Origin of the sequence: Mesorhizobium vachelliae (assembly GCF_033977325.1) — a bacterium.
GTDB lineage: Bacteria > Pseudomonadota > Alphaproteobacteria > Rhizobiales > Rhizobiaceae > Mesorhizobium > Mesorhizobium vachelliae.
Genome location: NZ_JAVIIR010000007.1, coordinates 282,851 through 364,428 on the forward strand (window position 1 = coordinate 282,851; position 81,578 = coordinate 364,428).

Below are 81,578 nucleotides of genomic sequence, written 5' to 3' on the forward strand. Positions count from 1 at the left end.
TTTGCTCCGAAGAGAGCGAGAAACTGTTGCGTCGCCCGGCGGGCATCGCCGCCGATCGTCGCCTCAGTCAATTCCACCCGGTCGCCGAGCAGCAGACGGATCTGCACGTCGCGGCCGACCAGGCCGAAAAAGGTCCGGAACGCCGTCTCGGCGTCCTCGAAATCGAGCAGTCCTGCCTGCCGGCCGGCTTCAAGCACCGGCTTCAACCGCCTGGCGAGCGCGAAGCGGCCATTCTGCAGCACGATGGCGCCGAGATCGTCCTTGCCGGAACCGGCATGGCTGACCGCCACACGGTTTAGCGCGATTGACGTATCGCTGGAGATAACTTTCAGCCAATCTGAAGCGAAACGCTCCAGGCTCGCTGTGAGCGAACCGATGTCCAGTCTCTCACGGTCGACGGCCGCGACACGCACCTTGGACGCCTGCCATTGCACCGTAGCGTTGAGCAGTCCGTCGCGGTCTCCGAACCATTTGTAGAGCGTTTCCTTGGAACAGCTTGCCCGCCGCGCCACCGCGGTCATGGTCAGGTTGTCGCCCTCCTCCACCAGCAGGCGAAGCGCTGCATCCAGAACCGCCTGCTGGCGCTCGGTGAGCGTTTCGCTTGTGTCGATATCCTGCACGCTGTGCAACACGTTTGCCCTCGGAGTACGTCCACGCGACGATGCGTACCGTACGTTACGGTTCGGCCTCTATGCCGTATTGCCCGAAGTCATGCAAGCCCTATTTTCCATTTCCTTGCCGGAGGGATAACATGCTGGTCGGTCTGCTCGCCCTGGCTGTAGCCGCCGCCTTCACCGGTGCCGCTGTCTATGTCAGCGTCGCCGAGCAGCCGGCGCGGCTTGGCCTCGATGACCAGGCGTTGCTGCGCGAATGGCAGCCCTCCTATAAGCGCGGCGCCGCCATGCAGGCCTCGATTGCCCTAATCGCCTGCGTTCTCGGCCTTATCGCCTGGTGGCTGACCGGCGCGGCAGCGTATCTTGCCGGTGCGCTGCTCATCATTCTGCCTTGGCCATGGACGCTGCTGGTGATGATGCCGACGAACCGGACGCTGGAGGCGATGGATGTCGAGACCGCCAGTCCGCAGGCGAGATCGTTGATCGTCAAATGGGGCCGGATGCATCTGGTCCGTGTCGCGCTCGGTGCGCTGGCGACGATCGCATTTCTATGGGCCTTGCACCTGCCCTGAAGCTTGCCTGCCCATGGATTTCAGTCCGTGACTGGCGGATCGCGCAGCCGCCCGAGCAACCCGGCAAGCACCCCCAGCTCCTTGGCGGAAAGCCTGTCGCCCATCAGTTCGGTGATGGAAGCGCCATAGATCGCCCAGATGCGGCGGCGCATCTCCCGGCCGCTTGCCGTGATGCGAACGGTCTGCCCGCGGCCGTCGTCGGAGACAGGCAGCTTCTCGACCAGGCCATCCGCCTCCAGACGGGCCAGCAGCCTTGAGACGCCGTACTGCGCCAACAGGACGCGATCGATCAACTCGAAAGGCCGCAACCCGCCCTCGCCTGCTTCGGCAAGCTCATGCAGCACATCGTACCAGGCGAGCGGCGGCAGGCCGTTTGCCTTCAGCGCATCCTCGGTCCTTTCGACCAGTTGGCGCGAGACGCGCATGAGGCGCGCCCAGGCGACAATGGCCTCGGGTGATGGGGATTTCTTCGTCATCGGCGCAGCCTAGTCGATAGATGCAATTGCATCAAGCTTGACGATCAATGCATTTGCATCCATATAGATGCAATTGCATTGATAAGGAGAAATCCCCGTGAAACACGAAATCTGCAAGATCGCCGATATCCCGCAGACCGGCAGCCTGGTTGCGCCTTTCTTCGGCCGCGAGGTCCATGTCTGGCGCAGCGGCGATCGCATCCGCGCCGCGGCCAATGCCTGCCTGCATTTCGGCGGACCGCTCGACTGCAAGGACGGTGCTTTCGTCTGCCAATGGCATGGCGCGAAGTTCGACATGGCAAGCGGCGAGCGTCTCGAAGGGCCGGCGCCGAAGGGCTCGCGCCTGATGTTCCTGTCGACCCGCGTCGAGGATGGCGCGCTCAACTATGTCTGGGGAGAGTGAGATGACCGCCAGCCTCACCCTCGTCAGCCATCACCTGTGCCCATACGTCCAGCGCGCGGCGATCTCGCTCGCCGAGAAAGGCGTGGCGTTCGAGCGGGTCTATGTCGACCTCTCCAACAAGCCGGAATGGTTCAAAGCCGTCTCGCCGCTCGGCAAGGTGCCATTGCTGCGCGTCCGGCACGGCCATGCGGAGGCAGTGATTTTCGAATCCGCCGTCATCCTCGAATTCATCGAGGAGACCGAAGCCAATCCCTTGCATCCGGCCGATCCGCTGGCGCGGGCAAGGCATCGCGCCTGGATCGAATTCGGCTCGGCCATCCTCAATGCCGTCGGCCGCTTCTATTCCGCTGCCGACGAAGGCGCTTTCCTCCGTGAGAGCAGAGGCTTGTCCGAGATGTTCGCGCGTGCGGAGGCGGAACTGTCGGCGAGGCAAAGCGGTCCGTGGTTCGCCGGCGAGCGCTTCTCGCTGGTCGATGCCGTCTACGGGCCGGTCTTCCGCTATGTCGACACGTTCGACCGCATCGGCGATTTCGGCATCCTCGACGGCAAGCCGCTTGTCCAGGCATGGCGCGCGGCCTTGAGCGACAGGCGATCGGTGAAGGAAGCCGTCGGCCCGGACTATCCGCAGCGGCTGCATGCGTTCCTTCGGGCAAAGGGTTCCTATCTGTCCGGGATCATCCGGCGACAGGCCATTGCAACTCCGCGAGCCCGATCCGCCTGAACGGGTCGATCACCGTTCCGGCGACCATGGCCGCGAGGAATTGCGGCCCCGGCGGAATTCTCGCCAGCCCCGCCACCATCCGGTCGCGGACAAAGGGCAAGGCTGAGGAGTCCGATTGATAGAACGGCGTCAGCGACAACGACAGCGCCTGGAAGACGCGCACATGCCAACGGCGCGCGCTTGCGTAAGTCGCAAGCGCGTCATCGATGCCGTTCGCCTGCGCTAGCGCTTGGCTGAGCGCGGCGGCGTCGAGCAGCGCCATGTTCGCGCCTTGCCCGAGTTGCGGGCTGGTCGAATGCGCGGCGTCGCCAATGACGGCAAGCCGCCGGCCGGCCGGCAGCCTCATCGTGTGGTGGCCGTAGCGGGCGAGCGAGAGCTGCTCGAAACTGTCGATCTGGCCGGTGAAAGCCTCGCACTCCGGCCAGACCGAAACCACCCTCGCCTTCCATGCTTCGAGTCCCTCGGCCTTTATCCGTTCGGCATCGGCCGGCTTGAGGCTCCAGAAGAAAGCCGCCATGTCTTGCGCGCCAGGCTCGGGCCGGCCGATTGGCAGCACGCCGACCATGATGCTTGCCTTGTCGTAGCGCTGCAGCAGCGCGCCTCTGTCGAAGCCGTCGCGCCAGCCGAGCGATGCCCAGAATGCGCCATAGGCGAGCGGTCGCGGCATGGCGGCATCGCCGAGATATTGCCGCAGCTTCGAGCGGGCGCCGCTGGCATCGACGACGAGGTCGAACGGCCCGAGCCGCCTGCCATTGCCGCAGACGAGCGTCGCGCGCTCAGCCGTCTCCAGCGTCTCGACCTCGACATCGGTTTCGATGGCGATCGCTTCGCGCAAGGCGGCGCGGTAGAGCACCCCGAACAGCGCCGCACGATGCACGGCAAGACCAAAGCGGCGGCCGCGGCGCGCGTCGTAGCGGACTTCGAGCACCGTGCGTCCGCTCCCGGCATCGGTGCCGTGCAGCCGCTCGATACGGCTGCCAAGCGAAAGAATCTCGTCGAGCAGCCCGAGATCGGCAAGCACGGTCAGCCCGGTCGGCTGCAGGATCAGGCCCGAACCGACCGGCTTCGGCTCGTCGAAGCGCTCGAAAATGGTGACCTTGTGCCCGGCCCGCTTGAGATAAAGCGCCGCTGCCAACCCGGCCGGGCCGGCGCCGGCAATCGCGATGTCGAGATTCTTGCTCATTGCCCGCCCAGACCGATCGGCGGGCACAATCCTTGATTGATCGCGCCAAATCAACCAGGCGCTTTGACGCTTAGAGCGCGTCGCGCTGAACGGCTTCAGGCGACGCGCTTTAAGTCTTTATTTTGATGCATGTCGTTGTCCCGGAACCGCTGCACACTTCTGGGCGACATGCATTAGTTGCAGCAAGAAACCAGGCTCAAATCCGGGCGTCGAAGGCGGCGCGGGCGTCGCGCACAGCATCATGATTGAGCTCGGCCCATTGAATGAGCTGTTGCAACGGCAGGAACATCGAGCGCCCGAGATCGGTGAGGCTGTATTCGACGCTTGGCGGCTTGGTCGGGAAAACCTCGCGATGCACATAGCCGTCGCGCTGCAGCTCGTGAAGCGTCTGCGTCAGCATGCGCTGCGAGATGTCGGGAACCAGCCGGCGCAGCTCGCCGAAGCGATAGGGCTTCTCGGCCAGCGCCATGACCAGCAGCGAGCTCCATTTGCCGCTGATGCCCTGGATCACGTCGCGGACCGGGCAGTCGGCGAAATTGGCGCCGTTCGTCATGGCCTTATAGATTTCGAGCTTAGCTTTCAGATTGAAGATCTTGCTGTCCATCACGACATCCGCTGATCGAAACCAAAGCATGTCTCCCGAAAGTGGGAACCGGTTTCGGGACAAAGACATGCGTAAAATCAAAACCTGCGCATGGAGCGAATCTGAAAGATCGCGACGCGCTTTAGGTCGTCCAGGGTGGTTCCCTGGCTGTGCCTACCTCCCGAAAAACTGCCTTCTTTACGGCCCGAGGTCAATTCCTATTTTAGTGCTGGTCTCTTTTTGAGACCGCCAATTGATCCGCCTTCGACGCAATTTTCAGGGACCTCCCATGACCGAAACCCTTCTCGTCACCGGCGCCTCCGGCCAGCTTGGCCGCGCCGTCATCAACCACTTGCTGGACGCGCAGAAAATTGCGCCCTCCAGCATCATCGCCACCACCCGCGATCCCGAAAACCTCGCCGATCTGGCGGCGCTCGGCATCGCCGTCCGGGCCGCCGACTTCAACGACAGGACCTCGCTGGAGAAGGCATTTGAAGGCGCCGACCGCGTGCTGATCATCTCGACCGGCGACCTAGACTTGAAGACTGGCCGGCGCCTGAAGCAACATCAGACGGCGGTGGCCGCGGCCAAGGCGGCTGGTGTTTCGCACCTGCTTTACACGTCGATGCCAAATCCCGAGCCGGGCTCGCCCGTGCTGTTTGCCGGCGACCACCACGGCACCGAGCAGGCGATCAAGGCAAGCGGCATCCCCTACACCATCTTCCGCAACGGCTGGTATCAGGAGAACCTGTTCATGTCGCTGCCGCATGCCATCTCGGCAGGCAAGTGGTACACCTCGGCCGCCGACGGACGCATCGCGCACGGCGCGCGCGACGATATGGCGGCCGCCATCGCCGCCGGCCTCGCGTCCGGCTCCAAGGAAAGCCGCATCTACACGCTGACCGGCCCGCAGGCCTACACCACGAACGAGATTGCAGCGCTGGTAAGCGAGGTGACCGGCAAGCCGCTGGAGGTTATCCAACTGCCGGACGAGGCGCTGACCGAAGGCGTCAAGGCTGCCGGCGTTCCCGAGGATTTCGCCCGCATCATCGTCTCCTTCGATGCCAACACCCGAGCCGGTCGCATTGCTGAGGTGACCGATGCCGTCGAAAAGCTCTCGGGCCGCAAGCCGCGGACACTGAAACAGTTCCTCGAAGCGAACAAGGCCGCATTGCTCGGCTGAAAACTGGCGCGCCTGGGGAAGCCCTCCGGCGCGCATCACTTCGACTTCTTGAGCAATCCGAGCTGGATCAGGCTCTCGCCGGTCGCGACAAGCGCGTCCTCGCGTGATCGCGGCGTCCAGCCGAGCAGGCGCATGGCCTTGGCGCTCGTGGCGTTCCTCTGCTTGCCCAGCTCCGTCACGATCTGGGCCGCCTGCCCGTCGAACAGGCCGACGAGCCGGACCAGCCAGTCCGGCAGCACTCTGGTCGTGATGCGCGATCCTGCGTTGCCCAGCCGCGCCTTCAGTATCCGCGCAATCTCCAGCATCGTCATGAAGTCGCCGCTGATGGCCAGGAACCGCTCGCCCTTGGCGGCGGGATCGGTCATGGCGCGCAGATGCAGGTCCGCGACGTCGCGCGCGTCGACCACGCCGAACACCATGCGCGGCAGGCCGGGCATCTCGCCATCCATCAGTCGCTTTATGAACTCGGTCGACGTCGAATGATCCGGCCCCAGGACCGGCCCGAAGATGCCGACCGGATTGACCACCGCCAGTTCCAGTGACCCGCCTTCGCGACCGATGAAATCCCACGCCGCCCGCTCGGCCATCGTCTTAGACTTCACATAGGCGCTCACCGTCTGCGACAGATCGGTCCAGTTCTCCTCCGTGAACGGCTGCCCGGCGACCGGTGTCTGGCCATAGCCGATGGCGGCAAAGGACGAGGTGAGCACGACGCGTTCGACGCCGGCATCGCGCGCGGCCCGCAGCACGCGCAGCGCTCCTTCCCTGGCCGGGACGATCAGGTCGTCCTCATGCTTCGGCACGCCGGGTGGGAACGGCGAAGCGACATGAAGGACGTACCGGCATCCCGCAACCGCTTCGGGCCAGCCTGTGTCGCTCATGAGATCGGCATGCGCGAAGGAAAGCGCGTCGCCTGGTTCGGCGCCGCCCACCTTCAGCATGGCAAGAACATCTGCTTCGCGCCTGGCCGAGCGCACCGTCGTGCGCACGCGGTAGCCCGCCTTCAAAAGCGCAAGGATGCAGTGAGCGCCAAGGAAGCCGGACCCGCCGGTCACAAGCACCAAGTCGCCGCTCATGCCCGCCTCCCTTCGACACTGCTCCTGCCGATGCGGCGCAGTCTGTCAGATCGCGACCTGCGTGCCAATCTCCACCACACGTCCGGTGGGGATCTGGAAATACTCCGTTGCGTCCGCTGCCGTCTTCGCCAGGCCGATGAACAACCTGTCCTGCCAGATCGGCATGCCGGAATTGGGCGAGGCCTTCAACGAGCGCCGCGACAAGAAGAAGGACGTCGTCATGATGTCGAACTTCCAGCCCTGCTTGCGGCAGATCGCCAAGGCGCGCGGAATGTTGGGCTGTTCCATGTAGCCGAAGGTCAGCGTCACGCGCATGAACAACTCGTTGACCGTCTCCAACTTGACGCGCTCGCTGTCGGGCACCACCGGCTGCGGCGCCGTCACCACCGAGAGGATGACGTTCTTCTCATGCAACACCTTGTAATGCTTCAGGCTGTGCATCAGCGCGGTCGGGGCGCTCAGCGGATCGCTGGTCAGGAACACGGCGGTGCCAGACACCAGCTGCGGCTTCTTCTTCAACAGGTTCGCGGCCAGGAAATCGAGCGGGATCTCGTTGCGGCGGGTCTTGTCGAACAGGTAGCGGCTGCCGCGCACCCAGGTCCACATGCCGAGGATGATGGCGAAAGCAACCGCAAGCGAGGCCCAGCCGCCCTCGAACACCTTGACGATGTTGGAGGCGAAGAAGCCGATGTCGATCAGCGCGAAGACTGCTGTCAGCGCGACCGCCGGCCAGATGTTCCACTTCCAGATGCGCGTCATGATTATGAAGAGCAACGTCGTCGTCACCAGCATGTTGCCGGTGACCGAGATGCCGTAGGCCGAGGCCAGCTTGCTCGAAGCGCCGAAGCCGACCACCAGCATCATCACCACGAGCGCGATCAGCATGTTGACACGCGGCATATAAACCTGGCCGGACTGTTTTTCGGACGTATGCAGGATCTCGAGCCGCGGCAGCATGTTGAGCTGCACGGCCTGCCTCGTCAGCGAATAGGCGCCGGAGATCACCGCCTGGCTGGCAATGACGGTCGCCGCGGTCGCCAGCACCACCATCGGGATCAAGGTCCAGCCCTCATTCATTTCAAAGAACGGCATGCCGACCTTGCCGCTCTGGGCAAGCACATAGGCGCCCTGCCCGGCATAGTTGAGAAGCAGACAGGGAAACACGATCGCCAGCCATGCCAGCACGATCGGCTTGCGGCCGAAATGGCCGAGATCGGCATAGAGCGCCTCGGCGCCAGTGACGGCCAGGAAGACAGCACCGACCGTCACGAAGGACACGTCGGGCGAATTGATGAAGAAGGCCACGATGTAGTGCGGGCTTATCGCCCACAGGATTTCAGGATCGGCGATGATGTGCTTCAGCCCGGAAAGGCCGATGGCGAGAAACCAGATGGCTGTGACAGGGCCGAACACCAGGCCCACGCCACCGGTGCCGAAGCGCTGGACTGCGAACAGCATCGCAAGAATCAGCAAGGTCAGCGGAACGACATAGGGCTGGAAAGCCGGTGTGACGACATTCATGCCTTCGACTGCCGACAGCACGGAAATGGCCGGCGTGATGACCGCGTCGCCGAAGAACAGCGATGCGCCCACGATGCCAATGCCGAGCACGATCGCCGAGCGCGTAGGGAAGGTACCGCGCGCCAGCGCCATCAAGGACAGCACGCCGCCCTCGCCGCGGTTGTCGGCGCGCAGCACGAACATGATGTACTTTATGGTGACCGTTATGGTCAGCGACCAGATGATCAGCGACAGCACGCCCAGAATGTCGGCGCGATTGGCGACGTCGCCGCCTGAGGAAGCATGCAGCGCTTCGCGAAACGCGTAGATCGGGCTGGTGCCGATATCGCCATAGACAACGCCCAGCGCGCCAAGCATCAGCACCTTGGTGCTGTGTTGCTTGATTTCCGCATGACTCGGTTGGTCGGCGGGTTCCGCGTCTGCACCACCATTGGCAAGGGCCATGGACGACACTCCGATAAAATGCGCGGTGCTCTACGCTTGCTGCAGTGCAATATCAAGTGCCCTGACGTGAGGGCTCCCATGCCGCCGGCGCACGGCTTTCAGTTTACGGAACGGCCGGACCTTTTCATCCGGCAAAATCGGTTTCATCAGATCGCGACCTGGGTGCCGATTTCGACGACGCGTCCGGTCGGGATCTGGAAATACTCCGTCGCGTCCGCCGCCGTTCGCGCCAGGCTGATGAACAGCCGGTCCTGCCAGACCGGCATGCCGGAATTGGGCGAGGCCTTCAAAGAGCGCCGCGACAGGAAGAAGGACGTCGTCATGATATCGAACTTCCAGCCCTGCTTGCGGCAGATCGCCAAGGCGCGCGGAATGTTGGGCTGCTCCATGTAGCCGAAGGTCAGCGTCACGCGCATGAACAGCTCGTTGACCGTCTCCAGCTTGACGCGCTCGCTGTCGGGCACCACCGGCTGCGGCGCCGTCACCACCGAGAGGATGACGTTCTTCTCGTGCAGCACCTTGTAATGCTTCAGGCTGTGCATCAGCGCGGTCGGCGCGCTCAGCGGATCGCTGGTCAGGAACACGGCGGTGCCCGACACCAGCTGCGGCTTCTTCTTCGACAGGTTCGCGGCCAGGAAATCGAGCGGGATCTCGTTGCGGCGCGTCTTGTCGAACAGATAGCGGGTGCCGCGGATCCAGGTCCACATGATCAGCCCCATGATGGAGGCGACCGTGATCGACACCCAGCCGCCCTCGACGAGCTTGACGACATTGGCCGAGAAGAAACCGAGATCGATGACGCCGAACAGCATCGCCAGCGCCAGTGCCAGCGCCAGCTGCCATTTCCAGAGCCAGCGCATGACGACGAACAGAAGCACCGTCGTCATCAGCATCTCGCCGGTCACCGAAATGCCGTAAGCGGAGGCAAGCGCGCTCGAGCTGCCGAAGCCCACGACCAGCAGCATCACGCCGAGCGCGACCAGAAGGTTGACCCTCGGCATATAGATCTGGCCGCTTTGCATCTCGGATGTGTGCTGCACCTCGATCCGGGGCAGAAGGTTGAGCTGCACCGCCTGCCTTGTCAGCGAGAAGGCGCCGGAGATGACGGCCTGGCTGGCGATGACCGTGGCCGCGGTCGCCAGGCCGACCATCGGCATAAGCGCCCATTCGGGCAGCATCTGGAAGAACGGATTGGTGGGCTTGCCGCCATGCGAGAGCACGAACGCGCCCTGCCCGAAATAATTCAAGAGCAGGCAAGGGAAGACGATCGCGAACCAGGCCAGCACGATCGGCTTGCGGCCGAAATGGCCAAGGTCGACATAGAGCGCCTCGGCGCCCGTCACCGCCAGGAACACGGCGCCGACGGTGACGAAGGCGCCCGTCGGCGTGGTGGCGAGGTAATAGAGCGCGTAATAGGGATTGATCGCCAGGAAAACCGACGGGTCGTCGACGATATGATAGAGGCCGGCCACGCCGATCGCCACGAACCATGTCGCGGTCACGGGTCCGAACACCGCCGCCACCTTGCCGGTGCCGAAGCGCTGCACAGCGAAAAGCACCGCCAGGATCACCAGCGTGATCGGCACCACATAGGGATCGAGCGCCGGCGTGACGACTTCCAGGCCTTCGACCGCCGACAGCACCGAGATCGCCGGCGTGATGATCGAATCGCCGAAGAACAGCGCCGCGCCGCAAAGGCCGATCACCAGGATGAGGCGTGAGCCAGGCGGATAGGCGCTGCGCGCCAGCGACATCAGCGACAGCGTGCCGCCCTCGCCTTTGTTGTCGGCCCTGAGCACGAAGGCGACATATTTGATCGTGACGATGATAGTGAGCGCCCAGACGATCAGCGAGAGCACGCCCAGCACGTCGTGGCGCGCGACCGAGTTCGACGAAGCATGCAGCGCCTCGCGGAAGGCGTAGATCGGGCTCGTGCCGATGTCGCCATAGACGACGCCCAGCGCGCCAAGCATGAGCACCTTGGTGCTGTGCTGCCGCTCGGTTTCGGCATGGCCCGAGCGTTCGAGGGATTCCGTTTCGCTGGCGTTGGCTAGCACCATGAACCCCATTTCACCGGATTCGTCACGCTCCGTGGTCGCCGCAACGCGCGGGACGCACCAAGACTGCCGAAATTACACAAAGTCCCCTACCATCCGCAGGCCTTCAAGAACCGCCCGACCGTGCCGGCCATGCCATACTCCAGCGCATCCGCTGTCAACCCATGTCCGATCGATACTTCGGCCAATGCCGGGATGCGTTTGGCCAATGCCGGCAGGTTCTCCACGGTCAGATCGTGGCCGGCATTGACGCCCAGCCCAGCCTTGAATGCGGCGTCGGCGGTTTTTCCCAGTCTTTCCAGTTCTTTCGCCGCCTTTGCTGAATCGGAGTGGAAGCCGCCATAGGGGCCGGTATAGAGTTCGATGCGGTCGGCGCCGGTGTCGCGAGCCGCGTTGACCCCGTCCGAATCCGCGTCGGAAAACAGCGACACGCGGAAGCCGCCCTTTTTCAACCGCTTGACGATCGGAGTGAGGAACGCCGCCTGGGCGACGAAGTTCCAGCCATGGTCCGAGGTCGCCTGCGCCGGGTCGTCCGGCACCAGCGTCACTTGCTCGGGCTGGTTCTTTTCGACGAGCGCCAGGAAATCCTCGGTCGGATAGCCCTCGATGTTGAATTCCGCGCCGGGAAACTCATCATCGATCAGCGCCCTGATCTCGGGCAGGTCGGAATGCCTGGTGTGCCGCTCGTCGGGCCTGGGATGCACCGTCAGCCCATGCGCGCCGGCGGCAAGCGCGATGCGGCCAAGCCCGGTGACGCTTGGCCATGGCAGGTCGCGACGGTTGCGCAGCATGGCGACGGCGTTGAGGTTGACCGAAAGCTTGGCAGGCATGAGCTGGGGTCCAGTGGATCGGCGGGCATCTATACCGCCTTTGACGGGAACAGATAGAGGGTTTCGCGTGTTCCAGGGATCGATGGAGGTTAAACCTCTCTGTTTTAACGCAATTCCGGACGGAAAACCGCTTCGTGCTTTTCCTGGAATTGCTTGAGCGCAAGGGTTTGGCAGTGAAGCACCTCGAAGCCGTGCCGGCGATCCGCCGCATCGAGACCAACCGCGACGCGCTTTTCGCCATCGATGTCGTTGGCGATGTCTCGCCGGCCGACGCGGAAAACCTGTTCGGCCTGCTAGAGGCCGCCTACGCGCTCCATCCGAGGATCGACGCGCTGATCAGGCTGACCGACGAGGAAAGCGTGGACTGGGCCAATATTTCACGAGACACGCTGCGGCAGGGCGTCGCCGACGCGTTGCAACATATCGTGCGCTGCGCGGCCATCGGCGAGCCGAGTTGGGCCTCCCTCGTCGCCGGCCTCTTTCCAAAGGTGCTGCCTTTCGAATTCAGGCACTTTGGCGTGGACGACGAGGAAGCCGCCTGGCGGTGGCTTGGCGCAAGGCCCACGTGACCTTCGCAGGCGTCAGCGTACCACTGTCAGCCGTTCGGCTGCCCGAGTGATTGCCGTATAGAGCCAGCGCTGCCTTGTCTCCTTGAAGGCCCAGCTCTCGTCGAACAGCACCACGTCGTTCCACTGCGAGCCCTGCGCCTTGTGCACAGTCAAGGCGTAGCCGTAGTCGAAATCGTCGAAGCGCTTCTTCTGTTGCCAGGGGATTTCGGCGTCCGGATCCTCAAACGCCGCCTTGAGCAGCTTGATCTTGGCGACGCCGCGGTCGGGATCGTCCTCCTCCGGTGAGACAAGCAAGTTGATGCCGGGCTTCACCGTCTCGCGCGAGGAGGTCATCACCTTCCAGAGCGAGCCGTTGAGCAGCCCCTTGGCCGGATCGTTGCGCAGGCAGACCAGCTTGTCGCCGGCTTGCGGGAAATCGGCATTGAACCCCTTCAGCTCGCGCAGCCTTTGATTGTAGCGCCGGCGCGTGCGGTTGGTGCCGACCAGCACCTGGTCGGCCTTGAGCACCAGCTCCTGGTTGACGGCTTCCCTGCCGATCACCTGCGCCGTGCCATAGTCGCCATGCATGAACTCGCGGCCCTCGCGCACGTCGAGCGCCAACCGGATGATCGGATTGTCGCGCGCCTGGCGGTGGATTTCCGTCAACAACACGTCGGGTTCATGCTCGGTGAAGAAGCCGCCGCCGGAGATCGGCGGCAGCTGGGCCGGATCGCCAAGCACCAGGATCGGCGTGCCGAAACTCTGCAGGTCGCGGCCAAGCTGCTCGTCGACCATGGAGCATTCGTCGATGACGACGAGCTTGGCCCGCGAAATCGGGCTTTGCCGGTTGAGCGAAAAGGTCGGCGACATCGAGGTCTTGCCGGTCACCTCGTCCTCGACCGATTCCTCGCCCTTCGGCCTGTAGATCAGCGAATGGATGGTGCGGGCGTTGGTCGCGCCCTTGGAGCGCAGCACCTGCGCCGCCTTGCCGGTGAAGGCTGCGAACTGCACCTGCCCGTCGACATGCTCGGCGAAATAACGCGCCAGCGTCGTCTTGCCCGTGCCGGCATAGCCGAACAGCCGAAAGACCTGCGGCCGGCCCTCCTTGAGCCAGCGCCCGACCGCTTTCAGGGCCTCGTCCTGTTGGGGAGAAAATTCCATCAGTGCGACAGACCGGATTCGCAGGCGAAAAACAAGATTGGCCGCCATATCGACCGTTGTCGGTGACAATCACCAGCGCCTCCGACAAGTCAGGCTATCAGCCACAAAACGGAACGTAAAGAGAACAAAGGCGATCTATCGGCTTGCGCCCGGATCATTCTCCAGCAGGACCGGCTTGCCATGTGGTGTCGCACGCGCGGCGCGTTCCCAGGCGGCGGCGAGCTCGTCCACCTCGCCCTTGCCGGCGACACTCTTGGCCGCCAGCAGCTTTTCCAGCGCCGCCAGCCAGTGTTCGTAATAATCGTGGCCGTCCGGTGCCGCGCCCGGCTGCTTAACCTCGGCGGACAAAGCCTCCGCCCATTCGCTCCACGAGAACAGCCCTTTGCCGTGCAGCGCGACGGTCAGGGCGAAGGCTTCGGCCTGCCAAGGCTCGGCGAAGACCGGCTCGTCGAAGCCCGCTGGCAACTTGGCCTCAGGCCGGCTCAAGATAGCTCTCCCAGGCATCGATCGAGACGCTGAGCGTTGGATCGGCGCCCTCGCCCCAGATTTCCGTTCCGTCGAACACCACCGTGTAGACCCATTGCGGGTTCTCACCCCTGCCATGCGCGTTGCTGTCGGGGAAGACGAAACCGTCGCGCACCGCCTCGATCGTCCCGGTCCTGGCACGCGCATAGCGTGGCAGACGCGTGTGGCCGGTCGGATTAAAATTCTTCGTCCGCACGCGATCGCCAGCGTGGAACCGCGCCGGCGTGGCGACGGGCCGGTCGCACGGGCCGCCCTTGGCGAGCACGGCCGGCACATCCGCCGCCTTCAGCACCCTTTTCGGCGTCGCGGCCGGATCGACCGCCTTGCCGGCGGCAAGGTCGCGCTCGGTGACGAAGCCGTGGCGCTTGAGCAGCACCTCCAGCGCCTTGATCCAGATCTGGTAGTAGCTCGATGAATAATAATCGGCGGGATGCAGCGATTCCCGCGCATGCCGGCTTTCGTCGAGGTTCCAGGCGCCCATGCCGCCGGCGGTGAGCGTGACGCCCAGCGCCCGCCTTTCCCATGCCGCATGGAAATAAGGTTCGTCCGTCTCGGGCGCGACCGGCCCGAAACCCATCTGCCCGCCGAGATCCTGCGGCCCGTTCATGCCGGCTCCTTCGCGACGGCCGTGCCGATCATCGCATCGCGGCTGACCAGCCCGGCGAGCTGCTCCTCGCTCCAGCCTTCGGTGCCCTTGGGCCGCATCGGCACCACCAGATAGCGAAGCTCGGCGGTTGAATCCCAGACGCGGATCTTCTTGGCGCTGGGCAGCGACAATCCGAACTCCTCCAGCACACCGCGCGGATCGATCACCGCCCGCGAGCGGTAAGGCGGCGCCTTGTACCAGACCGGCGGCAGGCCGAGCACCGACCACGGATAGCAGGAGCAGAGCGTGCAGACGACGAGATTGTGCGTCTCCTCTGTGTTGAACACGGCCTGCATGTGCTCGCCCTGGCGGCCGGTGTAGGAGAGCGATTCGATCGCCGCGGTCGCGTCGCGCTTCAGCCACTCGGCGTAGGCAGGATCGCTCCAGGCCTTCGCCACCACCCTGGCGCCGTTGCGGGGGCCGATCTTCGTCTCATAGGTGTCGACGATGACGTCGATGGCCGCTGGATCGATCAGGCCCTTCTGGGTCAGGATCGTCTCCAGCGCGCGCACGCGCGCCGCGAACGGATCGAGCTCGTTGTCGTGGTCGTGATCATGGGGCATGGTCACAGACTAGGATCGGCTGCGGCCGGCCGCAAGCGCCACGGCTTGGGCCAGTCGGAGCGATCTACTCGGCCGCCGTCTTCTGCGGCTCGGGTTCGCCATCGAACAGCGAGGCTTGCTCGCCGCTTTCCACCACATGCAGCGCCGGCCGGCTCTTCTTCGAGGAGAAGCCGAGCAGCCAGCCGGAGAAATTCTCGAAATAGACGTAGATCACCGGCGTCACGAACAGCGTCAGCGCCTGCGAGGCGAGCAGGCCGCCGACCACGGCGACACCGAGCGGCTGGCGCAATTCGGCGCTGGCACCGGTGCCGAGCGCGATCGGGAACGTGCCCATCAACGCGGCAAGCGTCGTCATCATGATCGGCCGGAAACGCATCAGGCAGGCCTTGTGGATGGAGTCCTTCGCCGACATGCCCTGTCGCCTGAGCTCCAGCGCGACGTCGACCATCATGATGCCGTTCTTCTTGACGATGCCGATCAGCATCAGGATGCCGATCACCGCGATCACCGAAAGGTCCATGCCGGCGAAGCGCAGCGCCACCACGGCGCCGAGCACCGCCGATGGCAGGCCGGTGAGGATGGTGAGCGGGTGGATGAAGCTCTCATAGAGCATGCCGAGCACGATATAGATCGTCAGGATCGCGCCGCCGATCAGCAGGCCCTGGTTGGCGAGCGAATCCTGGAAGGTCTTGGCGGTGCCGGCGAAGGTGGTCGAGATCGCCGTCGGCATGCCGATCTGCTCCTTGAGCTGGTCGATGCGGGTCACCGTGTCGCCGAGCGATACGCCCTGCGGCAGATTGTAGGAGATCGTCACCGCGGGCAGCTGCCCAAGCTGGTTGACCGTCAAGGCGCCGGCCGTGCGGTCGACGCGGGCGAAAGCGCCGAGCGGTACAAGGCTTCCGCTCGCCGTCCTCACCTGGATCGCCAGCATCCGCTCCGGCGACCAGCTGATCTTGGGGTCCAGCTCGGTGATGACCTCGTAGCTGTCGGCCGAACCGAAGATCGTTGAGACCTGGTCTGTGCCGAAGCCGCCATAGAGGGCCGAACGCAGCGTGTCGGTGTCGATGCCGAGCTGGGCGGCCTTGTCGCGGTCGATCACAAGCGACGCCTGCAAGGCATTGTTCTGGAGGTCGCTGGTGACGTCGGTGAAAATCGTGTGGTCGGCTGCCATCGCGTCATTCAGCTTCTGCGCCCAGATGGCGGTCTGACCGGTATCGAGGCCTTGGACCACGAGCTGGTAGGCGCTGGCGGACTGCCGCGAGCCCAGCCTGAGGTTCTGCACCGGCTGCATATAGGTCTCGATACCCGCCACGCCGGACAGTTGGCGTCTCAAATCCGCGAGCACCTTCTCGATGTTGGGACGCTGATCCTTCCCCTTGAGCTGGACGAAGAGCTGTCCCTGGTTGAGCGCGTTGTTGCCGTTGCCCGCCGACCAGGCCACATGGTCGACATAGGGCGACTTCGAGAACACGCTGGCCACCTGCCCTTGCAGCTTTGCCATGGCGTCGAACGAAATGTCCTGGCGCGCGATCGTCGTCACCGATATCTGGCCGATATCCTCCTGCGGGAAGAAGCCCTTCGGCGAGATCTGGATCACCCACACCGACGCCGCGGCAGTGGCGATGAAGACCAGGAAGATCAGGAAGGTGTGGCGCAGGCAGAAGCTCAAGAGCCAATCATAGGCACGGGTGACGATGTCATGCCTGTGGCCGGCGCCATGCGCCTCGCGATCCGCCTTGGTCACCGACAGCAGACGCGAGCAAAGCATCGGTGTCAGCGTCAGCGAGACGAACATGGAGGCAAGGATGGCGACGGTCACCACGACGGCGAATTCGTTGAAGATGCGCCCGATCACGCCGCCCATCAAAAGCACCGGGATGAACACCGCCACCAGCGAGATCGAGATCGAGATGATGGTGAAGCCGATCTCGCGCGCCCCTTTCAGCGACGCGTCGAAAGCCGATAGCCCGTCCTCCTCCATGTGGCGGAAGATGTTTTCGAGCATCACGATGGCGTCGTCGACGACGAGGCCAACTGCCAGCGTCAGTCCCATCAGCGAGATGTTGTCGATGGAAAAGCCGAACAGGAACATCGCGCCGAGCGTGGCGATCAGCGAGATCGGCACCGCCACCGCCGGGATGATCGTCGCCGTCACCCTGCGCAGGAACACGAAGATCACCATCACCACCAGCGCGATGGTCAACAGCAGCGTGAACTGAACGTCATCGACGGCCTGGCGGATCGAGGTCGATCGGTCGTTGAGCAGCTTGATGCTCGCCGCCGCCGGCATCTGGTCCTGGAACGACGGCAGCATCGCCTTGACCTTGTCGACGACGTCGACGGTGTTGGCGTCGGGCTGGCGCTGCACGGCCATGATGATCGCGCGTGTGCCGTCGTACCAGCTCGCCGTCGTCGTGGTCTGCACTGAATCGACGACGCGCGTCACCTCGCCCAGCCGCACCGGGTGGCCGTTCTTGGTGGCGATAATAAGGTTGGAGAAGCCGGCTGCGTTGCCAAGCTGCGTGTTGGCGGTGATCGTCAATTGCTGCTTGTCGTTCTGCAACACGCCGAGCGGGGTGTTGCTGTTGGCGGAAGCGACGACCGCCTGCAGCTGGTCTATCGAGATGCCGCGCGCCGCAAGCGCTGTCGGATCGATCTGGATTCGCACCGCGTATTTCTGCTGACCGAAGATCGAAACCTGCGCCACGCCGTCGATGGTCGAAAGCGACGGCGAGATCACGTTTTCGGCGAAGGCGTCCAGATCCGTCAGCGGAACCGTATCGCTGACCAGCGACATCAGAAGGATCGGCGCGTCGGCGGGATTGACCTTGCGATAGCTGGGCGGCGAGGTCATTTGCGGAGGCAGCGATTTCTGCGTGCGCGCGATGGCGGCCTGCACGTCCGCAGCCGCGGCATCGATGTTGCGGTTCAACACGAACTGGATGGCGATCGAGGTCTGGCCAAGCGAATTCGTGGTCGAGATCGAATCGATGCCGGCGATGGTGGCGAACTGCTTGATCAGCGGCGTCGCCACCGATGTCGCCATGGTCTCCGGCGAGGCTCCGGGCAACGACGCGGAGACGTTGACCACCGGGAACTCGGCGCTTGGCAGTGCCGCCACCGGCAGGAACTTGTAGGCAAAGATACCGCCCAGGATGAGGGCGAACGACATCAGCAGCGTGGCGACGGGTCTGCGAATGCAGAATTCGGAGATCATTGGCTCGCCCCGCCGGCCTTGTCTGCCTCCGCGACCTTGGGTGATACTTGGTCGTTGGATCCGGCTGCTTTGCCTTCATGCACGGCGGCGCCATTCTTCAGCCGTGTCTGGCCTTCGACGACGACCTTCTCGCCGCTCTTCAGCCCCTGGCTGACGGCGCTGTTGTCGCCCACCGTCAGCGCCACCTGCACGGGCCGCATTTCGACCGTGTTGTCCGGTTTGACGACATAGACGAACGGGCCCTTCTGGCTGGGCTGCACCGCGACCGTCGGAACCGAGGTCATCTGCGGCATCGTGCCGGCCTCGAGCACCACGTTCACATATTGCCCGGGCCACAGCGAAAGATCCGGATTCGGTATGCTCGCCCGCGTGGCGATGGTGCCGGACGCCGTATCGACGCTGGAATCGACAAAGTCGAGCGTGCCCTTGCCGATCGGCGTGGGATCGCCGTCCTTGGTCAGCGTCACGTCGCCTTGCTGCGGATCGGCGAGCGCCTTGTGCAACAAGGCAAGGTTGCTCTCCGGCAGCGTGAAGTTCACCTGCAGCGGGTCCATCTGGGTGATGGTGACCAGCGGCGTCGAGCTGCCTGAGTTGCCGTTGCTGGTGGTGACGAGATCGCCGACCGAGACGTTGACGGCGCCGAGCCGACCCGAGATCGGCGCCGAGATGGTCGCATAGCTCAACTGCACGGTGTCGGCATCGATGGTCGCCTTGTCGCCGTCAATCGTGGCGGCCGCGGCCTTCTGCGCCGCCAGCGCCTGATCGTAGGTCTGCTGCGTGCCGGCCTGCTTGGCGACGAGGTCCTTGGCGCGCTGCAGGTCGGCCTGGGCGCTCACCAGCATCGCCTGGTCCTTGATGAGCTGCGCCTGATCCTTGGCGAGCTGCGCCCTCAGCGCGCGGTCATCGAGCGAGATCAGCAGGTCGCCGGCCTTGACCATCTGCCCGTCCTTGACCGCGATCGACACGATCTGGCTGGAAACACGGGCATTGATGTTGACCACCTCCGGTGACGAGACGAAGCCGATGGCATAGCGGCGTATCGGGAAATCGGCGGTCGTCGCGGTGGCGGAGACGATCGAGGCCGAACGCGGACCGCCGCCTTTCGCATTGTCGCCTTTCGCATTGTCCGGGGCGCCGGCCGCTTTATCGCCGCTCGCCGTCTTGTCCGCGGCGGCCACGCCAGCCTGCTTGCCCGAAATCAGCTGCTGGACCTTGGTCAATGTCTCGGGCGAAAAATAGAGCCCGGCGCCCGCCAGGCAGGCGACAGCAGCAACTGCAAAGGCTATTTTTCCGCGCATCGACAAATAAGCCCTCTACCCGACACGCCGATCCCGGTGGTCCATATTAGCTCGATTCACGGCCCTTTGCCGCGATTTTCGCCGAATAGATAGGACAAGGCTCTGGCAGAAAAGAGCCAAAACGCGGCATTACGAAGATTTAATGTGCAGTGCACAAACGTTGGGCAGCCGGCTAATATGCCGTCGCGGACCCTCGCGTCAGTCCAAAAATGCCGTCAGCGGAGCATCGGCCACAGCGTCGCCGCGAGCAACACTCCCATGGCGATGTTGAACCATTTCAGCCGAACCGGATCCGACAGGAAGCCGCGCAGCGCCGTGCCGAAGCCGGCCCACACCGAAACGCTGGGCAGGTTGACGATGGTGAAGGCGATCGAGATGAGCGCTACCGAGACGAACGGGTGATTGGCATTGGTGTAGACGGCCATCGCGGTGATCGCCATCACCCATGCCTTGGGGTTGACCCACTGGAAGGCAACGGCGTCGATGAAGCGCATCGGCCGTCCATCCGCCCCTTTTCCGTCGCTCATCGAGCGCGACATGGCGATCCTCCAGGCGAGGTAGAGCAGGTAGGCGGCGCCCGCGATCTTCAGCGCCGTATGCAACGCCGGGAACGCCGTCAGCACCGCGCCGAGCCCGAAGCCGACGGCCAGCAGCAGGACGAGAAAGCCGATGCTGACGCCCAGCATATGCGGAACCGTCCTGGCGATACCGAAATTGACGCCGGAAGCGAGCAGCATGAGGTTGTTCGGCCCCGGCGTGATCGACGTCACGAAGGCATAGACCAACAGGGCAAGGAATGCGTCGAGCGACATGTTATCCTCCCGGATATGTCAGCCTTACTGTCCTTTTAGCAAGTGCGCAAAAGCCAGAAACGGGCAACCGCCGGGCCAAAGCTGGACAACAGGATGGTCGTCCTGATTACATTCCCTGCGGGCCGCGATTCATCGCCGCCACCCCGGTGCGGCAGATCTCGACCAGGCCGAGCGGCTTCATGATGGCGATGAACTGGTCGAGCTTGGATCCCTTGCCGGTGATCTCGAAGATGAAATGCTCGGTGTTGGCGTCGATGACCGAGGCGCGGAAAGCATCCGCGAGACGAAGCGCCTCGACACGGGCATCGCCGGTGCCTGCGACCTTGACCAGCGCGAGTTCCCGTTCCAGCGGCCGCTCCTGCCCAAGCTCATGCGAGCGCACGGTCAGGTCGACCACCCGGTGCACCGGCACGATCCGCTCGAGCTGGTTCTTGATCTGCTCCATCACATGCGGCGTGCCGCGCGTCACGATGGTGATGCGCGACAGATGCTTCTCATGCTCGGTCTCGGAGACGGTCAGGCTTTCGATGTTGTAGCCGCGGCCGGAAAACAGGCCGATGACGCGGGCAAGCACGCCCGGCTCGTTGTCGACCAGCACGGAAAGCGTGTGCGTTTCCGGCTTCTCGGTTTCCTTGGCGATGAAATAGGCGGAGCCGGTCGGTTGAAGGTGCTGTGCGTTCATGACGTCAATCTCGATTTCAGACTTTTGAGCTAATTCTCTGTTTGCGCACGGCTTTCTCGCGACAGCCCCGCCTTAGAGCATGATCCCGAAAAGTGGGAACCGGTTTTCGGAGAAGATCACGCTCCAAGAATCCTGATCAAGTAGCTGCCTACACCAGTTCCCTGCCCTTGGCGTCGATGGCGTTGGCCACCGCTTCGTCGGTCGCCTCGTCGGGCAGGAGCATCTCGTTATGCGCCTTGCCCGACGGGATCATCGGGAAGCAGTTGGCCAAGGTCGCCACGCGGCAGTCGAACAGAACCGGCTTCTTCACCGAGATCATCTCGCGGATCGCGTCGTCGAGCTCGTCCGGCTTGTCGCAGCGTATGCCGTGGCCGCCATAGGCTTCCGCCAGCTTGACGAAGTCCGGCATCGCCTCGGTGTAGGAATGCGACAGCCGGTTGCCGTGCAGCAGCTGCTGCCACTGGCGCACCATGCCCATATACTGGTTGTTGAGGATGAAGATCTTGATCGGCGCCTCATACTGCACCGCCGAGCTCATCTCCTGCATCGTCATCTGCACCGAAGCGTCGCCGGCGATGTCGATGACCAGCGCATCGGGGTGCGCGATCTGCACGCCGAGCGCAGCCGGCAGGCCGTAGCCCATCGTGCCCAGCCCGCCCGACGTCATCCACCGGTTCGGCTTATCGAAATGATAGTGCTGCGCCGCCCACATCTGGTGCTGGCCGACCTCGGTGGTGATGTAGGTGTCCATGTCCTTGGTCAGCGCATAGAGCCGCTGGATCGCGTATTGCGGCATGATGACATCGTTGTTCATCTTGTAGGCGAGCGAGTCCCGCGCCCGCCATTTCGCGATCTGCTCCCACCACGGATAGAGCGCCTTCTTGTCGGTCTTTGCGGTCGCCCGCCACAGCCGCACCAGATCTTCCAGCACGCGGCCGACATCGCCGAGAATCCCGACATCGGCATGGACGTTCTTGTTGATCGAGGACGGGTCGATATCGATGTGGATCTTCTTCGAGTTCGGCGAGAATGCGTTGAGCCGGCCGGTGATGCGGTCGTCGAAGCGCGCGCCAATGCAGACCATCACGTCACAGTCGTGCATGGCCATATTGGCTTCGTAGGTGCCGTGCATGCCGAGCATGCCGACCCAGTTCTTGCCGGATGCCGGATAGGCGCCGAGCCCCATCAGCGTCGAGGTGATCGGGAAGCCGGTGAGGTCGACCAGCTCGCGCAGCAGGTGGCTCGCTTCCGGTCCCGAATTGATGACGCCGCCGCCCGAATAGATGATCGGCTTTTTCGCGCCGGCCATCAGCTCGACCGCGGCTTTGACCTTTTCCAGGTCGCCCTGGACCTTCGGCTGGTAGCTGGTGCGGGGTGCGGTCTGAGGCGGCACGTAGATGCCCTTGGCGAACTGCACGTCCTTCGGAATGTCGACCACCACCGGGCCGGGCCGGCCGGTCGTCGCGACATGGAACGCCTCATGGATGGTGGCGGCGAGATCGTTGACGTCTTTCACCAGCCAATTGTGCTTGGTGCAGGGCCGCGTGATGCCGACCGTGTCGCATTCCTGGAAGGCGTCGGAGCCGATCAGCGAGGTCGGAACCTGGCCAGTGAGGCAGACCAGCGGAATGGAATCCATCAGCGCGTCCTGCAGCGGCGTCACCGCATTGGTAGCGCCGGGACCGGACGTCACCAAAAGCACGCCGGCCTTGCCGGTCGAGCGGGCATAGCCTTCGGCCGCGTGGCCGGCGCCCTGCTCGTGCCGGACCAGTATGTGCTCGACATCGTCCTGCTGGAAAATCTCGTCATAGATCGGAAGGACCGCGCCGCCCGGATAGCCGAAGACGTGCTTGACGCCGTTATCCTTCAGCGCCTGCACCACCATCTCCGCGCCAGTCATCTCGCGCCGCTCGTTCTGTCCGTTGCTCATCGGTCTGGTCCCGTACTGTCGCCGTCTGGCGATTTGCTGCTCGTTTAGTTGGATTGAAGGCAATAAAAAAGGCTCCCGAGGGAGCCTGTGTGATGCGCATGGGAGGTTTTCGCCCGGCGGTTACACCGCCTTGCCCACGCGCCAGCCTACGAGAATGAGTGCCGTTTTCATGGGCGCGGACAATAAGGGCGAAAACGCGGGCTCGTCAATGGGGTCCCTTGCAAATTCACCCACCTGTGAAAACGGCGTCGGCGTGCTCCCATGGTACAGCTACCATAGTATAGTTGAGCGTGCCTCTCTGAGGCACCACTATGCGCTGGCAAAGGACGTGCGAGGAGGACGCATGGCTGGAGAGCGGGAGCATATCCGCGAGATCGAACAGGTATTGTCCGGCGCGCGATCGGCCCGCGACGATATCGTGGTCCAATCCTGGCTGCGCTGCATCGACACGCATCGGCTCGACCCGGCAAGGCCGACGGAAGCCTATATCGTTCCAGATACCCAGCTGCGCGAGCACCGCGAGCAGTCGGAGCGGCTGATCGCCATTGCCCGCAGCGGGTTGGAGACATTGTTCAAGCAGGTAGCGGGCCAGAACTATGTCTTGCTGCTGGCCGACGCAAAGGGCGTCACCGTCGACTTCCTCGGCGATCCGCTGTTCATGGACCAGTTGCGCACGGCCGGTCTCTATCTCGGCTCCGAATGGTCGGAGAGCCGCACCGGGACCTGTGGCGTCGGTTCCTGCATCGTCACAGGCGAGGCGATGACCATTCACCAAACCGACCATTTCGACACCACCCACACGCCACTCTCCTGCACCGCCGCGCCGATCTTCGATACCAAGGGCGAATTGACCGCCGTGCTCGACATATCGCTGCTGCGCTCGCCGCAGGCGAAGGTCAGCCAGAACCTTGCCCTTCACCTGGTGACGGCGTCGGCCCGGCGCATCGAGCTCGCCAATTTGATGGCGCAGATGCATTCGGAATGGGTGCTGCGCTTCTCCCGCTCGCCCGAATTCCTCGACGTCGATCCGGAAGCGGCCATCGCGCTCGATGGGTCAGGCCGCATCCTCGGCACGACGCGCGGCGCAGCCCTGCTTCTGGCGCAGGCCTGTGGCATCGACTGGCGGCGCTCCTCGCCGATCGGCCAGCCGATCTCGCGTTACCTCGACATGGATATCGACGACTTGCCGAATTTGACGCGCGGCCGCCCGACCGAGGAGCGTCTGGTGTTCGGCCGCAACGGCAGCGCGCTCTTCGCGCACGCCATCGAGCCGCAGCCGCCGAGCGGACGCCGCACCCCCGTCGAAGTGCTGCCTGGACCGATCGCCGAGCTTTCGGGGGGCGACCCGGCCATGGCGGCAATGCAGATCAGAGCCGCCAAGCTGGCGCGCACCACGATCCCGATCCTGATCCATGGCGAAACCGGCTCCGGCAAGGAACATCTCGCCCGTGCGCTGCATGACAGCTCCGGGCGCACCGGCCCGTTCGTGGCCATCAATTGCGCGGCCATCCCGGAACATCTGATCGAGAGCGAGCTGTTCGGACATGCCGCGGGCGCCTTTACCGGCGCCACAGCCAAGGGACGCAAGGGCCTAGTCGAGAGCGCCGACGGCGGCACGCTGTTCCTCGACGAGATCGGAGATATGCCTTACGCGCTGCAATCGCGGCTTTTGCGGGTGATCGCCGAGCGCGAACTGGTCCCCGTCGGCGGCATTGCGCCTCGGCCCGTCGACATCAAGGTCATCTCCGCCTCGCATCATGACCTGCGCCAACTTGTTGCCGAAAGCCGTTTCCGCGAGGACCTGTTCTATCGGCTCAACGCCGCCGCGCTGAGCTTGCCGGCGCTGCGCGAGCGCACCGATTTCGAATGGCTGCTGGAACGGCTGGTCGGCGAGCGCGCGCGCCTTGCCGGCCGGTCGGCAAAACTGTCGCCGGCGGCACGGCTGGCGCTGATCCGCCATGACTGGCCCGGCAACATCCGCGAACTCGTCAACGCCGTGGATCTGGCGGTGGCGCTTTGCGATAATGAGACGATCCAGCCTTCAGACTTGCCCGATTTCGCCACGTCTCGCGCGGCGCCCGCGGCCTCATCCGCAAGCCTGGTTGCGCTGCGCGCGCCCTCGCCCGAGGAAGAGCGCGGCGCCCTGCTGACCGTGCTGGCGGCAACCGGCTGGAACATTTCCGAAGCTGCACGGCGTCTCGGCGTCGACCGCACCACGGTGCATCGCCGGATGAAGCGCCTACGGCTGGAAGCGCCGAACTAACGTTGTAAGGGCTGTGGCGCGCCGTAGCGCCTGCAACAGAAACGCAACAGGCAAGACGACGGAAGAGCGTCCTAACAGATTGATTCCATTGTAATCCCTAATGAGCGTCACGATTGGCACGCCGCTTGCTACTCATGGCGCACTCTAGCAAGTGGAGGAGAACAAATGCTCGAGAGAACACCCACCACCAAGGCGCAGGCGCTGCTCGACAAGTTTGGCAACGCGCTGGAGGCCGGCGACGTCGACAGCGCCGTCAACTGCTTCCAGGCCGACTGCTACTGGCGCGACCTCGTCACCTTCACCTGGAACCTGAAGACGATGGAAGGTCAGGACCAGGTTCGCGACATGCTGCGGGCAACGCTGGCCAGCACCAAGCCGACCGGCTGGTCGGTGGCCAAGGGCGAGGAAGCGAGCGAGGACGGCGGCGTCATCACCGCTTGGATCACCTTCGAGACGAGTACGGCGCGCGGCTTTGGCCTTGTGCGGTTCAATGGCGACCTGATCTGGACCCTGCTCACCACGATGGCTGAGTTGAAAGGCCATGAGGAGAAAGCGGGCTTCACCCGCCCGCTCGGCGCCAAGCACGGACACGGCAAGGGCCGCAAGACCTGGCGTGAGGAGCGCGACGACGAGATCGCCGAGCTTGGCCACACCAAGCAGCCCTATGTCGTCATCATCGGCGGCGGCCAGGGCGGTATAGCGCTCGGCGCCCGGCTGAAGCAGCTCGGCGTGCCGGCCATCATCATCGAGAAGAACGAGCGTCCGGGCGACTCATGGCGCAGGCGCTACAAGTCGCTCTGCCTGCACGACCCGGTCTGGTACGATCACCTGCCCTATATCGATTTTCCCAAGAACTGGCCGGTCTTCGCGCCGAAAGACAAGATCGGCGACTGGCTGGAAATGTACACCAAGGTGATGGAGCTGAACTATTGGAGCTCCACCACGGCGAAATCAGCCAAATATGACGAGAAGGCCAAGGAATGGACGATCGTCGTCGAGCGCGACGGCAAGGAGATCGTGCTCAAGCCTAAGCAGCTGGTGCTGGCGACCGGCATGTCCGGCAAGGCGAACTGGCCGAAATACAAGGGCCAGGACATCTTCAAGGGCGAGCAGCAGCACTCCTCGACCCATCCCGGCCCGGACAAATACCGCGGCAAGAAGGTGGTGGTCATCGGCTCCAACAATTCGGCGCATGACATCTGCGCGGCGCTCTGGGAAGGCGGCGCCGACGTGACCATGGTGCAGCGCTCCTCCACCCATATCGTCAAATCCGACACGCTGATGGATATCGGCCTCGGGGCGCTTTATTCGGAGCAGGCAGTCGAAAACGGCATGACGACGCGCAAGGCCGACATGATCTTCGCTTCGCTCCCCTACCGCATCCTGCACGAGTTCCAGATTCCGCTTTACCAGCAGATGAAGGAGCGCGACGCGAAATTCTACGAGGACCTGGAAAAGGCAGGCTTCATGCTCGACTGGGGCGACGACGGCTCTGGTCTTTTCATGAAATACCTGCGCCGCGGCTCCGGCTATTACATCGATGTCGGCGCCTGCGACCTCGTCATCGACGGTTCGATCAAGCTGAAAAGCGGACCAGGTGCCGCGGTTGAGGAACTTACCGAAACCGGCGTCAGATTCGTCGACGGCACCGAATTGCCGGCCGACCTGGTGATCTATGCCACTGGCTACGGCTCGATGAATGGATGGGCCGCGGACCTCATCTCACAGGAGGTGGCGGACAAGGTCGGCAAGGTCTGGGGCCTCGGCTCCGCCACCACCAAGGATCCGGGTCCCTGGGAAGGCGAGCAGCGCAACATGTGGAAGCCGACGCAGCAGGAAGCGCTGTGGTTCCACGGCGGCAACCTGCACCAGTCGCGCCACTACTCGCAGTATCTGTCGCTGCAGCTCAAAGCCAGGCAGGTTGGGTTGCCGACCCCGGTCTATGGGCTGCAGGAGGTCTACCACAAGGGATAGTTGCTGCTTAGCAAAAAACCCGCGCGGCGCCTCCGTCGCGCGGGTCTTCGCTTTAGGCCCTGAGCGTCACACCTCTCGCCTTGGCCCAGCGCTCGACGATCTTGCGCTCCTCCGGCAGGGCCAGACGGTTGCCGAAACCGCGCACCTGGATCGCGCGGTTCTGCGGATCGAGCTCGATCGTCAAGAGCCGCTCGATCTTGCCCAGCGCCGCACGCCGCAGCACCCAGATCGAGGCGTTTCCGGCGATGCATTTGGCAGCGTATGTCGACACGCAGTGATGCATCGCGCGGCTCTCGGCGACCAGATCCTCAGCCGTCTTCAACTGCCGAACGAAAAAGCGCTCGCCGCGCACCTTCGCCTCCTTGGCCGAGGGCTGCCATTCCCAGTCTTCAAGGCGCGACCCGTCCCAGGCACCGCGCTCGGCCTGCGGTCCCGCGCCTCGTTGGGTGCGTCCAGCGGCGCGCCGGCGCATGGCCTCGATACGCTCGATCGCGGCGATGTCGCGATGCCAGTCCAACATCTGCCAGCGCAGCGAGGGAAGCGTACGCCCCTTCAGGCTGTAGGCCGCATCACGCTGATGCATGGCGCCGATGTAATCGCACAGATCGTCGATCTCCTCCTTCGAAGCGGGATGTCCGCAGAAGAAGCGCGCCACCTCGCGCCAGAAGCCCAGTTCGTGGCGTGGCGTGCGCGCGATCTTGGTACGGGCAAGCCGGGCCGCCAATCCCAGGTCATCCGTGTAGGACCGGGCGATCGCCAGCCAGAACGCCTCGGCGAAACCAATGTCGCCGGACACGTTGAGGAAGCAATGCACCTCCTTGCGCGACAGCCATGCGTTGGCGCCCGCCTTATAGAGCGAGTCGCCGCGCGCGACCGTCACATACCAGCCCTTGCGGAACGCAGCCTCGTTCGCGTCCAGGCCCGTGCTGTCCAGCCAGACACTCTCCAGGGCGGCGGAAACCGGATAACGAGCATAGAGATAACGAGCCGCGGCCAGCCGCAGGCGCGCGCGGTCGCGCGTCTTCAGCTTCGGACGCCACAGCGCGCCGTCGCGGATCGCCATGCCGGCAAAGCCCGAGCGTGCGTCGTCAAGCGCCCGCTCGAAATCCGGAACGGGACGCGTGGCGGCGAAAACCTGCCGCAGCCTTGCATCATAAGCTTCAATACGTTCGCGCTCGGCGTCCTGCCTGCGCTGGATCATGGACCTGGCCATGGCCGTTCTTCCCTATTGGAACCCTGTCAGCCGCACGCATTCCCAGCGTCGGCACGGATCGTGACGATCTGGATTGCGGGATCATTGACAGGTCTCCTTTCGGGGATGACGGTTGTGTGTGGCGGGCTCTCTAGGCGCGTCGCGAATTTGACGCAAGCGCCATTCTCTCAATATTTACAATGGCCTGGCGGAGTGTTGCAAAGCCGCATCTGAGGCTTTCGAGCAACCGGCATCGTTCGCGGAAAGCGCTCGGCTCGCCGTCGTTTCATTCCACGCGGTGTCGGACGCGTGGAATGAGGATAATTGCCAACCGCAGATCGCGGACGGCGCTCGCATCATCAGGAAGTGGGAGACCCGCAGCGCGGGTCAACCGGTCCGTACGCCGCGAAGGCGCAAAACGCGTGAACAAGATCTCATCGTCGCCTCCACCAAAAGCGTTGTCGGTACCGGTGCGCCCGTTGAAAGGAACTGGCCGCATGCCGGGCGCGGCTAATACATCCGTTCGAGCCCGACAGCAAGGCGCGGGATGCCCCTGGCATCGCCGAGCTTGAACGAGCCGTCTGCATCTCGCTCGTCAGGCTCGGCAAAGAAGGCAATCAGGCCCGGCGCGCAAGCATTTGCAGTGGGCAGGCGGTCGCGGCAATCGGCCGGTCGATATGCACGCAGCGCATTTTCGCCATCGAAGCAAAAACACATGGCCGTCCCCTCGCCGATTATGCTTGGCTAAGCCGCCTTTTCCGCCGCGAACTTTTTCACGACGCGCTCCAGCAACGGCACGTAATCGCGAAAAGCCCGCGTCTTCATGTCGGCAACCTTGCCGCCCTCGTCCCAGATGCGCACACGCACCGCTTCGTCGTGGAAGGGATTGCTGCGGAACTCGGCCACTTCCTCGGCATTCATCGGCCCGCCCTGCAGCGACAGCGTATGCACCGAGGCCGGCGACAGCTTGCCGAAATAGGTCGGATCGGTGGCGCAGAGATAGCGCTTGGCCGAGACGTGCAGCCTGACGCATTCGACGATCACCGGCGGAAAGAAAGGCGCCAGCACCTCGCCGCCCGCCTCGTCGTGGTGCTTGTCCTCGACGTCGTCGGGCGAATAGGTGCCGAACTCGCTGGTGTAGTGGCCGATGTCGTGCAGCAGCGCCGCCGCCACCAGTTCCTCCGGCGCTCCGTCCTGCTCGGCCAGCCACGCGCCCTGCAGCATATGCTCGGACATCGTCACGGGCTCGCCGAGATAGGATTCCGCCCCGCGGCGCTCGAAGATATCGGCGATGAATTCGACGATGTTGCCGGCGTTCAGTTCATTCGGTTTCATTCCGCCGCCTCCTTGAAACCATGCTCGATCGCGGCAAGCGTCGACAGCAGGCCGTCCTTGTCGGCGTAGCAGCCCTGCAGCCATCGCTTGCCGCTGCCCGAAAACGCCTTGCGCGCATGCATGACGCGGGTGTTGTCGACGATGAAGGATTCTCCCGCTTCGAGCTTGAAGGTCACTTCGAAGGCGGGATCCTCGATCAATTCAGCGAACCGGCGATAGGCCGCGTAATATTTGTCCATCTCGGCGAACGGCACGTCGACGGCCGGCGCCAGCGAGCGATTGTTGAAGCGGATGCAGATGAGCTCGCCATCGGGCCCAAGCTCGATCATCGGACGCTTGGACTGGAGCCGCACGTCTGACGAGCCGGCATATTCGAAGCGCGCCGGATAAGAAGAGAGCAGCCGGAAGCCGTCCGGGTTTTCCGCCTGAAGTGCCGACGCCACCGCGAACCCGTCGACGACGCTGGATTCGCCGCCTTCGACAGCGTTCTCGATGCAGGCCAGGATCTGCAGCGTCGGCACCGGGTCGCGGTAGGGATTGTCGGTATGCGCCTGCAGGCCAAGATTGGTGTAGGCGAGATTGTTCGGATTGACCTCGGCGCGCACCTCGAACCAGCGCCCGTAATTGGTCTCCCTGATATAACCGAACAGGTCGGCCACCCTGCACAGCGCGCCGGATTCGGCAGGCAGGCCGTCCATGACGGCAAAGCCGTAGCTGCGGACCGCGGCCAGCCATTGCCGCAGCACATCGCTGTCGCGGCTGGCGTCGGGATAGGCCGCGCGCGGCACGGAATTCTGCATGGTGGCGTTCGTCCAGCGCTCTATGTCGCCTCCCGTCCAGCCGGGCTCGCGAGCCTGCTGGCGATCATAGGCATGGCTGCGCAGCCAGCCGGCGGGAAAGCCGACGGTCTTGCCTTCGGGAACGAACGTGACTTCGAGCAGGTCGCCCTTGACCGAGGCCGCGCCGATCCGCGTCTCGGCCGGAATATCCAGGATGGTGATCAGCCGCTGGCCGTTTCCGGCGCTGCGCGTCTTGTCGTCCAGAGCATTGTCGCGCAGCCACATGGCGTGGAAGCGGCTCGCCGCTCCGTCCTTCCAGCCAAGCTCGATCGTTCGTCCGTCGTCGCCCAGCCTTACCGTCGTCAACATATCCCGAAAGCTCCCATCCTCTACCGTTACCGCGAGCACGGATTGCATGGTGGCTTTGCCGAAGGCATAATTCAAATTATCGTTTTGTGGGTAATGACGCAAAATTGCTGATGACTGGAAAAGCTTTCGATAGGATGCCCCCGCTCGACTGGCTGCGCAGCTTCGAGGCCGCCGCTCGCCTGTCGAACTTCACCGCCGCGGCCACCGAGCTCGGGCTCACCCAGGCCGCGGTGAGCCAGCACATCCGCTTCCTGGAAGAGCGGCTCAAGACGCGATTGTTCGCGCGCCTGCCGCGCGGCGTGGCTCTGTCGCCGGAAGGAGCCGCCTATCTCCCGCACATCCAGTCGGCATTCGCGACCATCGGCAACAGCACGAATGAGCTGTTCGAGCCGCGCGCTTTGCAAACCGTCTCGATCCGGGTTCCGATCTCGTTTGCCCTTCTGGTGTTGGTCCCGGCCCTGCCCGACCTGGCAAAAGCCCTGCCGCAAATCCGGCTCGACCTAGTGACCATCCATCGGCCGACCGATTACGACCAGCCTGGCTCTGCGCTCGACATCCGCTTCGGCAACGGATCCTTTCCCGGGCGCGAAGCCGACCGGCTGACCGTCGAGCGGCTTGTCCCGGTCGCGGCTCCAACACTCGCCCCCGGTGGCGATTGGACGTCCTTGCCGCTGCTCCTGGTGGCCGGCGCGCGCGAGATGTGGGCGGAATGGTTTGCCGCCGCGGGGCTTGCCGGCCATTCCCGCCGCTCGCATCGCTTCGACAGTTTCGCCGCCGCCTTGGAAGCGGCAAAGACCGGCGTCGGAGCGCTGCTGGGCTCCCGGCCGCTGATCGATGCCGCACTCAAGGACAATACGCTGGTCAGGCTTTCGGATTTCGAGCTTTCGAGCCCATCGGGCCATTTCCTGACCAGGCCGTCCTCGTCGCGACTGTCCGGCGCCGAGCAGGATTTCCGCCGCTGGCTTCTGTCGCGCATTGCCAAGATTTCAGGATAGCGTGGGGGCCGCCGCTCCGATCCGTTTCCAGTAAATGAGCGTGCCGGTCAGCCCACCGTGCGGCTTGAGCGCGAAATCGGGGATCTCACCGGTGAGCGTGAAACCAAGCTTCTCATAAAGCCCGGCCGCTCCCTCATCGCTCGCCGTGTCCAGCACGAGCAGCGTGCGGCCTTTCCCGACCGCCAGTTCCTCCGCGGCGCGCATCAGGCGGGTCGCGACGCCTTTGCCGCGATGGTCCCGGCCGGTCATCAGCTTGGCGATCTCGGCGCGGTGCGGCTGATTGGGCGGAAAGTCGAGGAGCAGCGTGATCGTGCCGGCAAGCGCATCGCCCCGCCATGCGCCCAACACCGCCCTTTCCCCGCGCGCGGCCGCGGCAAGCGACTTGCGCCAGAAATCCCGCGCGTCTTCCGGCGACAATGGGTGCATGAAGCTCACCGATCCGCCGGCGGCGACCGTCTCGATCAACAGATCGGTGAGCATTGCGATGGTCGCCGCATCGTCGCTCAACGCCCGGATCTCAATGGAGTTCATGCCAGTGCTCTCCATGGGTATTGGGAATGAGATCATTCGAAGTGGCTGGTTCGCTTGCGCCGGCGTGCCCGCCGGATTTCGGTGATACGGTCGGCGTCGTCCTCGCCGAGATGGCGGCCGCGCTCCAGGATCTCGATCGTGTATTCCTCATAGGTCTGTCCGAGCCGCTCGGCCCGTTCCAGCCGCATCAGCATGACGGCGTGGCTCGGCGCCTTCCAGGCCTTGTCGTGGGCGGCGCGCCAGGCAAGGAAGACATAGGCGTCGCCCTTGCCCCAGGGCGGGCCGTCATAGTCGTCGAGCGGCGGCCCGCCATTGTGCGAGCGTCTTGGCCTGCGGGACATCGGGGTCAGTCCCTGACCAGCGCCACGAGATACTCCGCCGCATCCGGTCCGGGAGCATGAAAGACGCAGTCCGAGGGCGCGCCCAGCACCAGGCAGTCGCCGGGCTCGAGCCTGTGCACCACATCGCCCTCGGTGAAATTCAGCCTTCCGTCGATCAGCCATATCTGCTGCTTGATGAAGGCGTAGGAAGCGGCCGGAAGGCTGACTTTGGCGCCTGCCGGCAGGCTGACCCTGATCAATTCCAGCGGCATCTGCGATGCCGGCGACAGATGCCGCCTGATGTAACCGGTTGCCGGATCCTGCCAGACCGGCTGCTCGTCCTTGCGTGAAACGCCGCCGCCTTGCATCTCGGCCCGCGCGATCAGCGTCGACAACGTCATGCCGAAGGCCGCCGCGATGCGCACCAGGAGCGCGGCGGTCGGACTGGTCGTGCCGCGTTCGATCGCGCTCAGCATCGCCTTCGAGACGCCCGATCGCTCGGCCAATTCGGCCAGCGACCAGCTCCTTATCGTTCTTTCCGAACGTATGCGTCTGCCGATCGTGGCTGTGATGTCATTCGATATATTGTCCATTTGTCCAATATAGCGGAATCTCGAAAACTGGGAAGAGGCTGTTCGATCGAATTGTCGCGGCTGGCTTAACGCTGCCTACACCATCCGACCTCACCTGCCTTTAACCCCGATTGGATAGGGTTCCCGCACCAGGGGAATGGGACAGGTCACCGATGTTTGTTGAACGCGAAGCCTCCGTCGGGGAACCGACCTCGCAGGAACGCCGCAACATCCAGCAGAACGACAAGCGCATTCTGGGCAATGTCGTGCAGTGCGACGGCGCGCGCGCCACCATCAGCGCCCATGCCGAAGACGCCGAAGGTGAGGTCACCGGCCTCTGGACCGTCGGCAGGATGATCTCCATCAATCTCGGCTCGACGAGAACGGTCGGCCTTGTCTATGCCATCGGCAAGTCGGACCTTCACTGGAACCACGAAGGGCAGAATCTGATCGAGGTCAACGTCGAGCTGGTCGGCGAAGTGCGCGACGGCGCCGAGCCCGGCGCCAAGCCGGTGTTCGACCGCGGCATCACCACCTATCCGCATATCGGCGCCATCGCCCACCGCATCCGCAGCCGCGACCTGCAGGCGGTCTACGACCTGGCCGGGCGCCATTCGGTGACCATCGGCACGCTGTCGCAGGATGAGTCGATCGATGCCAACATCGCCATCGACGACACGCTGGCGCGCCATTTCGCCATCGTCGGCACCACCGGCGTCGGCAAATCGACGGCGGTCTCGCTGCTCTTGCGCAAGACGATCGAGGCGCGTCCTGACCTGCGCGTGCTCATCCTCGACCCGCACAACGAGTTTGCCGCCTCGCTGCCGGAATATTGCGTCAAGGTCGATTCCAAGACGCTCGACCTGCCGTTCTGGATGTTCAGGCTGGAGGAGTTCGCCGAAGTGCTGTTTCGCGGCCGCGAGACGGTGCCCGAGGAAGTGGACGTCCTGCGCGACCTGATCCCGGCCGCTAAGAACCTCTATCGCAACCCGAATTCCGGCAGCTATATCAGGCGCGGCAGCGACGCGCTGACGGCGGACACGCCTGTGCCTTACCGCATCGCCGATCTCATCAAGCAGATCGACGAGCGCATGGGCATGCTTGAGGCCAAGAACGATCGCCCGACCCTGAAATCGCTGAAGACGCGCATCGAATCGGCCGCTGCCGACCCGCGCTACCGCTTCATGTTCAATTCGCGCCTGATCGAGGACACGATCCACGAAACGATCGGCAATATTTTCCGCGTTCCCAGCCACGGCCGGCCGGTCACGTGCTTCGAGATGGCCGGCATGCCTTCGGAAGTCGTCAACTCGGTCTGCTCGGTGCTGGCGCGCCTGGCCTTCGACCTGGCCCTGTGGAGCGAGGGGCGGCTGAGGTTGCTTTTGCTTTGCGAGGAAGCCCACCGCTATATGCCGGCCGATCCGCGTCTCGGCTTCGCGCCGACCAGGCACGCGCTGTCGCGCATCGCCAAGGAAGGCCGCAAATATGGCTGCTATCTGGGTGTCGTCACCCAGCGCCCCGGCGAGCTCGACCCGACCATCCTGTCGCAGTGCTCGACCTTTTTCGCCATGCGGCTTGCCAACGAGCAGGACCAGGCGATCATCCGCTCGGCGATCGCCGACTCCTCGGCCTCGACACTGGCCTTCCTATCCTCGATGGGGCAGCGCGAAGCCATCGCCTTCGGCGAAGGCGTGGCGACGACCATGCGGCTGAAGTTCGAGAAGCTGCCGCAACAATTCATCCCCGGCACCGCGAAGGGCGAGCAGATCGAGCCCTCCGTGGACGGCAGCGACGTCGATCTGGCCATGATCGTCGAGCGGCTTCGCAACGTGCCGAAGCCGCAGCAGTCCATGGCTTTCGCCGAGACCGTGGACTCGACTCGCCAGGCTGGCGACCCGGACTACAAGAAGCCGCCCGGTGCCGCCCCCCGTGTCCAGCCCGACGACGACTTCGACACACGCTACGGCCTGAAGCCCTCGACCTTCGGCATGCGCCAGTTCAACGATTGAGCAGCCAACCTCGGCAGGCAGGGTAAATCCCGCCAGGAAATTCGTCAGGCTGAGTCGAATGGAGTCGCTGTCGAGAACCGGAGCGGAGCGGACAAAAAGTCCGTGAGCACCGGCCTACGCCGGCCGTAGCCTTAATTTGATTGCTACGCCACTTATGAGTGCTTCGGCCGGCGAAGGCCGGAAGCGTAGAAAGCGGCTCCAGGCGGCCAGCCTCACGAATTTAGTGGTGGGATTTTAGGCGCAGACGCGGTTGCGGCCCTGCTTCTTCGCCTCATAAAGCTGGCGATCGGCGCGGCGATAGAAATCCTCCGCGCTCTCCCTGTGGTCCCAGACGGCAAGGCCGACGCTGGTGGTGACCTTGAGCCGCACATTGCCCGACATGATCGACAGGTTGGCGATCGCCTTGCGGATGCGCTCGGCGAACCGGGCGAGCAATTCGACATCCATGTTGGGGGTGACGACGGCAAACTCCTCGCCGCCCAGCCGCGCCACCACATCGTGATAGCGCGTCATGCCCCGCAGGCAGGTGGCGACGGCCCTCAGCACCTCGTCGCCGACATCGTGACCATGCGTGTCGTTGACCTGCTTGAAATGATCTAGATCGAGGATCATCAGCCCGACCGGCCTGTCGATGCGGCGAAACTCATGCAGATATTCACGCAGCGCATCGTCGAAATAGCGGCGGTTCTGCATGCCGGTGAGACCGTCGGTGAGCGCGGCCTGCTCGAGCGTCTGCGAACGGGCGCTGAGCGAGACCGTCATCGCCCTGAGCTTGCCCTCTTCCCGCACCTGGCCGCGGATCAGCGGGTAGATGAAGAAGGTGCCGAAGAACAGCGCGGTCGCCAGCAGCGCGCCGGTGACGAACAGCAATTTGTTGAGATAGATGATCTTGTCGACGCGCGATGCGGCGTCGAGGTCGGCCGCGATGTCCTGCAATTGGCCATACGCATGGAAGGTCACCAGGCCCGCGGCCAGGATCACAAAAATAAAGACGAAAAATGCGGATTCCGCCTTATGGAAACGCATCTACTCCCCGCGGCACTGCAGCCCCCTGAGGTTATGGCATGGCGGACCTTACGGACGGTTAACCGGAACAACCCTGGCGAGAATTAGAGCCGGGGATTTTAAGGTACTGATTGAAAAAGGCTTTTGGTCAGTCCAGGAGCGCCGGTTCGTCGCCCGGCCGCAGCCTGCGCCACTCCGCGCCCAACTGGTGCCTGAACCAGGTCGACTGGCGCTTGGCATATTGCCGGGTCGCGATCTTGGCGCGTTCGATCGCTTCGGGAAAACCCGACTGTCCGGCCATCGCCGCCTGCAGCTCGCGCACGCCGATCGCTTTCATCGCCGGCAGGTCGGGGTCGAGGCCGAGCGCGATGAGCTGACGCACTTCGTCGAGCGCGCCCTTGTCGAGCATCCGGTCGAAACGCGCCTCGATGCGCCGGACCAGTTGCTGCCGGTCCGGCTCGATCACCAGGAAGCGCGCGCTGTCGCGATCGATCAGCGGCCGGCCGCGCGCCGCCTGCCATTCGAGGATCGACCGCCCCGAAGCGTCCAACACTTCAAGCGCCCGCACGATACGCTGGCCATCCGTCGGCCTGAGCTGCATGGCCATAGCCGAGTCCTCGCGCATCAGCAGGCGATGCAGCCTTTCGGCCCCCTGTTCCTTGAGCTCGTACCGCCAGCGCTCGCGGACGGTCGCCGGAATGTCCGGCATGTCTGAGATGCCTTCGGCCAGCGCGCGGAAATAGAGCCCGGTGCCGCCGACGAAGACGACCGGACGGCCCGACAGCACGCCGTCTTCGATCAGCCTCGTCACGTCGCGCAGCCAGGCGCCGGTGGAATAGGCCGTGGAGGGATGCACATGGCCGTAGAGGAAATGCGGCACACGCGCCATTTCGGCAGCGCTCGGCCGTGCCGTCAGGACATCGAGCACCGAATAGCCTTGCATGGAATCGGTGTTGACGATGACGCCGCCATTGCGTTCGGCGAGATCGAGCGCCAGCGCCGACTTGCCGCTGGCGGTCGGCCCGGCTATCAGGATCGCGTTCTTGACGCGGCCTTCGCCCGCCCGCCTGCTGGAATTCTCGATGCCGCTGATCGCCACTTTAGTGTCCCGTCCGGAAGCCCGCGCCGTGCCGGCCTCGCTTGCGAATATGGCCTTGCGGGCCGTCGGCGCAAGCGCCCTTCACTGGCTGGCCGAGGACATCGCCTGCGATCTCGTTTTGCCGCAGACGCCCGATATCGGCGAAATGACCGCCAATCTGCGCGCCGCGCTGGCGTCGGAACCGGTCGACGTCATCGTCCAGCCCGCCGAAGGCAGGCGCAAGAAGATCCTGCTCGCCGACATGGATTCGACGATGATCGACCAGGAATGCATCGACGAGCTTGCCGATGAGATCGGCGTCAAGGACCACGTGGCGGCGATCACCGCGCGCTCGATGAATGGCGAGATCGCCTTCGAGCCCGCTTTGCGCGAGCGCGTCGCCCTGCTGAGGGGCCTCGATACCGCCGTGGTCGACCGCATCATCGCCAATCGGCTGACGCTCGCCGCCGGCGGCCGCGCCCTGGTGCAAACGATGCGCGCCCATGGCGCCTGGACGGCGCTGGTCTCGGGCGGCTTCGACGTCTTCACCAGCCGCATCGCCGCCATGCTGGGATTCCAGGAAAACCAGGCGAACCGGCTGATCGAGGACGGCGGTGCATTCACCGGCATGGTTGCCGAGCCGATCCTCGGCCGCGCCGCCAAGGCCGAAGCGTTGCTCGGCATCGCGAAGAGGCTCGGACTGACGACCGAGGATGCGATCGCGGTCGGCGACGGCGCCAACGATCTCGATATGATCCGGCTTGCCGGCACTGGCGTCGCGCTTCATGCCAAGCCGGCGGTGGCCGAGCAGGCCCGCATCCGCATCGATCATGGCGACCTGACCGCGCTGCTCTATCTCCAGGGCTATCGCCGGGACGATTTCGTCTTTTGAGGTCTCCGATGACGCCGATCCGCACCGAGCGCCTCATCCTGCGCAATTGGGAAGAGCGCGACCGCGAGCTTTTCCACCGCATCAACTCGGACGAGCGCGTGATGGAGTTCTTCCCGTTCCGCCGCGACCGCGCCGCGGCGGACGCCAAGATGGACGAGGTCCGCGCCTGGATCGATGAGGATGGCTACGGCTTCGCCGCGGCCGAGATTGCCGCAACCGGCGAATGCATCGGCTTCGTCGGTCTGTCCGGAACGGAAGACATCGACGTGCTGGCACGCGGCACGATCGAGATCGGCTGGCGGCTGGCGCCCGAATTCTGGGGCAAGGGCTATGTCACCGAGGCGTCGGAAGCCTGGCTCGCCTTTGGCTTCGAAACGCTTGGCGTCGACGAAATCGTATCCTTCGCGGTCGCCGGCAATCGTCGCTCCATCGCCGTCATGAAGCGGCTCGGCATGCTGGCTGATCCCGACGCCGATTTCGATCACCCGAGCGTGCCAGATACCCATCCGCATCTCAAACGCCATGTCATGTACAGGCTGTCGCGCCAGCACTGGCAGGCACGACGTATCTGATCAATGCCCCCCAGAAGGACGTTCGTCTCCGGACTGTAGTGGAGCATCCGGGACTTGATCGAGAATCCTAGCAAAATCCGCGCCGGATGCATTGCCCGCCCGTTGACGTAGGAAATCGGCCGCAGTCTCCATGGCACCGACTTTTTGTGCCACGGCCGAGGCGATCCACTGATTGAGCGAGACACCGTCCGCTTTTGCCAGACGCGCCGCCGCTTCCTTGACCGAGAGGGGCAGTTTCAAAGGATATGTTGCCTTGCTCATGTTCGAGTTCCTTCCAGCAACTCGGCTGGGCCGATGACCGGAACGCCGAAGCGAGCTTCCGCGATCAGGAAGTCTCGGCGGTTGTACGTGACCAGCGCATCTGCCCTGCCATTGACGGCCGCCTCCAGCACCATTTCATCCTTCGGGTCGGCCAACTGCGGACGCCAGAGAAAGTGCGGATCGACAGGCTCCGCCAAGGCAGCAAGGCCGGCCAGCAAGCGATCTAGCTCAACAGCTGACAGGCGGTGGATAGCCGATTGCTCCGGTCGCGACAGTACTGCTTCATATTCAAGAAACAGTGCCGTCGTCACCAGCGGCCGAACATGCCTTTCAGCGATCAACCGCAAGACTGCAAACGAAGCTCCATTTCTGCTTCGCAAGCCCGCCGTCAGAATGTTTGTATCCAGCACTATTCGCTTCACAAGCCAAGATAGTACATCCCATAGGATGTTTCAACAGACCTGCTTGCAGACCGGACTCAATCCATCCGGATCGTCACGAAGCGCAATTCGCCGGTCTTCGAAGCCAGCATCAGAAGAGCGTTCTTGCGGCCCTGCTCCTTCAGCGCGCCGATGCGGTCCATCACGTCCTTCGGAGTGCCGACCGATTCCTGCGCGATCTCGGTGATCACCTCGCCGGGCTGGATCCCGCGCTCGGCCGCCGCCGAATCCTTGGCGACATCGGTGATGACGACGCCCGACACGTCGGCCGCGATACCGAACTTCTGCCGCGTCTGATCGTTGAGCTCGCCGACCGTCATGCCGAGCACCGAGGCCGTCGATACCGGAGGCGTCGCCTTGTCGCCCTTGTTCTGGTCGGTATTGCCGTTCTCGCCGCTGGCCAGCTTCTCGCCATCCTCCAGCCGTCCGAGCGTCACCTTGACGGTCTGCTCGACGCCCTTGCGCACGATGACGACGTCGACCGCCTTGCCCACCGGGCTTTCGGCGACGACGCGCGGCAGGTCGCGCATTTCGTGGATGTCCTTGCCGTCGAACTTGATGATGACGTCACCCGCCTGCACTGAACCGTTATCGACCGGCCCGCCCTTGATGACGCCGGCCACCAGCGCGCCCTTGGCGGTCGCCATGCCGAGGCTTTCGGCGATGTCGTCCGTCACCGGCTGGATGCGCACGCCAAGCCAGCCGCGCCGCGTCTCGCCATATTGGCGGAGTTGGTCTACCACGCCCGCGGCAAGCTGCGAGGGGATCGAAAAACCGATGCCGATCGAGCCGCCCGACGGCGAGATGATCGCCGTGTTGATGCCGATGACCTCGCCCTGGGCGTTGAATAGCGGGCCGCCGGAATTGCCGCGGTTGATGGCGGCGTCCGTCTGGATGAAATCGTCATAGGGGCCGGAATTGATGTCGCGGTTGCGCGCAGAGACGATGCCGACCGTGACCGTGCCGCCCAGACCGAACGGATTGCCGATCGCCATCACCCAGTCGCCGACGCGCATCTTGGTGGAATCGCCGAATTTCACCGCCGTCAGCTTGTGGCCGTTGGGGTCGACCTTCAGCACCGCGACATCGGTCTTGGTGTCGGTGCCGACAAGCGTCGCCTTCAGCGTGACGCCGTCGGAGAAATTCACCTCGATATCGTCGGCGTCGGCGATGACGTGGTTGTTGGTGACCACGATGCCCTGCTCGGCGTCGACGACGAAGCCGGAGCCGAGCGACTGCACTTTTTGCCCGCCACCGCCCTTGTCGCCGCCACGGTTCTTGAAGAAATCATCGAAGAAATCCTGGAACGGCGAGCCCTCGGGCAGTTGCGGCATCGGCACCGCGCCCGGCCCTTCCGTGCCTTTCACCGTCTGCGAGGTCGAGATGTTGACCACCGCGCCGAGCAGGCGTTCGGCGAGATCGGCGACCGAAGGCGGCCCGTCGGAGGCGATCGTCGGCGTGACGAAGGACGGAACGGCAACAATGCCGACCGCGAATGCCGTGGCGCCGGCCAAGACCGTGCGCCGCGCCGCGCGCAACAGGGTGTCGGATATCATCATGGCCTCCCGGTGGTTCTGAAAAGGAAAAGCGCATCCGCAAAGGCGCCTGTCCCGTTCATGATGGCAAGAAATAAGGCACGTTTGCGGCTATAGCTATCGGCGAAAGATAAATCGTCAATCGCTTCGGCACCAAGGAATTTTCATTCGAGCAATTCCAGGAAAAGTGCCTTGCGGTTTTCCACCCGGAATTGCGTAATAACAAACAACTAGCCGCGGACCAGCCAGACGATGCCGACACCTATGGCGATCGCCGCCAGCCCGCCGATCCGAAGCACATTTTCCGGCGTCGACAGCACCTCGGCGGCGAGTTTCCGGGCCAAAGCCGGAAACCCTCCATAGACCAGCCCTTCGATCACCAGGACCAGGCCGATTGCCGCCAGAAAATCCTGCACCGCCCGCTACTGGGAAGCGCCGGGTTGTGTCGCAGGCGCGGCAGGTGCCGGCCCGGGCTTGCTGTCCGGGTCGCGGAAGTAGCGGAAGAACTCGGACTGGGGCGAGAGCACCATCGTCGTTCCGGTGTTGTCCAGCGCCGTGCCGTAGGCGTTCATCGAGCGGTAGAAATCGAAGAACGCCGGGTCGCGCTTGTAGGCGTCCGCGAAAGTCGCGCTGCGCTGCGCCTCGCCCTCGCCGCGCAGGATCTCCGATTCCTTCTGCGCCTCGGCGACGATCTCGACGACCTCGCGGTCGGCCCGTGCCCTGATGCGCTGAGCCGCCTCGTTGCCGCGGGCCCTCAGACGCTCGGCTTCCGCCAGGCGCTCGGCCTTCATGCGGTCATAGGTCTGCTGCGAGACCTCCGCCGTCAGATCGGTCCGGCGGATGCGCACATCCTCGATGTCGAGGCCGAGCGAGGTCGCGTCGGGGCGCAACTGGTCGCGCACCTCGCGCATCATGTTGCCGCGCTCTTCCGAAAGGGCTGCCTCGAAGTCGCGCAGGCCGTAGACACGGCGCAGCGCCGCATCGAGACGCGTCTTCAGGCGGGCCTCGGCCAGTTCGACCTGGCCGGACACCGCCGCGCGGAAGGTGCGCGGATCCGAGATGCGGTAGGCGATGAAGGCATCGACCTCGTAGAACTTGCCGCCCGAGACCTGGACGCGGATGTTGTCGAGATCGAAGCGCATCACCCGCTTCTCGACCATCTGCACGCTGTCGGCGTCGAAGAAGGCGAACGGCGCCTTGAAGTAGATTCCCGGCTCGTTCTTGACGTCGATGATCTCGCCGAACCTCAGCACGATCGCCTGCTGGCCGGCATTGACCACGAACACCGAGGAATAAAGCAAAAACAGAAGGACGGCCGCGATGACGGCGATGATGGGAAGACGGTTGGCCATCACTGGTTACCTCCCGTCGTGGCGCCCAGGGCCGGCGCCGGCTGCGCTTTCGGCTGCAATGCCGGCAGCGGCAGGTAAGGCAGAACGCCCTGACCATTGCCCTGCTCGACGACGACCTTGTTCGAGTCCTTCAGGATCCTCTCCATGGTTTCGAGATAGAGGCGCTTGCGCGTCACGTCCGGCGCCTTGGCGTATTCGTTGTAGACGGAGATGAAGCGCTGCGCCTCGCCTTCCGCCTCCTGAACGACCCGGTTCTTATAGGCCGCCGCATCTTCGCGGATCTGCGCCGCCTCGCCGCGCGCCTGGCCGAGCTTCTGGTTGGAATACTGGTTGGCCTGCTCAACGAACTTGTCCTCGTCCTGCTCGGCGCGCTGCACCTCGTCGAACGCATCGGCCACCTCACGCGGGGGTGCAGCGTCCTCGATCGAGACCGCGTTCACCTGGAGGCCGGTTTTGTAGCCGTCGAGCGTGCCCTGGATGATCTCGCGCACCGCCGTTGCGATGCCCTGGCGATCGTCGCGGAAGATGTCCTGCGCCGGACGCCGGCCGACGACTTCGCGCATGGCGCTCTCGGCCACCTGGGTCAGCATGCCGTCGGGATCGGAGACGTCGAACAGATAGGCCCTGGGATCGGAGACCTGGTAGGCGACCGAGAACTGCACGTTGACGATGTTCTGGTCGCCAGACAGCATCAGCCCGGAGCCGCTGGCCGCGCCGCCGCCGATGCTGACGAGCTGCTCGGAGATCTTGGCGGTTTCGACCGTCTCGATCGGCCACCAGTGGAAATGCAGGCCGGGCTGCGAAAGCTCGGTCTTCGGCTGGCCGAAGCGCAGTTCGACGGCAACCTCGTCGGGCTGCACGGTGTAGATCGCCTTGAACGCCCACAGCACGATGAGGGCCAGCGCGATCAGCCCGAGCACGGCCGGGCTGGCGCCGCCACCGCCCGGAAGCGCGCGCCGCAGCCTGTCCTGGCCGCGGCGGATGATGTCCTCGAGATCGGGAGGCGAACCCTGCGGGCCGCTTGGCCCTTTAGGTCCCTGCCCCCAGGGGCCCTGATTGCCGCCGCCGCCCCATGGGCCGCCGCCACCGCTCTTGTCGTTCCAGGGCATGAATGTCCTTTCGCTTCGGTTCCCTCAGGCCTTGCGGCGCAATCCTAACGCATGACCCGGAAAACCCATATCGGTTTTCGACAAGGAATCCTGCGCCAAAATCAAAGTATTACGGCGGCCTCTTGTGCGTCTGGTTGGACGCGAGCCGCTGCAACACTGTTCTTCTATAGGGACGCCTTGACCCGCTTTCAACGCGATGTGCCATCGTCGACGTGCGATTTGGATCGGTAGCGACCCTTTGTCGTCGTCAACGATCGTCGCGTCGGCGCTCGTACACCGTATAACGCGTCGCGTGGCTGTCCTTCTCGCCGGCGGGAAAATCCTCGGCGCTGACGACTTGCCAGATGCTTGGGTCGATCGGCGGGAAATGCGCGTCGCCATCGACGCTTGCCAGCACATGGGTCACATGCAGCCGGTCGGCAAGCGGCAAGGCCTGGGCATAGATCTCGCCGCCGCCGACCACGCAGATCTCCTCCGCCCCCGCCATGCAGCGGCCGCGCACCTTAGCCAGCGCGATCGCGTCATCCAGCGAGTGGGCCACCTCTATGCCTTCGGCGCGCCAGGCCTTGTCGCGCGTCACCACGATGTTGAGCCGGCCGGGCAGCGGCCGGCCGATGCCCTCATAGGTCTTGCGGCCCATGATGATCGGCTTGCCCATCGTGTCGGCCTTGAAGCGCTTGAGATCGGTGGAGAGCCGCCAAGGCAGGCCGCCCTCTCGGCCGATCACGCCGTTTTCGGCGATGGCGACATAGATCGCGATGTCCATCAGCCGCCATTCCCGCTATTGTCCGACGGCTCCAGCAGCAGGATGTCGATATCGTGCTCGGGATAAAAATCCTTCGCGGTGATCTCGAACGTCGTCGGCCCGACCTTTTTGACGTTGTCGCCGCAAAACGATGTCAGGGCCTTCGGATTGCCCTTGTCGATCGTCAGCTTGAAATTGCCGATGGTGCCGGACGCCCAGTTGCCCCCCGTGGTCAGGATGTAGGCGATCCGGCTCTCGTAATATTTCGCGGAGCCGTCGGGATTTTCCTTCACGGCCTTGCGCACCGCGTTCTCGAAAGCGCCGTCCATGCAGTAGCGGGTCTTGTAGGCCGCATACTGGCCCTGGAACTGGCCGTCATAGAAGAAGCTGACCGAGGAGGTGCCGCCGACGCTGGGCTTGTAGTGGTGCGAGACATGAACCTCCTTGTTGGCCGGGAAGGTCGAGCGCCACCAGTAAGTCGAGCGCAATTGCCAGAAGGGCACATAGGTGGTCTGCATGCCCGAACCGTCATCGGAGGTATCCTCGATGATGATGCCGCGGTCTTCCCAGTCCTTGGTGACATCCTTGGGCAGCTTCGCCAGCGCCGCCGTGGCGGCATCGCCGAACGGATAGAGCGGCACGTTCTGCGCCTTGAGGTCGGCGGTGATGTCGATGCCCAGCGCAAACGCTCTTTGCTCGAGCTGAGGCTTGGCGTCGACGCCGTCGATCGTCACCTCGAAGCCGAGGAAATTGTCGCTCTGCGCTTCCGGGATCGCCGGCATCTCGTTGGGGTCGCCTTCGATGTCGGGCATCGGGAACGCGACGATGGAGCTGACATCCTTGTCGGTGTTGTTGCGGAACACGTAATCGACCGTCACCTTCTCCGGCGAGATGAAAAGATCCTCGCTTTGCATGGCGACGGCGTCGCTGCGCGACAGGATCAGTCCGCCGGTACCAAGCTCGGCGACGGAGTCATTGGCGAAGGCCGGAGCGGCCATGATTGCCAGCGCTGCGGTCAGTACGGTGCGTAACATGGACCCCTCCTCTGTGCCGCGATACCGGGATGACCGGATGCGTTCTTCCATCTACCCGTTTCAAGGTAGCGTTTCAAAGCCCTTCGTCACCGGATACGGGTACTTCTGGACACCGCGCCGCCGATCGGGCAGGAGATCGCCATGCGCAAGCTTCTCGTCATCGGCATCGGCGCCGGCAATCCCGACCACATGACGGTCCAGGCCATCGACGGCCTGAACCGCGCCGACGTGCTGTTCATTCCCGACAAGGGAGAGAAGAAGAACGATCTTGCCGATTTGCGCCGGCAGATCTGCGACCGCTTCGTCACCAATCCGAAATCGCGCCGCGTCGAGTTCGATGTGCCGGTTCGGGCCGAGCCGACATCGTCTTACCGGACAACCGTCGACGACTGGCACGAGGCGATCGCTGAAATCTACGAGACCTTGATCCGCGACGAGCTTGCCGAAGACGGCTGCGGCGCGTTCCTGATCTGGGGCGACCCGTCGCTTTATGACAGCGCGCTGCGCATCCTCGAGCGCGTGCGCCTCAGAGGTAATGTCGGTTTCGAGCTCGAAGTCATCCCCGGCATCACCGCGATCCAGGCGCTGGCCGCCGCCCACGCGACCGCGCTCAACCGCATCGGCGATTCGATCCTGGTCACCACCGGGCGGCGGCTGACCGAAGAAGGGCTGCCCGCGAATGCCGGCTCCACGGTCGTCATGCTCGACGGCAAATGCGCCTTCAACACGCTTGCCGACAAGGACGTCCTCATCCAATGGGGTGCCTATCTCGGCACGCCGGACGAGATCGTCATCTGCGGCCGGCTGCGCGATGTCGGCGCCGAGATCGAGAAGGTGCGTGAGGAGGCCCGGCGAAGGAAGGGCTGGATCATGGACACCTATCTGCTGAGGAAGCCCGGCGAGCCCGCAGAATAACCCGATCAGCCCGCATCGATCTCCGCCTGCAGGGCCTGCATGTGGACGGCTGCGGCCGATGACGCGGCCCGCTCTATGGCCCGGAAGCGGCTGACCACGGCAAGGCCCACCGATGTCAGTTGCGCGCCGCCGCCTTTGCGGCCGCCGGTCTGCGCTGCGACCAGCGGCTTGCCGAAGACGCGGTTCATATCCTCGACCAGGTCCCAGGCATGCTTGTAGGACATCTCCATGCCGCGCGCCGCGGCCGAGATCGAGCCGAAGGCGGCGATCTGTTCCAGGAGTTCGATCTTGCCCGGGCCAATCCGGCCATCGGGGTCGAGATTTATCCGCAGGCTGAGCGACGGCATTTCATCTCCTCGGATTTCACGGCACGACAATAGTCCCTGCGGAAGGGAAGCGCTATTCCAAATATACATAGCGACATGATCGAGCTCCTCAGACATCGGCTTCGGCCGGCAGGCCGGCGCCGGTGTTTGCGCGATCGAAGCTCACGGTCTTGATGACCGCGAAAACCTGGCTTCCCAGCTTGAGGCCAAGCGCCTGCCGCGATTGCTCGGTGATCCGAGCGACCACGACCGCGCCGTGGCAATCGATGCCGATCTCTACCTCGGGGCCCTCGCCCGGCTTCATGCTGACGATCGTTCCCGACAGGATGTTGAGCGCGCTGAGGCCAGCTGGCCTCTCGATGGCGACCATCACATCGCGGGCGCGAATGCGGATGCGAACTGGAGCGCCGGCCGCCCGCGCCAGTCTCGGCACGCGGATGTCGCCGGCCTGCGAGGCAAGCACCGTCATGCCGAAAGCCTCGTCGTGTTGCAGAACCTTGGTGTCGAGCACCGCCCCGCCTTCGCCGCGCTCTTCCGCCGGCAGCAGGTCGAGCCGCTGCATGATCGCCTCCGTCAAGCCCGCGGCCGAGACCTTGCCCTGTGAAAGCACAACCACGTCGCTTGCCAGGCGCGCCACCTCGGCGACGGAATGGCTGACATAGACGATCGGGATCTTGGTCTCGTCGCGTAGCCGTTCGATATAAGGCAGGATCTCAGCCTTGCGCCCCTCGTCGAGCGAGGCGAGCGGCTCGTCCATCAGGAGCAGCTTCGGGCTGGCAAGCAGCGCGCGGCCGATGGCGACACGCTGCTTTTCACCGCCCGACAGTTTCGCCGGCCGTCGGTCGAGCAAGTGACCGATGCCGAGCAATTCGACCACCGCATCCATTTTGGCGTAGCGTTCGGAAGCCGGCGTGAACCAGCGGCCGTAGCGCAGATTGCCGGCGACGCTCATATGCGGGAACAGCCGCGCATCCTGGAACACCATGCCGATCCGCCGCTTGTGCGTGGGCACGAAGATCCGCGCGGCGGTGTCGACGAGCACGCGTCCGTCGACCGAAATGCGCCCCTTATGCGGACGAACCAGGCCCGCGATCAGGTTGATCAACGTCGACTTGCCCGAGCCGGAGGGACCGAACAGCGCCGTCAGCCGGCCGGCACTCTCGAAACGCGCTTCCAGAGCGAAATCGCCGAGGCGATGGCTGATGTCGACCGAGAGCGTCATTCGATATCCATCCGCCGGCCGACGCGCCGCGCCAGCACTTCCGAGGCGAGGAGCGCCACCATCGAGATGGCGATCGAGATCAGCGTCAGCCTGAGCGCGCCTTCGTCGCCGCCTGGCACCTGCGTGAAGGTGTAGATCGCCGAGGGCAGCGTCTGCGTTTCGTTGGGGATATTGGAGACGAAGGTGATGGTGGCGCCGAATTCGCCCATCGCCTTGGCGAAGGAAAGGATCGCGCTGGCGATCAGGCCGGGCAGGATCAGCGGCAGGGTGATGGTGGCGAACACCCAGAGCGGATTGGCGCCGAGCGTGCCGGCGGCCGCCTCCATCTTGCGGTCGACAGCCTCGATCGACAGCCTGATGGCTCGCACCATCAGCGGAAAGCCCATGACCCCGCAGGCCAGCGCCGCGCCCGTCCAGCGGAAGGAGAAGACGATGCCGAAATGCTCGGCAAGGAAGGCGCCGGCGGGCCCGCGCCGACCGAAGGTGAGCAACAAAAGATAGCCGGTCACCACTGGCGGCAGGATCAGCGGCAGGTGCACCAACCCGTTGATCAGGGTCTTGCCCCAGAAACGCCCCCGCGCGAGCAGGAGCGCTATCAGAATGCCGGGCGGCAGGCTGGCGATCATCGCCACCGTAGCCACCTTGATCGACAGCCGGACCGCATTCCATTCGTCGGGAGTGAGGTCCAGCAGCCAGTTCATGTCAACGTTGCGCGGTCTTTCTCAGTTGCTCGGCGCGAGCACCGTGAAACCCTGCTCCTTGAACAGCTCGGCGGCCTTGGCCGACTCGACGCATTTCAGGAAGGCAGCCGTATCCTTGTCCTTCGAATCGGCGGTCTGGGCAATCGGGTAGATGATCGGCGGGTGCGAATTTTCCGGGAAGGTGCCGACGACCTTGACGCCCTTTTCGGCGTGCGCGTCGGTGGCGTAGACGATGCCCAGCGCCGCCTCGCCTGTCGACACCAGCTTCAACGCTGCGCGCACATTCTCCGCCTGCGCGACCTTGCCCTCGACCGACGACCAGACGCCCAGCGATTCCAGCGCCGCCTTGCCGTATTTGCCGGCCGGAACGGCCTTGAAATCGCCCATGGCAAGCTTGCCGTCGCCGATCAGCTTGGCGAGGTCGAAGCCCTTCTCGACCTTGGTCTCAACCTTGGAATCCTTCGGCGCAACCAGCACGATCTGGTTGCCAAGCAGTTTCACTTCGGTGTCAGGCTTGGTCAGCTTCTTGTCGGAGAGATATTTCATCCAGTCGAGGTCGGCCGAGACGAACACGTCGGCCGGCGCACCGCCTTCAATCTGCTTGGCGAGCGCCGAGCTCGCCGCGTAGGAAATGGTGGCGGCTTCGCCGACTTCCGGCTCGCAGGCCTTGTTGACGGCGTCGAGCGCGTCCTTGAGGCTCGCCGCGGCGAAGACGACCACCTTGTCCTCGGCATGAGCCGCCGGAACCGCCGCCATCAGCATTGCCGTGAAACCTCCAATAGCGATCGCCTTCAACCCAAAACCCTTGCCCGTCATGAAGTCTCTCCCTGGTTTCAAAACCGTACGGCCCAAAGCCTCGAACCGATATATCCGTATGAACATAACAAGGGAAGGCTTTTTACCTGCCACGGCATTGTGCGCCGTCGCGGTCTCGGCCTACGATGGTGGCGAAACGGAACCGCGAAGTTCAAAGGAGAGACGCATGAAGATCAGCGCCCGCAACATCCTCAAGGGTAAGGTGACCGAAATCGTCAAGGGAGCCACCACCTCGCATGTCCAAATCGACATCGGCGGCGGCGTCATCGTCACCTCCTCGATCACCAACGAGGCGGTCGCCGACCTCGCGATCGAGAAAGGCAAGCAGGCCTATGCGGTGGTCAAGGCCTCGGACGTCATGGTCGGCATCGACTGAGAGATATCAAATGCTTCAGGCGGCAAGCCGGTGGATCAAGGCGTCTTCGACATATATGCCGTTGATGGTGTTGTGGGAAAATCGCACCTCGCCCAGGCCATCAACGCGCATGGCGATACCAAGGCCGGCAATAAGACGGTCATCCGCCGACGTGATCTTCACTTTACTGAGATCTAAAATAGATTCTTGTGGATGCAGCTTGCGCCAGTCGGCGGCAATGGTCGCTGCATCCAGGTACTTTTTTTCGAGGTCTTTTCGGGGGCCGCTATAGGCGATAATCATACGCCACCTGTCAACATCGCTGTTGTACAACCAGAGCGCGGCGGCGACTCCGAATCCCTTCTCGTCCAGGGCACGAATTAGGTTGATGCCGGCATCAATGTCGGTTCTTACCAACGCTCCTGAAGCCATCTGAATATTCCTTGCTCTTCATCGACCATGGCGTTTCGCATCGCCGTCGCCTCAAACACATCTATTATATCGTAACGAGAAGCCTCGTTCCAATCTGAGACCGCCGACCAATGGCCATCGAAAACCGGCGATGCGCCCCGGCTCTCGGCGAGTTCTGCAGACAGACCAGCCAAGGCCATAAGCCTGTTGAGGTCATGGCTATAAATATCTTGGACGAATTTCTTGTCAGGAATCGTATCGGATTGAAAAAGCCTCGAAATACGCGATTTGATCGCGATTTCTGCGGCGTAGCCGAAGAGATAGTAGGCATTCGAATAGCGTTCGTTTTGAAACAGAAGCTCCGCATCTCGCAGCTTCGCGTTGGCTATCGCCTAGAGCTCGGTCCTCTCCAGCGTCATACCGCGATCGGCGCCTTGATATTCGCATCCGCGAAATAGTTTTCGAGGCGGAAATCCTCGAAGCGGAAAGCAAAAAGGTCCTTCACCTCCGGATTGATCCACATCGTCGGCAACGCCTTGGGCGTGCGCCGCATCTGCTCGCGCGCCTGCTCGAAATGGTTCGAATAAAGATGCGCATCGCCGAGCGTATGGACGAAGTCGCCGGGCTTCAGCCCGGTCACCTGCGCCACCATCATCGTGAGCAGGGCATAGGAAGCGATATTGAACGGCACGCCGAGGAAGATATCGCCAGAGCGCTGGTAGAGCTGGCAGGAAAGCCTGCCCTCCGAGACATAGAACTGGAACAGGCAGTGGCAGGGCGGCAGCGCCATCGCCTCGACTTCGGCCGGATTCCAGGCCGAGACGATCAGCCGGCGCGAGTTAGGATTCCTGCGTATCTCCTTCAGAAGATTCGCGATCTGGTCGATCTCGCCGCCATGCCCGTCCGGCCATGAGCGCCACTGCTTGCCATAGACCGGGCCGAGATCGCCGTTCTCGTCGGCCCATTCGTCCCAGATGGTGACGCCGTTGTCGTTGAGATATTTGATGTTGGTGTCGCCGGCCAGGAACCACAGAAGCTCGTGGATGATCGACTTCAGATGCAGCTTCTTGGTGGTCGTGACCGGGAAGCCGCGCGACAGGTCGAAGCGCATCTGGTAGCCGAACACCGAGCGCGTGCCTGTCCCGGTGCGGTCGCCACGGTCGGCGCCGTTCTCCAGCACATGCTTCAGCAGGTCGAGATATTGGCGCATCGGCTTCGCCTCGATTCGGGTGACAAGCGATCATAGCCGACTGGCTGTCGGCCGAACACCGCAAAGCCTACAGATGTGGATCGTGCGCGGAAAATCCACGGCGGCCGGCACGATGCCGTGACGGCCACCGGCGATCAGGCCTCAGAGGGAAGCCAGTTTGCCGAGATCCTTCGCCACCAGATAATAGAAGGTCACGCGGCTCTTGGTGTTGTCGGCATGCATCACCTTGCAGGTCTTCTCGATCGAGGCATTCGCTTTTGCGGCATCCGCAATGCCTAGCTTCTTGCCGATCCAGTTCTCCCGCACGCGGTCGAGTTCCTTCGGGTCGGTGCACGACACCAGCGAGGAATCGCGGTTCCTGAGCGCAATGCCCAGATGCTTGACGATCTTATCGACCGCGTCGGCGCTGGCGCCGGCATCGTATTTCTTCACATCCGCAAGATAGTCGGCCATCGAACTTCCCCTCGTCGGCGCCACCGATCCGATCGGTGAGGGTTGTGGCGCGCTACGCAACCTGTGCGTTAGGTCGGAGACTCCTCACCGGCAGCGAGATTTGATTGAGTGGGCGCGCAAGTCAACCCTTGGCCGCGCAGTTTCGCATAACTGGATAAGCGCCGGTTTGGCCTTTCTTTTTCCCTCATCGCTCCCTATATTCGCTTCGTCGGCCTGACCGACTATGGCGATAAACAGGCGATGAAATAAGCCGTTCGGACCCGGGGGCGGTACCCGGCGCCTCCACCAAAAACCGCTCTGGCTGACGGAGCGGCTTTTGCTGGGGGCGAAATAGGATCGACGAAGGTGTAAAGATCGTACTTTTGCCCGGCATTGTACCACCGTCATCGGGCTAAACTTATAGTTGCCAACGACAACTATGCGGAAGCTCGTCTCGCTGCTTAATGCGGCGCGAACGCTTCAAATCAAGCCCTAGCGGTTCGCACTTCTAGGCGGGGTTCGGAGGTACCTGGCAACAGAAACCTCCACCTTCCCCCTTCTTTGCTTCTTATCAGACCCACCGAACGGTCAGGGTTCGTCTGGCGCTTGATGCGTGACGTGCAGCCTTGCCGCTCATCATCCACGGACAAGCGATGCGAAACGATTCCGACCGATTCTTCGTGCTGACCGGCGGCCCCGGCTCGGGCAAGACCACCTTGATCGAAGCGCTGCGGGCCCAGGGCTTCGGGACGGCGCCCGAGGCCGGGCGCGGCATCATCCGCGACCAGATGGCCATCGGCGGCCCTGCCCTTCCCTGGCAGGATCGTGCGCTCTTCGCCGAGCTGATGCTGTCATGGGAGCTGCGCTCGTGGCACGCCGCGCATGCCGAGCCGCCAGGCCCGGTCTTCTTCGACCGCGGCGCACCCGACACGATCGGCTATCTCAGGCTTTGCGGCCTGCGGGTGCCGGACCACGTCACGAGCGCGGCGGAAAAGTTCCGCTACGCGCGCCGCGTCTTCGTCGCGCCGCCATGGCCGGAGATCTTCACCCAGGACGAGGAGCGCAAACAGACGCTCGACGAGGCCGAGCGCACATTCCGCTCGGTGACCGGCGTCTATGCCGAGCTCGGTTATGAGTTGGTGCCGTTGCCTCTGGCTCCGATCGAGGAACGGGTGCGCTTCGTCCTCGACAAGGCAGGCTTGCCACGGACATGAAAAAGGCCGGGGCAAGCCCGGCCTTTTTCATGTCTTGTCTTCGGTTGGCTATTCCGCCGGCGCTTCGACCGCTTCGCGCGAGCGGCCGAGCGTCAGCTTGGCCAGCGTGAACGAAATCACCGCGCAAAGCGTGATGCCCGCCACCATCGGCAGCGGCGTGCCGTCGAAGAAAATGCCGGCGACGCCCATCGCCAGCGCGCCGATGGCGAAATGCAGCGTGCCCATCAACGCCGAGGCCGTGCCGGCGATCTCGCCATGCTCTTCCATCGCCAGCACCGAGGTGGTGGGGATGACGAGACCAAGGAAGCCGTAGCCGACGAAGAGCAGCGCTGCCATCACGTCGAGCCGGTCGACGCCTGAGGCCATGATGGCGAACAGCGCCACCATCACCGTGGCATAGCCGGTGACAGCCACCCAGACGACGCGCTTCAGCCCGAAACGATCGGCCAGCATCCCGGTCAGCTGCGACATGCCGATGAAGGCGACGGCGTTGATCGAGAAGAACACGCTGTAGACCGACGGCGACAGGCCGTAATGGTCGATCAGGATGAAGGACGAGCTCGACAGATAGACGAAGAAGCTCGCAATGCCGAAGCCCGCGATCGCGACAAGGCCGAGAAAGTTGCGGTCGCCCATCAGGTAGCGGTAGCCGGCAAGCGCCGTGCCGGAGGACGAGCCGGCGCGCTCTTCGACCGGCCGCGTCTCCTTGAGCGAGGTGGCGAGCAGGATCGTTGCTAGCGCCGCGGCGCCCGTGACGGTCCAGAACACGGCGCGCCAACCAAAACTCTCGATAATCTGGCTGCCGGTCAAAGGCGCCAGGATCGGCGACACCGAGAACACCAGCATCAGAAGCGACATCAGCTTGGCGGCCTCGTTGCCGGTGTGCAGGTCGCGCACGATGGCGCGCGGCACCGCCATGCCAGCGCTGGCGCCAAGCCCCTGCAGGAAGCGGAAGGCAATCAGCCACTCGATGTTAGGTGCCATCGCCGAGCCGACGCCGCCGACCATGAACAGCGCGAGGCCGGCATAAAGCGGCGCCTTGCGGCCGACCATGTCGGAGATCGGGCCGACGACGATCTGCCCGAACCCCATCGACAAGAAGAAGATCAGAAGGCTCATCTGCACGGCGGCCGTGCCGGCGTGCAGATCCTGGCCGATCGAAGGCAGCGCGGGCAGATACATATCGATCGCAAATGGTCCGATCGCGGACAACAAGCCGAGCACGACCGCGATGCGGAGGAATTTGGGACTCATGGTAAGGCTCTTTTTCGGATCTGGTTGCCGCCGTGAATACCGGCGTCTGAACCAAGGACGTTCCATCCCGTGGGAAATCCTACATGTCAGAGCGAATTCATTCGCCTGTTCAAGGCGAACATATTCGTCTCTCCAGCGGGACTCCCCTTCGTTGTGTCCACAAATTTAGACAGGCTTGTCCAATTCGTCAATCACCGCTATATAGATTTTCATGAAGCACGGCGTTTCTCCTGACACTTTCCCGCCACGCAGCCACGAGGCCAAGCGCGTGTCGGTGGTGGATGCAGCAGCTTCCGTCTTCTGTCGCGAAGGCTATGCTGGCGCCAATATCGACCTGATCGCGGCCGAGGCCGGCGTCTCGCGCCAGACCGTCTACAACCATCACGGCGACAAGGAAAAGCTCTTCGTCGCCGTCGTGCGAGACCTGACCGAGCGCTGCAATGCCGGCATCTTCGCCACCATCGCCAGCTTCCCTGACCAGCCAACGGACCTGGAGGCCGACCTGGTCGCCTTTGCGGTGCGCATGAACCGCAATTGCATCTGCAACCGCGACGGCCGTTTCCTACGCAAGCTGATCCAGGCCGAGGGCGAGCGTTACCCGGAGCTGTTCGCCGAATGGCGCGAGCAAGGCCCGGGCCGCACCTGGTCGGCGCTTGCCGCGCGCTTCGCCCGGCTTGCCTTCGCCGGCCACCTGTCGATCGGCGACCCCGACGTCGCGGCGCGTCAGTTCCTCGCCCTCGTCAACGCCGAGCTCCAGATCACTTTCATGCTGGGCGGCATGCCCACCGAGGAAGAGGTGCTGCGTTCCGCCACCAATGGCGTGCGGACCTTTCTCAGCGCCTTCGCCAGGAAGAAGTCGCCAGCCGGCAAACAGGCGGCGCTCGTTCACGCCTGAGCGATCAAATCGCCGACACCCCTCTTGGCCTCACGGCTTTGCGCCTATATGCGGTTTACGCCGCGCTCAAGCTTGATTACAGCTATGCGGACGATTCAACGGAACCCGACCATCAGATGGCCGACGACCACATCCGCTACGACATTCTGGCCCAGGAGGCTCTGCGCGGCGTCATGCGCAAGGTCCTGGCCGAGGTCGCGCGCACCGGCCTTCCGGGCAATCATCATTTCTTCATCACCTTCCTGACCGGTGCGCCGGGCGTGCGCATCTCGTCCAGGCTGCGCGAGCGCTATCCGGAGCAGATGACCATCGTCATCCAATTCCAGTATTGGGACCTCAAGGTGACGGATGCCGGCTTCGAGGTCGGGCTGTCCTTCTCCGACGTGCCGGAGAAGCTCGAAATCCCCTTCTCCGCCGTGCGCGGCTTCTACGATCCATCGGTCAATTTCGAGCTCGAATTCGACGTCAAGGCGGAGGGCGCCGAAGACGAGGCCGCCGCTCCCGCGCCCGAACCGGTCGCTGTCGTTCCGGAGAAGAAGGCGGAAACGAAGAAGAAGGCCGCCGAGGCCGAAAAGAAGCCGGTGGTCGCCGAGACCGGCGGCAAGGGCGCCGACGTCGTCTCGCTCGACGCCTTCCGTAAGAAGTAGTCCGGCGCCATGGGCGAGGTCGTCAATCTCCGCCAGGCCCGCAAGCAGAAAGCGCGCACCGAGAAAGAACGCCAGGCGAGCGAGAACCGGGCGCTGCATGGCCGCTCGAAGTTGGAGCGCGAACGTGACCGGCTGACGTCGCAGAAAGCCGAGAAATTCGTGGCCGGCCACCGCCGGGAAAAGCCCGACGACCCCGGCAAGCGCTGAGTCCCGAAATGGCCGAGGTCGAAAAACGTTCGGTAACGATCCGCGGTCACCGCACCAGCTTTTCCCTGGAGCAGCCTTTTTATGACGATCTCATCGCCATCGCCGCGCAACGCTCGCTGTCGCTCGCGGCCCTGGTCGCGGAGATCGACGAGACGCGCACGCGCGACGCCAACCTGTCGTCCGCGCTGAGGCTCTACGTGCTGGCCTGGGCGAAGCGTGGCGGCGCGACGTCCTGAGGATGGTTTAGGCCGGATCGCTGACGCTCCGTTGCGGTTCCCGCTTCGCGCCGAAGCTGAGCAAGGCGGTGCGGTCGCGCTCCTCCGCCTGCTTCTTCGACCTTACCCGCATCATGTCTTTCCAGCCGATATAGCCGATGAGCCGCTCATCCTCGCGTGAGACCACAGGCAGATGCGAGACATTGGCGGTGAGCAGCTTGTCGGAAAGCGCCTCCAGATATTCGTCCGGATAAGCGAGCGTGATCTTGCTGCCGGCGAGCAATTCGCCGAGCGTCGCCTTGCGGTGCTTTCCGGCGCGCCGCCAGCGCAGGATCGCCGGCGGATCGATGACGCCGAGCACATGCCCCTCCCCGTTGATCACCGGGAAGCTCGGATGCCGCGTGTCCGGCGCGGTCAGGAAGGTTGCCGCGCCATGCAGCGTCATCGTCGCCGGCACGCTCTCGACCTTGGTCGTCATCACTTCCTTGACCCTGGTCAACGCGAAGGGATCGACGCGGTATTCGCGCACGAGGTGATGCCCGCGCCGCGCCACTTTCTCGGTCAGGATCGAACGTTTCATCAACAGCACGGTGACGGCATGCGCAGTCGCGCAAGCCGCGATCAGCGGCACCAACACATGCGTGTTGCCGGTGAGCTCGGTGGCAAAGAAGGTCGCGGTCAGCGGCGCGCGCATGGTGCCGCCCATGGTCGCCGCCATCGCCAGCAGCGGCCAGAAGCCGGGGCTCGCCTCGGGCAGGATGCCTGAAAGCACAGCGCCCATCGCGCCGCCCATGATGAGCAGCGGCGCCAGCACGCCGCCCGATGTCCCGGACCCGAGCGCCACCGACCAGATGATGGCCTTCACCACTAGAAGCAGCAGCGCGGCGGCGGCGACCGTGCGGCCGTCGAGCATGTTGGCGATGTTGTCGTAGCCGACGCCAAGCGCGTGCGGCTCGATCAGGCCGCCGATGCCGACCACTAGGCCGCCGATCATCGGCCACCACATCCAGTGGATCGGCAGCTTCAGGAAGGCGTCCTCGCAGGCATAGACCAATTGCGTCAGCAGGCCTGAAAGCAGCCCGGCGGCGATGCCGACCAGCACCCAGCCGCCCAGCCCGGCGATCGATGCCTCCATCGTGCCTGAGAACGGAAAGATCGGGCTCGGCAGGTGCAGCAGGGTGCGCTCGACTTCCGCGACGATCGCGGCGACAGCGACGGGGATGAAGCTGCGCGGCGTCCATTCGAACAGCAGCAGCTCGACGGCAAGCATGATGGCGGCAATCGGCGTGCCGAACACCGTCGTCATGCCGGCCGCAGCACCCGCCACCAGCAGCGTCTTGCGCTCATTGTCGCTGACCGGCAGCATCTGCGCGATCAGTGAGCCGATGGCGCCGCCGGTCATGATGATCGGGCCTTCGGCGCCGAACGGTCCGCCCGTGCCGATCGAGATCGCCGACGACAGCGGCTTCAGCACCGCGACCTTGGCGTCAAGCCGCGAGCGCCCGAGCAAGATCGCCTCGATGGCCTCGGGAATGCCGTGGCCGCGTATCTTCTCGCTGCCGAAGCGCGCCATCAGGCCGATGATCAGCGCGCCGATCACCGGCACGATCACCGCGGCATAACCCAACGGCGTGTCCTCGAGCCTCAGTTCGGCCAGCGAGAACTGGCCGAAATAGGCGATGTTGGTGGCAAGCCGGATGAGCTTCAGGAGCACGATGCCGGCAAAGAGCCCGGCGGTCGCCACCACCACCGCGATGGCTGCGATGAACAGCACGCGCGGATCGGTCGTGAAGTCGCGGAGATGGCCGTTGCCGGCGTGAGGGGATTTCATTTTGGGAGCCTGAACTTTCTGGCGGCGCGAAGGCCGTCCGGTTTCCGGTCGCCTCATATCGTAATACGATATAAATCTTCAAGTCGTTTTCGATCTCTGCGCCGCGTCATTTTGGGCAGGGATCGCGACAAGCTGTTGAGCTTTTGCAGGAAAGGGCCATAAGTCGGGCAATGACGCCGCCGAAATCACGTCCCGCCATCAGTCAGGCCGACTATCAGCGGCTGTCGCAGTTCCGTTACCTGATCCGGCGTTTTCTCGAATTCAGCCAGGTCCAGGCGAATGAGGCGGGCCTCACGCCGCGCCAGCACCAGGCGCTGCTGGCGATCAAGGGATTTCCAAGCGGCGGACCGGTAGCGGTGGGCGATCTCGCCGAGCGGCTGCGCATCCGCCACCACAGCGCGGTCGAACTGGTGAACCGCTTAGCCGAGGCCGGCCTGGTGATACGCGATCAGGACAAGAGCGATCACCGCCGCGTCTTGCTGCAACTCACCCCTTTGGCCGACGACCACCTTGCCGATTTGTCAGCCGCGCATCTCGACGAGCTTTCCCGCATCGAGCCGATGCTGCGGCGCCTGCTCTCGCGCCAGGAGGAGTCCTGAACGCCAGGACGCATCGGGTGTTTTTCGACGGATGAAGCTCAGCCGCCGTCGAGCGACTTCAGCAGATTGTCGATCGTGAACGGATTGGCCTTGGGCTTCGCCGGCGCCGGCGCCGAACCGTCATTGACGCCCGGCAGCGACCCGTCGACCTTGCGTGTTTGCTCGGCCGCCTTGCGTGCTGCGTCCAGCCTTGCCTGCTCAGCCCTCTTGCGATCGGCCTCTGCCTGCGCCTTGGCCGCCTCGTCCGCGGCCCGCTGCTCGGCCTCTGCTTGCGCCTGTGCATCGGCCTTGGCCTTGGCGTCCGCTTCGGCCTGCGCCTTGGCGTCGGCTTCCGCTTTCGCCCTCGCCTCTTCGTCGGCCTTGGCCTTTGCCTCGGCTTCCGCCTGTGCCTGCGCGTCCGCTTCGGCTTTCGCCTTGGCTTCCGCCTCGGCCTTCTGCCGCGCCTCTTCTTCTTGCCGGCGCAACTCCTCAGCCGCCCTGTCGCGTTCCGTCTGCAACGCCGCGTAATAGCGCACTTCGCGCCGCATCCGCTGCTTCTCCAGGAGAGCTGCCTGCATCGCCTCGACCCGCTGCTGCTCCTTCTCCAGCGCGCGCTGCGTCAGGAACTGCGCCAGCGGACCGCTGTCGAATTGAAGCGCGGTCGCCCCGAGCGGGCCGGCGAGGCTGAAATTGACGGCAGGCTCCGAGCCGACCAAAGCCTCGTCGCCGGGGCGATAGGTCAATGTCCCCTTTGCCGTGACGGTGCCCGTGTTGAGATCGGCCGTCACATCGGTGGACAAAGTCGCCCCTGGATTGTCGAGGCTGATCGGCGGCGCCCGCAGCGTGCCGTTGGCGACGGTGAAGGCGACATCCGTGTCGCCGGCGGCAAAGCTGCCCTCGCCTGCGATCTGCGGCGCGAAATCCGCGGTCTTGGCCGCGTCGATATCGCGTCCGATCGCGTCGGCCTTGGCGATCATGGCGGCAAAGCCGTCCGGATTGATGCCGTCCACTTTCAAACCCTTCAGCGCCGCCGTGCCGGATCCGGACAGGGCGGCAACCATGGCGTCGACCGATTTGCCGCTGGTCGACAGCGCCGCCGAAAGATCGCCGCTGCCGCCGATACCGGCGCCGGGCAGGACGGCGGAAAGATCACCGCCAGCCAGCTTCATCTGGCCGGAGAACAGACCGGTGCCCTCCGTGTTCTTCAGGTCGAACAGGCCGGTCAGTTCACCGCCATAGAGCTTGGCCTTGAGGTCGGAGACGTGGATGCCTTCGCGATCGAGCTTCAGCGAGAAGGAAGCATCATGCGCCGTGGCGAATGGCCCGACAGCGAGCGCCGAGGCGTTGAGATCGAGGTCTGCGTTGAACGGCAGCGTCGACTTCTGGCTGAACGGCGTCGTCGGCCATCCGCTCTTGGCCTGAGCGAAGGACTGGTCGCCGAACAGCGAGACCGCCAGCGGATCGAGGTCGAGCTCGTCGAGCGCCAGCGCCCCGGCAAGATGCGGCAGCCCATCCTTGCCGTCTATGTTGATGTCGCCGGATACCGCCGCCTTGTTGATCGAGCCGGTGAGGCCGCTCAGCACCAGGAGCCCGTTGCCGAAATCGGCATCGGCCGCCAGCGATGTCGACGTGCCGGTTCCCATGCCGGGCAGGCCTACCCCCGTCGTCATCAGCCACGGCTCGATATCGGCGGCGTCGAGATTGACCTTGCCCTTGGCGGCGGCGCCTTGCGCCGTCTCGGCGACGGTTCCGTCGAAGCTTGCCCTGAAATCGTCGGCCGTCAGGTTGAAGCTGGTCGCGAGGCCGCCGGCGATCGAGCCCTTCGCCGAGACGTCGGTGTTGGCGTGGCCGAGCATGCCGAGCGGCAGCGCCGGCACGCCGTAAAGCGCAAGCAGTGTGGCCGCATTGTCGTTGCGGGCGTTGAAGGTGATCGACACCGGCGCCTCGGAGAGCTTGTCCGCGGTCCCCTTGCCGGAAAGTGAGGCCGAGAACGCCGAGCCGCCGGCCTTGCCCTGGGCTGAGAGCGCCAGGCCCGTGGTGCCGTCACCATTGTCGGCGGCGCTGGTCAAGAGATCGATGCGCGCGTCCTGGAACAGTTCGGGATAGGCCGCCGCGCGGCTGGCCAGGCCTTTGAGCACGCCATTGTCGGGATAGTGCTGCGCCGCGACGTCGATCAGCGGCTTGAGATCGACAGCCACCACGGAAGCGTTGAGCTTGCCCGTCGGGCTCTGCGGAAAATCCTTGATCCGGCCCGTGGCGCTGATCGAGGCGCCGGCCAGGCCGCCGATCGAAAGCCGGTCGATCTCGAGCGAGCCCTCACGCAGCCGCAGCGCCGTATCAACGGTGTCGGCGCTCAAGCCGCCGGCGCTGACCGGCCCCGCCTTGATCTGGAAGTCGAGATCGCGATCCGAAAAGCGGTTGGTGCCCTTATCGCTGATGAAGATCGAGGCGAAGGCCGCAAGCCCGTCCAGGTCCATCTCGCCGCCCGTCAGCCGCATCAGCACCGATGGCCTGGCGCCGTCCGGCTGACCGGAATCGATGCTGCCGGAAAATTTCGCCTTGCCGAGGATGAGCTCGAGATCGCTGAAGGACTGCCGGTTCTCGCTGAGATCGACCTTGGCCTTGAAGCCTGCCGCGGGCAGCCTTCGAATGGCCTCGTCGACATCCTTCGAAAGCCAGGCGGCAAAGCCGGAAGGCTGTCCGACGGCCAGCAGCAACGAGCCGGTGAAGCCGAAATGGTCTTCCACGCTGAGCATGCCGTCGGCTTCGAGCGTCGTGCGGCCCGGCAGCGTCGCGGCAAGCGACTTGACCGACCAGCCGCCTTCGGCCGGCTCGGCCGACAGCCGCACGTCGCGCACCGTCGTGTCGCCCGCCACCACCGCCGGCAGCCTGACCTCGAGCGTGCCCGGTATCGTCGGCTTCGGCATGTGCTGCAGCGTCTGCTCGAATGCAGCGATGCGCTGGTCGAGCGTGAAGCCCGAGCCGGTGGCTCCGCCGACAGCCTCGTCGAACTGCACCTGGGCTCCGCTGGCCTCCACCGAGAAATGCGGCTTCAGGCCGAGATCGACCGACGCTTTGCCGTCGGCGGTATAGGGATTGTCGAGCGGCCCGGTCTCGAAGCGGAATTCATCGACATTGAGCTTCTGGTGGTCGAGCGCGAACTTGCCGTTCAGCCTAAAACCCGGATCGGGCTTGCCGGTGCTGATCTTGACCGGCTCGCCGTCGGTGCCTCGCAGCTCGACCGAATTCCTGTCGGCAGCGTTTTTGTCCGCGCCCGATATCTTGAACTGGCCGGAATAGACCGCGGCGCCCTTGACGATGCCGGCATTGCCGTCGGCTTCGACGATCAGCGGATAGGCATCGGGATCGGCCTTCAGCCTGAGCCGCATCTGGCCGTCCGGCTCCACCTTGCCTGTCGAAGCCGAGATGTCAGTGCGCAGGCCGTCGAAGCGCAGCGTTCCGTCCATGCGCCATGGACCGGTGAGCGCCTTGGCCGAAATCGTCGAGTTGATCTCCGAGATCAGGTGGCTGCGTCCGCCGGCGGCGTGGCGCAGTTCGATCTGCCCTTCGGTCACCGACAGCTTCTCGATCGCGATCTGGCCCGGGTCGAAGGGGGTCGAGGGCCGGAGGGTCCAGTCGACGGTGCCGTCACCGGCGACATTGATGATGGCCTTCGGATGCACCAGCCGCATGTCGAAGATCAGCACCTCGCCGCGCAGGAATGGCGCGAGCTCCGCATCCATGGAAAAGGTTTCGACCGTCATCGCCGGCTGGCCTTCCGGCCCGCCCGCGACCTCGACATTCGAGAAGGTCACCGACGGAAACGGCAGCAGCCGCGCCGTCGCATCACCCTTCACCGTCACCTTGCGGCCGAGGATAGCGCTCGCCTCGCGCTCGAAATCGCCCCGGTAACCCGTCCAGTCGATGAAATACGGCACCACCAGCGCCGCGCACAGCACCAGCACGAACAGGCCACCGAAGATCACGAACAGGCGGGCGAGCATCTGTTTCCCGGGTTGAAAGTCAGCCGCACTCTACCCGCATCCGCGTGTCGATAAAGAGGCAATTCGGCATCCGGCGGCCGCCAACCTCTCCAGTTGCGCGACGGCTCGCGGTCGGGATATCTCTTTTGCCGATCCCTGCCCTTCCGGTCACGTCCCTGGCCGCCCACAGATCTGAACCCAACACGGAGCATTCCCGATGTCAGGCAAGAACTGGGACAGAGTGCCGATCGACGCGCAAAGCGTCGACGCTCCGCTCTCGACAGCCGCGATTTTCCTCGTCGTCACGGTCGGCAGCGACAAGGCCGCGCTTTCGACCGCCGCCTCGGTGCTGGGCGAACTGGACGATCTCGTCAAGAATGTCGGCTTCCGCGACCTGTCGGGCCGGCTGTCCTGCATCGCCGGCATCGGCGCCGAACTCTGGAACCGTCTGTCGCCCAACCGGCGGCCGCGCGAATTGAAACCCTTCGCGCCGATCGAGGGGGCGGCGCATTCGGCACCCTCGACGCCGGGCGATCTGCTTTTCCACATCCGCGCCGAGCGCCCCGACATGTGCTTCGAGCTCGAGCGCATCCTGCTCGATAGCTTGGGCGGCAGCGTGTCCGTCGTCGACGAGGTGTCCGGCTTTCGCTATTTCGACGCGCGCGATCTCCTGGGCTTCGTCGACGGCACCGCCAATCCGACCGGCCTCGACCTACCCGCCTCCGCCCTGGTCGGCGACGAGGACGGCGACTTTGCCGGCGGCAGCTACGTCGTCGTGCAGAAGTACCTGCACGACATGGCGGGATGGAAAGAGACGCCGACGCATGTCCAGGAAGAGATCATCGGCCGCACCAAGATCGACAACATCGAGATCGATGACGACGACAAGCCGCGCAAGTCGCACAAGTCGCTGGCCACGATCGAAGACGATGCCGGCAACGAATACGACATCCTGCGCGACAACATGCCGTTCGGCCGCCCCGGGCAGAACGAGTTCGGCACCTATTTCATCGGCTACTCGCGCTATCTGTGGGTGATCGAAAAGATGCTGCAGCGCATGTATGTCGGCGAGCCGCCCGGCGCCTATGACCGGCTGCTCGACTTCTCCACCCCGCATACCGGCACGACCTTCTTCGCGCCGACGCGGCCAATGCTGCAGAAGCTGGTCGAGGGGGTGCAGCAATAGTGCGCACCCATCCGTCGGGGAATTCTTACCGTGCGTCGCGCTTGGCCTGAGCCACCGCCGCCGCCTTTCGCTGACGGCCGCGCTCCATCGGCCGGATGAGGTTCTGTGCCTTCAGGTTTGCCACCGCCCGCATGCCCTCATGCGCCGTGCGCGCGTTGAAATCCGGCCCATTGGTGGCGGCCTGTTTGCTGGCCAGTGCCTTGCGGGCGTTCTCGGCCAATGAAAGGCGGGCGGCGAGCTGACGGCGCCGTTCGGCCTCGCCGTTCAGCCGCCGCATGGCCATTGCGAGGACTTCCAGCTTCAGCCGAGAGCCGCCGTCGGCTTTCGACGCCACGGCGCCCTTTGGCGCGCCCTTGCCGCGCATTTCGCGGCGCCGCCGATGCGCTTCGGTCTGCGCCCTGTCGCGCCGCTCCCGCAACAGCTTGACCAGATTGGCGAGTTCGGCATCCGCAAGTTCCTGAACCGCGGGATGATGCGACTTCGCGACCAGATCCTGTTCGTCCGCGCTCAGCGCGCGAGCTTCTTCCCTGCGTGAAATCGCCATGGCTTTGCTCCTCCGTTGTGAAGCCTGCGTCTCGTCCGATCTCTGACCGGAGTCTGCGACCAAACGGCGATGCGATCAAGCACGACGAATATCACGCCGCCGGCAGGATCTTGCCCGGGTTCATGATGTTGAGCGGATCGAGCGCCTGCTTGATCGTGCGCATGACCTCGACGCCGTGGCCGAGCTCGTGCCGCAGGAAGCCGACCTTGCCCTGGCCGATGCCGTGCTCGCCGGTGCAGGTTCCCTCCATGGCGATGGCACGCATGTTGAGCCTGGCGACGAATTTCTCGGCGAGCGCGATCTCGGCCGGATTGTCGACGTCCATCAGCACCAGCACATGGAAATTACCGTCCCCGGCATGGCCGACGATGGGTGCCACCAGCCCCATCTCGGCGATGTCAGCCTCGGTCTCGGTGACGCATTCGGCAAGCCGCGAGATCGGCACGCAGACGTCGGTCGAAAGTCCCTTGGCGCCGGGACGCAGCGTCAGCGACGACCAATAGGCATCGTGCCGCGCCTTCCAGAGCTTCGTCCGCTCCTCCGCGACGCTGGTCCACAGGAACGGTCCACCGCCATTCTCCTCGGCGATCATGCCGAACGTCTCGGCCTGTTCGGCCACGCCGGCGTCGCTGCCGTGGAATTCGACGAACAGGCACGGACTTTCCGGATAGTCGAGCTTGGAATAATTCTTCATCGCCCGCATCTGCAGCGCGTTGACCAGCTCGATGCGCGCCACCGGTATGCCCATCTGGATGGTTGCTATCACCGTGTTGCAGGCCGCCTCCAGGCTCGGAAACGGACAAACGCCGCCCGAGATCGCCTGCGGAATGCCCTGCAGCCTCAGCGTCAGCGAGGTGATGACGCCGAGCGTGCCTTCCGAACCGACCAGAAGCCGCGTCAGGTCGTAGCCGGCCGAGCTTTTCTTCGCCCGCTTGCCGGTCGTCACCGTCTCGCCGTCGGCCATGACGGCGGTCAGCGACAGCACGTTCTCGCGCATCGTGCCGTAGCGCACCGCGTTGGTGCCGGAAGCCCGGGTCGCCGCCATGCCGCCGAGCGACGCGTTGGCGCCCGGATCGATCGGAAAGAACAGGCCGGTGTCGCGCAGGTGCCGGTTGAGATCCTCGCGCGTCACACCGGGCTCGACGGTGCAGTCGAGGTCCTGCGGATTGACCGAAAGGATCCGGTTCATGCGCGACGTATCGATGGAAATGCCGCCGCCCGGCGCGTTGGTGTGGCCCTCTAGCGAGGAGCCGACACCGAAGGCGATGACCGGCACGCGGTGGGTGGCGCAGGCACGCACGATCTCCTGCACGTCCGCTGCCGTCTCGACGAAAGCGACGCCATCCGGCGCCTGGGTCGGGATATAGGTGGTGGTGTGCGCATGCTGGCCGCGTATCGCCGCGCCAGTCTGGAAGCGCTCGCCGAAGCGCTGCTTGAGGATGCCGAGCACCGCGGCGATGCCTTCCTCATTGCGTTCGACGGGGTTGAGGTCGCTCAAAGCCATGAATTCCTCCGCGAATGGACCAGCGTCCACTCTTGTTAAGCAGCTATGGATGATGCCTAAAGCAATTCGAGGAAAAGTGTGAAGCGGTTTTCCGTCCGGAATTGCGCCAGCACGAACAGAACTCACCAACCACGCCTGTCCAGCGACGATCAAGGAAACCATATGACGATCCCCGCGCCCATCATTTCCCGCCCCTTGGCGATCGAGAAGGACTGGATCGACTATAACGGCCATCTCAACATGGCCTACTACAACGTGCTGTTCGACCGCGGCACAGACGAAGCGTTCGCAATGATGGGAGTGGACGCAAACTATACCAAGGAGCGCCACCTCAGCGTCTACACCGCGGAAGTCCATGTCTGCTACGTGCGCGAGCTGCATCTTCACGACACGGTCAAGGTCTCGTTCCAGCTCATCGATCATGACGACAAGCGGTTGAGGACCTATCAGGAAATCCGCCATGTCGACGGCTGGCTCGCCGCCACGTCCGAAACGCTGTCGCTGCATGTCGACATGGAAGGACCTAAGGTAGCGCCCTTCCCCGCGGACGTGATGGCCAAGTTGGAGGCCGTGCGTGCCGCCCATGCTGCGCTGCCGATGCCGGAGCGCGCCGGCCGCTCGATCGGCATCAAGCGCAAGGGCGCTTGAAAACCCGCGCGCCCGCGTTAACCTTACCAAGGTTTTAACGTGAACAAACCACTTGAGTCCGTTGAACGACTCAGTGGCGCGTTCGAAAACCGCCGTACCGGGTTTGCGCGCGGGCGGCTGGCGGAATGCGGTGCGAGGACAGTGCATGAAAACCGACATCAAGGTCGAGGTGGAGCGCTTGGCGGCCGATCCACGCATCACCGACTATGATTTCTGGCGATCGCTGAAGAACGTCAACAACGAGATCTTCCACATCGCCAACAACAACGAACCCATCCCGTTCGACATGATCCGCTGGCGCGCGATTCTGAAGCAGGCGCGCATGAAGCGCGGCCACGCCTGATCTTTCTGTTCCTACGCAATCGCGGACCGCGCGGCGCTTTCCTGGAATTGCTCTATCGCCCGCCCATCACTTCTGCTTGAACCCGCCCAGCGGCGAGCGCGGCTCGACCGGTGACGACTGGATGATGGCGGTGTTGGTCATCGCATGGGGAATGATCCGGTCGATCACGCGCTCGAGCTCGCTCACCGAGCCGACATGGGCGAGCGCGATGAAGCAATCCTCGCCGGTCACCCGGTCGCATTGTGCGATTTCCGGCAATTCACGAATGATGTCCGCCACCACGGAAAGCTGCCCCGGCACCGGCCTGATTCTGAGCCATGCCGACAGTTTCATGCCGAGAGCGGCCGGATTGATCCTGACCGTATACGCCTCGATCACGCCGTTCTCCTGCAGCTTGCGGATGCGCTCCGCCACGCTCGGCGCCGACAGCCCGACCGCGCGCGCCAGTTCCGCCGTGCTGATGCGCGCGTCCTTTTCCAGGAGCCGCAACAGCTTCAGATCGATCGCGTCCAGATCGACATTTTCACTTCGAAGGTTTTTCAAACCGAACCTCTTCCATCAGAAAGCAAAACGACCGCCAAGCCGTTCATTGCACATATAATGAGCGAGTTTCGCCTGCGATAATGCGCGCATGAAAGCTCAAACGCAAATTCCGGCCACAAACCGGGCCACCGGTGACACTGATGCGGGCCCTGCCCTCGGCGGCCGCGCCGCACTTACCGGAATGGCCGACGCGTTGCCGCCGCATGTCTGGTTCTGCGTCAGCGCCGTGTTCCATTATCTCGGGCCGGCCTTCGCCGTGCTGCTTTTCGCCCAGGTCGGCGTGCTGGGCATGGCTTGGCTGCGCATCGCCACCGCTGCTGTCATCTTCGCCTCCCTGACCAGGCCCTGGCGCGTTTTTGCCCAAGCGGACCGCGCTCAGCGGCTCCTGCTGCTGGCCTTCGGCGCCTGCCTGGCGGTGATGAACTGCTCGTTCTATCTGGCGCTCGACCGGTTGCCGATCTCGCTGGTGGCGGCGATCGAATTCGTCGGCACGATCGCAGTGGCGCTGGTCGGCCTGCGCAGCCGGCGCAACTTTGCCGCGCTCGCCGTTGCCGTCGCCGGCACCTTGCTTCTCATCGACGTGAAATGGTCGAGCGATCCGATCGGCCTGTTCTGGGCCTTTTTGAACGGCGCCCTGTTCGTTGGCTACATCGTGATCGGTCACCGCGTCGCCCAGGCCGGTATCGGTATCGCCGGCCTCGGCGCCGCCATGGCGGTCGCGCTCCTCATCGTATTGCCCATCGGCTTTCGCGAGGCGTTGCCCGCCTTCTGGTCGCCGCAACTGCTCGTCGCCGCGATCGGCGTCGGCGTCTGCTCCTCGGTCATCCCCTACATCTGCGACCAGCTCGCCATGGCGAGATTGCCGCGCGCGAGCTTCGCGCTAATGCTCTCGCTCCTGCCGCTCACGGCAACGCTGATCGGCGTCATCGTGCTGCGCCAGGTGCCCAGCGTCACCGACTGCATCGGCATTGCCCTGGTCATCGCCGGCGTCGCTTTCCACAAGCCGGCGGCGAACACCTAACCCGCTCGACTACGCTAGCTTCTCTTTAAGGAAAGCCACCGTCCGGCCCCAGGCGAGATCCGCGGCTTTCTTGTCATAGCGAGCGGCCGAAGTGTCGTTGTTGAAGGCATGGTTGGCGCCCTCATAGACATAGACCTTGTATTCGACATGCGCGGCGTCGAGTTCTTTCTTGTAGGCGTCGATGCCGGCATTGGTCCTGCTGTCGAGGCCGGCATAATGAAGAAGCAGCGGCGCCTTGATCTTCGCGGCGTCCTCGGCCTTGGGCTGCATGCCGTAATAGGCGACGCCGGCGCTGAGGTCGGGCGCGTGGACGGCAAGCTGGTTCACTGCCCCGCCGCCCCAGCAGAAGCCGACCGCCCCGACCTTGCCGTTGCCGTCCTTGAGGCTCTTGAGATAGGCGATCGTCGCCACGCCGTCGGCCGCAACCTGGGCGGCGTCGAGCTTGGCGAACATGTCGCGCGCCTTGTCCTCGTCGGAAGGCGTGCCGCCGAGCGGCGACAGGAAGTCCGGCGCCAACGCGACTAACCCCTCCAGCGCCACGCGCCGGGCGACATCGCGGATATGCGCGTTGAGCCCCCTGTTCTCGTGCACGACGATGACGGCGCCGAGCTTACCCCGCTGATCGGCGGGCTTGACCAGGTAGCCCTTCATCTCGCCGCTCGAGCCGGGATAGCTGATGTCCTCGCCCTTAACACGGCTGTCGTCCTCACCGACGATCGCCGCCTGGGCAGAGTTGGCCGCCAGCATCGGCGCGATCGCGGCCGCCGCGGCACCCGAGCCCGCCAGCCTCGTCAATTGCTCCATGAAGCGACGGCGGTCGAGCGTCAGATGCGTGTACTCGTCATAGGCATCGATCATCGCCTGAGTGATGACAGGCTGCGTGATGACGGGCTTGGCAACGGATTCGGTCATGGGCTTTCCTCGACGGTTGGCAGGTGATCCGCAAGATAGGGTCGAGAATTGCACGGTCCAGTCACGCCCGGGTGACGATCTCCGCAGGGGCTTGAGAGGAGAGCTGCCGCGCCGACAGGCCAACTGATTCATCACATTTTGGTCATTTCCGAAAGTCTTGATGGTGCTGTCACATTAGGACGGGAAGTTGCGAGCAGCCGATACGAATGACGAAAGGGGAATGCCATGAACGTCCAGGACATCATCAACACCGTTTCCTCCAAGGCCGGCCTCGACGAGCCGACCGCCGAAAAGGTTGTCGGCACCATCTTCTCCGTGCTTGAGCACGAAGCGGAAGGCAGCAGCGTTTCGTCCTTCTTCGCCCAGATCCCCGGCGCCGATGCGCTGGCGCAGAAATATGACGTGATGGCCGCCGGCGGGACGGCCAATTCGGGCGGCGGCCTTCTGTCGTCGCTGCAGGGCGCGCTTGGCGGCGTGCTCGGCGAGAAGGCCGGTGCTTTGATCAACGGCGTCGCCGCGCTCAAGGCATCCGGCCTCGACATGGCGCAGATCCAGAAGGCCGGCACGACGCTGATCCAACAGGCGGAAGCCGCCGCCGGCCCTGACCTGACCAACCAGGTGCTGGACCAGGTACCGAGCCTCAGGAGCCATCTCGGGCTTTGAAGCCTGACGCTGCCTCTTCTTATTTGGGCAGCGTATAGGCCATCACATAATCGCCCGGCTTGGTGCCGACCGAGCCGTGGCCGCCGGCGACAATGACGACGAACTGGCGACCGTCGGCCACCGTATAGGTCATCGGCGTCGACTGCCCGCCCGCCGGCAGCCTCGCCTGCCAGAGCTGCCTGCCGGTGGCTAGGTCATAGGCGCGCAGATAATTGTCGACCGCGGCCCCCAGGAAAGCGACGCCGCCCGCCGTGATCATCGGCCCGCCGATGCCAGGCACCCCGACCTTGAGCGGCAGGGGCAGCGGCGTCATGTCATAGACGGTGCCGTTGCGGTGCTTGTAGGCGATGTTTCCCGTCTTGAGGTCGACCCCGGCGACATAGCCCCAGGGCGGCGCCTGGCAGGGAATGCCGAGCGGCGACAGGAACGGCCCCATCACCACTGCGTAAGGCGCGCCTTCGTTGCGGTTCAGCCCCTGCTCGCTGCCCTTGGTGTTGCTCGGCGGCGGCACGTCCGCGCGCGGGATGAGCTTGGAGGTGAAGGCGAGATAGGTCGGCATGCCGAACATTACCTGCCGCACCGGATCGACCGCGACGCCGCCCCAGTTGAAGACGCCGAAATTGCCGGGATAGATCAGCGAGCCCTGCAGCGAGGGCGGCGTGTAGCGGCCCTCATAGCGCAATCGCTTCAGTTCGATCCGGCACGCCAGCTGGTCGAACATGGTGATGCCCCACATGTCGGCGCCGGTCAGCGGCTTCGGATTGAAGGACAGGTCCGAGGCCGGCTGCGTCGGCGAGGCCTGATCGCCCTCGATCGCGCCGCCAGGTGCCGGCACTTCCTTCACCGGAATGATCGGCTCCCCCGTGCGCCGGTCGAGCACGTAGAGATCGCCTTGCTTGGTCGGCCCGACCAGCGCCGGCACGACGCCGTTCGCCGTGGTGATGTCGACCAGCGACGGCTGCGCCGGCACGTCCATGTCCCATAGATCGTGATGCACGGTCTGCCGCACCCAGCGCAATTGCCCCGTGTTGAGGTCGAGTGCGGTGATCGAGGAGGAAAACTTCTCGACATTGGCGCTGCGGCCCATGCCGAGCTGGTCCGGCGTCTGGTTGCCGAGCGGCAGATAAAGGAGACCGAGCTTCTCGTCGGCGCTTGCCGTCGACCACATGTTGGGCGAGTTATGGGTGTAGGTTTGCCCGGCCGGCAGCGGCGTCGTCACATCCGGATTTCCGGAATCCCAGTTCCACAGCAGGGCGCCGGTGCCGGCGTCGAAGGCGCGGATGACGCCGGACGGCTCCTCGGTCGAGTAATTGTCGTTGACCGCGCCGCCGACGATGATCTTACCGGCGACGATCAGCGGCGCCGAGGTCGAATAGTAATAGCCCGATTTCGGATAGGGCATGTTGACCATCAGGTTCAGCGTGCCGCCTTCGGCGAAGGACGGACACACCTGCCCGTTCGCCGCGTCGAGCGCGATCAGCCGGGCGTCCGACGTCGGCAGGTAAACGCGCTGCGCGCAGGGCTGGCCGGTGGCGATCTTGGCGTCGGCGTAATAGGACACGCCGCGGCAGGTCTGGTGCTGGCGGTTGGGGTCGAGCTTGATCTTCGGGTCATAGCGCCACTTTTCCTTGCCGCTCGCGGCATCGATGGCGATGGCGAAATCATGCGGCGTGCAGATGAAGAGCGTGTCGCCCACTTTGAGCGGCGTCACCTGATAGGTCGTCTCGCCAATATCGTCGGGGCCTTTGATATCGCCGGTGCGGTAGGTCCAGGCCGGCTGCAGCTTGGCGACGTTGTCAGGCGTGATCTGGTCGAGCGGCGAATAGCGCTGGCCGAAAGGCGTGCGGCCGTAGAAGTGCCACTCGCCGGCCGGCATGTCGCCGCCGAGATTGGCCGCCGCCGTCGCCTTCTCGGTGCCGAGCGTGCCGCCGACGTCGTGGGGGTCGGCGGTCATCGAATAGAAGGCGACCGCAAGCGAGGCGAGCACGGCCAGGATCAGCGGCGCGCGTCCATCCGGTCCCTGCAATCCTCGCCTCGCCCATGGCGTCAAAAGCCACAAGGCGATGAGCACGATGACGCCGCCGCGCGGGCCGAGTTGCCACCAGTCGAAGCCGATTTCCCAGACCGCCCAGCATAAAGTGGCGAGCACGAACAGCGCGTAGAGCCACAGCGAGGTCGACCTGCGCCTGAAAAGCAGCCAGGCGGTGATCAGGAAGACCAGACCGGCGATCAGGTAGTACCAACTCCCGCCCAGCGCGATGAGCCAGATGCCGCCGCCGCCGAGAATGAGACCGATGAGGAAAAGGACGAGGGAAGTGATGGTGACAGCCAAGACGGTGCTCCTTCGACTGTTGCGCGCATCAGGCAATTCCAGGAAAAGTGTGAAGCGGTTGAGTTCGGCGCCGTCGCCGTAACGTTCCGCCCGGAATTGCGTCAAACAAAGATAGAGCGGCTTCCAGGTAACGGCGAGCCGTCCCTGCCCTGCCGGCAGCTTTCCCTCACCCGCTCCGGCTGTCAAGTTGGTCCGGAACACGCGAAACTAGAACAAAACGTAGACAGTTCTGGTCTTTCGCTCCCGAATCACTACATTCGGGAGCGATGTCGGGCTTTTCCGAAGACATGCCTTTTTTCGATGAACCGAATGCGCGGCCCGCTGCGGCCCCATCCGGCATAGCCGCGCGCGCCATGGCGGCGCGCAGCGGCCAGAACAGCGCGCACGATTACCTGAAGGGCCTGAACCCGGAGCAGCGGCTCGCCGTCGAGACGACCGAAGGCCCGGTTCTGGTGCTGGCCGGCGCAGGCACCGGCAAGACGCGGGTGCTCACCACGCGCATCGCCCACATCCTCGCCACCGGCAGGGCCTTCCCTTCGCAGATTCTCGCCGTCACCTTCACCAACAAGGCCGCGCGCGAGATGAAGCAGCGCATCGGCCACCTGATCGGCGAAGGCAATGTCGAGGGCATGCCCTGGCTCGGCACCTTCCACTCGATCGGCGTGAAGCTGCTGCGCCGACACGCCGAGCTTGCCGGGCTGAAATCGGATTTCACCATCCTCGACACCGACGACGTGGTGCGGCTGATCAAGCAGCTGATCCAGGCCGAAGGGCTGGACGACAAGCGCTGGCCGGCCAAGACCTTCGCCCAGATGCTCGACAACTGGAAGAACAAGGGCCTCGGCCCCGACGAAATTCCGGAAGGCGATGCCCGCAGCTTCGGCAACGGCAAGGGACGCCAGCTTTACAAAGCCTATCAGGAACGGCTGCAGACGCTGAATTCCTGCGACTTCGGCGACCTGCTCTATCACCCGATCCGCATCTTCCGCGCCTATCCGGACGTGCTGAAGGAATATCACCGCAAGTTCAAATACATACTGGTCGACGAGTACCAGGATACCAACACCGCGCAGTACATGTGGCTCCGGCTCCTGGCACAGCGGCCTAACGTGCGCGCTGCATCGGCCGAAGGCCGCAAGCCCGACCGGGCGTCGGCCGGTCAGGCCGCCCCCGCGGAGGCCAGCGAGCGGAGCGAGCGCGCGGCCGTGAGCGAGAACAAAGTCAACATTTGCTGCGTCGGCGACGACGACCAGTCGATCTACGGCTGGCGCGGCGCCGAAGTCGACAACATCCTGCGCTTCGACAAGGATTTCCCGGGCGCCACCATCATCCGCCTGGAGCGCAACTACCGCTCCACCGCGCATATTTTGGGCGCCGCCTCCCATCTCATCGCCCACAATGAAGGCCGCTTCGGCAAGACGCTGTTCACCGACCGCGACGACCCCGAGGACGACAAGGTCCATGTCCATGCCTCCTGGGACTCCGAGGAAGAGGCCAGGGCCATCGGCGATGCCATCGAGGCCTATCAGCGGCAGAAGCACAACCTCAACGACATGGCGATCCTGGTGCGCGCCTCCTTCCAGATGCGCGCCTTCGAAGACCGGTTCATCACGCTCGGCTTGAGCTACCGCGTCATCGGCGGCCCGCGTTTCTACGAGCGCCTGGAAATCCGCGACGCGCTGGCCTTCTTCCGCGTCGTCGCCAACGGCGGCGACGACCTCGCCTTCGAGCGCATCGTCAACGTGCCGAAGCGCGGCCTTGGCGAAGCAACCATCCGTCAGATCCACGACACCGCGCGCGCCATGCGCGTCCCGATGCTGGAAGCGGCAGCCACACTCGCCGAAAGCGACGAGCTGAAGCCGAAGCCGCGCGCCGCATTGCGCGAGGTCGCGGCCAATTTCGAGCGCTGGCAGAAGGCGCTGGAAACCACGCCGCATACCGAGCTCGCCGAAACCATCCTGGAGGAGAGCGGCTACACCGACATGTGGAAGAACGACCGCTCGGCGGATTCGCCCGGGCGGTTGGAAAACCTCAAGGAGCTGATCCGCTCCATGGAGGAGTATGAATCGCTGCGCTCCTTCCTCGAGCACGTCGCGCTGGTCATGGAAGCCGAGCAGGGCGAGTCGCTCGATGCCGTCTCGATCATGACGCTGCATTCGGCCAAGGGCCTCGAATTCGAGACCGTCTTCCTGCCCGGCTGGGAGGAAGGCCTATTCCCGCACCAGCGCGCGCTGGACGAAGGCGGCCGCTCCGGCCTGGAGGAAGAGCGCCGGCTCGCCTATGTCGGCCTGACGCGGGCGAAAAAGAACCTGCATATCTGGTTCGTCTCCAACCGCCTGATCCACGGCCTGTGGCAATCGACGATCCCGTCTCGCTTCCTCGACGAATTGCCGGAAACCCATGTCGACGTCGCCGACGGCGGCAATTCCTATGGCGGCTACGGCAATCCCTATGGCGGCGGCGCCTTCGCTTCCGGGCGCGGTGGCGGCCGGCAGAATCCCTATGGCGCCTCGCGCTTCGACAATATCGGCGCCAAGGACCAGGGCAGTTTTTCCAACACCTATGCGACGCCCGGCTGGCAGCGCGCTCAGGCCAACCGCACCGAGGCGACCGACCGCAACTGGGGCACCCGCTCCGGCCATCAGGTCGAGCGCATCGGCTATGGCGAGACCGACAGCGGCTACGGCGCCGGCCGCACCTCGGTGAAAGGCCGCACCATCGAGGGCGAGCTGGTCGCCAAATCCGTCGCCGACACGCCGTCCGCCTTCAATGTCGGCGACCGCGTGTTCCATCAGAAATTCGGCAACGGCAACATCGCGGCCATCGACGGCAACAAGCTCACCATCGACTTCGACAAGGCCGGGCAGAAGCGCGTGCTGGATGGGTTCGTCGCGCCGGTGTGAGCAGCCCCTCACCTGTATCTTGCCTGGTTCCATTTGTGGCCGAGCAGCGACAGGATGATGATCAGCCCGTTGAAGAACTGCACGTAGAAGCCGCTCAGGCCAGCCGCCACCACGCCGGTCTGGATGAACGACACCGTGACCGCGCCGATCGCGCCGCCGACGACCGTGCCGATGCCGCCCCAGGTCGGCGTGCCGCCGACGAACACCGAAGCCAGTACCGGCAAGAGATAGCCGTCGCCCGCCGTCGGCCACCAGGTGAAGTTGATCATCACCGAGAAGCAGCCGGCGATCGCGGCGCCTATGCCGACGAAGACGAACACCTTCACCCGCACCCATTTGACGTCGATGCCCATCTGCCTGGCGCTGTCGGGATTGTCGCCGACCACCTTCACCTGCGCGCCGAAGCGGTGGCGGTTGTAGAGCAGCGCGCAGAACACGACGAAGGCGATCGCCCAGAAGATCTGCACCGGGATACCGAAGAGCTGGCTGGAGAAGATCTTGTAGGCCGGGCTGTCGGCAAGGCCGGTCAGCGCCATCGACTTGCCTTCGTTGATGATCTGGATCAGGCCGCGCAGCAGGAAGTTCATGCCGAGCGTGGCGATCAGCGACGAGAGCCCGCCGTAGACGACCAGCGAGCCTACCAGGAAACCGAGCAGCGTGCCGGTGACGAGAGCGGCGGCGATGCCGAGGAACGGATCGTAGCCGGCCTGCACGACCAGCGCGAAAACCCAGGAGGCGAAGCCCATCGTCGCCGGGAACGACAGGTCGATCTCGCCGCATGTGACGACGAAGACCAGCGGCACCACCACGAACAGCGCCACGGGAAGCGTCGTCAGCACGGAGCTGTAGAGATACCATGTGGTGAAGACGGTCGGGTTGGCGATCATGAACACCGCCATCATGACGATGAACACCGCGAGCGTGCCCAGCGAGGCGCGGTTGTCGAGGACGAAGCCGCGCAGCCAGTTGTCGGAGGGGTGGCTCCACTCCTTGGCCGCCTTGCCGCTTGCCCTTCCGAGAGGCGTTTGCAGATCGGGTTCCATGGCCTTGCTCATCACGCTCTCTGCTCCGCTTCGCCTGCCTCGTGCAGCCCCGGCAAGCCGTCGGGATGCGCGATGTCTTCCATGAAGTCGATGAGGTCGTCGGCCGACTTGATCTCGCTGCGACCGGCGGTGAGCGCCACCTTGCCGCGGTCGAGCACGACGAAGCGGTCGGCGATGTCGAAGACATGGTGGATGTTGTGGCCGATGAACAGGATCGAGCGGCCGCTTGCCCGCACCTGGCGCACGAAATGGAAGACCTTGGCGGTCTCGGTCAGCGACAGCGCCGTCGTCGGTTCGTCGAGGATGATCAGCTCCGCCTGCTTGTAGATGGCGCGCGCGATCGCCACGCCCTGGCGCTCGCCGCCCGAGAGCTGGCCGACGATCGAATGCGGCGTGAACACTTTCGAGGTGAAGCCGATCTCGCGCATCAGCCGGCTCGCCTCCTCGATCTCCTTGTTGACCTTGAGCCAGCCGAGAAAGCTGGTGAGCTCGCGGCCCATGAAGATGTTGCGCACGATCGTCTGCTGCACGGCCAGCGCCCGATCCTGGAACACCGTCTCGATGCCGGCGTCGCGCGAGCGCGCCGCGCTCCATCCGCTGACCGGCTTGCCGCGCACGAGGATCTCGCCGCTGGTCGGCTTGACCACGCCGGACAGGATCTTGATCAGCGTCGACTTGCCGGCGCCATTGTCGCCGATGAGCCCGACGACCTCGCCGCGATCGACGCTGAGATTGACACCGCCCAGCGCATAGACCTGGCCGTAGGATTTCGTGATGTCGCGCAGTTCGATGATGCGTTCGCCCATGCGATCCTCGCTTGAATTGTCTGTCTGCCGGCCGTGCGCCGGCGATCCGGCCGGCCGGGCGCAACCCCGGCCGGCTGCTTGGGAGATCAGCGCAGCGCCTGCTTGGCGAGCTCCGAGACGACCTGATAATTTTCAGGCGTGACGAAACCGGCGCCGGTGTCGACATTCATGGGCGCGAGGCCGAGCACCACCTGCTGGCAGAGGCTCAAGATCGGCAGATAGCCCTGCAGGAACGGCTGCTGGTCGGCCGTCAGCTGCACCCAGCCGCCCTTGAAGCCCTCGACGATCTGCGGGCTGGTGTCGAAGCCGAAGTTGAAGATGTCGCCCGGCTTCCTGCCAGCCGCCTGCATGTAGGTCGCGACATTGCCGAGCATCTGGCCGCCCGGATAGCCGACCGCCTTGACGTCGGGGTGGTTGAGCAGCGCCGCCGTGATCACCGGAATGGCGAGGTTCGGATCGGACGCCCATTCGCCGCTCGGCGGCGAGGAGAGCTGGATCACCTCGACACCGGCCTCCTTCAGGGCCGCCACCGTGCCGCGCTCGCGCGCGCCGCGGTTCTCGTTCTCGAACGGGCCGATCATGATCGCCTTGTCGCCGGCCTTGAGCTTGCCGAGCTTGAACGCCTCGGCGCCGAGCGCGCGGCCCTGCTGCTCCTGCTGCGCGCCGACATAGCCGCCGCCGAACGCTTCCACCACCTTCGGCACCGGCACGTTCTGGTACATCATCTTGATGCCGTCCTTGTGCGCCTGCCCGGCCAACGGCATGATCGCGGCGTCGCCCGGATGGCCCATCATGGCGATGCCCTGGGGCTTGACCGCGACCGCCTCGCGCAATTGCTGCACCATCTTCTCGACGTCCCATTGCGAGAAGATGTAATCGACCTTCGGCCCGAGATCGGCGGCCGCCTGCTTGGCGCCATTGTAGACGATCGTGCCAAAGGCGTCGCCCTCGGCGCCACCGACGAAGAAGCGGATATGCACGTCCTTGCACCATTGCGCATCCAGCGCCCGTGCCGGTAAGGTGGAGATCGAGGCGCAGAGCGCCGTGGCGGCAGCCACGACGGTCGAGCGCAGAACAGTCCTTCTGGTCGTCATGCTCATACACGTTCCTCCCTTTTGGCCCCTCGCGATCAAGGGTTTTCGACAATGATTTGGATCGGCCGGCTTCTCCCGCCGGCCAGTACTCAAGTCGGCCAGTATTCAAGTTGGCCAGTATTCAAGTTGGATTGGGCAGGTAGCTGTTCCCTCCCCGGCATTGCTTGAGATAATCCAGCGCCCGCGCCTGTCCGGTGATCTCGAGGTCACCGCGATAGACCGGGTCGTGCCAGCCCTCGATGTCGATGGCGCCCTTGTAACCCGCCAGCCGCAACTCGCTGATCACCCTTGCCCAGTCGCTGTCGCCGAAACCCGGCGTGCGCATCTGCACGAAAGGCAGGCGCCCGAACACGCCATGCTCGCGGATCACGTCCCAGCGCACGGTCGCGTCCTTGCCGTGGACGTGGAAGATGCGCGGCGCCCATTTGCGGATCTGCGGGATCGGGTCGATGAGATAGACGAGCTGGTGGCAGGGCTCCCATTCCAGCCCGAGATTGTCGTTGGGCAACTCGTTGAACATCAGCTCCCAGGCGTCGGGATTGTGGGCGATGTTCCAGTCGCCGCTCGCCCAGTTGCCGTCCATCGCGCAGTTCTCGAAGGCGATGCGCACGCCCTTGTCGGCGGCACGTTTGGCCAACGGCCCCCAGACCTCGCGGAAGCGCGGCAGGCTGTCGGTCAGCTTCTTGCCGCGGATGCGGCCGGTGAAGCCGCTGACCATGGATGTCCCGAACAGATGCGCGTTGTCGATGACGGTCTCCCAGGCCGCGAGCACGCCGCGATCGACCTCGCCGCCTTCCAGCGGATTGCCGAACACGCCGATCGACGACACAGTGACGTCGGCATCGCCGATCACTTCGCGGATTTCGCCCGCCAGGCGCCTTAGGTCCTTGCCGCCCAGCGTCTGCCAGAAGAAAGGCTGGATGCTCTCGAAGCCGAGCGGCAGGATCTGCCTGACATAGGCGGCCGGGTCGTCGAGATTGGCCCGCACCATGGTGCCGATCCTGATGTCGAGCAGCGGATTTGCCATCACATCGCTTCCTTGGCGATTGCCACGCGCCGCCCGCTCTCCGCGCTCTCGATGGCGGCGAAGACCATGGCCAGGCTTTTGATGTTGTCGGCGCCGCGCGTCTCCGGCTCGGCGCCGGTCTCGATCGCGTGCATGAAATCCTGGATGATGCCGAGATGGCCGTCGACGCGGTCGGTCGGATCGAGCGGCGGCACTTCAATCGGCGTGGTCTTGTCGAACAGCCCTTCGCGGCCTGGCGCGACCACCTCCGCCTTGAGGCCGTCGTGACCGTCCCACATCACGCTGCCGCGCTCGGCGACGATGCGCCAGCTTCCCTCCCAGCTCGTGCGGAACCCGTCGGCGCACCAGGAGCCGGCATAGGTAAAAACCTTGCTGCCGCCGAGATCGAAGACCGCGCTTGCCGACGATCCTTGTCGGTACCAGGAACTGGCCGGCTCCCACTCCTGGCAATAGACGCTCACCGGCTCGCCGGCGACCATGTAGCGCGCGGCGTCGAAGGTGTGGATCGCCATGTCGAGCAACAGCACGTGGCGCATCTCCTCGCGAAAGCCGCCGAAATGCGGCGCGACGAAGAAGTCGGCATGGATGCTGGTCGGAGCGCCGATGGCGCCGGAATCGAGGAACCGCCTGATGCGCCTGACATTGGCCACATAGCGGCGGTTCTGGACGACTGCATGGACCCGGTCGGCGCGACGCGCTGCCTCGATAATGGCGTGCGCGTTTTCGGGAGTGTCGGCCAGCGGCTTCTCTGTAAGCAGATGACAATGATGGGCGAAGGTAGAAAGCGCGACCTCGCGGCGCGCTGCCGGAACCACGACGTCGAAGACGGCATCGGGCTTGGTCTGATCGAGGACGGCATCGAGGCTGGTGCCAATGACCACGCCGGAAAGCTCATATTCGCGCGCCCTCGCCTGTGCCCGGTCGGCATCGAGATCGACAAGGCCGGCAATGGCAAGCCCGTCGATCCGCCTTGCGGCATCGAGCCAGTGCTTGCTCATGGCTCCGCACCCGACCAGGACGACGTTCATCATCCAGCGCTCCTCCTCGGCTCGGCCCCTCCAGGTCGAGTGTCACGGCACCCACGGTATCACCGTAAACGTTTTCCGTAAACGTTTACGAGAACACACCCGATGGCGTAGAATGTCAATCGGCTGCTTGTCGAAAATTGTCCCGAAGCCTTGGCCTGAGCGGCAGCCGGTGCTAGCCAAGGCAGGGGGAGAACCGTCATTGGCGTCCAGCATCCACGACCTTGCGCGTCACCTGAACATCTCGATCGGCACCGTATCGCGGGCGCTGAACGGCCGGGCCGACGTCAATGCCGACACGCGCCAGCGCGTGCTGGAAGCGGCAAGGGAGCTGAACTATTCGCCAAACCAGTCCGGCCGGAGTCTCCGGCAAGGCGCCACCCGTTCGATCGCCTTCATGCTGCAGCCGCATCCGGGCGACCAGCAGTATGGCGAACCCTTCTTCATCCCGTTCCTGACCGGACTGCAGGCGCGGCTGGCCGAAAGCGGGCTCGACCTGATCGTGGTCATGGGCGCGCCGGGCGACTATCAACAGGAACGCCTGCGCCGCGTCGTCGAGACCCGCCGCGCCGACGCGGTGGTGCTGGCCTGGACGCGCCGCGAGGACGAGCGCATCGACTACCTGACCGAGAGGGGCTTTCCCTTTGCCACGCTCGGCCGCAGCCGCTCGGGCGGCAAGTCCTACCCATCGCTGGATCTCGATTTCGAGAAAGCGGGCAGCGACGCGGTCGACCGGCTGGTCGCGCGCGGCCATCGCCGCATCGCCGCCATCCGCCCGGCGCTCAACCTCAACTTCGGCTACCTCTTCCTCGACGGCTACCGCGAGGCGCTGAAGCGGCACGGCATCGAGGTCGATCCCGGCCTGATCGCCGACGGCTTCATCAACGAGGCCGGCGGCTACCAAGTGACGCCGCGCGTCATGCTCTCCAGAGACAGGCCGACAGCCATCATCTTCAACAATGACGCGATGGCGCTCGGCGGCTGCAAGGCGCTGGCCGAGATGGGCATCCGGCCTGGCCACGACATCGCGGTGACCGTCATCGTCGACACCCCGCTCTGCCGCTATTTCTCGCCGGCGCTGACGGCCTTCCGTCCGTCGTTGGAACCGATGGGCCGGCGGCTGGCCGAGATGCTGCTCGCCTCCCTTCCCGCCTTCGCCGGCCCCGAAGGCACACGCATCATCCGCGAAGTCTGGCCGCTGGAACTGGTCGTTCGGGAGAGCGATTGAGCACACCCTTTCCCTTCTCCCCTTGTGGGCTAGCGTGCGCACACATTTGCTTCGGGTTGATTTTGTGAGGCTAGAAGGAAGCCGTCTGTGATGGCATTGAAGCGTCTGAGGCCGTGGGTAAAGGTGATGGGCCCTGG

79 protein-coding genes and 1 other RNA gene (1 of these 80 cut by a window edge) are annotated in these 81,578 nt (G+C 64.3%); 27 read left to right on the forward strand and 53 right to left on the reverse strand.

Translation table 11 applies throughout. The annotated features are described in order from the left end of the window. A protein-coding gene (locus tag RFM41_RS17250; RefSeq protein WP_320248192.1) for a TetR/AcrR family transcriptional regulator crosses the window boundary here: on the reverse strand, positions 1 to 632 show its 5' portion. Its footprint begins 22 nt before the window's first position; the window shows 632 of its 654 coding nt (coding positions 1-632); it begins with the start codon at positions 630 to 632; the stop codon falls past the left edge of the window. A 119-nt stretch (positions 633 to 751) separates the two neighbouring features. Between RFM41_RS17250 and RFM41_RS17255 the strand changes: the two genes are divergently transcribed. Continuing rightward, complete coding sequence (locus tag RFM41_RS17255; protein ID WP_430691523.1) at positions 752 to 1,186, forward strand: anthrone oxygenase family protein; 435 nt, start codon at positions 752 to 754, stop codon at positions 1,184 to 1,186. 20 nt (positions 1,187 to 1,206) lie between these two features. Here RFM41_RS17255 and RFM41_RS17260 read toward each other — a convergent pair whose 3' ends face one another. Further along, positions 1,207 to 1,662 (reverse strand): MarR family winged helix-turn-helix transcriptional regulator, encoded by a 456-nt coding sequence (locus tag RFM41_RS17260; RefSeq protein ID WP_320248190.1) that lies wholly within the window; start codon positions 1,660 to 1,662, stop codon positions 1,207 to 1,209. A gap of 97 nt (positions 1,663 to 1,759) precedes the next feature. Here RFM41_RS17260 and RFM41_RS17265 point away from each other — a divergent pair, with 97 nt between their 5' ends. Further along, positions 1,760 to 2,065 carry a Rieske (2Fe-2S) protein gene (locus RFM41_RS17265; RefSeq protein WP_320248188.1) on the forward strand — a complete coding sequence of 102 codons (306 nt, stop codon included), beginning with the start codon at positions 1,760 to 1,762 and terminating at the stop codon, positions 2,063 to 2,065. A gap of 1 nt (position 2,066) precedes the next feature. Continuing rightward, complete coding sequence (locus tag RFM41_RS17270; protein ID WP_320248186.1) at positions 2,067 to 2,786, forward strand: glutathione S-transferase family protein; 720 nt, start codon at positions 2,067 to 2,069, stop codon at positions 2,784 to 2,786. Here the strand turns inward: RFM41_RS17270 and RFM41_RS17275 are convergent. After that, a complete protein-coding gene (locus RFM41_RS17275; protein ID WP_320248184.1) occupies positions 2,740 to 3,969 on the reverse strand; it encodes an FAD-dependent oxidoreductase in 1,230 nt (409 codons plus the stop codon). The genes RFM41_RS17270 and RFM41_RS17275 overlap by 47 nt on opposite strands. A gap of 196 nt (positions 3,970 to 4,165) precedes the next feature. Then, positions 4,166 to 4,573 (reverse strand): winged helix-turn-helix transcriptional regulator, encoded by a 408-nt coding sequence (locus tag RFM41_RS17280; protein ID WP_320248183.1) that lies wholly within the window; start codon positions 4,571 to 4,573, stop codon positions 4,166 to 4,168. A gap of 268 nt (positions 4,574 to 4,841) precedes the next feature. Here RFM41_RS17280 and RFM41_RS17285 point away from each other — a divergent pair, with 268 nt between their 5' ends. Next, complete coding sequence (locus tag RFM41_RS17285; RefSeq protein ID WP_320248181.1) at positions 4,842 to 5,735, forward strand: SDR family oxidoreductase; 894 nt, start codon at positions 4,842 to 4,844, stop codon at positions 5,733 to 5,735. A 35-nt stretch (positions 5,736 to 5,770) separates the two neighbouring features. On the opposite strand, the gene RFM41_RS17290 is transcribed toward RFM41_RS17285, so the two are convergent. The 4 genes from RFM41_RS17290 to RFM41_RS17305 all read right to left on the reverse strand — a co-directional run bounded on the left by RFM41_RS17290 (position 5,771) and on the right by RFM41_RS17305 (position 11,663). Then, the gene (locus RFM41_RS17290) at positions 5,771 to 6,811 is read right to left on the reverse strand and encodes an SDR family oxidoreductase (RefSeq protein WP_320248179.1); all 1,041 of its coding nucleotides are present in this window, start codon (positions 6,809 to 6,811) and stop codon (positions 5,771 to 5,773) included. A gap of 45 nt (positions 6,812 to 6,856) precedes the next feature. Beyond that, on the reverse strand, positions 6,857 to 8,776 hold the full coding sequence (locus tag RFM41_RS17295) for a potassium transporter Kup (RefSeq protein WP_320248177.1): 1,920 nt from the start codon (positions 8,774 to 8,776) through the stop codon (positions 6,857 to 6,859). Between the two features lie 146 nt (positions 8,777 to 8,922). Next, a complete protein-coding gene (locus RFM41_RS17300) occupies positions 8,923 to 10,836 on the reverse strand; it encodes a potassium transporter Kup (protein ID WP_320248769.1) in 1,914 nt (637 codons plus the stop codon). Positions 10,837 to 10,922: 86 nt separating this feature from the next. Next, positions 10,923 to 11,663, reverse strand: coding sequence for a pyridoxine 5'-phosphate synthase (locus RFM41_RS17305; protein WP_320248175.1), 741 nt, complete (start codon positions 11,661 to 11,663; stop codon positions 10,923 to 10,925). Between the two features lie 134 nt (positions 11,664 to 11,797). On the opposite strand from RFM41_RS17305, the gene RFM41_RS17310 reads away from it, so the two are divergent. Then, positions 11,798 to 12,232 (forward strand): SpoIIAA family protein, encoded by a 435-nt coding sequence (locus tag RFM41_RS17310; RefSeq protein WP_320319281.1) that lies wholly within the window; start codon positions 11,798 to 11,800, stop codon positions 12,230 to 12,232. A gap of 12 nt (positions 12,233 to 12,244) precedes the next feature. Here RFM41_RS17310 and RFM41_RS17315 read toward each other — a convergent pair whose 3' ends face one another. From RFM41_RS17315 to RFM41_RS17355, 9 genes are all read right to left on the reverse strand, one after another. After that, a complete protein-coding gene (locus tag RFM41_RS17315) occupies positions 12,245 to 13,372 on the reverse strand; it encodes an ATP-dependent DNA helicase (RefSeq protein WP_095764795.1) in 1,128 nt (375 codons plus the stop codon). Positions 13,373 to 13,507: 135 nt separating this feature from the next. Further along, complete coding sequence (locus RFM41_RS17320) at positions 13,508 to 13,858, reverse strand: nitrile hydratase accessory protein (RefSeq protein WP_320248169.1); 351 nt, start codon at positions 13,856 to 13,858, stop codon at positions 13,508 to 13,510. Next, positions 13,845 to 14,504, reverse strand: coding sequence for a nitrile hydratase subunit beta (gene nthB / locus RFM41_RS17325; RefSeq protein WP_320248167.1), 660 nt, complete (start codon positions 14,502 to 14,504; stop codon positions 13,845 to 13,847). Before nthB ends, RFM41_RS17320 begins: the two co-directional genes overlap by 14 nt. Then, positions 14,501 to 15,106, reverse strand: a complete 606-nt coding sequence (gene nthA, locus RFM41_RS17330; RefSeq protein ID WP_320248767.1) for a nitrile hydratase subunit alpha — start codon at positions 15,104 to 15,106, stop codon at positions 14,501 to 14,503. Before nthA ends, nthB begins: the two co-directional genes overlap by 4 nt. Before the next feature lie 64 nt (positions 15,107 to 15,170). Next, positions 15,171 to 18,323, reverse strand: a complete 3,153-nt coding sequence (locus tag RFM41_RS17335) for an efflux RND transporter permease subunit (RefSeq protein ID WP_320248166.1) — start codon at positions 18,321 to 18,323, stop codon at positions 15,171 to 15,173. Continuing rightward, positions 18,320 to 19,621 (reverse strand): efflux RND transporter periplasmic adaptor subunit, encoded by a 1,302-nt coding sequence (locus RFM41_RS17340; RefSeq protein ID WP_320248164.1) that lies wholly within the window; start codon positions 19,619 to 19,621, stop codon positions 18,320 to 18,322. The genes RFM41_RS17335 and RFM41_RS17340 overlap by 4 nt, the downstream gene beginning before the upstream one ends. A gap of 215 nt (positions 19,622 to 19,836) precedes the next feature. Beyond that, on the reverse strand, positions 19,837 to 20,433 hold the full coding sequence (locus tag RFM41_RS17345) for a LysE family translocator (RefSeq protein ID WP_320248162.1): 597 nt from the start codon (positions 20,431 to 20,433) through the stop codon (positions 19,837 to 19,839). 106 nt (positions 20,434 to 20,539) lie between these two features. Then, a complete protein-coding gene (gene ilvN / locus RFM41_RS17350; RefSeq protein ID WP_126093159.1) occupies positions 20,540 to 21,115 on the reverse strand; it encodes an acetolactate synthase small subunit in 576 nt (191 codons plus the stop codon). A gap of 148 nt (positions 21,116 to 21,263) precedes the next feature. Continuing rightward, entirely contained in the window at positions 21,264 to 23,045 is a 1,782-nt protein-coding gene (locus RFM41_RS17355; protein WP_320248161.1) for an acetolactate synthase 3 large subunit, read from the reverse strand. A gap of 343 nt (positions 23,046 to 23,388) precedes the next feature. On the opposite strand from RFM41_RS17355, the gene RFM41_RS17360 reads away from it, so the two are divergent. Together RFM41_RS17360 and RFM41_RS17365 are read left to right on the forward strand one after the other, a co-directional pair. After that, positions 23,389 to 25,308: a sigma-54-dependent Fis family transcriptional regulator gene (locus RFM41_RS17360; protein ID WP_320248160.1), complete on the forward strand. Its 1,920-nt coding sequence runs from the start codon at positions 23,389 to 23,391 to the stop codon at positions 25,306 to 25,308. Positions 25,309 to 25,473: 165 nt separating this feature from the next. After that, positions 25,474 to 27,282, forward strand: a complete 1,809-nt coding sequence (locus RFM41_RS17365) for an NAD(P)-binding domain-containing protein (RefSeq protein ID WP_320248159.1) — start codon at positions 25,474 to 25,476, stop codon at positions 27,280 to 27,282. 52 nt (positions 27,283 to 27,334) lie between these two features. Here RFM41_RS17365 and RFM41_RS17370 read toward each other — a convergent pair whose 3' ends face one another. The 3 genes from RFM41_RS17370 to tmpA form a co-directional block, all read right to left on the reverse strand. Further along, positions 27,335 to 28,495 carry a PcfJ domain-containing protein gene (locus tag RFM41_RS17370; protein WP_320248158.1) on the reverse strand — a complete coding sequence of 387 codons (1,161 nt, stop codon included), beginning with the start codon at positions 28,493 to 28,495 and terminating at the stop codon, positions 27,335 to 27,337. Positions 28,496 to 29,218: 723 nt separating this feature from the next. Next, entirely contained in the window at positions 29,219 to 29,809 is a 591-nt protein-coding gene (gene tmpB / locus RFM41_RS17375) for a (R)-1-hydroxy-2-trimethylaminoethylphosphonate oxygenase (RefSeq protein WP_320248157.1), read from the reverse strand. Further along, on the reverse strand, positions 29,806 to 30,957 hold the full coding sequence (gene tmpA / locus RFM41_RS17380) for a 2-trimethylaminoethylphosphonate dioxygenase (protein ID WP_320248156.1): 1,152 nt from the start codon (positions 30,955 to 30,957) through the stop codon (positions 29,806 to 29,808). Before tmpA ends, tmpB begins: the two co-directional genes overlap by 4 nt. Positions 30,958 to 31,067: 110 nt before the next feature. Between tmpA and RFM41_RS17385 the strand changes: the two genes are divergently transcribed. Next, on the forward strand, positions 31,068 to 31,952 hold the full coding sequence (locus RFM41_RS17385; RefSeq protein ID WP_320248155.1) for a LysR family transcriptional regulator: 885 nt from the start codon (positions 31,068 to 31,070) through the stop codon (positions 31,950 to 31,952). On the opposite strand, the gene RFM41_RS17390 is transcribed toward RFM41_RS17385, so the two are convergent. The 3 genes from RFM41_RS17390 to RFM41_RS17400 are packed head-to-tail and all read right to left on the reverse strand — an operon-like array spanning position 31,944 to position 33,396. Next, positions 31,944 to 32,483 carry a GNAT family N-acetyltransferase gene (locus tag RFM41_RS17390; protein ID WP_320248154.1) on the reverse strand — a complete coding sequence of 180 codons (540 nt, stop codon included), beginning with the start codon at positions 32,481 to 32,483 and terminating at the stop codon, positions 31,944 to 31,946. The two genes, RFM41_RS17385 and RFM41_RS17390, sit on opposite strands and share 9 nt — an antisense overlap. A 32-nt stretch (positions 32,484 to 32,515) precedes the next feature. Further along, the gene (locus RFM41_RS17395) at positions 32,516 to 32,824 is read right to left on the reverse strand and encodes a hypothetical protein (RefSeq protein ID WP_320248152.1); all 309 of its coding nucleotides are present in this window, start codon (positions 32,822 to 32,824) and stop codon (positions 32,516 to 32,518) included. Positions 32,825 to 32,829: 5 nt separating this feature from the next. After that, complete coding sequence (locus RFM41_RS17400) at positions 32,830 to 33,396, reverse strand: helix-turn-helix domain-containing protein (RefSeq protein ID WP_320248150.1); 567 nt, start codon at positions 33,394 to 33,396, stop codon at positions 32,830 to 32,832. 152 nt (positions 33,397 to 33,548) lie between these two features. On the opposite strand from RFM41_RS17400, the gene RFM41_RS17405 reads away from it, so the two are divergent. Continuing rightward, a complete protein-coding gene (locus tag RFM41_RS17405) occupies positions 33,549 to 35,384 on the forward strand; it encodes an ATP-binding protein (protein ID WP_320248148.1) in 1,836 nt (611 codons plus the stop codon). A gap of 234 nt (positions 35,385 to 35,618) precedes the next feature. Here the strand turns inward: RFM41_RS17405 and RFM41_RS17410 are convergent, their stop codons facing one another. Both RFM41_RS17410 and miaA read right to left on the reverse strand, forming a co-directional pair. Further along, positions 35,619 to 36,410 carry a GGDEF domain-containing protein gene (locus tag RFM41_RS17410; RefSeq protein WP_320248146.1) on the reverse strand — a complete coding sequence of 264 codons (792 nt, stop codon included), beginning with the start codon at positions 36,408 to 36,410 and terminating at the stop codon, positions 35,619 to 35,621. Positions 36,411 to 36,537: 127 nt separating this feature from the next. Further along, positions 36,538 to 37,482, reverse strand: a complete 945-nt coding sequence (miaA, locus tag RFM41_RS17415; protein WP_320248766.1) for a tRNA (adenosine(37)-N6)-dimethylallyltransferase MiaA — start codon at positions 37,480 to 37,482, stop codon at positions 36,538 to 36,540. Here miaA and serB point away from each other — a divergent pair. After that, on the forward strand, positions 37,472 to 38,359 hold the full coding sequence (serB, locus tag RFM41_RS17420) for a phosphoserine phosphatase SerB (protein ID WP_320248144.1): 888 nt from the start codon (positions 37,472 to 37,474) through the stop codon (positions 38,357 to 38,359). The genes miaA and serB overlap by 11 nt on opposite strands. Positions 38,360 to 38,367: 8 nt before the next feature. Continuing rightward, complete coding sequence (locus RFM41_RS17425) at positions 38,368 to 38,931, forward strand: GNAT family N-acetyltransferase (protein ID WP_320248142.1); 564 nt, start codon at positions 38,368 to 38,370, stop codon at positions 38,929 to 38,931. Here RFM41_RS17425 and RFM41_RS17430 read toward each other — a convergent pair whose 3' ends face one another. From RFM41_RS17430 to RFM41_RS17465, 8 genes are all read right to left on the reverse strand, one after another. Then, on the reverse strand, positions 38,932 to 39,192 hold the full coding sequence (locus RFM41_RS17430; protein ID WP_320248140.1) for a pilus assembly protein HicB: 261 nt from the start codon (positions 39,190 to 39,192) through the stop codon (positions 38,932 to 38,934). Next, positions 39,189 to 39,602, reverse strand: coding sequence for a putative toxin-antitoxin system toxin component, PIN family (locus tag RFM41_RS17435; protein ID WP_320248138.1), 414 nt, complete (start codon positions 39,600 to 39,602; stop codon positions 39,189 to 39,191). Before RFM41_RS17435 ends, RFM41_RS17430 begins: the two co-directional genes overlap by 4 nt. Positions 39,603 to 39,670: 68 nt before the next feature. Beyond that, the gene (locus RFM41_RS17440; RefSeq protein ID WP_320248136.1) at positions 39,671 to 41,188 is read right to left on the reverse strand and encodes a DegQ family serine endoprotease; all 1,518 of its coding nucleotides are present in this window, start codon (positions 41,186 to 41,188) and stop codon (positions 39,671 to 39,673) included. A 209-nt stretch (positions 41,189 to 41,397) separates the two neighbouring features. Then, on the reverse strand, positions 41,398 to 41,583 hold the full coding sequence (locus tag RFM41_RS17445) for a DUF2065 domain-containing protein (protein WP_320248134.1): 186 nt from the start codon (positions 41,581 to 41,583) through the stop codon (positions 41,398 to 41,400). Between the two features lie 6 nt (positions 41,584 to 41,589). Continuing rightward, a complete protein-coding gene (gene hflC / locus RFM41_RS17450; protein ID WP_320248132.1) occupies positions 41,590 to 42,519 on the reverse strand; it encodes a protease modulator HflC in 930 nt (309 codons plus the stop codon). Then, the gene (hflK, locus tag RFM41_RS17455; protein WP_320248130.1) at positions 42,519 to 43,628 is read right to left on the reverse strand and encodes an FtsH protease activity modulator HflK; all 1,110 of its coding nucleotides are present in this window, start codon (positions 43,626 to 43,628) and stop codon (positions 42,519 to 42,521) included. Before hflK ends, hflC begins: the two co-directional genes overlap by 1 nt. A 247-nt stretch (positions 43,629 to 43,875) precedes the next feature. Further along, complete coding sequence (locus tag RFM41_RS17460; RefSeq protein WP_224545409.1) at positions 43,876 to 44,394, reverse strand: dihydrofolate reductase; 519 nt, start codon at positions 44,392 to 44,394, stop codon at positions 43,876 to 43,878. Then, positions 44,394 to 45,407 carry a DUF4424 domain-containing protein gene (locus RFM41_RS17465; protein WP_320248127.1) on the reverse strand — a complete coding sequence of 338 codons (1,014 nt, stop codon included), beginning with the start codon at positions 45,405 to 45,407 and terminating at the stop codon, positions 44,394 to 44,396. Before RFM41_RS17465 ends, RFM41_RS17460 begins: the two co-directional genes overlap by 1 nt. 141 nt (positions 45,408 to 45,548) lie before the next feature. Here RFM41_RS17465 and cobF point away from each other — a divergent pair, with 141 nt between their 5' ends. Next, complete coding sequence (gene cobF / locus RFM41_RS17470; protein WP_320248126.1) at positions 45,549 to 46,322, forward strand: precorrin-6A synthase (deacetylating); 774 nt, start codon at positions 45,549 to 45,551, stop codon at positions 46,320 to 46,322. Between the two features lie 5 nt (positions 46,323 to 46,327). Here cobF and RFM41_RS17475 read toward each other — a convergent pair whose 3' ends face one another. From RFM41_RS17475 to modA, 4 genes are all read right to left on the reverse strand, one after another. Further along, positions 46,328 to 46,669: a winged helix-turn-helix domain-containing protein gene (locus RFM41_RS17475; protein WP_040982165.1), complete on the reverse strand. Its 342-nt coding sequence runs from the start codon at positions 46,667 to 46,669 to the stop codon at positions 46,328 to 46,330. Positions 46,670 to 46,757: 88 nt separating this feature from the next. Further along, positions 46,758 to 47,870, reverse strand: coding sequence for a molybdenum ABC transporter ATP-binding protein (modC, locus tag RFM41_RS17480; RefSeq protein ID WP_320248125.1), 1,113 nt, complete (start codon positions 47,868 to 47,870; stop codon positions 46,758 to 46,760). Then, the gene (modB, locus tag RFM41_RS17485; RefSeq protein ID WP_320248123.1) at positions 47,867 to 48,571 is read right to left on the reverse strand and encodes a molybdate ABC transporter permease subunit; all 705 of its coding nucleotides are present in this window, start codon (positions 48,569 to 48,571) and stop codon (positions 47,867 to 47,869) included. The genes modC and modB overlap by 4 nt, the downstream gene beginning before the upstream one ends. 21 nt (positions 48,572 to 48,592) lie before the next feature. Beyond that, positions 48,593 to 49,387, reverse strand: coding sequence for a molybdate ABC transporter substrate-binding protein (modA, locus tag RFM41_RS17490; protein ID WP_320248121.1), 795 nt, complete (start codon positions 49,385 to 49,387; stop codon positions 48,593 to 48,595). 166 nt (positions 49,388 to 49,553) lie between these two features. Here modA and RFM41_RS17495 point away from each other — a divergent pair, with 166 nt between their 5' ends. Further along, positions 49,554 to 49,763: a TOBE domain-containing protein gene (locus RFM41_RS17495; protein WP_320248120.1), complete on the forward strand. Its 210-nt coding sequence runs from the start codon at positions 49,554 to 49,556 to the stop codon at positions 49,761 to 49,763. Positions 49,764 to 49,778: 15 nt separating this feature from the next. Here the strand turns inward: RFM41_RS17495 and RFM41_RS17500 are convergent, their stop codons facing one another. From RFM41_RS17500 to RFM41_RS17510, 3 genes are all read right to left on the reverse strand, one after another. Then, positions 49,779 to 50,174 carry a hypothetical protein gene (locus RFM41_RS17500; RefSeq protein WP_320248118.1) on the reverse strand — a complete coding sequence of 132 codons (396 nt, stop codon included), beginning with the start codon at positions 50,172 to 50,174 and terminating at the stop codon, positions 49,779 to 49,781. Between the two features lie 394 nt (positions 50,175 to 50,568). Further along, positions 50,569 to 51,363 (reverse strand): thymidylate synthase, encoded by a 795-nt coding sequence (locus RFM41_RS17505; protein ID WP_320248117.1) that lies wholly within the window; start codon positions 51,361 to 51,363, stop codon positions 50,569 to 50,571. A 141-nt stretch (positions 51,364 to 51,504) separates the two neighbouring features. Beyond that, positions 51,505 to 51,816: a DUF2853 family protein gene (locus RFM41_RS17510; RefSeq protein WP_320248116.1), complete on the reverse strand. Its 312-nt coding sequence runs from the start codon at positions 51,814 to 51,816 to the stop codon at positions 51,505 to 51,507. A 168-nt stretch (positions 51,817 to 51,984) separates the two neighbouring features. Between RFM41_RS17510 and ssrA the strand changes: the two genes are divergently transcribed. Next, positions 51,985 to 52,345: a transfer-messenger RNA gene (gene ssrA, locus RFM41_RS17515) on the forward strand. Between the two features lie 103 nt (positions 52,346 to 52,448). Further along, the gene (locus tag RFM41_RS17520; protein ID WP_320248114.1) at positions 52,449 to 53,009 is read left to right on the forward strand and encodes an AAA family ATPase; all 561 of its coding nucleotides are present in this window, start codon (positions 52,449 to 52,451) and stop codon (positions 53,007 to 53,009) included. 48 nt (positions 53,010 to 53,057) lie between these two features. Here the strand turns inward: RFM41_RS17520 and RFM41_RS17525 are convergent, their stop codons facing one another. After that, positions 53,058 to 54,263 (reverse strand): multidrug effflux MFS transporter, encoded by a 1,206-nt coding sequence (locus RFM41_RS17525; protein WP_320248113.1) that lies wholly within the window; start codon positions 54,261 to 54,263, stop codon positions 53,058 to 53,060. A gap of 211 nt (positions 54,264 to 54,474) precedes the next feature. Between RFM41_RS17525 and RFM41_RS17530 the strand changes: the two genes are divergently transcribed. The 4 genes from RFM41_RS17530 (at position 54,475) to RFM41_RS17545 (ending at position 56,248) form a co-directional block, all read left to right on the forward strand. After that, the gene (locus tag RFM41_RS17530; RefSeq protein WP_320248111.1) at positions 54,475 to 55,158 is read left to right on the forward strand and encodes a TetR/AcrR family transcriptional regulator; all 684 of its coding nucleotides are present in this window, start codon (positions 54,475 to 54,477) and stop codon (positions 55,156 to 55,158) included. A gap of 116 nt (positions 55,159 to 55,274) precedes the next feature. Continuing rightward, the gene (locus RFM41_RS17535; protein ID WP_320248110.1) at positions 55,275 to 55,805 is read left to right on the forward strand and encodes an SspB family protein; all 531 of its coding nucleotides are present in this window, start codon (positions 55,275 to 55,277) and stop codon (positions 55,803 to 55,805) included. Between the two features lie 9 nt (positions 55,806 to 55,814). After that, on the forward strand, positions 55,815 to 56,012 hold the full coding sequence (locus tag RFM41_RS17540; protein WP_320248109.1) for a DUF4169 family protein: 198 nt from the start codon (positions 55,815 to 55,817) through the stop codon (positions 56,010 to 56,012). A gap of 8 nt (positions 56,013 to 56,020) precedes the next feature. After that, entirely contained in the window at positions 56,021 to 56,248 is a 228-nt protein-coding gene (locus tag RFM41_RS17545; protein WP_320248108.1) for a ribbon-helix-helix domain-containing protein, read from the forward strand. A 7-nt stretch (positions 56,249 to 56,255) separates the two neighbouring features. Here the strand turns inward: RFM41_RS17545 and RFM41_RS17550 are convergent, their stop codons facing one another. After that, positions 56,256 to 58,058, reverse strand: a complete 1,803-nt coding sequence (locus RFM41_RS17550) for a chloride channel protein (RefSeq protein WP_320248107.1) — start codon at positions 58,056 to 58,058, stop codon at positions 56,256 to 56,258. Positions 58,059 to 58,228: 170 nt separating this feature from the next. On the opposite strand from RFM41_RS17550, the gene RFM41_RS17555 reads away from it, so the two are divergent. Continuing rightward, positions 58,229 to 58,657, forward strand: coding sequence for a MarR family winged helix-turn-helix transcriptional regulator (locus RFM41_RS17555; RefSeq protein ID WP_320248106.1), 429 nt, complete (start codon positions 58,229 to 58,231; stop codon positions 58,655 to 58,657). Between the two features lie 38 nt (positions 58,658 to 58,695). On the opposite strand, the gene RFM41_RS17560 is transcribed toward RFM41_RS17555, so the two are convergent. Continuing rightward, entirely contained in the window at positions 58,696 to 62,640 is a 3,945-nt protein-coding gene (locus RFM41_RS17560) for an AsmA family protein (RefSeq protein ID WP_320248105.1), read from the reverse strand. Positions 62,641 to 62,836: 196 nt separating this feature from the next. Between RFM41_RS17560 and RFM41_RS17565 the strand changes: the two genes are divergently transcribed. After that, the gene (locus tag RFM41_RS17565; RefSeq protein WP_320248104.1) at positions 62,837 to 63,805 is read left to right on the forward strand and encodes a Dyp-type peroxidase; all 969 of its coding nucleotides are present in this window, start codon (positions 62,837 to 62,839) and stop codon (positions 63,803 to 63,805) included. Positions 63,806 to 63,830: 25 nt separating this feature from the next. Here RFM41_RS17565 and RFM41_RS17570 read toward each other — a convergent pair whose 3' ends face one another. Together RFM41_RS17570 and RFM41_RS17575 are read right to left on the reverse strand one after the other, a co-directional pair. Beyond that, entirely contained in the window at positions 63,831 to 64,349 is a 519-nt protein-coding gene (locus tag RFM41_RS17570; RefSeq protein ID WP_320248103.1) for a hypothetical protein, read from the reverse strand. Positions 64,350 to 64,440: 91 nt separating this feature from the next. Further along, entirely contained in the window at positions 64,441 to 65,853 is a 1,413-nt protein-coding gene (locus tag RFM41_RS17575; protein ID WP_320248102.1) for an FAD-binding oxidoreductase, read from the reverse strand. Between the two features lie 162 nt (positions 65,854 to 66,015). On the opposite strand from RFM41_RS17575, the gene RFM41_RS17580 reads away from it, so the two are divergent. After that, positions 66,016 to 66,501, forward strand: coding sequence for a thioesterase family protein (locus RFM41_RS17580; RefSeq protein ID WP_320248101.1), 486 nt, complete (start codon positions 66,016 to 66,018; stop codon positions 66,499 to 66,501). A gap of 145 nt (positions 66,502 to 66,646) precedes the next feature. Next, positions 66,647 to 66,844 (forward strand): hypothetical protein, encoded by a 198-nt coding sequence (locus tag RFM41_RS17585; RefSeq protein WP_027168755.1) that lies wholly within the window; start codon positions 66,647 to 66,649, stop codon positions 66,842 to 66,844. A 66-nt stretch (positions 66,845 to 66,910) separates the two neighbouring features. Here RFM41_RS17585 and RFM41_RS17590 read toward each other — a convergent pair whose 3' ends face one another. Further along, positions 66,911 to 67,387 (reverse strand): Lrp/AsnC family transcriptional regulator, encoded by a 477-nt coding sequence (locus RFM41_RS17590; protein WP_320248100.1) that lies wholly within the window; start codon positions 67,385 to 67,387, stop codon positions 66,911 to 66,913. An 88-nt stretch (positions 67,388 to 67,475) separates the two neighbouring features. Here RFM41_RS17590 and RFM41_RS17595 point away from each other — a divergent pair, with 88 nt between their 5' ends. Then, entirely contained in the window at positions 67,476 to 68,408 is a 933-nt protein-coding gene (locus tag RFM41_RS17595) for an EamA family transporter (protein ID WP_430691522.1), read from the forward strand. A gap of 9 nt (positions 68,409 to 68,417) precedes the next feature. Here the strand turns inward: RFM41_RS17595 and RFM41_RS17600 are convergent, their stop codons facing one another. After that, entirely contained in the window at positions 68,418 to 69,320 is a 903-nt protein-coding gene (locus RFM41_RS17600; RefSeq protein WP_320248098.1) for a dienelactone hydrolase family protein, read from the reverse strand. Between the two features lie 225 nt (positions 69,321 to 69,545). Between RFM41_RS17600 and RFM41_RS17605 the strand changes: the two genes are divergently transcribed. Next, positions 69,546 to 69,983 carry a hypothetical protein gene (locus RFM41_RS17605; RefSeq protein WP_320248097.1) on the forward strand — a complete coding sequence of 146 codons (438 nt, stop codon included), beginning with the start codon at positions 69,546 to 69,548 and terminating at the stop codon, positions 69,981 to 69,983. A gap of 19 nt (positions 69,984 to 70,002) precedes the next feature. On the opposite strand, the gene RFM41_RS17610 is transcribed toward RFM41_RS17605, so the two are convergent. After that, a complete protein-coding gene (locus RFM41_RS17610; RefSeq protein WP_320248096.1) occupies positions 70,003 to 72,315 on the reverse strand; it encodes a glucose/quinate/shikimate family membrane-bound PQQ-dependent dehydrogenase in 2,313 nt (770 codons plus the stop codon). A gap of 266 nt (positions 72,316 to 72,581) precedes the next feature. On the opposite strand from RFM41_RS17610, the gene RFM41_RS17615 reads away from it, so the two are divergent. Beyond that, positions 72,582 to 75,218: an ATP-dependent helicase gene (locus tag RFM41_RS17615; protein ID WP_320248095.1), complete on the forward strand. Its 2,637-nt coding sequence runs from the start codon at positions 72,582 to 72,584 to the stop codon at positions 75,216 to 75,218. Positions 75,219 to 75,226: 8 nt separating this feature from the next. Here the strand turns inward: RFM41_RS17615 and RFM41_RS17620 are convergent, their stop codons facing one another. From RFM41_RS17620 to RFM41_RS17640, 5 genes are all read right to left on the reverse strand, one after another. Beyond that, complete coding sequence (locus RFM41_RS17620; protein WP_320248094.1) at positions 75,227 to 76,273, reverse strand: ABC transporter permease; 1,047 nt, start codon at positions 76,271 to 76,273, stop codon at positions 75,227 to 75,229. Next, positions 76,273 to 77,067, reverse strand: coding sequence for an ATP-binding cassette domain-containing protein (locus RFM41_RS17625; RefSeq protein ID WP_320248093.1), 795 nt, complete (start codon positions 77,065 to 77,067; stop codon positions 76,273 to 76,275). The genes RFM41_RS17620 and RFM41_RS17625 overlap by 1 nt, the downstream gene beginning before the upstream one ends. Positions 77,068 to 77,153: 86 nt before the next feature. After that, positions 77,154 to 78,167: a substrate-binding domain-containing protein gene (locus tag RFM41_RS17630; protein ID WP_320248092.1), complete on the reverse strand. Its 1,014-nt coding sequence runs from the start codon at positions 78,165 to 78,167 to the stop codon at positions 77,154 to 77,156. A 115-nt stretch (positions 78,168 to 78,282) separates the two neighbouring features. Next, complete coding sequence (locus RFM41_RS17635) at positions 78,283 to 79,188, reverse strand: sugar phosphate isomerase/epimerase family protein (protein ID WP_320248091.1); 906 nt, start codon at positions 79,186 to 79,188, stop codon at positions 78,283 to 78,285. After that, on the reverse strand, positions 79,188 to 80,219 hold the full coding sequence (locus RFM41_RS17640) for a Gfo/Idh/MocA family protein (RefSeq protein ID WP_320248090.1): 1,032 nt from the start codon (positions 80,217 to 80,219) through the stop codon (positions 79,188 to 79,190). The genes RFM41_RS17635 and RFM41_RS17640 overlap by 1 nt, the downstream gene beginning before the upstream one ends. Before the next feature lie 196 nt (positions 80,220 to 80,415). Here RFM41_RS17640 and RFM41_RS17645 point away from each other — a divergent pair, with 196 nt between their 5' ends. Then, the gene (locus RFM41_RS17645; RefSeq protein WP_320248089.1) at positions 80,416 to 81,441 is read left to right on the forward strand and encodes a LacI family DNA-binding transcriptional regulator; all 1,026 of its coding nucleotides are present in this window, start codon (positions 80,416 to 80,418) and stop codon (positions 81,439 to 81,441) included. Positions 81,442 to 81,578: the final 137 nt, after the last annotated feature.

Bases quoted from the DNA above. Each gene is read 5' to 3' on its own strand.
- RFM41_RS17255 (WP_430691523.1), top strand. From the start codon at position 752: ATGCTGGTCGGTCTGCTCGCCCTGGCTGTAGCCGCCGCCTTCACCGGT.
- RFM41_RS17260 (WP_320248190.1), bottom strand. From the start codon at position 1,662: ATGACGAAGAAATCCCCATCACCCGAGGCCATTGTCGCCTGGGCGCGC.
- RFM41_RS17270 (WP_320248186.1), top strand. From the start codon at position 2,067: ATGACCGCCAGCCTCACCCTCGTCAGCCATCACCTGTGCCCATACGTC.
- RFM41_RS17275 (WP_320248184.1), bottom strand. From the start codon at position 3,969: ATGAGCAAGAATCTCGACATCGCGATTGCCGGCGCCGGCCCGGCCGGG.
- RFM41_RS17280 (WP_320248183.1), bottom strand. From the start codon at position 4,573: ATGGACAGCAAGATCTTCAATCTGAAAGCTAAGCTCGAAATCTATAAG.
- RFM41_RS17285 (WP_320248181.1), top strand. From the start codon at position 4,842: ATGACCGAAACCCTTCTCGTCACCGGCGCCTCCGGCCAGCTTGGCCGC.
- RFM41_RS17290 (WP_320248179.1), bottom strand. From the start codon at position 6,811: ATGAGCGGCGACTTGGTGCTTGTGACCGGCGGGTCCGGCTTCCTTGGC.
- RFM41_RS17295 (WP_320248177.1), bottom strand. From the start codon at position 8,776: ATGGCCCTTGCCAATGGTGGTGCAGACGCGGAACCCGCCGACCAACCG.
- RFM41_RS17300 (WP_320248769.1), bottom strand. From the start codon at position 10,836: ATGGTGCTAGCCAACGCCAGCGAAACGGAATCCCTCGAACGCTCGGGC.
- RFM41_RS17305 (WP_320248175.1), bottom strand. From the start codon at position 11,663: ATGCCTGCCAAGCTTTCGGTCAACCTCAACGCCGTCGCCATGCTGCGC.
- RFM41_RS17315 (WP_095764795.1), bottom strand. From the start codon at position 13,372: ATGGAATTTTCTCCCCAACAGGACGAGGCCCTGAAAGCGGTCGGGCGC.
- nthB (WP_320248167.1), bottom strand. From the start codon at position 14,504: ATGAACGGGCCGCAGGATCTCGGCGGGCAGATGGGTTTCGGGCCGGTC.
- nthA (WP_320248767.1), bottom strand. From the start codon at position 15,106: ATGCCCCATGATCACGACCACGACAACGAGCTCGATCCGTTCGCGGCG.
- RFM41_RS17335 (WP_320248166.1), bottom strand. From the start codon at position 18,323: ATGATCTCCGAATTCTGCATTCGCAGACCCGTCGCCACGCTGCTGATG.
- RFM41_RS17340 (WP_320248164.1), bottom strand. From the start codon at position 19,621: ATGCGCGGAAAAATAGCCTTTGCAGTTGCTGCTGTCGCCTGCCTGGCG.
- RFM41_RS17345 (WP_320248162.1), bottom strand. From the start codon at position 20,433: ATGTCGCTCGACGCATTCCTTGCCCTGTTGGTCTATGCCTTCGTGACG.
- ilvN (WP_126093159.1), bottom strand. From the start codon at position 21,115: ATGAACGCACAGCACCTTCAACCGACCGGCTCCGCCTATTTCATCGCC.
- RFM41_RS17355 (WP_320248161.1), bottom strand. From the start codon at position 23,045: ATGAGCAACGGACAGAACGAGCGGCGCGAGATGACTGGCGCGGAGATG.
- RFM41_RS17360 (WP_320248160.1), top strand. From the start codon at position 23,389: ATGGCTGGAGAGCGGGAGCATATCCGCGAGATCGAACAGGTATTGTCC.
- RFM41_RS17365 (WP_320248159.1), top strand. From the start codon at position 25,474: ATGCTCGAGAGAACACCCACCACCAAGGCGCAGGCGCTGCTCGACAAG.
- RFM41_RS17370 (WP_320248158.1), bottom strand. From the start codon at position 28,495: ATGGCCAGGTCCATGATCCAGCGCAGGCAGGACGCCGAGCGCGAACGT.
- tmpB (WP_320248157.1), bottom strand. From the start codon at position 29,809: ATGAAACCGAATGAACTGAACGCCGGCAACATCGTCGAATTCATCGCC.
- tmpA (WP_320248156.1), bottom strand. From the start codon at position 30,957: ATGTTGACGACGGTAAGGCTGGGCGACGACGGACGAACGATCGAGCTT.
- RFM41_RS17385 (WP_320248155.1), top strand. From the start codon at position 31,068: ATGACTGGAAAAGCTTTCGATAGGATGCCCCCGCTCGACTGGCTGCGC.
- RFM41_RS17390 (WP_320248154.1), bottom strand. From the start codon at position 32,483: ATGAACTCCATTGAGATCCGGGCGTTGAGCGACGATGCGGCGACCATC.
- RFM41_RS17395 (WP_320248152.1), bottom strand. From the start codon at position 32,824: ATGTCCCGCAGGCCAAGACGCTCGCACAATGGCGGGCCGCCGCTCGAC.
- RFM41_RS17400 (WP_320248150.1), bottom strand. From the start codon at position 33,396: ATGGACAATATATCGAATGACATCACAGCCACGATCGGCAGACGCATA.
- RFM41_RS17405 (WP_320248148.1), top strand. From the start codon at position 33,549: ATGTTTGTTGAACGCGAAGCCTCCGTCGGGGAACCGACCTCGCAGGAA.
- RFM41_RS17410 (WP_320248146.1), bottom strand. From the start codon at position 36,410: ATGCGTTTCCATAAGGCGGAATCCGCATTTTTCGTCTTTATTTTTGTG.
- serB (WP_320248144.1), top strand. From the start codon at position 37,472: ATGCCGCTGATCGCCACTTTAGTGTCCCGTCCGGAAGCCCGCGCCGTG.
- RFM41_RS17425 (WP_320248142.1), top strand. From the start codon at position 38,368: ATGACGCCGATCCGCACCGAGCGCCTCATCCTGCGCAATTGGGAAGAG.
- RFM41_RS17430 (WP_320248140.1), bottom strand. From the start codon at position 39,192: ATGAGCAAGGCAACATATCCTTTGAAACTGCCCCTCTCGGTCAAGGAA.
- RFM41_RS17440 (WP_320248136.1), bottom strand. From the start codon at position 41,188: ATGATATCCGACACCCTGTTGCGCGCGGCGCGGCGCACGGTCTTGGCC.
- hflC (WP_320248132.1), bottom strand. From the start codon at position 42,519: ATGGCCAACCGTCTTCCCATCATCGCCGTCATCGCGGCCGTCCTTCTG.
- hflK (WP_320248130.1), bottom strand. From the start codon at position 43,628: ATGCCCTGGAACGACAAGAGCGGTGGCGGCGGCCCATGGGGCGGCGGC.
- RFM41_RS17460 (WP_224545409.1), bottom strand. From the start codon at position 44,394: ATGGACATCGCGATCTATGTCGCCATCGCCGAAAACGGCGTGATCGGC.
- RFM41_RS17465 (WP_320248127.1), bottom strand. From the start codon at position 45,407: ATGTTACGCACCGTACTGACCGCAGCGCTGGCAATCATGGCCGCTCCG.
- cobF (WP_320248126.1), top strand. From the start codon at position 45,549: ATGCGCAAGCTTCTCGTCATCGGCATCGGCGCCGGCAATCCCGACCAC.
- RFM41_RS17475 (WP_040982165.1), bottom strand. From the start codon at position 46,669: ATGCCGTCGCTCAGCCTGCGGATAAATCTCGACCCCGATGGCCGGATT.
- modC (WP_320248125.1), bottom strand. From the start codon at position 47,870: ATGACGCTCTCGGTCGACATCAGCCATCGCCTCGGCGATTTCGCTCTG.
- modB (WP_320248123.1), bottom strand. From the start codon at position 48,571: ATGAACTGGCTGCTGGACCTCACTCCCGACGAATGGAATGCGGTCCGG.
- modA (WP_320248121.1), bottom strand. From the start codon at position 49,387: ATGACGGGCAAGGGTTTTGGGTTGAAGGCGATCGCTATTGGAGGTTTC.
- RFM41_RS17495 (WP_320248120.1), top strand. From the start codon at position 49,554: ATGAAGATCAGCGCCCGCAACATCCTCAAGGGTAAGGTGACCGAAATC.
- RFM41_RS17500 (WP_320248118.1), bottom strand. From the start codon at position 50,174: ATGGCTTCAGGAGCGTTGGTAAGAACCGACATTGATGCCGGCATCAAC.
- RFM41_RS17505 (WP_320248117.1), bottom strand. From the start codon at position 51,363: ATGCGCCAATATCTCGACCTGCTGAAGCATGTGCTGGAGAACGGCGCC.
- RFM41_RS17510 (WP_320248116.1), bottom strand. From the start codon at position 51,816: ATGGCCGACTATCTTGCGGATGTGAAGAAATACGATGCCGGCGCCAGC.
- RFM41_RS17520 (WP_320248114.1), top strand. From the start codon at position 52,449: ATGCGAAACGATTCCGACCGATTCTTCGTGCTGACCGGCGGCCCCGGC.
- RFM41_RS17525 (WP_320248113.1), bottom strand. From the start codon at position 54,263: ATGAGTCCCAAATTCCTCCGCATCGCGGTCGTGCTCGGCTTGTTGTCC.
- RFM41_RS17530 (WP_320248111.1), top strand. From the start codon at position 54,475: ATGAAGCACGGCGTTTCTCCTGACACTTTCCCGCCACGCAGCCACGAG.
- RFM41_RS17535 (WP_320248110.1), top strand. From the start codon at position 55,275: ATGGCCGACGACCACATCCGCTACGACATTCTGGCCCAGGAGGCTCTG.
- RFM41_RS17540 (WP_320248109.1), top strand. From the start codon at position 55,815: ATGGGCGAGGTCGTCAATCTCCGCCAGGCCCGCAAGCAGAAAGCGCGC.
- RFM41_RS17545 (WP_320248108.1), top strand. From the start codon at position 56,021: ATGGCCGAGGTCGAAAAACGTTCGGTAACGATCCGCGGTCACCGCACC.
- RFM41_RS17550 (WP_320248107.1), bottom strand. From the start codon at position 58,058: ATGAAATCCCCTCACGCCGGCAACGGCCATCTCCGCGACTTCACGACC.
- RFM41_RS17555 (WP_320248106.1), top strand. From the start codon at position 58,229: ATGACGCCGCCGAAATCACGTCCCGCCATCAGTCAGGCCGACTATCAG.
- RFM41_RS17560 (WP_320248105.1), bottom strand. From the start codon at position 62,640: ATGCTCGCCCGCCTGTTCGTGATCTTCGGTGGCCTGTTCGTGCTGGTG.
- RFM41_RS17565 (WP_320248104.1), top strand. From the start codon at position 62,837: ATGTCAGGCAAGAACTGGGACAGAGTGCCGATCGACGCGCAAAGCGTC.
- RFM41_RS17570 (WP_320248103.1), bottom strand. From the start codon at position 64,349: ATGGCGATTTCACGCAGGGAAGAAGCTCGCGCGCTGAGCGCGGACGAA.
- RFM41_RS17575 (WP_320248102.1), bottom strand. From the start codon at position 65,853: ATGGCTTTGAGCGACCTCAACCCCGTCGAACGCAATGAGGAAGGCATC.
- RFM41_RS17580 (WP_320248101.1), top strand. From the start codon at position 66,016: ATGACGATCCCCGCGCCCATCATTTCCCGCCCCTTGGCGATCGAGAAG.
- RFM41_RS17585 (WP_027168755.1), top strand. From the start codon at position 66,647: ATGAAAACCGACATCAAGGTCGAGGTGGAGCGCTTGGCGGCCGATCCA.
- RFM41_RS17595 (WP_430691522.1), top strand. From the start codon at position 67,476: ATGAAAGCTCAAACGCAAATTCCGGCCACAAACCGGGCCACCGGTGAC.
- RFM41_RS17600 (WP_320248098.1), bottom strand. From the start codon at position 69,320: ATGACCGAATCCGTTGCCAAGCCCGTCATCACGCAGCCTGTCATCACT.
- RFM41_RS17605 (WP_320248097.1), top strand. From the start codon at position 69,546: ATGAACGTCCAGGACATCATCAACACCGTTTCCTCCAAGGCCGGCCTC.
- RFM41_RS17615 (WP_320248095.1), top strand. From the start codon at position 72,582: ATGTCGGGCTTTTCCGAAGACATGCCTTTTTTCGATGAACCGAATGCG.
- RFM41_RS17620 (WP_320248094.1), bottom strand. From the start codon at position 76,273: ATGAGCAAGGCCATGGAACCCGATCTGCAAACGCCTCTCGGAAGGGCA.
- RFM41_RS17625 (WP_320248093.1), bottom strand. From the start codon at position 77,067: ATGGGCGAACGCATCATCGAACTGCGCGACATCACGAAATCCTACGGC.
- RFM41_RS17630 (WP_320248092.1), bottom strand. From the start codon at position 78,167: ATGAGCATGACGACCAGAAGGACTGTTCTGCGCTCGACCGTCGTGGCT.
- RFM41_RS17635 (WP_320248091.1), bottom strand. From the start codon at position 79,188: ATGGCAAATCCGCTGCTCGACATCAGGATCGGCACCATGGTGCGGGCC.
- RFM41_RS17640 (WP_320248090.1), bottom strand. From the start codon at position 80,219: ATGATGAACGTCGTCCTGGTCGGGTGCGGAGCCATGAGCAAGCACTGG.